Source organism: Citrobacter sp. XY323 (assembly GCF_025106035.1).
GTDB lineage: Bacteria > Pseudomonadota > Gammaproteobacteria > Enterobacterales > Enterobacteriaceae > Citrobacter > Citrobacter braakii.
This window is the reverse complement of record NZ_JANYUK010000011.1, coordinates 230,686-345,432: the sequence shown is the minus strand read 5'-3', so window position 1 is coordinate 345,432 and position 114,747 is coordinate 230,686. Positions and strand designations below refer to the sequence as shown.

The window sequence follows — 114,747 nt, the reverse complement described above, 5'->3', positions numbered from 1 at the left end:
ACATTCATCAATTGCCGCCTGATCAATCGCAGATTCAGTTGGCTAAAGCGATTGGCATCGAGCAGCCTTCGTTGGTACGCACGCTTGACCAGCTGGAAGAAAAGGGACTCATTTCACGACAGACTTGCGCCAGCGATCGTCGGGCAAAGAGAATTAAACTGACAGAAAAAGCAGAGCCGCTGATTGCAGATATGGAAGCGGTTATCAACAAGACGCGTGGAGAAATTTTGGAAGGGATTTCAGCTGAGGAAATTGATCTGCTGATTAAACTGGTCGCCAGACTGGAACACAATATTATTGAACTGCAGTCACAGGGCTGAAACGATAAGATGACGTGTGGCCAGAGCCTGACCACACGTGAATTCGATTAGCGTGGAGACACGGTAACCTGGCTGCCGTTGTTAGCCATAACAACGCGCTGGCCAGCTGAGAACTTGGTCGCACCCTGTTTCTGAACCACCATGATGGTATTACCGTCGTCCTTACGGATTTCCAGTTCTACACCCTGGGTTTTATTCATCGCACCTTGTACGCCTTGACCCGCTACGCCACCGGCAACTGCGCCAGCCGCCGTGGCTAATGAACGACCCGTACCGCCGCCGACGGTGTTACCCAGGAACCCGCCGAGTACCGCACCACCAATTGCGCCAATCACGTTTGCGTCATCGCCACCCTGGATTTGCACCGGACGAACATGAACAATTGTACCATAGGTAACGTTCTGAACTTGTTTCGCTTCGGATGCGGTGTATACGTCGCCTGAAAGGCTATCATTGTTAACGCAGCCCGCCAAAGACACACCCATTAATGCAACAATCAGCACACGTTTAATCATTTACAAATCTCCTTTAACACCACGAAACGCTAATAAAGCACCCTTCATGGCTAAATTATATGGCACTTGTGAGCCTAAGGTCACATGTTCTACTGGAACAATATGAAAATCTTAACCGAAATCGGATATACCGAGTATAAACGAATCATTCATATAATTGATGTAATAAAGCGTCCATTGTAATGATTAGCCCTCAAAAATCATTAAGGAAGCATGGCATTAGTCGGCACTTTATGGTTGAGTGTCAAGGCTAATTTGCTTAAAAGGATGACATATGAAATCGGGCCGTTTTATCGGTGTAATGTCTGGAACCAGCCTTGATGGTGTCGATGTTGTGCTGGCGACAATAGATGAAACGATGGTTGCGCAACAGGCGAGTCTGACCTGGCCTATTCCTCTCCATATAAAGCAGGCGATCCTGGATATCTGCCAGGGGCAGCAGCTTACGCTATCGCAGTTTGGCCAACTCGACGCACAGCTCGGTTATCTGTTTGCCGAGGCGGTGAATGCACTGTTGGCACAGGAAAAATTGAAACCGCAGGAGATCGTTGCGATTGGCTGTCATGGGCAAACCGTGTGGCATGAACCGACGGGAATCGCGCCGCACACGCTGCAAATTGGCGACAGCAATCAAATCGTCGCGCGTACCGGGATAACGGTGATCGGCGATTTTCGTCGCCGCGATATCGCTCTCGGCGGGCAGGGCGCGCCGTTGGTTCCCGCTTTTCATCAGGCGCTGTTGGCTCATCCAACGGAGCGGCGGATGGTGCTAAACATCGGCGGAATTGCCAATCTGTCTCTGCTTATCCCACAGCAACCCGTTCGCGGTTACGACACCGGGCCGGGCAATATGCTGATGGATGCCTGGATCTGGCGGCAATGCGGCCAACCCTACGACAAAGATGCGCAGTGGGCCACATCGGGAACGGTGATCCTGCCTTTACTGCAAAATATGCTTAACGATCCTTATTTTTCTGCGCCTGCGCCGAAAAGCACTGGCCGCGAGTATTTCAATTATGGCTGGATAGAACGTCATATGGCGCAGTTCCCGGGAATAAGCCCGCGGGATGTGCAGGCGACGCTTGCCGAACTGACGGCCGTGACCATTTCCGAGCAGGTCTTGCTAAGCGGAGGCTGTGAACGGCTAATGGTATGCGGCGGCGGCAGCCGTAATCCGCTACTGATGATGCGTCTGGCGGCATTATTGCCAGGGACAGAGGTCACTTCAACCGATGAATCTGGGATCAGCGGCGATGATATGGAGGCCCTGGCTTTTGCCTGGCTGGCGTGGCGAACGCTGGCGGGATTACCGGGAAATCTGCCTTCTGTGACCGGCGCATCAGAACCGAGCGTTTTAGGGGCGATTTATCCTGCTAACCCACGAACTCAGAGTTAACTGAAATTATTCAGCGCCATATGTCGATAAACTAGGGATATTAGGGAGGGTGCCATTACCCTCCAGGACCAGGAAAGTCTTCAGGATATGGCTATGAAAAAACTGTTGTTAGTGTGTCTGCCGGTACTGCTTAGCGGGTGCAGCGTGTACAACCAATTTGTCGAGCGTATGCAAACGGATACGCTTGAATACCGCTGTGACGAAAAACCGCTTACAGTGAAGCTGAACAATACCCGTCAGATGGCGAGTTTTGTTTATGATAATCAGCTATTGAACCTCAAACAGGGCGTGTCGGCATCAGGTGCTCGCTATACCGATGGTATTTACGTCTTCTGGTCTAAAGGCGACGAGGCAACGGTCTATAAACGAGACAGAATTGTGCTAAATAACTGTCAGTTACAGAACCCGAAGCGTTGAGATTTTCACCTGGGCGGCGCACAATAGCGTCACCCACTGACAATCCGTAGCCAACATCATGTCTGATAACGACGAATTGCAGCAAATCGCGCATTTGCGCCGTGAATACACGAAAGGCGGTCTCCGCCGCCGAGATCTTCCCGCCGAGCCCCTTGCGCTGTTCGAGCGCTGGCTGGGGCAAGCCTGTGACGCCAAACTGGCCGATCCCACTGCGATGGTCGTTGCTACCGTCGATGAAAACGGTCAGCCTTATCAGCGTATCGTGTTGCTCAAACATTATGATGACAAAGGGCTGGTGTTCTATACCAACCTCGGTAGCCGTAAGGCACATCAGATTGAGAAAAACCCACGCATCAGCCTCCTGTTTCCCTGGCATACGCTGGAACGGCAGGTGATGGTGATCGGCAAGGCTGAGCGCCTGTCCACGCTGGAAGTGGTGAAATATTTCCACAGTCGCCCACGTGATAGCCAGATTGGCGCCTGGGTCTCTAAGCAATCCAGTCGGATCTCCGCGCGCGGTATTCTGGAAAGCAAATTCCTCGAACTGAAGCAGAAGTTTCATCAAGGGGACGTTCCACTGCCCAGTTTCTGGGGAGGCTTTCGCGTGAGTATTGAGCAGATGGAGTTCTGGCAGGGTGGCGAAAACCGTCTGCACGATCGTTTTTTATACCAACGCGAAGATAACGCGTGGAAAATTGATCGCCTGGCCCCCTAAAGATGCAAAATTCTTGTTTTAAGCGCTGGTGCTGAACAATCCGGCGCTTTATTCTATGTTTCTTTCGCATCAGGCGAAAAGTCGTGTACCGGCTAAGGTGCAGTCGTTTTATACATGGAGATTTTGATGGCAAGCAGTAACTTGATTAAACAATTGCAAGAGCGGGGGCTGGTGGCCCAGGTGACGGACGAGGAAGCGTTAGCAGAGCGACTGGCGCAAGGCCCGATCGCGCTCTATTGCGGCTTCGATCCTACCGCTGACAGCTTGCATTTGGGGCATCTGGTTCCATTGTTATGCCTGAAACGCTTCCAGCAGGCAGGCCATAAACCTGTCGCACTGGTGGGCGGCGCAACCGGTCTGATTGGTGACCCGAGCTTTAAAGCCGCTGAGCGTAAACTGAATACCGAAGACACCGTGCAGGAGTGGGTGGATAAAATCCGCAAACAGGTTGCACCGTTCCTCGATTTCGACTGTGGCGACAACTCGGCGATTGCTGCGAACAACTATGACTGGTTTGGCAGTATGAATGTACTGACTTTCCTGCGTGATATCGGCAAACACTTCTCCGTTAACCAGATGATCAACAAAGAAGCGGTGAAGCAGCGTCTGAACCGTGACGATCAGGGGATCTCTTTTACCGAGTTTTCTTACAACCTGCTGCAGGGTTATGACTTTGCCTGCCTGAACAAACTGCACGGTGTTGCGCTGCAGATTGGCGGTTCTGACCAGTGGGGCAACATTACTTCGGGTATCGATTTGACCCGTCGCCTGCACCAGAACCAGGTGTTTGGTCTGACCGTTCCGTTGATCACTAAAGCTGACGGCACGAAATTCGGTAAAACGGAAGGCGGCGCTGTGTGGCTGGATCCGAAGAAAACCAGTCCGTACAAATTCTACCAGTTCTGGATCAACACCGCCGATGCGGATGTTTATCGCTTCCTGAAATTCTTCACCTTCATGGACATTGAAGAGATCAATGCGCTGGAAGAAGAAGATAAAAATAGCGGTAAAGCGCCGCGCGCCCAGTATGTTCTGGCTGAGCAAGTAACGCGTCTGGTTCACGGCGAAGAAGGGCTGGTAGCGGCAAAACGTATTACCGAAAGCTTGTTCAACGGTAATCTGAGCGACTTGAGCGAAGCGGATTTCGAACAGCTGGCGCAGGATGGCGTGCCGATGATCGAGATGGACAAAGGTGCCGATCTGATGCAGGCGCTGGTGGACTCCGAGCTGCAACCTTCTCGCGGCCAGGCACGTAAGACTATCGCGTCTAATGCGGTGACCATCAACGGTGAGAAGCAATCCGATCCGGAATATTTCTTCCAGGAGAGTGATATCCTGTTCGGGCGCTACACCTTACTGCGCCGTGGCAAGAAGAACTATTGTCTGATTTGCTGGAAGTAAGATTTAGTTAGCAGGGGCGTGGGAAACTACGCCCCTTTATTTTTTCAGGGTTGTGGTAAGTAAAATGAAGAATATCCTCGCCATCCAGTCCCACGTTGTTTTTGGTCATGCGGGCAACAGTGCAGCAGAATTTCCAATGCGTCGTCTTGGCGCAAATGTCTGGCCGCTGAATACCGTTCAGTTTTCTAACCACACACAGTACGGCAAATGGACCGGTTGCGTTATGCCGCCGAGTCATCTGACTGACATTGTCCAGGGTATTGCCGATATCGATAAACTCCAGACTTGTGACGCAGTACTGAGCGGCTATCTTGGCTCGGCTGAACAGGGCGAGCATATTCTGGGTATTGTACGCAAAGTAAAAGCGGCCAATCCGCAGGCGAAATATTTTTGTGACCCGGTGATGGGCCATCCGGAAAAAGGGTGTATCGTCGCGCCGGGCGTAGCGGAGTTTCATGTACGCCATGCGCTTCCGGCCAGCGATATTATCGCCCCGAATTTGGTTGAGCTCGAAATTCTGTGCGAGCATGCGGTGAATAATGTCAATGAGGCCGTGGCGGCAGCGCGTGAGCTCATAGCTCAGGGACCAGAAATTGTGCTGGTGAAGCATCTGGCTCGCGCGGGTATCAGCGCAGATCGTTTCGAGATGCTGTTAGTTACTGCTGAACAGGCATGGCATATCAGCCGACCGTTAGTCGATTTTGGCGCTCGTCAACCGGTTGGCGTGGGTGATGTCACCAGCGGCTTATTGTTGGTTAAACTGCTGCAGGGCGCGTCTTTACAGCAGGCGTTGGAGCACGTGACGGCGGCGGTGTACGAAGTGATGATTGCTACCAAAAAAATGCACGAGTATGAGCTGCAGGTTGTGGCTGCGCAGGATTGTATCGCGAAGCCTGAACACTACTTCAGCGCGACGCAGCTGTAAGCAATGCCCGATGGCGCTCACGCTTATCGGGCCTGCGTTTGGCTGTAGGCCGGGTAAGCGCAAGCGCTACCCGGCAACAACAATTAATTTAACCCTTCTGCTTTCAACGCCGCGGCAACCGCCGGACGTTCAGCCATACGCGCCATATACGCATCGATATTGCTTAATCCTGCCATATTCAGCTTAACCGCATAGGCCCAACGCAGCACGGTGAACAGATAGGCGTCCGCAATGCTGAAGCGCGAACCGCAGATCCATTGGTTATCTTGCAGCGCGTCGTTCACATACTGCATTTTTTTCTCCAGCAGCGCGCGAACGGTTGGCTTGAAGTCTTCCGGCGTATCGGGACGGAACAGTGGGGTAAAGCCTTTATGCAGTTCTGTCGCAATGTAGTTAAGCCATTCAATGGTTTTGTAACGGGAGAGGCTGCTGGTCGGGGCAAGGAGTTGACGGTCTGGAACGGTGTCCGCCAGGTATTGCATGATGGCGACGCCTTCGGTCAGTAGCGTACCGTCATCCAGCAGCAGCGCGGGAACTTGCCCTTTTGGGTTTACCGCGAAAAAATCATCGCCGTTTTCCAGACGCTTCTTCATCAGATCAACACCATCCAGCGTGAAATCTTTACCGCTCTCACGAAGTGTGATGTGGGAAGCAAGAGAACAAGCGCCCGGTTTGTAGAACAGTTTCATCGGTAACTCCTTTTGGCTGAGGTATATCGTATGGTAGTGCTAGCTCAGGCAAAAAAAAAGCCGCTAACACCAGTTAGCGGCCTGAAAAAGAGTTTCCCTGAGAATTACGCTGTTGCGGCCTTAGAGGCTTTCTCATTGACGTCATCGTCCTGAGTCATACGATTCAGTTTCGGTGCCGTCAACAGCATCAGAACAGCGATAACAGCCGTAGCAACACCAATCTGCAGGAACACACGACCGTAGACTTCAAGGGACATCAGCGGGTCAGTGACGTTCTCTGGTACAGCCATCATGTTGGCTACGTAACCACCGATGATGTTTGCACCGGCAGTGGTCAGGAACCAGCTACCCATGATGAAGCCCATCAAGCGTTGCGGAACCAACTGAGCCACCATTGCCAGACCCAGACCGGAGATCATCAGTTCACCGATACTTTGCAGACCGTAGCAGATGATCAGCCAGTTAACGGAAACGATGCCCGCATCGGTAGCGAATTTAGCACCCAGCGGTAGGATCAGGAACGCACCGGAACACAGCACCATACCAATCGCAAACTTGGTTGGCATCGGCAGGGTATCACCCATCTTGTTATAGATAGCGGCGAGGATTGGGCTACCAATGATGATCCAGAACGGGTTCAGTGCCTGGTACTGCTCAGGTTCGAAAGCAATGCCAAGAATAGAGTGCTCAACGTTACGAATCGCGAAGAAGTTCAGTGAGGTCGGCATCTGGCTGTACAGCACGAAGAAGATAATCGCTTCCAGCATCAGAATGAAGGCGACGATCATTTTACGACGCGCAGCACCGTGCATGGTGAATGCTTCTTTACCGAAGATAAACACGATACCCAGAGCAATGACGCCCAGAACCATACGAGCGATCTGCTGGTTGTGCAGCAACCAGGTTGCAATCGCGATCAGTACCACGACGCCAACAATAGTCAGCAACAGGTTACGGAAGTTGATCGGCTCAAAGTCAGGTTTAGAACCGTACTGTTTAACCCAGCGCTGACAGAATGCGAAGTTAACAACGGTAATCAGCATACCCACGACGCTCAGAGCGAACGCGGTGCTCCAGCCGTAATGCGCAGCCAACCACGGTGTTGCCAGCATAGAGAAGAATGAACCGATGTTGACGGACATGTAGTACATGGTAAATGCACCATCAAGACGCGGGTCATCTTTGGCATAGCAGGTAGAGAGCAGGGATGATGGGTTTGCTTTAAACAGGCCATTACCGACCGCGATGGCCGCCATGCCCATATAAACGATACCCGCATCGTGACCAGACCATGCTACCAACGCATAACCGATGGCCAGGACAACGGCACCCAGCATAATGACACGTTTTGTACCCAGAACTTTATCACCTAACCAGCCGCCAATAGCAACCAGACCGTACACCAGGGCGCTAAAGGACGAGAAAAGGGTGATGGAATCCGCTTCTGACATACCCAGTTGTTTAACCAGGTAGACGGCCATAATTCCTTGCAGGCCGTAATAACCAAAACGCTCCCACAGCTCAATAGAGAAAATGAGATAGAACGCTTTTGGTTGTTTGAAGGCGTTTAAACTCACGCTTTCTGTTGGTTTATTGTTTGCAGTAGACACTTTTACCTCTTTTTTTACATCCCATATCAACGGGGGTGTTCAGGCACGTGATGAGTCAAGTTCATCCGTCCGATTGTTATAGTGGGAGGGGAAACGGCAAGTAATGTTCACTATCTTGACCATTCAGACAAGTGGTTTGTAATAATCTGTTACATATATCATGACTGGTGAAATCGTCGGGACTGTGAAATGTTATCTAGCGTTAAATTTCTTCATTTGAAAAATGGCAGATTTTTACACTGTTTAATCAGGGTAAAAACCGCAATGTGGCGATATGTTCTGCTATTTGCGCTTGAATCCAGTGATATAGGCCATTATCTGAAAAATAGCCAGTGTAATGTTTTGTTTAGAAACTGTTCAGTTAGGTCATCTGATTGTCACTTTAACTAAAAAATAAATATTTTTTAACATTGTGTTATCTGGATGATCTGGATCACGTATAGATAGAAATTTCTTTTACTAAAAAAACGATTAACCTGCTCAGGTGTTAATTAACAAGAATATTGCATTAGATATGCGCGGTTGAACGGCATCATTGTCGGGAAAATAAACCCAGGGGAGTGCATAACTAATCGTTATGTTAGCGAGGGGCAAGCAGTATGCCCCGGCAGCATCAGATATCGACTTTCTCTTTGAATTCGCAAAGATCTTCGATAATGCAGGAACCGCAGCGCGGCTTTCTGGCTATACAGGTGTAGCGGCCATGAAGAATTAACCAGTGATGGCAATCGACTTTAAATTCACTGGGTACGACTTTCAGCAGCTTCTCTTCAACCTGCTCAACGTTTTTACCCGGGGCGAACTGGGTACGATTACAAACGCGAAAAATATGGGTATCTACGGCAATAGTGGGCCAGCCAAAGGCGGTATTTAACACCACATTAGCCGTCTTTCGCCCAACCCCGGGCAGGGCTTCTAATGCGGCCCGGTCTTCAGGCACTTCACCATTATGTTGCTCCAGCAGAATGCGGCAGGTTTTAATCACGTTCTCCGCTTTGCTGTTAAACAAACCGATTGTCTTGATGTAGGACTTAACCCCTTCAACGCCAAGCTCCAGCATCGCGGCTGGCGTATTGGCGATGGGGTAGAGCTTAGCCGTCGCTTTATTGACGCTGACATCGGTGGCCTGCGCGGAGAGCAAGACTGAAATCAGCAGTTCGAACGGCGATGTAAAATTTAGCTCGGTTGTTGGATGCGGATTGTTCTCACGCAGGCGCGTCAGTATTTCCAGCCGTTTTGCTTTGTTCATTACACATTCCCTGTTTCACCAGCCGGACTGTCCGTGACAGCCGCCTCGGCACGACGTTTCTTCATTTTCTCATCAATCAGATACTTAACTGCCAGCATCAGACCCAGGCCAATAAACGCGCCTGGTGGCAGCATGGCCAGCAGAAACGGCGTATCGGTATGAAAGATCTCAACGCGCAATACTTTGGCCCAGCTACCCAACAAACCGTCTGCGCCATCAAAGAGTGTACCGTTACCAATTATTTCACGTAGCGAGCCCAGAACAAACATGGCGCCAGTTGCGCCCATGCCGATGGAAAAACCATCGAGTGCGGATAGCGCAGGGCCTTTTTTGGCTGCGAAGGCTTCAGCGCGGCCAACAACAATACAGTTGGTCACAATCAGCGGGATAAAGATGCCCAGAGACTGATACAGGCCAAAAGCGTAGGCATTGATCAACATTTGCACCGCGCTCACCACGGAGGCGATGATCATGACATAAATCGGAATACGTATTTCAGGCGGTGTCCAGCGACGAAGGGCGGAAATCGTCAGGTTCGTCAGCGTCAGGACGAGCGTAGTCGCGAGTCCCAGGCCCAGCGCGTTAGTGGCGGTCGAGGTGACGGCCAACAGCGGACACATCCCGAGTAACTGCACAAGCGCGGAGTTATTTTTCCATAACCCTTGGACAATAACGTCTTTAATTTCGCTCATGGTTTATTCTCCACAGGCGCTAAGTTGAGGAAGTTGCGCGGGCAGCGTCTGCGCATACAAACCGGCGCGTTTTACTGCATTAACTACCGCACGCGGCGTAATGGTTGCGCCAGTAAACTGGTCAAAGTCGCCGCCGTCTTTTTTCACCGCCCAGTGAGCGTCGTTACCCGCAGCGATCGTTTTGCCGCTAAAGTGGGTGATCCAGTCGGACAGTCGCAGTTCGATTTTATCGCCCAGCCCTGGCGTTTCATGATGTTCGGTCACCCGCGTACCCAACACGGTACCCGAAAAATCGACACCAACCAGCAGTTGAATAGCCCCGGAATAACCATCTGGCGCCGTAGCTTCAAGAATTGCTGCAACGGGACGATCGTCCTGGCGGGCAATATACACTCGGTGAGTGCCTTTGCCCAACGCTTGCGCATCGACCAGATAACAACTTTCGGACAAGTTATTATTGTAGCGATCGCCTGGCAGAACCTGATCGAACAGCGTTTTTTGCTGCAGCGCGGCTTGTTCATCAATGGTGGACTTGGTTAATTGATTGATTGCCGCGGTTAACCCCGTCGAGCCCGCTGCAAACAGTGCCAGAGTAATACCGTGTTTACGAATCGTTTTCAGCATAGGGAGTCCTTAGCGATGTCCGTACACGCGAGGGCGGGTGTAATAATCAATCAGGGGAACCGTGATATTTGCCAGCAATACGGCAAAAGCCACGCCATCAGGATAACCGCCAAAACTGCGAATCAACCACACTAACAGGCCCGCAAGTGCGCCAAAAATCAGGCGACCACGGTTGGTAGTTGATGCTGTAACGGGATCGGTAAGAATAAAGAATGCTCCCAGCATGGTCGCGCCGGAAAGTAGGTGCAACTGGGGCGATGCCAGCGAATCTGGCGAGAAAATCCAGCCTAAAGTGGCACAAACGGCGAGCGACAGCAGGAAGCTAACCGGGATATGCCAGCGAATCGCTTTCTGCCATAGCAACACGACGCCGCCCACCAGCCAGGCAAGGTTAACCCACTGCCAGCCAGCGCCTGCAAGCATGCCGCTGTAGATTGGGTATTGCATCACCTGCTCAACAGTACGTCCCGCATGCAGCGAAGTCTTAAAGGTATCGAGAGGTGTTGCCTGACTGATACCATCAATACCCATACGCAGCGTGTTCATATCCCCGCCACTGGCGGTATGTCCGCTAAAGATAACGTTCAGGGCGTCAAAAAAACCAGGCACAGTCGCCGCAATTTCATGCGGCGGCAGCCAGCTTGTCATCTGTACCGGGAATGAAATCAGCAGCACCACGTAACCAATCATGGCGGGGTTAAACGGGTTCTGACCGAGGCCGCCATACAGCTGTTTAGCAATGATAACGGCGAATACCGTGCCTAAAACTACCATCCACCAGGGGGCGAGCGGGGGAATACTCACGGCCAGCAGTAACCCGGTGAGCAATGCGGAGTTGTCTTGTAAAATCGCGACAATGGGTTGTTTGCGCAGTTTAAGCACGCCCGCTTCGGCGGCGATAGCGCTGATGGCGGCCAGAACTATCTGGAACAACGTACCCCAGCCAAAGAACCACAGCTGAGCGGCGATCCCCGGCAATGCAGCCAGTAACACCAGCATCATGATACGCGATGTCTGGCGCTGGTTATGGGTATAAGGGGAGCTTGCTATTCTGAATACCATTTATTCCTCGTTTACAACCTGCTGCTGGGCGGCTTTCTTTGCCTGAGCGCGTGCAATAGCGGCCGCGACGGCGGCTTTACGCGGATCCACCGGTTCGACTGTTTCCGTAACCGTCTGCTGCTCGAGCTTGCGGGCTTTGGCGCGGGCAATAGCCGCTTCCACGGCGGCTTTACGCGGATCCACCGGTTCGACCGTTTCCGTAACCGCCTGCTGTTCGAGCTTGCGGGCTTTGGCGCGGGCGATAGCCGCTTCCACGGCGGCTTTACGCGGATCCACCGGTTCGACCGTTTCCGTAACCGTCTGCTGCTCGAGCTTGCGAGCTTTGGCGCGGGCGATAGCCGCTTCCACGGCGGCTTTACGCGGATCGACCGGTTCGGCCGTTTCCGTTACGGCTTCCTGCTCAAGCTTGCGGGCTTTGGCACGAGCGATTGCCGCTTCCACGGCGGCTTTACGCGGATCGACCTCTGTACTGCTGCCTCCTGTTTGGGGAGGGTTTTCCATCCGGGTTGCGCGAGCTTGCGCCTTACGCGCCTCGCGTGCGGCAATCACGGCACTATTGTCAGGTTTTTCGCCAGCCTGAATGACTACCGGCTGCATTGCCTGAGCCTGCTTTTCTTTTACGCGAGCCAGCGCGGCGGCAATGGCATCATGATCTTTAGCCGCAGGCTGAACGGCAGCGCTTTTGTGACGTTCAAGACGAGCTGCTTTTTCACGTTCTAGTCTCGCCTGTCGGGCTTCAAATCGCGCTTTCGCTTCAGCGGCACGTTTTTCTTCCTGACTAATGGCATAAATTTCGGCTTTTTCCTGACGGAAATACTGCACCAGTGGAATATTGCTTGGGCATACCCAGGCGCAGGCACCGCATTCAATGCAGTCCGCGATATTGTGCGCCGTTGCTTTGTCGTGCTGCTGCCCTTTACTGAACCAATAAAGCTGTTGCGGCAGGAGATCGGCCGGACAGGCATCGGCGCATGCGCTACAGCGAATGCAGCCTTTCTCTTCCGGCGTTTCTCCCATTTCACTGGCAGAGGGCGCCAGAAGACAGTTGGTTATCTTCACCACCGGTACATCCAGCCACGGCAGCGTAAAGCCCATCAGCGGCCCGCCCATAATCACCATCTGGTCGGCGGAAGGGCAGAAGCCCGCGTCGTTGAGCAGATGACGAACCGGCGTGCCTAAACGCGCCCAGACGTTGCCCGGACGGCTGACGGCTTCGCCGGTCAGCGTCACGACACGTTCGGTAATCGGTTCTCCGTCAATCACCGCACGTTTAATCGCGTAGGCGGTTCCAACGTTTTGCATCAGCACGCCGATATCTGAGGAGCGTCCCCCGTGGGGAACCTGCTTGCCGGTCAGGATTTGCGTTAACTGTTTGGCCCCGCCTGACGGGTACTTGGTGGGGATCACGCGTAAGCTGATATCGTGTGAATCAGCCAGCACCGCGCGCAGCATGGAAATTGCCTGTGGCTTGTTATCTTCAATGCCCAGTAGAATTTCGCGTGGCTGAAGAATATGCGCCAGGATGCGGATACCTTCGACGACCTGCGCCGCGCAGTCCTGCATCAGGCGGTCATCAGCCGTAATGTACGGCTCGCATTCAGCAGCGTTAATGATCAGCGTTTCAATTTTATCTCCGCCGCCCTGCAGCTTAACGCCGGTGGGAAAACCCGCGCCACCCAGTCCGGCGACGCCGAACTGGTGAATACGTGCGATCAGCTCTTCCCGGCTGCGGGAACGGTAATCGGCCCAGCCGTCTCGCTCAATCCAGCGATCTTCGCCATCGGCGTCAATAATAACGCTCAGCTCAGCTAATGCCGATGGATGTGCAGTAGAATGCGGCGCAATAGCAACAACGGTGCCTGACGTTGGCGCATGTACCGGAAGCATTTTACCACGCCCAAGGGTTAACGCCTGACCACGCAGCACGGTATCGCCTACGTTTACGCACAGCTCACCCTCCGCGCCAATATGTTGTTTCAGCGGAATAACAAAGCGTGGCGCCAGCGGAACCTGTCGCAGCGGCGTACCGTTCGACTGGGTCTTCATTTCTGGTGGATGAATGCCGCCATCAAAGTCCCAGATTTTGTTTTTTCTGAATGCAGAGAATAACTTAAACATGTTGTTCCACGGGAATGATGCGCACAGGGATGTTGTTTAAATCCCATTTCCAGCTATCAGGTGTCTCGGCCACCGGGCGTAATTCGATACATTGCGTCGGGCACGGATCAACGCACAGGTTGCACCCGGTGCAGAGATCGCTCATCACCGTGTGCATGGCGCGGGTCGCGCCCACGATCGCATCAACCGGGCAGGCCTGAATGCACTTTGTACAACCGATACAGTTATTTTCATCAATGACCGCCAGCATACGCACGGGGGTAACATCGTGTTCATCACCATCAATCGGCTGCGGGTCGACGTTCAGCAGGGCGGCAATTTTTAACATCACCGCTTCGCCACCGGGTGCGCAACGGTTGATTTTTTCGCCCTGAGATCCGATCGCTTCAGCGTAAGGATGACAGCCCGGATAGCCGCATTGTCCACACTGGCTTTGCGGGAGAATTTCATCAATTTTCTCCACGACAGGATCATCTTCGACGGCAAAACGTCGTGAGGCGTAACCCAAAATAGCGCCGAACGCCAGACCCAGTAGACTCACTGCGGCAACGGCAATCCAGATAGCATTCATTACAACTTCACCAAACCACTAAAGCCCATAAAGGCCAATGACATTAAACCAGCGGTAATCAGCGCAATCGCATTACCGCGAAACGGAGCAGGCACGTCCGCCACGGCGAGGCGTTCGCGGATCGCGGCGAACAGTACCATCACCAGTGAGAAGCCGACGGCGGCGGAAAAACCGTATAGCGCCGACTGTAAAAAGTTATGACCGAGGTTGATGTTCAGTAACGCCACGCCTAATACCGCGCAGTTAGTGGTGATCAACGGTAGGAAGATCCCCAGCAGGCGGTAAAGTGCAGGGCTGGTTTTGCGTACAACCATCTCGGTAAATTGCACGACGACGGCGATGACCAGAATAAAAGCCAGCGTACGCAGATAGATGAGATTGAGTGGAATGAGGATCCAGGTGTCAATCAGCCATGCGCAGATGGATGCCAGTGTCATGACAAACGTCGTGGCAAGGCCCATACCCATTGCGGTTTCCAGTTTTTTGGAAACGCCCATAAACGGGCAGAGCCCCAGAAACTTGACCAGTACAAAGTTATTGACCAGTACAGTTCCGACAAACAGCAGCAGGTAATCAGTCATTTTTCGGCCTGAAATAAAAAAGCCGCCTATTATCTGACAATCTACAACAGGCGACAACAGGTTAACTGTAGGGTTATTACGGATTCACAAACGTCGATTTAACGCGTTGCGAGCGTTTGAAATAGGGCACCAACAGTGCTGCAGCCAGCAATGGGAACAGCAGTTGGCGCACGGCAAAGGCGTCAGGAACCGGTGAAAACGCAAACGCTTTAATCGCCAGTAACACGGAGATCAGCAGCCATAGAATATAATGCTTAGGCACACAGGCTCTGCGTTTGAAAAACGCAATCGTCAGCCACAGCGTGTAATACCACATGGCAATCGCGGTAATAAAAGAGACGCCCCATAACAGCAAATTTGCCGTACTTTGCGCACCCAGCGTTTGGAAGGTTTGCGGTGTAGCCAGCGCAGTGACATAAAGTAATAACGCCAGCGAAGCGCTCAACAATGCGACTAACAGCCAGGCCAGTGGCCCAAGTAGCCAGCCCCCGATACGTTGTGCCGGTGTGGTAGTCATCTCTTCTCCAGGTTTACGCGCGCAATCAAACATGCCATTCATTTTGGGGCAATTATTATAAAGCTTTTAACGTTGAGCGCTACTTTCTTCTTTATTGCACGTAATGCCAGACTGATTTGGGTACCTGACCAACATCAAACAGACGACCTCCTGAGATAAGCTCCGCACGGCGATGGTCTGCAGCCCGATACATATTGATAATGTCGCTATCGTCGGTGAGCGTGTAGTTAAGATGGTCGAACAGTTTTTCCAGACTTTCGAGTGAACTGATTTTGCGGAATTTTAATAAGTAATCCTGAACAGTCATAAATGGAAATCCATATTAATAAAATAATACCAACGGAGTAGTAAATATAAATAATAAACAACCTGCACAGGTAAAAGCGGATTGACGCGCAAAAGTGAGAAGAGTGTTCATACCTGTGGAAAAGCAGGCGCTATGCGCACCTGCGGTAAGGGTAACGCGCTTCGCTACAGCAGGCAATATGCACCGGAGTGGGATGCGGCATTATTCCCTTTTTTTGACAAAATTCGATCTTTTGCAGCCAAACCCTGCCGTTACTCGATGTTAATTGCCGGGTTATAAGGGACTGCAGATGCTTATTTCTTCTGCACAGCAGCAACGGGCTCCGGTGGCTGGTAATTGTCAATATGATTGGCAACACCCAGCAGGATCACAGAGACGGTGAGAACAATCCAACCTGCTAATTCAATAAGACGATTCATTACTGATGACATTTGCTTTGATTTATCCATAAACACAGGCTGCAAATGTTACTAATCTCTCAATAATACAGCAAGATAATTGGGAACGATTTCTCCCTCTTTTTCGCTGCAAGTTAAGCATAAGTGGCATATGTTTGACTTAAGTTAATAAACAACCTTTGTAGCGCAATGGTTATTAAACTATTGAGACGTTGCAGGGTATGGTGTGAAATAGGTCGGTCCTGAATTGAGAGGCTATAACATGAGTGACAACATCCGCGTTGGGCTAATTGGCTATGGTTACGCCAGTAAAACCTTCCATGCCCCCCTGATTGTGGGCACACCGGGCCTCGAACTGGCTGCGGTTTCCAGTAGTGATGAAGCAAAAGTGAAGGCAGACTGGCCAACGGTGGCGGTTGTTGCTGAGCCTAAACACCTTTTTAACGATCCTAATATCGACCTGATTGTGATCCCCACGCCTAATGACACTCACTTCCCGTTAGCGAAGGCTGCGCTGGAAGCTGGCAAACATGTGGTTGTTGATAAGCCTTTTACCGTGACACTGTCACAAGCACGCGAACTCGATGCGTTGGCACGTAGCCTTGGTCGCGTGCTGTCCGTTTTCCATAACCGCCGTTGGGACAGTGATTTTCTGACGTTGAAAGCCCTGCTGGCGGATGGCGTTTTGGGGGAGGTGGCGTATTTCGAATCCCATTTCGATCGATTCCGCCCCCAGGTTCGTGACCGCTGGCGTGAACAGGGGGGGCCGGGCAGCGGCATCTGGTATGATTTAGCACCGCATCTTCTGGATCAGGCGATTAACCTGTTTGGTTTGCCCGTCAGCATGACGGTAGACCTGGCTCAGCTTCGCCCAGGTGCGCAAGCGACGGATTACTTCCATGCCATCCTGACTTACCCGCAGCGTCGTGTGATTCTGCACGGCACCATGCTCGCTGCCGCTGAGTCGGCCCGTTATATCGTGCACGGATCGCGTGGCAGCTATGTGAAGTATGGTCTTGACCCGCAGGAAGAGCGCCTGAAAAATGGCGAGCGACTGCCTCAGGAAGACTGGGGTTACGACATGCGCGATGGCGTGTTGACGCGAATAGAAGGCGAAGAGCAGGTTGAAGAGACCTGGCTGACTGTACCGGGTAATTACCCGGCGTACTATGCTGGCATTCGTGATGCGCTAAATGGTCACGGTGAAAACCCGGTACCGGCGAGACAAGCTATTCAAATCATGGAGCTGATTGAGCTGGGTCTTGAATCGGCGAAACATCGCTCGACGCTGTGCCTTGCCTGATTAGGCAAATGCCGGATGGTGATGCTCAGCATCTCATCCGGCACTTTAACCGTCACGCTGCGGCGACTTTCTCGCGCAGGGCACGTTTTTCTTCGATACTCAGAAATGCCATTTCCAGGCCGTTGATTTGCGCCTGACGGATCTGTTCGCGCGTGAGTCCTGCTGCTGGCGCGGCAATGGTGTACTCGTGAATAATATCCACACCCTGTACCGCCGGATCGTCCGTATTCAAGCTGGCTAAAACGCCATGCTCAAGGAATGTTTTCAGCGGGTGGGTTGCCAGAGAGGCGACGGTGCTGGTCTGAATGTTCGATGTCAGGCAGGATTCGATGCCGATACGGTGTTCGGTGAGGTAATCCATCAACGCACGGTCTTCAACGGCTTTTACGCCGTGACCAATACGTTCTGCGCCCAGCTCTTTAATAGCCTGCCAGATACTTTCTGGTCCCGCGGCTTCGCCCGCATGTACGGTAATACGCCAGCCGGCGTCGCGCGCCTGATTGAAATGCGACAGGAATAGACTGCCCGGGAAACCCAATTCGTCACCAGCCAGATCCAGTGCCGTAATATGGTCACGGTGGGCTAACAGCGCATCCAGTTCCTGCAGGCAGGCGGCTTCGCCGAAGGTACGGCTCATAATGCCAATTAAGCGAGCTTCGACGCCAAAGGTCTTGCAGCCCTCGCGTACGCCGGCAATGACGGCTTCAACCACGCCCGCAACCGGGAGCTGATGCGCCATCGCCATATAGCCGGGTGAAAAACGTAATTCTACATAGTGCAGGCCGTTACGTGCTGCATCCTCAATATTCTCAAATGCCACGCGGCGACACGCATCCAGCGAGGCCAGTACCTTCACGCCCCAGTCGAGCTTGGATAAAAAGCTCACTAAATCCGGCTCAGTTGATGTGACTTGCACATGAGGGATCAGCGTCTCCAGCGTTTGTGCCGGAAGCGTTAAATTGAACTGACGACCCAGTTCCAGGATCGTTTGGGCACGGATGTTACCATCAAGGTGGCGATGGACGTCGGTCAGGGGGAGGGAAGTATCAATCATGGTCGCACTCGTGTATTTAGGTAAAGTGCGTCGTATTATATGAAAAAATCGGGATAAAAAGCTATGTTGCGCAATGAATAATTTCATTGCGCAAACTTAATTAGCGTACAGAACGGATGGCGTTAATCAGCCCCTGAACGCCTTTTTCAAGCTTGGATCTTGGGCATCCGGCATTGAGGCGTACAAAACCGCGACCTTCTTCTCCGTAGGTATATCCCGGCATGATAGCGACTTTCTGCTGGTGGATGAGAACATCCTGCAAGGCATGGTCATCAATATTGAGCGGACGCAGGTCAATCCATGCCAGATAGGTGGATTGCGGAATCTGCCAGTTGAGTTCGGGGAATGCGGCATTAAGCTCACGCGCAACGTAATGCAGATTGCTGGCAAGATAATCGCGCAGCGCATCAAGCCAGCTTGCACCCTGTTGATAAGCGGCAATATGTGCGCTAAGCGCCAGCACCGCAGGCGAGGAAAGACCATCGCGGCCTTTTAACGCGCTGAGGTAATCGTTGCGGCTTTGAGCATCTTCAATGAGTCCGTAAGCCCCGGTTAGTGCCGGAATATTAAAACTCTTTGAGCCGGAAGTGAGCAGTGCCCAACTGCCACGCGCGACGTTACTCCACGGGATGTGCGGCCGGTCTGACCATACCATATCCATATGAATCTCATCGGAGATAACTTTTACACCATGGCGCTGACACAGTTCCGCCATGGCTTCCAGCTCGTCGCGCGTCCACACTTTGCCCGTTGGGTTTTGTGGGCTGCAAAGCAGAAGAATTTTGCTTTCAGGTCGAGACAGGGCTTTCTCCAGCGCAACCATGTCGCAAAACCAGCCGTCGGCGCGTTTTTCTAGTCCGACTGCGCACACCTGGCGCTGATTACCTTCAATCGCTTTGTAAAACGCATCGTACGCCGGAGTATGAATAACCACCGCATCGCCCACGGATGACCACTGGCGGATCAACTCCGACACCATATAGATGACCGAGGGGCCATATACCAGCGACTGAGGATCTATTTGGGTGTTATGTCGCGAAAGAAACCAGTGGCTTATCGCCGCCAGAAACTCATCGTTTTTCCAGCGGCTGTAACCCAACACGCCATGTGACAGGCGCTGAGTCAGCGCCTCCAGAATGCAAGGTGCGGTGGCAAAATCCATATCGGAGATGGTGAATGGCAGCAGGTCGGCTGAACCAAAACGGTCGGCAACGTAATCCCACTGAGTACACCAGGTACCGTGCCTGTCCACAACCTTTGAAAAATCAAACATATTGTTATCCTTAAGCCTGTACGGTGTTCATCAGAACCGCGATCTCGTCTTTCACTGACTGGACCTGCGGACCGATAACGACCTGAAGGTTATGCTGATTGAGTTGTACTACGCCAATGGCACGATTGTCCTTCAGAGCCTGTACGTTAACAAGCGACATATCTTTCACCGACAAGCGCAGACGGGTGATGCAATTATCCAGGCTGACAATGTTTTCCGCGCCGCCCAGCGCCGCCAGAATAGCAGGGACGTTGTAACCTGATTTACCCGGCGCTCCGGCCATTACTTTTTCGATATTGCTGGCAATTTCGACTTCACGGCCCGGCGTCTTCAAATTGAAGCGCGTGATGGCGAAGCGGAAGATCACGTAGTACACCGCAAACCAGATAGCCGCGACAACAGGGACCAGGTACCACTTGGTGGACAATCCGTGCAGGATGCCGAACACCACGAAGTCAATCAGGTTACCGTCAGTGTTACCGATAGTGACGCCAAGCACCGCCATCACGGTGAAGCCAAGACCGGTTAGCAGGGCGTGGATTACATACAGAACCGGAGCGACGAACAGGAATAAGAACTCAAGTGGTTCGGTTGTACCGCCGATGACACAGGCAATCAGACCAGAAATTAATAACCCTTTAATTTTATGACGATTTTCAGGGCGTGCGCAGTGGTACATGGCTAATGCCGCACCCGGTAAACCGCCGAGGAACGCCGGCATTTTACCCTGGGACAGGAAGCGTGTTGCGCTTTCAGAGAAACCTTGCGTTGTCGGGCAGCTCAGTTGAGCCTGGAAAATAGTCAGTGCGCCGCTCACGCTATGGCCGCAGACTTCCTGTGTGCCGCCAGCTTCGGTGAAGCGAATGAGTGCCACCAGAATATGGTGCAGGCCAAAAGGCAGCAACAGACGTTCACCGGTACCAAACAGCATAGGACCAAATTCCCCCGCGCTATTGATGATGTGACCGAGTCCGGTAATGCCCATGGCGAAAACCGGCCAAATCAGGGGAATGACCAGCCCGACCAATCCCATCACCACCGAGGAGATGATAGGCACAAAGCGCGTACCACCGAAAAACGCCAGCGCATCCGGCAGACGAATGTTGTGGAAGCGTTCATGCAGCATCCAGACAATGATCCCGGCAATAACGGCACCGAGGATCCCGGTGTCGATCGACTGGATCCCCAGAATGTTTTGCACGTTGTTGGCTTTCAGGATCGCCGCATCTGTGGTGGGTAAGATACCTTTGGCGGTTAACCAGAAATTGACGGCGAGGTTCATGACCGCATAACCAACAAAACCGGCAAACGCCGCAACGCCTTTGTTCTCGCGCGCCAGGCCCAGAGGAATGGCAATACAGAACATGACTGGCAGGAAGCTAAACGCAAATGAGCCAACTTTACTCATCCAGGTAAAGATGGCCTGCAGCAGCGGATTCCCCAACGCCGGGATCAGCGTTAAGACATCATGGCTGCTCAACGAGCTGCCGATCCCCAACATGATCCCGCAAAATGAAAGCAGCGCTACAGGCAGCATAAAGGTTTTGCCCAACTGCTGGAAAAATTCCCATAACGTTATTTTTGGTGTGGTTCTCGCCGTCATCAAACGACTCCTTGTAAAGGCTAGCTGACTAATGATGGCGAGAAGATAAAACGTTTTACCTAATTTTAGTGCGGTATAAATCACATTATCGAACGATAATAGGGGGTATAAATATAAGTGATTGATAAAACGTTTTATCCGTCACGTTATCAGGGAGTTTTCTGTTTTTATGGCTATAGCCAAAAAAATAACCATCCATGATGTTGCGCTGGCTGCAGGGGTTTCGGTCAGCACCGTCTCATTGGTGCTCAGTGGAAAAGGGCGAATTTCATCAGCGACCGGGGAGCGGGTGAATGCTGCTATTGAGCAACTGGGGTTTGTGCGTAACCGCCAGGCATCAGCGCTGCGCGGCGGGCAGAGCGGAGTAGTTGGTTTGATTGTACGCGATCTCTCAACGCCGTTTTACGCCGAGCTGACGGCGGGTCTGACGGAAGCGTTAGAAGCGCAGGGGCGCATGGTCTTCTTACTGCACGGCGGTAAAGATGGGGAGCAGCTGGCGCAGCGTTTCGCGATGTTACTCAACCAGGGGGTGGATGGCGTGGTCATTGCCGGGGCCGCCGGTAGCAGTGATGCACTGCAACAGTTGGCCGCTGATAAAGGGATCCCGGTGGTATTTGCATCACGCGCCAGCTACATGGATGACGCAGACACCGTCAGGCCCGATAACATGCAGGCTGCACAGTTACTGGTTGAACATCTTATCCGCCACGGACACCAGCGTATTGCCTGGCTGGGCGGGCAGAGTTCTTCATTGACTCGCGCAGAGCGCGTCGGCGGTTATTGTGCAACGTTACTAAAATATGGTTTACCGTTTCATAGCGACTGGGTGTTGGAGTGCTCATCCAGCCAGAAGCAGGCCGCAGAAGAGGTAACGGCGCTGTTACGCCGCAATCCCACGATCAGCGCGGTGGTGTGCTACAACGAAATAATCGCCATAGGCGCTTGGTTTGGCCTGATGAGAGCAGGACGTCAGAGTGGTGAAATTGGTGTCGATCGCTATTTCGAACAGCAAATATCGTTGGCCGGATTCGCTGATGTGGCGGAAAACGCGTTGGACGATATCCCGATTACCTGGGCCTGTTCGCCTGCGCGTGAAATGGGATACACCCTTGCTGAACGTATGCTACAGCGCATTGCCCACGATGAAGGTCATTCACGCAATCTGACGCTTTCCGCTCGTCTGGTGGCGGCGAAATAAAAAAGCCCGATAAACACTATTATCGGGCCTGTCACTGACGAGTGATTATTGTTGCGGGATGGCAGGGGCATCCGGCTGTGTAAGAGAAGGCATACCGAACATACCAACAAACTCATCCAGCGGCATTTTTTGTCCGTTCAGCGTCACCTGGCCGTTTGCGTATTGCAGGCTGGTGCCGATAACGTTGTCCTGCAAAGTCGTAATGCGGAACATCTGACCCATCGCCGCCAGGCCATTAACCTGTTGCTTCGCCAGACCAGCCGCTTCTTCCTGCTGATATCCTTCCAGTTTGGCAATTTGCGTCATGAACTCAGTCGCCATATCGACAGGGATGGTCAGTTTCGCATCCAGCGATTTGACGGAACGATCCACTTCCTGGGCCAGCGTTTGCGGCTCCACCGTGTTTGCGGTCGGATCTTTTAGCAGCAGTGACAGATTAAATGTGGTTTCACCTTTTGCATTCTTCCAGCTCAGTGGAGCAATGGTGACAACCGGTTCGCCTTTCATCAGAATCGGTAGCGCATTAAAGAAGGCTTCGGTGACTTTCTGCTGATAAAGCTCAGGATTTTGCACCACATCAATCTGCGCCATCAGCGCTTTGGTTTGGGCGCTGTACTGCTGGCTGAACTGGTGCAGCGCTTCACCGTCAATCTGGCCAACTTTTAACGTCAGCTTACCGCTCCCCATATCCTGGCCCTGCAATTTCAGGCTGTTCAGGGTGTAATCCAACTGGCTGTTGACGGTTTTGCCATCGTTAATCAGATCGGATTTGCCATCGATACCCATGCCTTCCAGCACCGCCAGCTCTTTGCCCTCGACTGAAATCGACAGTTTTTCGAGGGACAATTTCTGATCGCCGATGCGCTCACCAAAGCTTGCAATACTGCTGGAACCTTCAGTTTTCAGGTTATTGAAAGTAACTTGTACTTTCTGATCATACTCATTGACGGCATTAACCAGGCCACTTTGCGCCTCGCCAGTCAGCGACACCGCATTACCATCCTTATCTGCCGTAAACTGGAACTCCCCGCCGCTAAAGGCCACTTTTTCGTCGCCTTTCTCGTAGTTCAGCGGTTTGAGGGAGAGATCGGAACGGGTATCCCCACTGTAGCCAATACGTGAATTAATGATGAATGGCGTCTCACCTTTGGCAATATCAAACAGCGGCTTCGTCACGTCGTTATTGACCAGCGTCGTTTTCACGGAGGCCATTGCCGGAACAAGATTCAGTGATTTCAGCTGAGCCAGCGGGAAAGGACCGTGATCCACGGTTTCATTCAGGACGATGCTTTGCCCCGGTTTCAGCCAGGAATCTGCCTGACCGGCGACAGGTTTCACCACCAACTGCAGTTGGCTATTGAACACGCCGCGCTGGTAGTTTTGATAACTCAGTTCAATGCCCGCCTCTGGGGAGTAGCGTTTTAACTGATCGTTTGCCTGCGTCACCATCTCGGCGAGATGCGTTTCGAGTTTCTTTCCTGTGTACCAGGCGCCGCCCGTCCAGACGATACCCAGTGCAACCACCACACCCGCAGCTACCAGCGATTTTTTCATTTTGATATCCATAAAATAAAACCAGGCGTTTGAAGACGCCTGGAGGAGTGACATGTCTTTAACTCACTACAGCTTAGCAAGAGTTGTTAAAAATATCAGTATCTTGCTACAGCTTGTTATAAACCCGAGCTAAACGGCCCGTGCCGCTGACGTTTACCGGCGATTCATTCGCGCTAATAAAGGCCGACTCACCCGGCTGCAGCACCAGACGCTGCTCGCCCTTGCTCAGCACAGCTTCACCTTCGATGCAGAACAAAATGGCCGCACTTTGCTGGCTGATATCTGCGCCATTGGCGGTCAGTTCATGCAAGGAGAACGCGAAATCGTCGACCGGAATGGGGAAATCCAGTTCGCTGTCAGTCTTAACTGGCGTGGTCAGCAGTTGATTGGCTGGCTTAGCGACAAACTTAACGTTGGCGACCAGCTCCGGGATATCAATGTATTTTGGCGTCAGTCCGGCGCGCAGCACGTTGTCCGAGTTAGCCATTACCTCCAGCGCCACACCTTGCAGGTAGGCGTGTGGGGTTTCGGCAAATAAGAACATCGCTTCGCCAGGATTGAGTTTCACCACATTGAGCAGCAGCGGGGAGAAGAGCCCGCTGTCATTCGGATAGAAATCGGCGATCAGGCGAATGGTTTGCCACGGTTCACCCTGCTGGCTGTTCAGCGCCGATTTCAGGATCGCCAGCGCATGGGATTTCTCCTCATCCTGCATATTCAGCAAGCTGGCGAAAAGATAGCTCAGACGTTCCGCGCTCGGTTCCTGCAGGAAATGCGCAATAGCCGGATGCGCGGCGGACACCGGTTGTAACAATGCGACAATGTCAGAGAACTCGCGGAATGCATTCATCGCCAGGAACGGTGTCAAAGCAAAAACCAGTTCCGGTTTGTGGTTAGGATCTTTGTAATTGCGCTCGGCGGCATCCATCGGGATCCCCGCCGCGTTTTCTTTGGCAAATCCGATTTCAGAGTTGTGCTTGTTAGGATGAACCTGAATAGAAAGAGGTTGCGCGGCGCACAGCACTTTAAACAGGAAAGGCAGTTCACCAAAGCGTTTCGCAACGGCATCGCCTAACAGTGCGGATTTATCGTGTTCGATGACATCACGCAGAGCGACCGTCTGGCCGTCAGCGTTCTGAACCTGCGAACTGCTTTTCGGATGCGCGCCCATCCACAGCTCAGCCATCGGTTGCTGAGTGGGGTTGGCAATCCAATAAAGTTCCGTTAACGCAGTTTTACTTCCCCAGGCGTAGTTCTGCACTGAGTTGATGAGTTTTTGCATTCTCAAGCCCTGTTTCAATGTGGAATTTTCTACGGCTATTAAACCAAGAAACCCTGAGCGAAGTAACCTGCACATGTAAAAAGTCGTACTTGTCTCAGTTTTTGTTAAAAAATTGTGTAGGATATGGTGACTCGCTTTTAATACCCTGAGTAATTCCGGTTGCAGAAAGCCTTTCCTTCTACAACCCGACCTGCGGCAGGGAAGCAGGGCAATGGAACATCTGCCCAGAGAATAACCAGACCGAGCAGTAAGTGAGAGCACAATGTCAAACAAACCCTTTCATTATCAGCATCCTTTCCCCCTCAAAAAGGATGATACCGAATACTATCTGCTGACCAGCGACCATGTCTCCGTTGCCGAATTTGAAGGGCAGGAGATCGTTAAAGTCGCGCCGCAAGCCTTAACGCTGCTGGCTCGTCAGGCCTTCCATGATGCATCGTTTATGCTGCGTCCTGCGCATCAGCAGCAGGTGGCCGACATTCTGCGTGACCCGGAGGCCAGCGAAAACGACAAATATGTGGCCCTGCAATTCCTGCGGAATTCTGATATTGCGGCAAAAGGTATTTTGCCGACCTGTCAGGACACCGGCACCGCGATTATCGTGGGTAAAAAAGGTCAGCGCGTCTGGACCGGCGGCGGTGATGAAGCTGCGCTGGCGCGCGGTGTGTATAACACCTACATCGAAGATAACCTGCGCTATTCACAAAACGCCGCGCTGGATATGTATAAAGAGGTGAACACCGGTACCAACCTGCCGGCACAGATAGATTTGTATACCGTCGATGGCGATGAATACAAATTCCTGTGTATTGCCAAAGGCGGTGGTTCGGCGAACAAAACCTATCTGTACCAGGAAACCAAAGCGCTGCTCACGCCGGGCAAATTAAAAAATTACCTGGTTGAGAAGATGCGAACGCTGGGAACTGCGGCCTGTCCGCCGTATCACATTGCGTTCGTGATCGGTGGAACGTCAGCGGAAGCCACGCTGAAAACGGTGAAACTGGCGTCGGCTAAATATTACGATGAGCTGCCGACTGAAGGTAACGAACATGGTCAGGCATTCCGCGATGTGGAGCTGGAAAAAGAGCTGCTGATTGAGGCACAGAATTTGGGGCTGGGCGCGCAGTTCGGCGGGAAGTACTTCGCTCATGATATCCGCGTGATCCGCCTGCCGCGTCACGGTGCGTCGTGTCCGGTTGGTATGGGCGTTTCTTGCTCAGCCGATCGAAATATCAAAGCTAAGATCAACCGAGAAGGTATCTGGATCGAAAAACTGGAGCATAATCCTGGCAAATATATACCAGAAGAGTTGCGCCAGGCGGGAGAAGGCGAAGCGGTACGCGTTGACCTCAATCGTCCGATGAAAGAGATCCTGGCTCAGTTGTCGCAGTACCCGGTTTCTACACGTCTGTCGCTTAACGGCACCATTATCGTTGGTCGTGATATTGCGCATGCGAAACTGAAAGAACGGCTGGATAACGGCGAAAGTTTGCCGCAGTATGTTAAAGATCATCCGATCTATTACGCTGGCCCGGCAAAAACGCCGGAAGGCTATGCATCTGGTTCGCTTGGACCAACCACGGCAGGGCGTATGGATTCGTATGTTGACCAGCTTCAGTCCGCAGGTGGCAGCATGATCATGCTGGCGAAAGGCAACCGCAGCCAGCAGGTGACCGATGCCTGTCATAAGCATGGCGGCTTCTACTTAGGCAGTATCGGCGGCCCGGCAGCGGTGCTGGCCCAGGGCAGTATCAAGAGTCTGGAGTGTGTGGAATACCCTGAACTGGGGATGGAAGCCATCTGGAAAATTGAAGTGGAAGATTTCCCGGCGTTTATCCTGGTGGATGACAAAGGCAACGATTTCTTCAAGCAGATTCAGACGTCGCAGTGCGCACGCTGCGTTAAGTAACGTCAGCCGCCCTTCGGGGCGGTTTTTTTTACCGCACGAACCACCAAACGACAGATTAATCCTCGTTAATACTCATAAGACCAATGCAAATGGGCAATGTCGAAACATAACCTAATCAATTGTTAATGTAAGGAGCAGGTAATGGTAACGGTACGCCGCGAGAATGATTCAATGGGGGCGATTGATGTTCCAGCCGATAAGCTTTGGGGCGCGCAAACCCAACGTTCGCTGGAGCATTTTCGTATCTCTACGGAGAAAATGCCGGTCTCGCTGATCCATGCGCTGGCGCTGACGAAGCGCGCCGCAGCAAAGGTTAACCTGGATCTCGGGCTGCTGGCGGAGGATAAAGCCAGGGCTATTATGCAGGCCGCAGCTGAGGTGTTGGCGGATAAACACCGCGATGAGTTTCCGCTGGCCATCTGGCAAACCGGGTCAGGTACGCAAAGCAATATGAACATGAACGAGGTGCTGGCAAACCGGGCCAGCGAGTTGCTGGGCGGCGTGCGGGGGATGGAACGGAAAGTTCACCCCAACGATGATGTTAATAAAAGCCAAAGCTCGAATGATGTGTTCCCGACCGCAATGCACGTTGCCGCTCTGCTGGCGCTGCGTAACTCACTGATCCCGCAGTTAAATGTCTTAACCAAAACGCTCAGTGATAAATCACACGCTTTCGCGGATATCGTCAAAATTGGTCGTACACATCTGCAAGATGCAACCCCGCTTACGCTTGGCCAGGAGATTTCCGGCTGGGTGGCAATGCTTGAACATAACCTCAGACACATTGAAAACAGCTTACCCCACGTGGCGGAACTGGCGCTGGGGGGAACCGCGGTAGGGACCGGACTGAACACACATCCGGAATATGCCCGTCGGGTCGCGGATGAATTGCGGGACATTACCTGTGCGCCGTTCGTTACCGCACCGAATAAATTTGAAGCGCTAGCCACCTGCGATGCGCTGGTTCACGCCCACGGCGCGCTAAAAGGGTTGGCGGCATCGCTGATGAAAATCGCCAACGATGTGCGCTGGCTGGCATCCGGTCCGCGTTGCGGGATTGGCGAAATTTCGATTCCTGAAAATGAACCGGGCAGCTCCATTATGCCGGGTAAGGTCAATCCTACCCAGTGTGAAGCGCTCACCATGCTTTGCTGTCAGGTAATGGGCAACGATGTCGCCATCAACATGGGCGGAGCGTCAGGTAATTTTGAGCTCAACGTTTACCGTCCGATGGTCATCCACAATTTCCTGCAGTCGGTGCGTCTGCTGGCTGACGGTATGGAAAGCTTTAACGAGCACTGCGCGACAGGGATCGAGCCCAATCGTGAACGAATCGATCAACTGCTCAACGAGTCGCTAATGCTGGTGACCGCGCTCAATACCCATATCGGTTATGATAAAGCCGCTGAAATTGCCAAAAAGGCGCACAAAGAGGGGCTGACGTTAAAAGCCTCCGCCCTGGCGCTGGGGTATCTAACCGAAGCGGAGTTTGACAGCTGGGTACGCCCGGAACTGATGGTTGGCAGTATGCGGCCAGGCAGTTAATCCGCAACGTACAGGTGCAGCCGGGGAATAATCAATCTCAACGGCTGCGCCTGAGGTTTAAAACGATGCTGAACATTGTCGGCATCATAATTCAGTAACTCGCCGATATCTGGTACGGTCATGCCGTTTTCATTGTTGAGCAACGCGATCAAGGGCGTCGGGCAGGCATATTGCACCTGCTTTTGTTCTCCTTTGTACCAGACGCGGGCGATGGGCTGCACTTTTACCGGCCGTTTAATCTTCAGGCGCGCCTGCTGGCCCAGGGCGGCGACATCCTGATATTCCCGTTCAAGTTTCGCCTGCCACTCTTCCCGCGTCCAGGGATGTACGCTGCGCGGCGACGTCAGGCTTTTTTCCAGTTGTTGCAGTACTTCATCGCGTTTCAGATTTTTAATAATGTGTTTGTTGGCCCAGCCAAATCGCAGGGTGGCAGGCTCTCTGACAAGGGTAAGCGTACGATAGGCATTCAGCGTAATCAGTCCCGGCAGGTGGCGATGCACCCATTCAAAACGCGCTGCCGGTGCCAGCCCTGATTCCACCGTGACAATGCGCTCGAAGGTGGTTTTTAGCTGGTTAATACGCTGTATTTGCTCTTCCAGAGCGCGCTGAGCTGCGTTATCTACCTGATAACACAGTACGCCTGGCAGGCGGACGGCCGCTTTGCTGCTACGATTCTCGGACTGTTGCTGGATAAACAGATGACGATAGTGGCGTAGCGCCAGCGTTTCAGCCTCTTTACCTAAATGCTGCTTAACATCAATGTTCTGCAGTGGAGCATGCTCTGCCTCTTTGACCACTTCCGGTAACGAGAAGACGCGCGCAATCAGCAGCGTCTGCTGCAAAAGATTGTCGTTCAGAAGCGCCAGCTCTTGCTCAATCTGGCGGAAGGTGCCGTTCAGGCGGTCGACGAGATCGTAACGGGCCATAGATTTACCATTTTAGTTACAACATACTTTTTTATAGCACAACCTCCACCATTTGACCACCGAGCCGAATGGGTCAGGCAGCTGAAATTTCAGGAATGTTATGCCAGACGGGCCAACTGAAACAAAAGCGGGCACCGCCGAGTTCACTTTCATCACAGACGACCGTACCGCCCATAGCCGATGCGATCGAGTGAACAATGGCTAGCCCAAGCCCGCAACCACCGGTCGCCCGGTCACGGCTGGGGTCAAGGCGTACAAACGGTTCAAAAACCTGTTCGCGGGCGTTTGGAGCAATACCGGGACCGTCATCTTCCACAACCAGCGTCGCCTGATTGCCATTCAATAACAGGCTCGCTTGCACCGTAGACTGGCAATAGCGCAGGGCGTTATTCAGTAGATTATCCAGTACGCGCTCCATCAGGCGCATATCCAGCGCGCCGTAGTCGCCAATATTAAGATGGCGTAAGCGCACCGCACGCTCAGGATTTACGCTTTGCACATCCTCCAGATGGGTTGACAGCCAAACGGCCAGGTCCGGGACGCTGAGCTTCAGTTCATTTTGCGGGCGGTCCAGCCGGGCATAGGTCAGTAATTCTTCGATTAACCCTTCCAGTTGGCCAATATCGCGATTCAGCGCCTGGGATTCCTGCGCGGTGAGGTTATCACTCATTTCCAGCCGGTAACGTAAGCGTACCAGTGGGGTACGAAGCTCATGGGCAATGCCATCGATAAGTTGTTTCTTACTGGCGATTAGCGCATTGATATTGTCTGCCATCTGGTTAAACGCGATACCCAATCGCTCAAAGCTGGAACCGCTGTCAAAATGGAGGCGTTCGCCCAGATGTCCTTCCCCAAAACGCTGTGCAGCAGCTTCCAGTCGCAGCATTTCCTGCCAGTGCGGTCGCATCCAGATAAGTACCGGAAAGGCCAGCGAGATAGCAATAAACGCCATCAACGCGATGTCCAGCAAGCGCATTTGATGGAGAAAATAGAGATAGGGAAGCGGGCCGACGGCCAGCACGTAATGGCTGCGTGGGATCCGTTGAATAAATGTGTACTGATCGTCAAGCGCCACGATATCGCCTTCGCGCAAACGTTGCATTGTTTGAACGTCCAGCGTGTACTTATTTAACGGTTCAACGCGCAGGTCAAAGGAGAGGTTCAAATCCATCTCCTTCAGCGTTTTACCCCAGTCACGTGGCGGGATCTCGCGAAGCTCGCTGCGCATCAGGTATAACGAGCTTTTCATTAAATCGTCGAGGGATTGTCTGCCTGCGCGCTCTGCGGTGAATTTATAGACCAGGCCGACCAGCAGGGTCATCACCAGAAAGCAGACAAACAGCAGGAGATAAAACTGTACAAACAGCTTCTTCATAAAAAATCACCGAATACATAATATAATGCTCACCGATACTCTCAAAATTGCTGTGATATAAAAATATGATTTTCAATCGCTGTTGTTATTTACTACTCATTTTCGCAGCGTTAGGCTGCATTTTCACCTCGCATCCCTTTGTTATATGGTTTTTGCTCGCCAACATACTGACGTTGGCAATGTACGGTGCGGATAAAATGGCAGCGCGCAGGGCCTGGCGCCGAGTGCCGGAGTCCACTTTGCTGCTGTTTGGCGTTGTTGGCGGGTGGGGTGGCGCGATAGCCGCTCAACAACTCTTTCGCCATAAAACACAAAAACAGCCATTCAAAACCTACTTTATTATCAGTGTGATAGTGAATGTGTCTGTCATCGGAGCGGCCTATCATTTCTATCCCTTTTCATCCTGGTGAACGTCAGTGACAGGCAGCCTGCTTACTTGAGACAGGAAACGTACTTTTCACCTGAGCGCTGCACGATGTCATCGGCATTTTTCGTTATGTCTTTCCCTTCAAACGCGCCATAGAGTTGCTTAAATTTCACCGTACTCAGGCGGTGGGTAATGTCGCTGACCGTTGCGGCTGGCAAGGGCAACATATTGGGGTAGCTCCACATAAAGGAGACGGCATGCGCCCCAGGGGTGACCTGAACGATATCGCCGGAAAGCACCACGCCTTCATCTCGCGCCCAGTGCAGAACGCAGCCGCCAGCAAAGTGTCCGCCGAGGCGTATCACACTGACGTCGCGTGTTAGTTCCAGAGTGTCGCCATCCCAAAATTTAATCCACGGGCTGTCGCGCATTACCCACTTGCGGTCGTTGGCATGGAGATAAATGGGAGCGTTAAATTCGTCAGCCCAGTCTTGCATGGTGGTGTAGTAATGAGGATGCGAAATCGCGATGGCCTTAAGCCCGCCCAGGGACGTTATTAGCATTTTTGTGGCGTCGTCGAGTGTGGCAATGCAGTCCCATAAAATATTGCCTTCCGGAGTACGCAGAATAAACGCCCGTTGATCAATTGCAAAACCAGGAACGGTGCGGATGCTGAGGAGGTCGCAGTCATGTTGCCGCCACTTATTTGTGTGCGAAGCACAAAGTGCGGCAAAATCGACCCATTCCTGCCCGGTCGCGGGAACATACTGACGTTCGTCCTGGCAGATATCGCAATGTTCAGGAAGGGCGTCTGCCACCTCATAGGATGTTCCACAGGCTTTGCATAACGTGATCATCGTGTCTTCCTCTATTGAAAAAACACAGTCAGCATGGCACACCGATACGCAAGGGTGTGCCCTTTAGTGCTCTACACGATAAGCCAGTGATGGTGAGCGTGGGTCGTTGTGGCCCAACCAGCAGAAAGCAGGAATAATGTCTACACCGTCCCTGTCGAGGGTCATTTCCGGCGAAAAATGAGGATAATGTTTGGAAAATAGTCTGTTCAACACCTGGCTCAGCCGTTGGGGACTTACTCCTGATGGCCAACCGCTTGAGACGCACACATCACAGCTTTTGCCCGTGGTGACCAAAGATGGTCAGAAAGCCATACTCAAACTCACCGATGATGACAGTGAACGAAACGGCTGCAAACTAATGGTCTGGTGGAACGGGAATGGTGCTGCGAAAGTGCTTGCTCATGCAGCAGGGGCGATTCTGTTAGAACGTGCAACCGGGGCGGGGTCTTTAGCGGACATGTCCTGGTCCGGCAATGATGCGCAGGCCTGTCGCATTATTTGCCATGCAGCCAGTCGACTCCATCTCCCCCGGAATGCGTCAACGCCTGCGTTAACACCGCTGCTTTATTGGTTTCGCGATCTGGCTCCTGCCGCGAAAAAGCATGGCGGCATCCTGACGCATTGTGCAGAGGTGGCAAACGTATTGCTCTCCTCTCCCCAGAATGAAGTCGTATTGCACGGTGACTTACACCACGGCAATATTCTTGATTTCGGAACGAAAGGTTGGCTGGCTATCGATCCTAAAGGGCTGGTGGGCGAGCGTGGCTTTGATTACGCCAATATTTTTACTAATCCCGATCTTGCCGACCCCACCAAACCTGTCGCCATTGAGCCAGAAAGATTCACACAACGGGTAAAGATTGTGTCTGAAATCGCGAGGATTGAACGGCAACGTTTGCTGATGTGGATTATTGCCTGGTGTGGGTTGTCGTCTGCCTGGTTTCTGCAAGAAGGAGACTGCGCCACGATACCCCTGCGCATCGCAGAGTTAGCGAGCGCGGAACTCGCTTTTGGGGGTAATCAATTTTGATCTACGACACTGGGTTGGTAATTATTTAGAGTTATCATTAGCCTGGTAAATGTTTTATTAATCAATCATTGAACGGCGGTGTGGTGTGTTGTCTAGCGCAAATTTGACAGGCTGGGAGCAATGAACGCATTGTTTTCATTATTAAAAAAACGCCCGAACATTATTTTGTTGATGGTCTTACTCATCGGGGCAAACATCGTGGCGTGGCTGTGGGCTTTCACCGCGTTTAGCAACAACACGTCGTTACTGGCGCTTAGTTTGATCGCGTGGTGCTATGGTTTGCGCCATGCTGTTGATGCCGATCATATCGCCGCGATAGATAGCGCTACGCGTAAACTCATGCAGCAGAAAAAACGCGCCCTGACGACGGGAGCCTGGTTTTCCCTTGGGCATTCCACCATTGTGGTACTGGCAAGCATTGGCATTGCGTTGACCACCAGCGTGTTTAAGCAACACATGACATGGTTTCAGAATGTCGGCGGTCTGATAGGTACCACGGTTTCTGCCGTATTTCTGCTGATTCTGGCTACCATTAATCTCGTTATATTCTGTCATGTCTGGAAGGCTTTTCGTCATCTAAAACGCACCGGTACTTACGATGGCACCACAGAGGAAATGACAGTTTCAGGCCCGCTGAACTGGCTTTTCCGCTCGGCGTTTCGGCTGGTAGGCAAAGACTGGCATATGTATTTTGTCGGCTTTTTGTTTGGCCTGGGTTTTGATACCGCTACTGAAATTTCTCTGCTCGGAATTTCTGCTTCAAGCGCGTCCAGTGGCATGTCGGTGTGGTCAATTCTCGTGTTCCCGGCGCTGTTTACCTGCGGCATGGCGCTGATTGACTGCCTCGACAGTATCCTGATGGTTGAGGCCTACGGATGGGCATTCAATAAGCCGCAGCGTAAGCTCTATTACAATATGACCATCACCGGGACCTCGGTAATTGTTGCGCTTTTTATTGGCGGGCTGGAGGCGCTGGGGCTTCTCTCTGACGCATTTTCGCTTCAGGGTGGTTTGTGGGATACCGTCAGCGAGTTGAGTGACCATATGGGGAATGTCGGGTTTGCGATTATTGGCGTCTTTATCGGCTGCTGGATTATTTCTGCAGTAAATTACCGTTGGAAAAAATACGACGGGCTGACGTTTAGTTGACACAAAAGAAAGCCTTCCGTGAAAGGGAAGGCTTGGATCTTACTTGAGGGCTGACTAATTCGCGGTGACGATACACACCTTCTTCATCACCCAAATCTGGGTGATATTATAAGTGACGGTGTAACGTATAATGGTCGACCCGGTGGGATTACATTTGAGGCTCATCGTCCCAGGCGTGCGGTGCAAACAGATAACCTTTGTTGCGCACCGTTTTGATTCGATAGGGCTCAGTCGCGTTATCGAGCAGTTTTTTGCGTAACCGGGAAATCGCGACATCAACGCTGCGATCCATGCCGTCATAACTTACGCCGCGCAGGTTCTTCAGCAGCGCATCGCGGTCCATAATTTGCCCGGCATGGGTTGCCAGCTCCCACAGTAATTCAAAATCTGCGGTGGAAAGAGAGACTTGCTCGCCGCCGAGCAGTACGGAACGATTGGTTGGGTCGATAGTGAGTGTGCCAAAGCGCAGCGTCGTGTGCGGCGTGATGGTTGCCGCCTGAATGCCTTTAGACTGGACTGAGTGTTCATTCTGGCGCAGATGCAGACGCAGGCGAGCAAGCAGCACTGCTGGCGGCGTTGTCTTCAGAATATAGTCACAGGCACCCATTTCCAGCGCCAGAATATGGTTCATATCGCTGTCCAGCGAGGTGAGCAGGACAATAGGACCCTGCCAGCGTCCACGCAAATCGCGGCAGATAGTCATCCCATCTTTGCCCGGCAGCATGATATCTAATAACACCAGATCGGGTTGAACTTGCAGGATTTTCTCCTCGGCCAAATCACCTCGAGGCTCAACGATAATCTCAATATCATGCCGGGCCAGATAGGCTGCAATCAGCGAGCCAACTTCGGGATCATCTTCAACAAATACGATGGTGTTCATATCATTCATTTTGAATATAAAACGCCAACATACACCGCCCTGGTTTTTCCTTCCATTAATCTTTTCTAAACAAGAACGCTTCCGTTATGCTAGGGGCTGATGTTATTGATGTGTTAAGGCAGGGTGATGGGACTCGTTATAAAAGCGGCGCTCGGTGCGCTGGTGGTGGTGTTAATTGGTGTGCTGGCAAAAACAAAGAACTACTATATTGCCGGATTAATTCCGTTGTTCCCGACCTTTGCGTTGATTGCCCACTATATCGTGGCCAGTGAACGTGGGATCGAAGCGTTGCGTACAACCATTGTCTTCAGCATGTGGTCGATTATTCCCTATTTTGTCTACCTCGTTTCGCTGTGGTATTTCACCGGATTTATGCGCTTACCCGTTGCGCTCGGCGGTTCAGTGGTGTGCTGGGGCCTGAGCGCATGGTTGCTTATTTTTTGTTGGATTAAATTGCACTAACGCAGATGACGCCCGCCATCAAGGGCAAAACTACGCCCGGTGACAAAACAGCTGGTCAACAGATAGTCAATTAAATCAATGACCTCTTTTTCACCCGGCGCTGTTTTCATCAGTGATTTGTTCAATGCCTGCTGACGATACTCTGCATCGTCACCCTCGTTAAACAGGATTAGCGAGGGGGCGATCGCGTTCACTTTTACTTCCGGTGCCAGTTTGCGCGCGAACGAGCGGGTCATATTGTCCAGCGCCGCTTTGCTGGCTGCATAAGCGATGTGCTTATCGCTGCCACGCTCCACAACATAATCTGTAAAATGGATAATATCGCTGGCCGCGTGTCCATGCCCGCGCAGCAATCCTTCCAGCGCGTGGTTGAGCAGGTAGGGGGTATTGACGTGAATCTGCATCATGGCTGACAGCACTTCGGTTAACGGCGCACCGGGCTTTTCTGCAAGCCAGGCACTGGCATTATGCACAATACCGCGCAGGCCATCCGTCTGTGCTTTGACCTCATCCGCAAAGGCCAGTACGCCTTCATCGGTGGAAAAATCAGCCTGGATACACTGCGCCCCCGCATCTCGCAGGTCATCAATAGCCGGATAATGCGTGCGGTAGCTAACGATAACTGGCTGTTTTTGATTAATAAAGTGCCATGCGACGGCGAGGCCGATACGTCGACCTCCTCCGGTGATAAGAATTGGCAAAGGGGGCTTTTTACCCATCGTAATCTCCATGTGTCGCGAACGATGGGGACAATGTTACCCCATCAACATCCAGGTCGCCGGAACAGCAGCAACAAGCAGCAGGCCGATCAGCGCCATTTCCTGGCGTTTTAATACGTTTTCATGCGCGTGTGTTTTACGGGCATAAAGGAAGACCAGCAGCCCTGGCGCATACAGCACCACAGACAGCAGCAGGTGCATCGGACCTGACGCATACAATAACCATATGCCATAAATACTCGCTCCGATACCGACAGCCTTATGAATTGGACGAGTCGCAATTTTCAGCAGAAATGCGCCGACCAGTGAATAGGGCACCAGAATCATTTCTGAGGCGATGGTTAATAACGTATTGTAGTCGGAACCTGTGAGCCAGATCAGCACCAGGCAAATCTGTACGCAGATATTGGTCAGCCACAGCGACGCCGATGGCGCGCCTTGCGCGTTCTGCCGCGCAAAAATGCGTGGAAACGCTTTGTGCGTGGAGGCGAGGAACGGCACTTCCGCCGCCATAATCGTCCAGCTTAAATAAGCACCGCACACGGAGACAATCAGGCCTGCGGCAATAATAATTTCACCCCATGGCCCCATCATTTTCACCATCAGACCGGCCATTGAGGGGTTGCGGATCTCCGCCAGTTCGGGACGTGCGACAACGCCCAGAGACAGCAGGGTGACAAGCAGATAAACGCCCAGCGCGGCGAGTACCGCCAGCAGCGTAGCGCGTCCGACATCGCGTTTGTTTCTGGCACGAGCTGAAACCACCACCGCGCCTTCCACACCGATGAAAACCCACAGGGTGATGAGCATGGTGTTTTTTACCTGCTCCCAGACGGGAACGCCCAACGCTACGCCGGTAAAATCGAGGGTAAAGGTGTCGAGCTTAAACAGCATAAACGCCAGCACGATAAACAGACCAAGCGGCAGTAATTTCGCCAGCGTCGCCACCAGGTTAATACTGGCTGCCGTTTGCACACCACGCAGCACCAGAAAATGGACCACCCACAACAGCACCGATGCGCCAACAATCGACTGCCAGGTATTACCGTCGCCAAACAGACGTAACTCCGGCGTGTCGGTAAAGAAGCTGAGCGCAGAGAAAACAATCACCAGATACGAAACGTTAGCGATAACAGCACACAGCCAATATCCCCACGCGGAGCAGAAGCCAATCAGCTCACCGAAACCTTCACGTGCATAGGTAAATATGCCGCCATCCAGTTCAGGACGGATACGCGTCAGAATCAGCATGGCAAAGGCGAGCAAAAGGATACCCGCACCGGTAATCGCCCAACCAATCAGTAATGCAGCCGGGCTTGCTACCGCCGCCATATTTTGTGGCAGGCTGAAAACACCAGCGCCGAGCATTGAGCTTAAAACCAGCGCGGTGAGTGCGCTCAGACCCAATTTCTTTTCCATTTGTATCCAGTGACAAAAACGAGAGTGAGAGAATAATTATTTTGGCAAACCGCATAAAAATGGTGAAAGCCACTAAGGCGCGGGATTTTACGGAGAGAAGAGAACGCATGCAATGGGGATAGAGAGATTTGTGACTAATAGTGTGAAAAGTAGTCTTAATACTGCTGTTTTTTTTCGCCCGAGGGGAGGATGGCGGGAAATTATCAGGTCTACAAGGCTGTAGACCTGATAAGGGACTGAGTATTACTTATACAGGTCAGCGCTGATGGTCATGTTATTACCACGTTCAGACCACTGGCGGGTGATGTGATAATACTTGGCGCCTTTCTTCGCTGCGCGTTTGGCAACCTGGTAAGAGATTTCAGTCATGTTGCCATAGTTACCGGTGAACTTGATGCTGTCGAACGGCACCATCATAGCGGCGGTTGCTTTGTTCAGTTCTTCAACTTTGGTTCCATCCGGCAGCGTGACAGTGTAACGCCCACCTTTGGTGGATTGCGTTTCGAAGAAACGTCCGACTTCAGCGCTCGGAGACGCGGTAGTCGCAACGCCTGGGATCTCAACTTTCTTCGCGGCTTCGCCACCGGCGGCTAATGCGGCACGTCCGGCATCTGAATCTGCTGGGATCGCATCAGGGCTTTGTACTACGCGTTTTTTCGCATCAGCCTTATAGATGAATGCGGTAATACGCTGGTTACCACCCTGGTTGGCATCGACCTGGCGCACGATGTAGAAGGAGTAAGCGCCTTTCTCTTTCGCTGCTTTGGTGATGGCATCGTTCACTTCAGGCTGGCTGCGGTAGAAACCCTGCACCGTAACGGTATCGAATGGTTCTATCAGAACGGCTTGATCTTTCGGTAATTCCATCACGCCGTTAATGACACGGTTTTTGGACGCTTCCGCTTTTTCAGCATCGGCTTTATAGATGTCGGCTACAACGCGCCAGTTACCGCCGCTGCCAAAATCTGAGGTATCAACAACATAAAAGGAGGCTGCACCGTCTTTATCTGCACGGCGTGATACGGCGGTCACCGCGTCACCGATAGCATTAAAACGACCGGTAACCACAATGCGGTCATAGGGTTTCAGGGCAGCCGCTTGCTCCGGCGTCAATTCTGTCGCTGCATTTACAGAAAAAGCAGTCGCAGAAATAAGTGCGGACGCCAGGAGAGTGTTCTTAAGCTTCATAAAAATAATCCTTCGCCTTGCGCAAACCAGGTACTGGTATTGTTATTGACTAGAAACGTCGCTGATTATTGCATTTAAATTGTGTCAGTGTCTGCGTCAATTTTCACTCATCGTGCCACGTGACGTAACAACACAGATAACATTTTGTGATATGTCGAAAATTTCGGCGTTTGGCGACCAAAACTGATAAAGCAGTTGAATTTCATAAGTTAATTTAATGTTAATCAATTGTTTTTGGCAGGCACGTAATCATGTTTTGCCGCTTCGCTTGAGCGAATTATCGGCCTTTGTGGGCTATTTTTAGGGTATTTTATCTGCCAGCGGTTCGATTCATCTCTATTTCGCGAATTTCATAATAAATACTGTTTTTTGGCGCTAGATCACAGGCGTCATTTTCAGTAGGTTATACAGAGTTTGTTACTGTTTTATTTTATTGGGGTAACACTGACCTCTTTCGAGAGTGCGCGCATGCCTCGTGCGAACATTGATAAACCATCATCACAAATACAGATGGAAGGGAACATTATGCGAATTGGCATACCAAGAGAACGGTTAACCAATGAAACCCGCGTCGCAGCTACGCCGAAGACGGTTGAGCAGCTGCTTAAGTTGGGTTTCAGCGTCGCGGTTGAAAGCGGTGCAGGTCAACTGGCAAGTTTTGACGATAAGGCGTTTGTACAAGCAGGCGCAGAAATTGTTGACGGAAATGCCGTCTGGCAGTCAGAGATCATCCTGAAGGTCAACGCGCCGGAAGAGGCGGAAATCCCGTTGCTCAACCCGGGCACGACGCTGGTGAGTTTTCTTTGGCCCGCGCAAAACCCTGAGCTATTGCAAAAGCTGGCAGAGCGCAACGTGACGGTTATGGCGATGGACTCCGTGCCGCGTATTTCGCGCGCGCAGTCGCTGGATGCCTTAAGCTCGATGGCGAATATCGCCGGGTATCGTGCCATTGTTGAAGCCGCTCATGAATTTGGCCGCTTCTTCACCGGGCAGATCACCGCCGCGGGCAAGGTTCCACCTGCCAAGGTCATGGTGATTGGGGCGGGTGTGGCAGGTCTGGCAGCTATCGGTGCGGCAAACAGCCTGGGCGCTATCGTTCGTGCTTTTGACACTCGTCCGGAAGTGAAAGAACAAGTTCAGAGTATGGGCGCTGAGTTCCTCGAACTGGACTTTAAAGAAGAGGCCGGCAGCGGCGACGGTTACGCCAAGGTGATGTCCGAAGCGTTCATCAAAGCCGAAATGGCGCTCTTCGCCGCACAGGCGAAAGACGTTGATATTATCGTTACCACCGCGTTGATTCCGGGCAAACCGGCACCGAAACTGATCACCCGTGAAATGGTCGATTCGATGAAGGCGGGCAGCGTGATTGTCGATCTCGCCGCGCAAAACGGCGGTAACTGCGAATATACCGTGCCCAACCAGGTGACCACCACCGAGAACGGGGTGAAGGTTATCGGTTATACCGACCTGCCAGGCCGACTGCCGACGCAGTCTTCCCAGCTTTATGGCACGAACCTCGTTAACCTGCTCAAGCTGTTGTGCAAAGAGAAAGACGGCAATATCACCGTCGATTTTGACGACGTAGTCGTACGTGGCGTTACGGTAGTTCGCGAGGGTGAAATCACCTGGCCTGCGCCGCCTATCCAGGTTTCTGCTCAGCCGCAGGCTGCGCCAAAAGCCGCGCCCGCGCCGAAAGAAGAGAAAAAACCGGCCTCACCGTGGCGCAAATATGCGTTGATGGCGCTGGTCGTCATACTGTTTGGCTGGCTTGCTGATGTCGCGCCGAAAGAGTTCCTGGGTCACTTTACGGTGTTCGCGCTTTCCTGTGTAGTTGGTTACTACGTGGTCTGGAATGTGTCGCACGCGCTACACACTCCGCTGATGTCCGTGACAAACGCTATCTCCGGGATCATCGTTGTCGGGGCGTTATTGCAAATTGGCCAGGGTGGCTGGGTGAGTTTCCTGAGCTTTATCGCGGTGCTTATTGCCAGCATTAATATTTTCGGTGGCTTCACCGTGACTCAGCGCATGCTGAAAATGTTCCGGAAAAACTAAGGGGTAACATATGTCTGGAGGATTAGTTACAGCTGCATACATTGTTGCCGCGATCCTGTTTATTTTCAGCCTGGCGGGGCTTTCGAAACACGAAACCTCTCAACAGGGTAACAACTACGGTATCGCCGGGATGGCGATTGCGCTGATTGCCACGATTTTTGGCCCGGAGACCGGCAACGTTGCGTGGATCCTGGTGGCGATGATCATCGGCGGCGCGATTGGTATTCGTCTGGCGAAGAAAGTCGAGATGACCGAGATGCCGGAGCTGGTGGCGATTCTACACAGCTTCGTCGGTCTGGCGGCGGTACTGGTGGGTTTCAACAGCTACCTGTATCACGACACGGGCCTGGAACCGATTCTGGTGAACATTCACCTGACGGAAGTGTTCCTTGGTATCTTCATCGGTGCGGTGACCTTTACCGGTTCCGTGGTGGCGTTTGGCAAACTGCGCGGTAAGATCTCCTCTAAACCGCTGATGCTGCCGAATCGTCACAAAATGAACCTGGCGGCACTGGTTGTTTCTTTCCTGCTGCTGGTGGTGTTTGTTCGTACCGAAAGCGTGGGTCTGCAGGTTCTGGCGCTGCTGGTGATGACCATTATTGCGTTAGCCTTTGGCTGGCATCTGGTGGCGTCCATCGGCGGTGCGGATATGCCGGTCGTCGTTTCAATGCTTAACTCCTATTCAGGATGGGCGGCGGCGGCGGCGGGCTTTATGCTCAGCAACGATCTGCTGATCGTCACCGGTGCGCTGGTCGGTTCTTCCGGTGCGATCCTGTCTTACATCATGTGTAAGGCGATGAACCGTTCGTTTATCAGCGTGATTGCCGGTGGCTTTGGTTCTGATGGTTCTTCTACGGGGTCTGATGAAGAAGTCGGTGAGCATCGTGAGATTAATGCGGAAGACACGGCAGAAATGCTGAAGAACTCGCACTCCGTGATAATCACCCCGGGCTATGGCATGGCCGTGGCACAGGCGCAATATCCGGTCGCTGAAATCACCGAGAAACTGCGCGCGCGCGGCATCAAGGTACGCTTTGGTATTCACCCGGTAGCAGGGCGCTTGCCTGGTCATATGAACGTGCTGCTGGCGGAAGCCAAAGTACCGTATGACATCGTGCTGGAAATGGATGAAATCAATGATGATTTCGCCGATACCGATACCGTGCTGGTGATTGGCGCCAACGATACGGTAAACCCGGCGGCGCAGGACGATCCGCGTAGCCCAATCGCCGGTATGCCGGTGCTGGAAGTATGGAAAGCGCAGAACGTTATCGTGTTCAAACGTTCTATGAACACCGGCTATGCTGGCGTGCAGAACCCGCTGTTCTTTAAAGAAAACACCCATATGCTGTTTGGCGATGCCAAAGCCAGCGTGGATGCGATCCTGAAAGCGCTGTAATCGTCAGCGCAAACCAAGACGGCCTCTGCGGAGGCCGTCTTTTTAATACTCCGCTATTCATGATTACCGCTCATAAACCCATACGGTTTTAACCGTCTAATCACCGTAAAACGCCGTGTATATTCATTCTTTATTGAGATCGCTTAGCAACACTGCAATGCTTTGACCACCGTTGGTTTGTTCAAGCGCGATTTTCACGATGATGGTCAGCGGTACAGAAAGCAGCATCCCGACAGGCCCCAGTAACCAGCCCCAGAAGATTAACGACAGAAACACCACCAGCGTAGACAACCCAAGTCCACGTCCCATGATCCGCGGTTCGAGGATATTCCCGAACACCAGGTTAATGACCAGATAACCTGCGAAAACCACCAGGGCGTCATAAAGGCCGCTAAATACCAGCACCTGAGCAATAGGGGGAATGGCGGCCAGCACTGAACCGATATTAGGAATATAGTTGAGCGCAAACGCCAGCAGTCCCCAGACAAAAGCGAAACGCACGTCGAGTGCGGCGAGCATGCCCCAGGCCACCAGCCCGGTCACAATGCTGATCGCCGTTTTGAGCACCAGATAGTGGGATACGCTGTCGATGGCGCGTTGAATCGCCGCCATTCCCTCAATGGGACGGCTCATCATTTGTTTGAGTTTGTTGGGTAACTGCGGTACTTCCAGCAGCATAAAAACCACCGTTAACAGCAGTAAAAATATCGATGACATGGCATTAGACAGCTGTGCCAGTAAATTGGTCACCAGCGTCATTGCCGCGTTCGGATCGATATATTTGACGAGTTCATCCACGGAAACGCCGATCCCTGCGCGCTGTAACCACGGCTCAAGGTTTTTGAGTGGGATAACCAGTGAAGAGCGATACTGCGGCAGCGTTCGCGCAAGCTCATTTAAGGATGTACCTAAATACGCTAATAGCAACACCATTAGCATCACAATAATAACAATGAGTAATGATACCGCTATTACGCGCGGTATGCGAAGTTTGACCATCCGCTGCACCACGGGGTTAAGCACGACGGCAATAAATAACGCCAGAATAAATGGGACGATGATATCTGCGGCAACGCGGATGCCGCTCAGGATGATAACCAGCATGCCCAGCATAATGACTATTTTTAGGCCGTTAAGCGTGATGATCGGTTTCGCCATGTGTATTCCTGCATTTTTCATTTTTGAATCTGAATAATAATGTGATTTGCGTCGAGCCGTTATAACAAAAATCAAATGGGGCAGGTAAAGAAGTGAAAAGACTTTGAGTTCGCATTGAAGCTATGGTACAAATCATCTGTGTTTAACTACCGAGGACAATTATCATCCGCGATGATGAGAAGCAACACTGCGGATAATTGTAATATTATGGACAATATGTTCAGGATGTTTTTGCGTTTACCTTCACTTCTTCGTACCTCCTCCACTTTCTTGCTTGCGGGTGAGCAACACTGGCGCAACGCGCTTTAGTCCCTTCTTCTGCCTGAGCTGGCGCTGTGCGCTGAGCTAACTAATTTTATTTTTTGGTTTACTGCATGCAGTAGGCCCAAAGGACTATATTCTCAAGCAGGAGAAGCATTATGTTTTACTGGATATTATTAGGTCTGGCCATCGCGGCTGAAATTACTGGTACGCTGTCAATGAAATGGGCAAGCGTCGGCCATGGTAATTCGGGCTTTATTTTAATGCTGGTAATGATTGCCTTATCGTATATTTTTCTCAGTTTTGCCGTTAAAAAAATTGCCCTTGGTGTGGCCTATGCCTTATGGGAAGGTATCGGTATTTTATTTATTACGCTGTTCAGCGTGCTGTTATTTGACGAAACCTTGTCCACGATGAAGGTGGCTGGACTGGTCTCGCTGGTGTTAGGTATTGTGCTGATTAAATCCGGTACACGAAAACCGACAAAGGCGGGCAGAGAGGTGAGCCATGCAGCAGTTTGAGTGGGTTCACGGCGCATGGCTTGGCATAGCCATTGTGCTCGAAATCGTCGCTAACGTCTTTTTGAAATTTTCAGATGGGTTTCGCCGCAAGACTTATGGCGTGCTGTCGCTGGTAGCCGTGTTAGCGGCCTTTAGCGCGCTGTCCCAGGCGGTAAAAGGTATCGACCTTTCTGTTGCCTACGCCTTGTGGGGCGGCTTCGGGATTGCCGCGACGTTAGCGGCAGGTTGGGTATTGTTTGGTCAGCGCCTGAATCATAAAGGCTGGATCGGTGTGGCGCTGCTGCTTGCCGGAATGGTAATGATTAAACTTGCCTGATCTCAGTGCTGCCCGTTACTACGGGCAGCATAGGTTATTCCTTCGCCAACTCATCCAGCTTATCGCGAAAACCGGTCACGGATATGGCGCGATTATCGGCCCGCCAGCGATCTTTCGCCGCCGGAGCGGAGCTTTGTACGCCAATCAACTGCCAGCCAGTATCTGTCTTCAACATCAATGGTGAACCGCTGTCGCCCGGGAGTGTGTCGCACTGGTGCGACAAAACGGTATTCTGCGCCCAACCGGTCACCACGCAATCCTGATGCGTGTACAAGTCATCGAGATGATCTTCCGGGTAGCCCGACTGCGTAACTTTACGATCTGCGGTTTTCAGCGCCGCGGTTAATGCCGCTTTATCACCTTCAAATAATGGCAGCGGTGTGATGCCAGAAGGTGGGTAACGCAGCACCACCAGACCAAAATCCCACGGGGCCGCGGAAGGCGGCACAATCCAGCCATCGCCATCGGCTTTTAAACGTTTTCCTAGCGAGGGATCAACCCGTCCTTCAATGCCGTGGATCTCGTAGCGCCAGACACCCTTTTTCGACACGAAGCGTAATGCCACGGCTTTATCCGGCTTGCCTTTCGGGGGGGTGAGTAAGCAGTGTCCGGCAGTCAGTGCCAGTCGTGGTGAAATGAGCGTGGCAGTACACAGGTTACCGCTGGCGGTTTCCAGTTGCCCGATAGCGTCCCAAGGAGATTGCGTTGGGTCAGTCACTTTTATGCGATCGTCATGACCAAAAAACAGCGTTTTTACGTTTTCTGCTTCAGCGCTGGCCGTTGCAGGCTGGTCCGCATGCGCAACGACAGGAAGTAAACAAATTGAACCCAGTAACACAGCAATGGTTTTATGCATATCACACTCTGGTGGGGAATTATGATTTTTAACAGCAAACCCTCAGTTAATACTATAGACGGGACGGCGGGAAAGTGGGAGTAAAATCAGATAACTACGCTCAGGAAAGATAAAAATGCATGGCAATGAGGGCGCAAATTATCAGGGTAATAAGAATGAACTCAAAGCGATAATGTGACACCATTTTACCCTCCAAAAGGCGGCGCTAAATCAGGTCGATTTAGCGCCGTATGCTATGGCGTGGGGGACGCCATAGTAACTACAAATGTGTTATGCAGCAGGTTGAGCTGCGGGTTTAGCGGTGTCGTGTTTTACGGCTTTTTTGGTGTGTTTTTTAGCTGCCTGAGCTTTCTGCTCTGGTGCTTTTTGTTCTGCAGCGGGTTTGGTCGCTGCTTTTTTGGTGTGTTTTTTAGCTGCCTGTGCTTTCTGCTCTGGCGCTTTCTGTTCTACAGCCGGTTTTGTGGCGGATTTTTTAGCGTGTTTCTTAGCTGCCTGCGCTTTCTGCGGCGCGGCTTTGTGCTGTTTTTTATGATGAGTAGTTTTTGCCGGAGCTGCTTTGGTGGTTGCAGCAGCTGGAGCAGTGGTAGCAGTTGTTTCAGCAGCAAATGCAGCAGAAGACAGACCCATAGCAGCGGCAACAACCAGAGCTAATACTTTTTTCATTCTCATACCCTCGATTTGGTTTTTTCATTCAACCCCACTGCGGGGCCGTTGAAATAACTATATCGCTGTAATCACAGGGCTTCCGTGAGTCATTGGTTTCGGCGTGTAACGATATGTACAATGACTCACGGTATGAGATTACAAATAGCGGGCTTCCAGATGAGCGCGGAAATAACGGCTGCTGAGCGGCTCTCCGGTGGCCTGGGTAATAAGCTGTTCAGTGGTAAAACGGCTGCCATGCTGCCAGATATTCTGACGTAACCAGTCAAACAGGGCACCAAACTCACCTTGCGCAATAGACTGCTCTAAATCAGGCAATGCGCGCTTAGCGGCACTGAATAACTGCGCCGCATACATGGCGCCTAAAGTATAAGAAGGGAAGTAGCCAAAGCCGCCATCGGTCCAGTGAATATCCTGCATACAACCGTTACGATAGTTGCCGATGGTTGACAGCCCCAGCCAGGACTGCATTTTCTCATTCCACAATGCCGGGATATCATCCACTTCAATATCGCCATTAATGAGCGCGCGTTCGATTTCATAACGCAGGATAACGTGAGCAGGATAGCTCACCTCGTCGGCATCAACACGGATAAAACCGGGTTTAACCTGCTGGTTCCAGGCGATGAAATTGCTTTCTTCAAACGCAGCCTGATCGCCAAAGTGGCGCGTCACAGCAGGAATTAACCGCGTCAGAAATGCTTTACTGCGCCCCAGTTGCATCTCAAAGAACAGACTCTGGGACTCATGAATAGCGGTTGAGCGTGCCAGAGCGATAGGTTGCCCTGACCAACTGTGCGGCAGATTTTGCTCATAGCGGGCGTGACCGGTTTCATGGATCACGCCAAACAGCGCGCTAAGTAATTCGTTTTCATCATAGCGGGTGGTGATACGCACATCTTCAGGTACGCCACCACAGAAGGGGTGCGCACTGATATCCAGTCGACCAGCCGTAAAATCGAATCCCAACTGCGCCATCGTTTCAAGGCCCAACTCTCGCTGGATTGCGGTTGGGAAAGGACCAACTGGGGCGATGAGCGACTGCTGAGACTGCTTTGCCACCACTTTATTGAGCAGGTCCGGTAACCAGCTTTTAACGTCTGCAAACAGAACATCCAATTGGGCACTGGTCATCCCTGGTTCGAATATGTCCAGTAGCGCGTCATACGGCGAACAGCCTGTGGCTTCCGCACGCAGCCGGGCTTCTTCACGACTGTGCTTCACGACCTCTTTCAGGTTTTCGGAAAATCCCTCCCAGTCATTGGCTGGTCGCTGGCTGCGCCAGGCATGCTCGCAGCGGCTACCCGCGAGTGATTTCGCTTCTACCAACGATTCAGGTAGTAAGGATGCCTGATGATGCAGTCGCGACATTTCGCGCAGGTTGGCTTGCTCAACATCGTTAAGGTCTTCCTGTTGGGCTGCGGCGATCCACGTTGCCACCTTCGGATCGGTTAACAACTGGTGCTCAAGCACGCTCAGCTCGGCCAGTGCTTCGCCGCGAGCTTTGCTGCCGCCAGATGGCATCATGGTAAACATGTCCCAACTGGCGATTGCCGAGAGGTGGGAGAAGCGAGAGAGCCGCTGGAACGTGCGGGTGAGCTGATGGTAATTATCATTGTTACTCATTTTTTGTTCTCGTTCTGTTTAGGTGTGATGAGAAGTTTACCGTGATTCATTCACTTTTCATAAACACACCTTTGTACGCGACTTTGCGTAACAGCTTTTTATAGCGAAAAGCCAGTAGCACGATAAAACAGAGGGCATAAATAATGGGGAGCGGTGATAACACTTTTACCGACCACAGATAATGCAGCGGAAGCAAAACGGCCGCCAGGTAGACGTAGTTGTGCAACGTTTGCCAGCGTTTGCCCATTTTACGTTGCGCGGCTTTCGTGGAGGTCAGCGTCAGCAGGAATAAGATTATCCAACCAGTCATGCCCAACGTTAACCATGGGCGTGAAACCAGTTCACGTCCCAATAATCCCAGATTTTGTATACCCAACTCCAGCAGCGCATAGCTGGTCATATGCAGCGTGGCCCATGCAAAACACCATAACCCTAATAATCGACGGGTGCGATACAACAACGGCTGCTTTGCGTAGCGGGCAAGCGGTGACACCAGCAGGGTAGCAAGCAGAAACTTCAGCGCGGTGATGCCCGTAAAGTGCTGGATATCTTTACCCGGGTCGGCCCCCAACTCACCACGCTGCGCGGCCCAGAAGAGCCATAGCAGGGGTAATAAACCGGCGAGATGCAGCAGTACTTTCAGGCCGGTTATCTGTTTTGCGGTTAACCTCACTTAAAAATACTCCCGTAGATCCATGCCCTGATATAAAGAAGCCACCTCATCGGCATAACCATTAAAAGGCAACGTGGGCTGTCGCTGTACATCGAGAATGCCACCCGAACCGATAAAACGTTCCGTGGCCTGAGACCAGCGGGGGTGATCGACTTGCGGATTTACGTTGGCGTAAAAACCGTATTCGTTAGGTGCCGACATATTCCAGGTCGTCGGCGGCTGTTCACGCGTCAGCTTAATACTGACTATCGATTTAATGCCCTTGAAGCCGTACTTCCAGGGTACGGTCAGGCGTATTGGCGCCCCGTTTTGCGGCGGCAACGCTTTGCCATACACGCCCACGGTCAGAAGGGTAAGCGGGTGCATGGCCTCATCCAGACGTAAACCTTCAACATAGGGATACTTCAACCCGCCACCAATGAAGCGATCTTTCTGGCCGGGCATTTCATCAGGCGCGTAGCGTGTTTCAAAGGCGACGTATTTGGCGTGGCTGGTGGGTTCAACCAGCGCCAATAATTTATGCAAAGGAAAGCCGACCCACGGTACAACCATCGACCACGCCTCAACGCAACGCATCCGGTAAATACGCTCTTCTAATGGAAAACGAGTCGTCAGCGCATCATGATCCAACGTTAAAGGTTTGTTCACTTCACCGCTGATGGTTAATGTCCAGGGATCGGTTTTCAGGCTACCGGCATTCGCGGCAGGATCGGCTTTATCCAGACCAAATTCGTAGAAATTGTTGTAGCCCGTGACCTTGTCTTCTGGCGTCAAGGGCAGATCGTTTTGCCAGATCTCGGGTTTTGTGAACTCGAGCGGTTTGCCCGCTGGTGCAGACGGGCGATCGTTGCCTTTAAACCAATTCAACAGACCGGCCTGTGTCGGGGAAGAGAACGAAGCCGCCGCCGCACCTATCCCAAGAGCTTTGAGGATCTGTCGTCGTTGCATAAAAAAAACGGACTCGGCGGTAACATCAGCTTCCCGAAGTGGATGTTTTTTCTGCATAACTTTTCCTTTTTATTTTCATGTTAAGGAAAACAAATCGACGTTTCCCTGTTGATGCCTGACCTATCTATAACGACATACTGGACGCATGCGTATCCCTGGATCCTCACGAAAAGTTAAAAATTTTGTGATAACTTCCGCCCCTTGCCTGAGGTAAGCTTTCAGCATGACGAGAGGGGGATGACACTGATGGCAGGCGCGAAAAAGATATTTTTGGTGGAAGATGACAGCGATATTGCCTCACTTTTGCAACTTAGCCTGAAGGATGAGGGGTACGAAATTATTCATGAGGCTGATGGGGCACGTGCGGTCGAGCTACTGGAGAAGCACGTCTGGGATGCCGTTATCCTCGATTTAATGCTGCCGGGCGTGGACGGTCTGGAAATTTGTCGTCGCATTCGACAAATGAGTTTCTATCTACCTGTCATTATTATCAGCGCTCGCACCAGTGAAACTCACCGCGTACTGGGGCTGGAAATGGGCGCCGATGATTATTTAGCCAAACCTTTCTCGGTGCTGGAATTGATGGCCCGGGTGAAGGCGTTGTTTCGCCGTCAAGAGGCGATGAGTCAGAACCTGCGTATGGAGGCGGGGATTATCACCGTCCATGGTGTGGAGATTGATCCATTAGCCCGGGAAGTCCGCCTGCAGGGTAAATCCCTCGATTTAACGCCGCGTGAATTCGATCTGCTCTATTTTTTCGCCCGCCATCCCGGCGAGGTCTTTTCGCGTCAGGCGTTGTTAGACCAGGTGTGGGGCTACCAGCACGAAGGATATGAGCATACGGTGAACAGTCATATCAATCGCCTGCGCACCAAAATTGAAAAAGATGCTGCGGAGCCGGAAATTATTCTTACCGTGTGGGGACGAGGCTATAAGCTTGCTGCGGTTAACGCGGAGCATCAACCATGATTTATCGATTGTCGCTGAGCCAGCGTCTGACCCTGGTCTTTACCGCTATTATGTTGATTTGCGCGGTTGCGGTCAGCGTTGTCCAGATCCGCAGCAGTAAACAGTATGGCGACGCCATGGTGCAAAGGCTCTCGCTGGAATTGGCAAGCAAAATTGTCAAAAGTGAGTCGCTTATTGATGCCAGCGGGCAGGTTAATCGGCAGACCTTAAAAGGACTGTTTAATCACCTGATGACGCTCAACCCTAGCGTGGAGCTGTATCTGGTTTCACCATCAGGCGAGATACTTGCTGATGCCGCTCCGCCTGGGCATATTCAGCGCCAGAACATTAGCGTACAGCCGATCCAGGTTTTCCTTAATTCGGACGAGCTGCCCGTTTATGGCAATGATCCGCGCAGCAGCCAGCAAAAGGTATTCAGCGCCGCGCCAGTTTTATTTAACGGCAAGCTGCATGGCTATTTGTACATTATTCTCCAGGGCGAAGATCTCAATATGCTGGCGAATACCGCCTGGCAAAAAACGCTTTGGAACACCGTGACCGGGACGTTAATACTGGTTTTATTAGCCGGTGCAATCGCGGGGTACCTGGTGTGGAGATGGGTGACGAATCCGGTGAAAAGGCTGACCGGTCAGGTGGTTAATCTGGAGCAGGACAGCATTAGCGTCATCAAACAGCTAGCGCAGAAAAAGCCCGATTTAGCTCCGGCGAATGAAATTGCGTTGCTGAACAATGCATTTATTGAGTTAGCACAGAAAATTGCCCACCAATGGGATTTATTAGCTGACAGCGATCGTCAGCGCAGAGAGTTTATCGCCAATATTTCGCACGATTTACGTACGCCGCTCACTTCACTGCTGGGGTATCTGGAAATGCTGTCGCTGAAAGCCGATACGATGACGCCGGAGGAAAACCGGCATTATCTTAGTATTGCACTGCGCCAGGGGCATAAGGTTCGCCATCTGTCACAACAGCTTTTTGAGCTGGCGAGACTTGAGCATGGCGGCATAAAACCACAGCGTGAACGTTTTGCTATTGGCGAGCTGATCCAGGATGTGGCGCAGAAATTTGATCTACCCGTTGCCACGCGTCATTTGCAGTTGCACCTTGACGTAATTGGTCCGTTACCGCTGGTGAATGCCGATTTATCGATGATGGAAAGAATCGTCACGAATTTGCTGGATAACGCTATCCGTCATACGCCTGACGGGGGCGAAGTGTGGCTAAAAGTCTGGCGTGATGAAGACCGCTTGTTAGCAGAAGTGCAGGACAGTGGGCCTGGCGTCGAAGAGGCTGTTCGCGAAGTATTATTTCAGCGCCCGACGGCGTTACTACCCCGTGAGCAGCGGGCTGAGCGTGGTGGTCTGGGCTTACTGATCGTGCGCAGAATGCTCGAACTGCATGGGGGAGATATCCGCCTGATTAATTCAACGGCAGGGGCCTGTTTCCGTTTTTCGTTGCCGCTGGCGGATTCTCCACTGAGTAGCTGATGAGAATGTTCCGCTGAAAAGAGTCTGTAACGCTCTACGCGTTGTAAACCGTGGGCATTGCGTAAATGTTGGTAGGTTGTCAGTGATAATGAGAATTTTTATCATATATTGATAATTCATCAAGTTATCTTTGATAAGCGCAAGGAGATCGTATGTCACAGGATGCCGACAACCTGTATATCGTCAGGACCAAAGCGGTTGCTGGCTGTTTTACCATGTTTTTGCTGATGTTTGGCCTCACGTTTATTCCGTTGTTTTTCCCCGCCAGCCAGGTTCTGCTTGCCAAAGGGCTACTTTTTCCTCTGCTGTTTGCGCTGGAATTTGTTGTGCTGGTCCCGCTGTATTACTTCTTCTTCAGAAAAAGAGAGGGGCTGGGAAAGGGAATTTTCAACGCCAGGTGGTTTGCCATTTTGTTCGTGGCGCTGCTGTTTATTCAGCTTATCCTGCCATGGTTTCTGGGCCTCAGACAAACCGAAGCGTGGGTGACCAGCCAGATATCCCTAAACAGCTACGCGCTGTGGTTATCCACTCTGACCCTGATATTTATTGCGCCAGTGTATGAAGAGATTGTTTTCAGGGGCTGTTTATTCAACGCATTCCAGTATTGGTTCAATAATAAAACCTGGCTGTCGTCGGTGGTGGTATCGGTCATTTTTGCCATCATGCATACGCAGTATGTGGATCTGCGCACGTTGCTGATGCTGTTTCTTGTGTCGCAGGTTTTGATCATCGCCAGACTGAAAAGCAACGGCCTGCTGATGCCGGTTATACTGCATATAGCGATGAACGGGACGGTTATTGCCCTGCAAATGGGGGCTCAGACGTTACAGCCTGGTTGATGAAGGCGATGCCCGGAACCCGGGCATCGTGGATTATACGTGCAGACGATGGTGCAGACGTGCACCGACCAGCAACGCCAGCACCAGCATCAGGGCGATAAATCCGCCCACGCCGTTCCAGCCGTAGCTGTGCCAGAATACGCCACCCAGCGTACCGGCAATACTGGAACCCAGATAATAGCTGAACAGATACAGGGAAGATGCCTGGCCTTTAGCGCGTTTTGCCCGTGGTCCAATCCAACTGCTTGCCACGGAGTGCGCGGCAAAGAACCCGGCTGAAAAGAGCAGCATCCCGGCGAAGATCAGCCACAGCGACGTGAACAGGGTCATCAACAGTCCTATCAGCATCACGCCGGTTGAAAAGAGCATTACCGGACCACGTCCATAGCGGGTGGTCATCGACCCCGCTTTCGGTGAGCTCCAGGTCCCGGTCAGATAGGCTACGGACAACAGACCAACAACCGCCTGGCTGAGTTCCCACGGCGAGAGCATCAGACGGTAGCCGATGTAATTAAACAGCGTGACAAACGACCCCATCAGTAAAAAACCTTCCGCAAACAGCAGCGGCAACCCTCTGTCGCGCCAGTGTAAACGAAAGTTGATAAACAGCGTTTTCGGTCGCAGCGATGTGGGTCTGAAATGACGAGATTCCGGCAAGATTTTCCAGAACATCAGCGCGGAGGCGAGGGCAAAACAACCGATCGCCGCCAGCGCGATACGCCAGTTAAAAAAGTCGGTAAACACGCCGCTTATCAAACGGCCACTCATACCACCAATCGAGTTACCGCTGATATATAAGCCCATTGAGAAGGCGACGAAGCTGGGATGTATTTCCTCGCTCAGATAGGTCATTCCCACAGCCGCCACGCCGCTGAGCGAAAGACCTATCAGCGCACGCATGATTAAAATACCGTGCCAGCTGGTCATCATCGTCGAAAGCAACGTACAGCAGGACGCGAGCAGCAGGGCGGTCACCATCACCGGCTTGCGGCCTATCGCATCGGAAAGTGGACCGGTAAACAGTAAACCGATCGCGAGCATCGCCGTTGAGATGGAAAGCGAAATACTGCTGCTGGCGGGAGAGACCCCAAACTCGTGCGAGAGCACTGGCAGTATGGGTTGCACGCAATAGAGGAGAGCAAATGTCGCCAGTCCGGCAGAAAACAGCGCCAGCGTGACGCGCATAAATGGGGATGTTCCGCGTTTGATAAAACTATCCGGCGGGGTAACTCTCTGTTCATCAACATCGCTTGTCGGCGCGGTATCGACAGTGGTTGTACGGCTCACTTGAAATCCTTGCTCAATCAATTACCTCTACATGACTAGCATTAAGAGTATGAAAATCACATTATTCTGTCTAATATATTAATAATCTCAAATGATATCTTAAAAATATGAATATCGAGCTGCGTCATTTACGTTACTTTGTAGCGGTTGCCGAAGAATTGCATTTTGGCCGGGCGGCGGCACGGCTGAATATTTCGCAACCGCCGCTGAGCCAGCAAATCCAGATCCTCGAGCAGCAGGTCGGCGCCCGACTTCTGGCGCGCACTAACCGCAGCGTGGCGCTGACCGCTGCCGGAAAGCAGTTTCTGGCAGACAGTCGGCAGATCCTGGGGCTGGTTAATGAGGCCGCTGCAAGGGCTGAGCGTCTGCATCTGGGAGAAGCGGGGGAATTGCGTATCGGCTTTACGTCATCGGCACCGTTTATCAAAGCGGTTTCAGATACGTTATCCCTCTTTCGCCAGAGCTACCCCGCTGTACATATGCAAACCCGTGAAATGAACACGCGCGAGCAAATTGCCCCGCTCAATGAAGGAACGCTGGATTTGGGACTTCTGCGCAACACGCAGCTTCCGGAAACGCTGGAGCGTGAAATCATTCTGCATGAGCCGCTGATGGCGATGATCCCGCGCGCGCATCCGTTGGCGCAAAAGCCCGTGGTCACATTGGCGGAGTTGGCCAATGAGCCATTTGTCTTTTTTGATCCGCATGTGGGGACGGGGTTGTATGACGATATTCTTGGCCTCATGCATCGCTATGGACTGAAGCCGACTATCACTCAGGAGGTTGGCGAGGCGATGACTATCATCGGGCTGGTGGCCGCAGGATTAGGCGTTTCCATTCTTCCCGCTTCCTTTAAACGGGTGCAATTGTATGAAATGTGTTGGATCCCGATAGCGGAAGAAGATGCCGTTTCGGAAATGTGGCTAGTGTGGCCAAAACATCATGAGCAAAGTCACGCCGCGCAACGCTTTCGCGAGCAACTGCTGGCGGCCGTTCAGGCGATTAATTTAGTTTAAAAATGGGCGAAAATGTGCAGTAAATCACAAGGCTAAGTAAAAAGTTGACGGAAGCCATTGAAGTGCTTCACCATAGCCCGCAGATTATTTCGGAGCGCGAAAATAAAGGGAGTAAGTGGTGGTTGCTGATAGTCAGCCTGGGCATATCGATCAAATTAAGCAGACCAATGCGGGCGCGGTTTATCGCCTGATTGATCAGCTGGGTCCGGTATCGCGTATTGATCTCTCTCGCCTGGCACAATTGGCACCTGCCAGTATTACTAAAATTGTCCGCGAAATGCTCGAAGCGCACCTGGTGCAAGAGTTGGAAATCAAGGAAGCGGGCAGCCGTGGACGTCCGGCCGTTGGGCTGGTTGTGGAAACGGAAGCCTGGCACTATTTATCCATTCGTATCAGTCGCGGCGAGATCTTTCTGGCGCTGCGCGATCTGAGCAGCAAACTGGTGGTTGAAGATTGTCTTGAAATGGCGCTGGTCAGTGAAACACCATTGCTGGAACGCGTTATTACCCAGGTCGATCAGTTTTTCATACGCCACCAGCAAAAGCTGGAGCGCTTAACCTCCATCGCCATTACCTTACCCGGCATTATTGATACTGAAAACGGTATCGTTCATCGCATGCCATTCTACGACGATGTCAAAGAGATGCCGCTGGGTGAAGCGCTTGAAAATCATACCGGCGTGCCGGTCTATATTCAGCATGATATCAGCGCCTGGACTATGGCCGAGGCGCTTTTTGGCGCATCGCGCGGCGCGCGCGACGTCATTCAGGTAGTGATCGATCATAACGTGGGGGCAGGGGTAATCACCGACGGTCATCTACTGCATGCCGGCAGCAGTAGCCTGGTGGAAATTGGTCATACCCAGGTGGACCCCTACGGCAAACGCTGCTATTGCGGCAACCATGGTTGCCTGGAAACGATCGCCAGCGTCGACAGCGTGCTCGAACTGGCACAGGTACGCTTGAAGCAGTCAATGAGTTCTTCTCTACACGGGCAACCGTTAACGGTAGACGCGCTGTGTCTGGCGGCGATGCAGGGGGATTTATTGGCGAAAGATATCATTAGCGGCGTCGGGACCCATGTCGGACGCATTCTGGCCATCATGGTGAATTTGTTCAACCCGCAAAAAATATTGATTGGTTCTCCGCTCAGTAAAGCGGCAGATATTTTGTTTCCCACTATTGCTGACAGCATTCGTCAGCAAGCGCTTCCGGCCTACAGTCAGCATATTGTCGTCGAAAGTACGCAGTTCACCAATCAAGGGACGATGGCAGGGGCGGCGCTCGTGAAGGACGCGATGTATAACGGTTCTTTGTTGATTCGTCTATTACAGGGTTAACATTTTTTAACTGTTGTACGAAAAATTGCGCTATCTCAAGCCGATTCTCGTCGTCATACCTTAGACTTTCTCCACTGTATTATTTTCCTGACTTATATTTTCAAAGCATAACGGTGGAGTTAGTGATGCTGAAGCGTTTCTTTATTACAGGTACAGACACTTCTGTTGGGAAGACCGTGGTTTCCCGCGCATTACTACAAGCGTTAGCGTCAGGGGGTAAAAGCGTTGCGGGCTACAAACCCGTGGCTAAAGGAAGCAAAGAGACACCTGAAGGTCTGCGCAACAAAGATGCGCTGGTGCTGCAAAGCGTGTCTACTATCGAACTGCCCTACGAGGCGGTCAACCCGATTGCGTTGAGTGAGGATGAAAGCAGCGTAGCGCATAGTGGTCCGGTCAATTACACCCTGTTATCCAACGGCCTCGCAAGCCTCAGCGAAAAAGTGGATCACGTTGTCGTGGAAGGCACCGGAGGCTGGCGGAGCCTGATGAACGATCTGCGTCCGTTATCTGAATGGGTGGTGCAGGAACAACTGCCGGTGCTGATGGTGGTGGGTATCCAGGAAGGCTGTATTAATCATGCCATCCTCACCGCACAGGCGATTGCCAGCGACGGACTGCCTTTGATTGGCTGGGTCGCGAACCGAATCAACCCGGGGCTAGCGCATTATGCGGAAATCATTGATGTGCTGGGCAAAAAATTACCCGCACCGCTGATCGGTGAACTGCCTTATCTGCCTCGCGCAGAGCAACGTGAGCTGTCTCAGTACATCCGTCTGTCAATGCTCGGCAGCGTGTTGTCGGTAGATAGAGTCCTGGCGTAACGTTCGCGACAGCACAGACGCCACCACACAGGCAATCAGCAATCCGGGGAGCAGACGATACTCCCCGGTCATTTCACAAACCATCAGTGTCGACATTATTGGCGCATGCGTGGTAGCTGCCAGCAGCGTGGCCATCCCCGTTAATCCCAGCAGAATGGCAATCTCATCCGGACCCGGAAGCCATAATCCCCACACTCGTCCCAGCAGCATACCCACCGAAAGACCGACAAACAACGTTGGCGTAAACACACCGCCAGGCGCACCGGAACCACTGCTGGCAAGCACCGCCAGTAATTTGCAGATGAAGATCCCGCTCACCACGGCCAGCAGCGGTGGGGAGAGTAAATATGACTGCACCACGCTGTAGCCGTTACCCCAGACCGTAGGCGTGAGCAATGACAGCAGGCCAACGATCAGCCCGCCGAGCGCCAGTTGCCACGGGGGCGAGAGTTTTAAGCGCAAAAAACCATTATGGCTGGCGGTCATCAACCACATGAATAGCGGTCCGCAAACGCCGGCAGCCAGACCGGTGCTGATGATCATGACGTATTCCAGCGCATGCAGTTCCCGTGTGAAGTGCACGGCATACAACAGCGCATTGCTGTCGCTCAGCATATTGGTGGTGAGCAAGGCGACGACGGCGGATACCACCACCGGTCCCAGTGACGCGAGGATCAAGGTGCCAAACAACACTTCAGCAATAAATAGACTGCCCGCCAGTGGGGCATGATACGCTCCGGCCATACCCGCAGCGGCTCCGCAGGCAATCCATAACTTCCATTCTGTGCGCGGGGTGAAGCGTTGAGCAAAGCTGGAGGCTGCCAGCGCTGCCAGTAAAATCATGGCACCTTCGCGCCCGATGGCGCTCCCGCTGGAGACGACCAGTAAGGAGGCCAGCGATTTCACCAGGCTTGCACTGACGTCAAATTGTCCGTTAGTTTGCAAGGCTTCCATGTAATCAGTGGGAGCCTGCGGGCGTAACCGGTTGAACGTTTGCCATCCCCAAAGCAGCAAACCCGCCGCCAGCCCTCCTAACGCAGGAGTCAGCATGCGTCTTACAGGGGAAAGGTTTGTTGCCGCGTTGACCAGACTCCCTGTGTCATTGCTCAGGAACAACCATTCAAGAAGGAGCATGGCGTGGCGAAATCCTGCGACGGCCAACGCAGCAAGGATACCAATCAGCGCAGCAATCAGCAGGCGGCGGAACATGGCGCGCAGGTCAGGATAAGCATGTAAATGATGCATGAGTGGCCAGACAGGAAATTTCAGACGCTTTATTTTGCGGCTATTTGGCAATAGAAGCAAAAGCTCAGCGTGCGCAACAGGATGCTACACAGGCAGGACACATCCTGCCTGTGGTGAAACTAACGAAAAAGTGGCTTATCGGCTATCGGGATCAGTAACTGCGACTGCCATTGCGCTAGCGTCAGACGGGCCAGCTCCCCCAGCGCCTGGTAAAACGGGTGATCAGCTTTTTCGATAAACACATCAAGGAAGCGGGATGACCACGGGAACAGATGCCAGGCCAGCAGTTGTTCGCACTCGGTGTGGCGTTCATTTTCAGCAAGCCAGGCCGTCAGCAACAGCAGTGAACCAAAGTGATCTTCTGGCTCATTTTGCTGCATGGCAAACTGGATGCCGTTGTCCCGCATCCACTGACGAAGTGCCAGCGTAGAGTCGCCAAACAACACGTTTTCGCGATCCAGCCAGACAGATCCCCAGGGCGGAGAGGGTAGCGCATATGGACCGACAAACAGGCGTTGCCAGGCCTGCGGGAGAGGCTCATCGACCTCGGCTTGTAGCCGTGCAGCCAGCGGAAAAAGCATTGCCTGATCGAGCGGCCACTGCGCCTGCCAGCCATCGGCTCTTAACGCGCTGACTAATGCAGAGGCTTCCGCGCTATCTGGCGCATAGTAAAACAGTGCGCCGAGAACGCGCGCCGCGGTAGAAAAGTTGTCACCTTGCGAAAAATGGGTCATGCAAACAATCCTGAACAGTGCGGGTTGCCCCGCACCCGAAAGTTAACCTGCAACAGCCATTCCGACTGTCATATGTAAACCGTAAAACAATCCGCGGCCAATGATTTCACCGGCGAGGACTAACACTAAGCCCAACGCCAGGCCGCCGACGGACGGTGCTTTACGACGGATAAGCGGGCATATCCAGCAGCCCAGACCGGCGGCCAGCAGAATGATGCGCCAGACCTGCAAGCTTCCGTAGTCGGGAACCAGCCCGCTGGCGGATTGTACCGAACTGTGGATCCCGCCGAGCGACAGTCCCTGCAGAACAATAACCGCCACGATCACCAGTAGGGCCAAAACGCTCACGTAGGCGAATCTGGCGGTGCCAGAGGAAACACCCGCAGCACGCAGCAGCAGGGCGGCAAACAGCGGTCCGCTCAGCAACATCGTCATAAAAAATGCCACCGTAGTGTAGCCGTTATACCAGGTCGGGACAGTGTCTATCTGGTAGACGCTGGTCATCGCCAGCACAAATACCAGACCCAGCAGCATGCCCACCAGCAGCCAGATTTTACCTAACGCTGCGGGCATTTTACCGAGAAACGCCACCAGCCACCACAGGCCACCGACGGCGAAAAACAGTGAACCACTGGCGATTTCGTTACTCAGCGCAGATGCGCCAACTCTGTTCAGCGAGTTAAAGGCACGCAGTGGCGAACCCAGGTGCATTACCGAGGCGAGAAAGGCGATGCCCATCACCAGCCACAGAAAAAACATGCTGCGCACGATACGTTGTTTTGCCACCTCGTCTTTAGCGGTCAGCCAGCCATAGCCACTCACTATCAGCGCCCCGGCCACGCACTGGCCCAGCACCGTAAACAGGACCAGCGGCCATTCATGCCATCCATTGCCCATGTTACACCTCCTGCGGATTCGCCAGATAACCCGTGATATCCCCGGTCGGGCGGCTATTGGCGTTGGGTTTGATCACAATGCTCGGTTTGGTGAAGTGCGCACCTGGCAGCGGAGCGACCGCCGCCAGTTCACCGTGCTTTTTGCGCAGCTCATCAATTGGACCAAAGTCCAGCGCGCGCAGCGGACAGGACTCGACGCAGATGGGCTTTTTGCCGTCGGCCACGCGGTCATGACAGCCATCGCACTTGGTCATATGACCTTTGGCGGCATTGTACTGCGGTGCGCCGTACGGGCAGGCCATGTGGCAGTAGCGACAGCCTATGCATATGTCTTCATCCACCACCACAAAACCATCTTCACGCTTATGCATAGCGCCGCTGGGGCAAACCTTGGTGCAGGCCGGATCTTCGCAGTGATTACAGGCAATGGAGAGGTAGTAGGCGAAGACATTCTGTTGCCAGACGCCGTTATCTTCCAGCCAGTCGCCTCCAGCGTATTCGTAAATACGCCGGAAACTGACGTCGGGAGTGAGATCCTTGTAATCTTTGCAGGCCAGCTCGCAGGTTTTACACCCCGTGCAACGGCTGGAATCAATAAAAAATCCATACTGAGTTGTCATGGGTTAGTCCTTATGCCTTTTCAACCTGAACGAGATTACTGTGGGATGGATTCCCCTTCGCTAATGGAGAAGGTCGATGCGACGTGAGAATATTTATGGAACCACCATGATCGATCTGGTCGCCGAACATATCGGCATTGAGCCAGGCTCCTTGTCCGATGGCAGTGACGCCGGGCAAAATACGCGGTGTGACTTTCGCGCTGATCAGCATCTGGCCGATATTATTAAACACCCTAACTGTGTCGCCATTACGGATGCCGCGCGTCCTGGCATCGACGGGGTTTATCCAGATCTCCTGCGGGCAAGCCTGCTGTAAAACATCGATATTGCCGTAGCTGGAGTGGGTTCTCGCCTTATAGTGGAAACCCGTGAGCTGCAATGGATACGTTTTGCGCTTAGGATCGTCCCAACCGTCAAAGCCTGGTGCATAAGCTGGAAGAGGATGAACAATCTCATCGTCTTTGAGTTCCCATGTTTCTGCAATGGTTGCTAGCCGTTCAGAGTAAATCTCAATTTTCCCTGATGGCGTTTTCAATGGGTTAGCCCCAGGATCTTCTCTGAAAGAACGGAAAGCAACATAGTGTTCTTCGGGGCATTTTTTCTTGAAAATACCTGTCGTTTTCATTTCGTCGTAATCCGGCATTTCCGGGTTACGCTCTTTGGTCTTGGCATGCAGGTATTTCACCCATTCATGCTGCGTACGACCCTCGGTGAATTTTTGATATACATCCGGACCTAGACGTTTGGCGACTTCACTTAACATCCAGTAAATGGGTTTACGTTCAAATTTTGGCGATGTCGCAGGTTGACCAAGGATGACATAGCCCATGTTCCCGGCAGACTCGTGTGAGATGAGATCTTCTTGTTCAGTTGGCATCAGGTCAGGTAGCAGAATGTCGCAGTATTTTGCGGAGGCAGTCATAAAATGCTCAATACCGACGATCATTTCGCACTTGCTGTCATCCTGTAAGACATCATGGGTATGCGCGATATTGCCATGCTGGTTGATGAGCGTATTGCTGGCATAACACCAGATAAACTTGATAGGCACGTCCAGCTTATCTTTACCGCGAACACCGTCCTTGGTCGCGGTCATCTCTGCACCATGATCAATAGCATCCGTCCAGGTAAAGACTGATATCTGCGTTTTAACCGGGTTTTCTAGCATGGAGAACCATTCCACGCCCAGATCCCAGGTCCCTTCGCGCATCCCTGAGTTACCACCGTTTATCCCCACATTGCCGGTTAAAACGGAGAGCATCGCAATCGCGCGAGCGGTTTGTTCACCGTTGGAGTGACGCTGCGGTCCCCAACCCTGGCAGATATAAGCGGGTTTCGCTGCGCCGATTTCACGCGCTAACTGGATAATTTTCTCAGCCGGAATGCTGGTAATGTGGGAAGCCCAGTCCGGTGTTTTGGCTATCCCGTCTGGTCCATCGCCTAAAATATAGGCTTTATAGTGTGCATTCCGCGGTGCACTGGCGGGAAGAGTGGTTTCATCGAAGCCGACACAGTATTTATCAAGAAAAGGTTTATCAATCAGATCTTCGGTGATCAGTACCCAGGCGATCGCCGCAGCCAATGCAGCGTCAGTTCCTGGTCGGATAGGCAGCCATTCATCCTCACGACCAGCGGCAGTATCGTTATATCGAGGATCGATAACGATCATTCGTGCGTTAGAACGTTCGCGGGCTTGCTCAACATACCAGGTTACACCGCCGCCGCTCATACGGGTTTCGGCAGGGTTATTGCCAAACATGACGACCAGTTTTGTATTGGCGATGTCGTCAGGACTGTTGCCGTCGTTAGCACCAAACATATAACCCATTGCGGCGCTGATTTGCGCGGTACTATAACTACCGTAGCGGCTCAAATAGCCGCCGCAAGAATTCATCAGGCGGTAGGGGACGTTGGAGTTAGTAATATTCCCACCATCTACACCTGTACCGTACAGCACGTGAACCGCTTCGTTACCGTAATCCTGCAGGATCCGCTTCAAATTACCACTAATGGTGTCCAGTGCTTCATCCCAGGTGATCCTTTCAAATTTTCCTTCTCCACGCTTGCCTACACGTTTCATTGGATATTTTAGGCGGTCAGGGTGATTCATACGGCGACGGATCGATCGGCCACGCAAGCAGGCACGTACCTGATGATTACCGTAGGTATCATCGCCCGTTGTGTCCGACTCTACCCAATAGACGGAGTCATCCTTAACGTGCAGACGTAAAAGACAACGACTACCACAGTTAACGGTACAAGAACTCCAGACAACCTTCTCTTCAACGGGCTGTATCGCCTGCTGTACCGCTGCGGCGGCAGTGCGCATTCCGAAAGGTAACGACAGCCCACCCGCGGCAAGCGCCAGCGAACCCATTGCCGAGGATTTCACTAACGTCCTGCGGCTAATGCCTCCGTATTGCTCAGTTTTTGACATTACTCACCCCATTATAGTTATCGCTATATATTAATTTCTATAACGAAATTAATAGCATGCTAATAATGGTTTGAGTTTACCCACTTATGGGTATGTCATCTTAATGCATATCAAACAGGAGTGACCCTCCGCGCACGGAGGGCGTGATTTATTGCGGTTCGGCGGCGTGCCCGTCCTGGGCAGGGGTGCTATTGGCTGGGGCATTGCCACTGTTGGTTCGGGTATAGAGAATTTTGTGCGTATCGTTTGCACAATGTCCCACGACCAGTGAATCAGGCTGATCGGCCTGATCGTTGGGGACAATGTTCAGCGTAAAGCTGGATTCAGCAACGCCATTATTAATGATGCGCTGTTCGATATCACTTTTCACGCGTTCACATGACGCCGGTGCCGCCAAGACCTGCGGGGACGCGACGGCCAGTAAGAGCGCGGCAATTCCTGTTATGTATTTCATCATCAGCTCCTTTATGATCGACCTGGACTAAGATTAGCATTTCTGGTGTAAATAACTGTATTTGCTAATATGATTGAGAATTATCTTCTTATCCCGGTGAAAAATGTGAAGAAAAAGATCTTATTAGGTTTCCTGTGCGTCGTGCTGGTCGGGTGTGATAACGCCAAAGGCCTGGATTCCTTTACGCCGGAAATGGCCAGTTTTTCCAATGAATTTGATTTCGATCCGCTGCGCGGGCCAGTAAAAGATTTCAGCCAGACGCTGCTTAATGACAAAGGTGTAGTCACCAAGCGCGTTGTCGGTACGCTCTCACAGGAAGGGTGCTTCGATACGCTTGAATTGCATGATATCGAAAGCAATACCGGCATGGCGCTGGTCCTGGATGCTAACTATTACCGGGACGCCAAAACGCTGGAAAAACGGATCCGCTTACAGGGTAAATGTCAGTTAGCAGAACTGCCTGCGGCGGGCGTGGTATGGGATACCGACGATAACGGTTTTGTCGTTTCCGCCACGGGAAAAGAGATGAAGGTGCAATATCGCTATGATGCGGAAGGCTACCCGCTGGGTAAAACCACCGTCAATAAGGACAATACCTTGCAGGTTGATGCCAAACCGTCGGTTGACCCGTTAAAGAAGCTGGATTACACCGCGGTAAGTCTGCTCAATAACCATCCGTTAGGTAATGTAAAACAAACGTGCAAGTATGATGACTATGCTAATCCGGTCAACTGCCAGCTTGTTATCGTTGACGAGAGCGTGAAGCCGGCAGTTGAACACCATTACTCGATTGAAAACACCATCGATTACTATTAGTTAGTCTTTACTGAGCGGTAGGTTGCAGCAGGTTAGGACCTGACGTTTTATGTTCTGCCAGATACTGCTGCTGGAAGATACACATGCGGATAGTGTTGCGGTATTGACCGTTGATAAAGAATTCATGAATCAGCTCGCCTTCGACCATAAAGCCGAGTTTACGGTAGATGTGGATGGCTTTTTCGTTCTCTTTATCAACGATCAGATACAGCTTATATAAGTTAAGTACGGTAAAGCCGTAATCCATCGCCAGCTTAGCAGCCCGGGAAGCCAAACCTTTGCCCTGATATTCCGGCGAAATAATGATCTGGAATTCTGCCCGGCGGTGCACATGGTTAATTTCAACCAGCTCCACCAGTCCGGCTTTTTCACCGTCGCATTCCACAACAAAGCGACGTTCACTTTGGTCGTGGATATGCTTGTCATACAGATCTGACAGCTCAACAAATGCTTCGTAAGGTTCTTCAAACCAGTAACGCATTACGCTGGCGTTGTTATCAAGCTGATGGACAAATCGTAAATCTTCACGCTCCAGCGGGCGCAGCTTAACACTGAGGGCGCTAGTCATATCGTATCCTTTCAATATCTTTCAAAGTGCAATCATTATGGGGCAACGGTGCGGCCAGTGCGGCGGTCGAGGCAGCGCAGGGTGTTGGGCTCCCAGTACGCATTAATATTAGCGCTCTGTTCGCACTTATCACGGCTATCGAAAGCTGAGTCGGTTTTGTCCCACTCTTTCTCTGCACGCTTGTTGACCTTCTGGCGTAGCTGACGCGTATCGTTCCATTGTTCCTTTTCCATTGCTGCCTGTTGACGACTTTGCGCACTGTCCCCGGATTCAATGATCAGTTTACTGGTTTCAGCAAATGCGGAAGAGGTGTACACAGCCGCAGCCAGCGTCAGCATAGCCGTCAGGCACAGGCGTTTGGTCAGTGTAATATTCATGGTGAATTCCTTTTATGGGAAAGGGAAAAAACAATAAAACAGGGTTAAATTCTACACTATTCTGGCTTGTGGGCATACCCACTCAGCGGTGATGGATACGCTAACGACATTCTGTCGTATCATGTTTAAACCGAAGGTAACTGAATAACATCAATGCTTAAGACCACATTCCTTTTTTTCATCACCGCGTTATGCGAAATCATTGGCTGCTTTTTACCCTGGCTCTGGCTTAAGCGAGGGGCTACGGCTTGGCTGCTGATACCCGCCGGGATGTCACTGGCCTTATTCGTCTGGTTACTGACGCTGCATCCGGCTGCAAGCGGGCGTGTGTACGCGGCCTATGGTGGAGTTTACGTGGTGACAGCGTTGCTTTGGCTACGTATTGTTGACGGCGTAAAACTTAGCCTGTACGACTGGTCAGGCGCGCTGGTGGCATTGTGCGGCATGCTGATTATTGTGGCTGGGTGGGGGCGCGCATAGCGCCTTTTTTGTGATCAATCAGCGCTTTTTTGATCTTCATACTTGTATGGTAGTAGCTCAGTTGGGTAAATTTCCTGCATCACAAGAACAAATGCAAGGAATAAGAGATGAAGATTGTTGGGGCTGAAGTGTTTGTCACCTGTCCGGGGCGTAATTTTGTCACGTTGAAAATTACGACAGACGATGGGATCACTGGGCTGGGAGATGCGACGTTAAACGGACGCGAGTTATCCGTAGCGTCCTATCTGAAAGATCATGTTTGTCCGCAACTGATTGGTCGCGATGCGCACCGAATTGAGGACATCTGGCAGTTTTTCTACAAAGGCGCGTACTGGCGTCGTGGTCCGGTCACCATGTCGGCGATTTCCGCGGTGGATATGGCATTGTGGGACATCAAAGCGAAAGCGGCGAATATGCCGTTGTACCAGTTGCTCGGCGGTGCATCTCGTGAAGGCGTTATGGTTTACTGTCACACCACAGGCCATACCGTTGATGACGTACTCGAAGATTATGCGCGCCATAAAGAGATGGGCTTTAAAGCAATTCGCGTGCAGTGCGGCGTGCCGGGTATGAAAACCACTTACGGTATGTCTAAAGGCAAAGGACTGGCCTACGAACCCGCCACCAAAGGGCAGTGGCCAGAAGAGCAGTTATGGTCAACGGAGAAATACCTCGATTTCACGCCAACACTGTTTGAAGCCGTGCGCGACAAGTTTGGTTTCAACGAACATCTTCTGCACGATATGCACCACCGTCTGACGCCAATTGAAGCGGCCCGTTTCGGCAAAAGCATCGAGCAATACCGTCTGTTCTGGATGGAAGATCCGACCCCGGCTGAAAACCAGGAATGCTTCCGCCTGATCCGCCAGCATACGGTCACGCCGATTGCGGTAGGGGAAGTTTTCAACAGCATCTGGGACTGCAAACAGCTTATCGAAGAGCAATTGATCGACTATATCCGCACCACCATCACCCATGCGGGCGGTATCACTGGCATGCGTCGAATTGCCGATTTCGCGTCGCTGTATCAGGTACGTACCGGTTCGCATGGACCTTCCGATCTGTCCCCAGTATGCATGGCCGCTGCGTTGCACTTTGATCTGTGGGTGCCGAACTTCGGCGTACAGGAGTATATGGGGTATTCCGAGCAAATGTTGGAAGTGTTCCCGCACAACTGGACCTTTGATAACGGCTATATGCATCCAGGAGACAAACCAGGTCTTGGGATCGAGTTTGATGAAAAGCTGGCGGCGAAATACCCGTATGACCCTGCATATCTGCCTGTTGCTCGTCTGGAAGATGGCACGTTGTGGAACTGGTAAATATAAATTTTACGGACGAAAGATGTTGATTAACTCAATACCCTACAGAAGGTAAAACTTATGGTTAGTTCAGTCGATATTAAAAATAACGTAGATAATAAACCCATTATTCGCAGAGTGGCTTCAGCCTCCGCAATTGGTACTGCTGCCGAATACTATGACTTCTTTGCATATGGGACAGCAGCCGTACTCTTTTTTGGTCATTTATTTTTCCCAAGTGACGATCCGTTAATTAGTACGCTGGCTGCTTTTGCAACCTATGCCGTTGGTTTCCTGGCTAGACCATTAGGAGGAATTGTCTTTGGGCATATTGGCGATAAGGTCGGGCGCAAAAAAGCACTGGTTATTACTATATTAATCGTTGGCTTAGGGACATTCTGTATTGGGTTGTTACCTACATATGAAAAAATAGGTGTATGGGCTCCAGCTTTACTTATATTTATTCGTGTATTACAGGGCTTTGGTGTTGGAGGAGAACAAGCCGGTGCAGTATTGATGACTGCTGAATATTCTGAGCCCAAACATCGTGGATTTTTTTCGAGTTGGGTTCAAATCGGTGCCCCAGTTGGTTTTCTTCTGCCGTTAGCACTCTTTGCGTTGTTAAATGCCACACTTTCTCCAGAGGCAATGATGGATTACGGGTGGCGTATACCGTTCCTGTTAAGTCTGTTGCTGGTTATTGTTGGGTTATTTATCCGCTTAAAAATTGATGAATCACCAGTCTTTGCTCAGATTAGGGAGACAAAAGCAGAAGAATCACGTCCATTAGTTGAAGTTATCCGTGATTTTCCGGGAATTGTCGTTAAGGGAGTATGTGCGAAGCTGATTGAGGCTTGCTCATTTGCAATGTTTACAGTGATTGTCCTTGCATACGGTAAGGCAAACAATCTCGATGCAAATATCTTGATGGAGACAATGATTGTTGCGGTGATTATAGAAATAATTGCAATACCGATGATGGGCTCGCTATGCGATAAAATTGGGCGTAAACCAGTTTATATTATCGGCGCATTGCTCCAGGTTGTTATGATTATTCCTTTCTTCCTTGCAATCAATCAGGATAGCTTTTGGCTTACGCAAATAGTAATGATCCTGGTACTGAGCGTTGGGCATAGTATGTGTTATGCACCTCAGGCATCTTATTTCCCAGAGCTTTTCCCGACTCATATTCGCTGTAGCGGAATAGCATTAATTTGGCAGTTGGGATCGCTAATTGGTAGTGGGATTCTTGGTTTAGTAGCAGTAAAAATTCTGCAAGTAACTGGTGGACATTATTATGGACTCGCAACCTATGTGATTGTACTTGGCGTCATCTCAGTTATTGGTTTGCTGATGATGCCGGAAACTGCACCGCAAAGGCTTAAACGTGAATACCAGCAGTGGCAGAAACATTAATATCCTTTGGCGGCAATATGCCGCCAAATTTACCTTTTATGGTACACAGCTTTAAGTGATGTCATACCAATCATTAAAAGCTTAATGCAAATCAAAACATACAACCATACAGGCGTTACTCTGAATCAATCCTGATTTCATTGATAAGTAGGTCATACCATGCAAAACAAGCTCTTAACGGCAAAGGCTGCACTTCCCGACTACGATCGTACAAAACTGGTCCCGCGTATTGTCCATCTGGGGTTTGGCGCATTTCACCGCGCACATCAGGGGGTTTACGCTGACATTCTCGCTGCAGATCACGGCAGTGACTGGGGCTATTGCGAAGTGAACCTGATTGGCGGCGAGCAGCAGATTGCCGATCTGAAACAGCAAGATAACCTGTATACCGTTGCAGAAATGTCCGCAGATGCTTGGACTGCAAGAGTCGTGGGCGTGGTGAAAAATGCGCTGCATGCGCAGGTTGATGGGCTGGAAAGCGTACTGGCTGCGATGAGTGAACCGCAGGTTGCGATTGTTTCTCTGACCATTACCGAGAAAGGGTATTGCCATTCTCCGGCGACCGGTCAATTGATGTTAGACAACCCGATGATTGCCGCCGATCTACAAAATCCAAAACAGCCAAAAACTGCGCCAGGCGTTGTGGTTGAGGCGCTTGCACGCCGCAAAGCTGCGGGTTTAGCCGCCTTTACCGTGATGTCCTGCGACAACATGCCAGAAAACGGTCATGTGATGCGCAATGTTGTCACCGCGTATGCCCGGGCGGTGGATGCGGAACTGGCTGCGTGGATCGAACAACATGTCACATTCCCGTCGACAATGGTTGACCGCATTGTCCCTGCTGTTACCCAGGATACGCTGGACAAAATTGAACACATTACCGGCGTACGCGACCCGGCAGGCGTAGCATGTGAACCGTTCCGTCAGTGGGTTATTGAAGATAACTTTGTCGCTGGCCGCCCTGAATGGGAGAAGGCGGGAGCGGAGCTGGTTGCTGATGTCATTCCGTTTGAAGAGATGAAACTGCGTATGCTCAACGGCAGCCACTCTTTCCTTGCTTATCTGGGGTATCTGGCGGGATATCAGCACATTAACGATTGCATGGGCGATGAAAATTATCGCCTCGCCGCGCGCGCGCTGATGTTGCAGGAACAAGCGCCCACGTTAAAAGTGAAAGGTGTGGATCTTCCGCACTATGCCGATCTGTTAATTGAGCGCTACAGCAACCCGGCACTGCGTCATCGCACCTGGCAGATCGCGATGGACGGCAGTCAAAAACTGCCGCAGCGTATGCTGGACTCCATTCGCTGGCACATTGTGCACGGTAGCCACTTTGAACTGCTGGCGCTGGGCGTGGCTGGCTGGATGCGTTACGTCGGCGGTGTGGATGATCAGGGCCAGGCGATTGAAATCAGCGATCCGCTGTTACCGGTGATCCAGAAAGCGGTGCATAGCAGTAACGAGGGCGAAGATCGTGTCCAGGCGCTGCTGGCGATCGATGCTATTTTTGGTCGTGAACTGCCGCAGGTAGAATTGTTCAAGAATCAGGTCACACAAGCCTATCTTGCTTTACTGGCTGAAGGGGCGAAGGCAACCGTTGCGAAGTATGCTGCAAAACTGAAGTAACGAGAACATCATTTAAGTCGCCATCTGGCTATAAACGGGCCAGATGGCGCATTGTTTTCTGGCATTCACACCAATTAGTTCATGCCCAAACGAATCAGTTCGAGGGGGGCATATTTACCTTCACACCCTTCGATTTCCACTGTTTTCCCGCGGCGAATTTGCTCAGCGGTCAGGCCATCGGTATCTATCGCTGTAATGCGGCCTGTAAGTCCGGTGTCGCTAATCATGACGCGGCTGCCAGTGGTGATTGCGTTACGGTTACGATCGTATGTTTTCATGGTGTTTTCTCCTTTCCAACTTACCGTCAAAGCCCGTGGGCTCTAGTCCCACGTAACGGGCGCAATATAAATACGCTTCTCGTTAATGATTTTTTTTGTTTTCGATCAAAATCACAGCTTTTTTTATGCAGATGTGCGGGAGAGGGGAAGGCAGGAGAAACTCACCTCGGTGTGAGGTGAGCGTAATATTAATCTTCGCTGAACCAGTCGCTATTTTCCTGACGGATTAGCTGAACGGACTCACCAATTTCCTGGAGATGCAGCATCATTGCGCGCTCAACGGCATCGCCATCATGTTTCTCAAGTGCGGTAAAAATATCGTGATGCTGACGCAGCAGCATTTCAGGCGGAGAGATATGATCTAGGCTCATATAACGAACGCGGTCAATCGTGGCCTTAATATTCTCAACGGTGTCCCAGGCGAGCTGGCACTCGGCGATTAAAGCCAGTTTCTGATGAAATTCGTCATCAAGCAGGAAGAAATCATTGATTTGTTTTCGATCAATCGCGATGCGTTGCTGATGCAGATTTTGTTCGAGCTGATAGCACTGTTTGTCGGTGATCAGTGATGCGGCGCGGCGGACCACGGCACATTCAATTGCCTGGCGAACAAAACAGCCGTTTTGCACCTGCGACAGCGAAATTTTGTTTACGTAGCTGCCACGCTGCGGGCGGATCTGAATCAGACCGTTCTCTGCCAGTTTGATGAATGCTTCTCGTACCGGCTGGCGTGACACATTAAAGCGTACGGAAACCTCTTTCTCCGACAGCGGCGTACCGGGTGCAATCAGACAGTGCACGATATCACGACGAAGAATACGGTAAATCTGTTGATTTACCGGTTGTGTAGGGTTGAGCTGCGTTTCTACGGTCATTCATTCTTACTTTTTAGAGAGTTAACCCGGAGATCTTATCACTTATTTCAGGCTATCTATACCCGGCGCAAGGCCGGGCAGAGAAATTAGCTCCGATGAATACTCAGTCCGGCAAAAGACTGTGTGACAGGCATCATTTCAAGGGTGTTAATGTTGACATGAGCGGGTAAGGACGCCACCCACCATACCGCTTCTGTAACATCTTGCGGGGTCAGCGCAGTGGTATTTTCGTAGGCTTTTTCAGCTTTAGCATCATCGCCTTTGAAACGTACGTTAGAGAATTCCGTACCGCCAACCAGACCCGGTTCAATGTCGGTAACGCGAATCGCAGTGCCGTGTAAGTCAGTACGTAAATTCAGGCTAAACTGGCGAACAAACGCTTTGGTCGCACCGTAGACGTTCCCGCCAGCGTATGGCCAACTACCCGCGGTAGAACCGATATTGATAATATGACCGCGGTTGCGCTCAACCATGCCTGGCAGAACGGCACGGGTCATATAAACCAGGCCTTTGTTGTTGGTGTCGATCATATTTTCCCAGTCTTCAACGCTGGCCTTGTGGGCTGGCTCAAGGCCCAGCGCCAGACCCGCGTTGTTGACCAGAACATCAATATCGCGCCATTCAGCGGGTAAGGCGTTCAGCATCTCTTCAATTGATGCACGATTACGTACGTCCAGTTGCGCGGTATAGAGGCGGTCACCCAGCTCATCTTTGAGTTCCTGCAGGCGCTCCTGGCGGCGTCCGGTGGCAATAACTTTATGCCCATTCTCAATAAAACGACGCGTAATGCACTCACCAAAACCTGCGGTTGCTCCGGTTACTAAAACGATCATCTCACTGTTCCTCAACGCTTTTTATGTAGTACTACCATAGCACGTCATTTCCGTTCAGAGCTATTCCTGCTTAACGCGATTGCGGTCGATTCCCGGGAAGTCTACTCTGGTAAACAAATCGTTTTCAGGAGTGAAAGATGTCGTTAACGAATCCATTTTTACACCACAGCACATTGCCGTATCAGGCGCCGCAGTTTGATCAGATCGACGTGCAGCATTATCGTCCAGCGTTTGATGAAGGCGTGCGGCAAAAACGCGCCGAGATCGACGCTATTGTGCAAAACTCACAGGTTCCTGATTTTGCTAATACGTTGCTGGCGCTTGAACAAAGCGGGGGGCTGCTCACGCGCGTGACCAGCGTTTTCTTCGCGATGACGGCGGCGCACACCAACGATGAACTACAGCGCCTTGACGAAGAGTTTTCCGCAGAGCTGGCGAACCTTGCCAATGATATTTATCTCAATGGCGCGCTTTTCGCCCGTGTCGAAGCTGTCTGGCAACGGCGTGGTACGTTAAGTCTGGATAGCGAATCAATACGTCTGCTGGAGGTTGTGTATCAGCGTTTTGTACTGGCCGGCGCCCGTCTGAACGAGACCGATAAAGCCAAACTTAAAGCGCTCAATACGGAGTCAGCCACGCTGACCAGCCAGTTCAATCAACGGTTGCTGGCAGCAAACACGTCAGGTGCTATGGTGGTGGATGATATCCGGCATCTGGAGGGGCTGAGCACAGAAGAAATTGCCGTTGCCGCCGAAGCTGCAAGGGCGAAAGGGCTTGAAGCGCGTTGGGTTATCCCGCTATTAAACACAACACAGCAACCGGCGCTTGCGGTTTTACGCGATCGTCAGACCCGCGAAAAACTGTTCACCCGCGCATGGACGCGGGCTGAAAATGATGATGGCAACGACACGCGAGCTATTATTCAGCGACTGGTAGCAATCCGGATGCAGCAGGCGCAACTGCTTGGTTTTGCCAATTACGCAGCCTGGAAAATTGCCGACCAGATGGCAAAAACACCGGAAGCGGCACTGACATTTATGCGATCTATTGTTCCAGCCGCGCGGGCGCGGGCGTTGGATGAGCAGGCTGAAATCCAGAACGTTATCTTTCAAGAACACGAGTCGTTTAGCGCCGAGGCCTGGGACTGGTCGTTTTATGCCGAGCAGGTCCGTCGTGAGAAATATGACCTTGATGAGGCACAGCTCAAACCTTACTTTGCCCTGGATTCGGTGCTGAACGAGGGCGTTTTCTGGACGGCCAATCAACTCTTTGGCATCAAATTCGTTGAACGATTCGATATTCCGGTTTATCACCCGGATGTTCGGGTATGGGAAATATTCGATCATGATGGCGTAGGATTGGCGCTATTTTACGGTGATTTCTTTGCCCGGGAATCAAAAAGCGGCGGAGCCTGGATGGGCAATTTTGTTGAGCAATCGCTGCTTAACGAAACCAGACCGGTTATTTACAACGTCTGTAATTATCAAAAACCAGCACAGGATCAGCCTGCATTGCTGCTGTGGGATGATGTTATTACGCTATTTCATGAATTTGGACATACATTGCACGGTCTGTTCGCCACTCAGCGTTATGCCACGCTTTCTGGAACCAACACTCCGCGTGATTTTGTCGAGTTTCCTTCACAGATCAACGAACACTGGGCGAGCCATCCTCAGGTCTTTGCCCGTTTTGCCCGACATGTTGATACCGGGGAGCAAATGCCGCAGGCATTGCGGGATAAAATGCAGCGGGCCAGTCTGTTTAACAAAGGTTACGACATGACCGAACTGCTCAGCGCTGCATTGCTGGATATGCGCTGGCACTCTCTGGAGTTGAGCGAGTCATCTCATCCGGTCGATCAATTTGAACAGCAGGCGCTGGCGGCGGAAGGTTTGGATCTCAAGGCTGTGCCGCCGCGTTATCGCAGCAGTTATTTTGCCCATATCTTCGGTGGCGGTTATGCCGCAGGTTATTATGCCTATCTGTGGACGCAAATGCTGGCCGATGACGGCTACCAGTGGTTCGTAGAGCAGGGCGGATTAACCCGTGAAAACGGACAGAAATTCCGCGAAGCAATTTTGTCCCGCGGAAACAGCACTGATTTAACTGAACTTTATCGCCAGTGGAGCGGGCGTGAACCGCGCATGGAACCCATGCTGGAACATCGTGGCTTGAGCGCTTAAGACTGGTCAGCCAGAAAATTGAACCGGGCGTGGTGCCCGGTTGTTAGCTGGATTTTTTCTTCAGCAAAATGAATCGTTGTTGGGTATTGATGCCTTGCATCTCATAGAGACGCTCGGGTAGGGAGTGCTGCTGGTGAAAGGTCGGCATTGTTTTCCTGTTCTTACGTTACTTGACTGGTTTGCTTTGGGAAGGAAGGTAGGTATTGCCGCAGTTGGGGCAGACTAACGTTATGTTGTTTTTTATTCTCGACAGGCTGTGCATTGACTGGCGGCAGCAGTGAGGACAGGTACTTTTCACTGGTCGTAAAGTACGCATCTTAATATCTTTGAGTATCGACATATTGATTGTCCTTGTGATGGGGTGCTTACCATACACTATGAAGCAATAAATAGCTTATTTTATAACCATTGCGATAACATGGATTACTGTACGGTTTGCAAGAATCTCATTAGCGGCCAACATGTCTTATAGAAGGTAGTTACGTTTCGTTTAACGTTCATTGGGGTTGTCGATGATAGATTAGCCAACTATCCGTTATCTTCGCAGGGAATTGCCAGGTAGCGTATAAAAGCAAAACACAAATCTATCCATGCAAGCATTTACCGCTGGTTTATCCGGCGGTTTTTTTTTATCTGTACATCAGGGAAAAGGTGCCGGGAAGGGGAATTCAGGTAAAAAAATGGCCCCTTGTGCAGCTACGCAGCAAGGGGCCGGGTCGGTTCAGGACTATCTCCGTTCATCAATCATCCCATCTGTGGCTAAAATACGCGGCCAGGAAACCGGAAAATAAAATAATTCCCAGAACAGCCATAAAAATATTCATATTACCCAGCATAGTAAATGCTCCTTTATTTGTGAGTTTCCTCTCTTACCTTAAGTTCACCTCGCTTATGACTATAGTAGCAATTCAATCTTAAACAAAGGCTGAACTGTGTGATTATTTCGGCGGAAAAGTAAAATTTTGACGTGATTACGTCGGGAAAAATAAATAATAGTGACAAGGCACGGTTATCTGCGAACAAATAACCATGTTTTTATACCGGGGCACGCCGTTATGACCGTGTGTGACAGACACAGATTGTTGCACGTTTATAATGCAGAGTTGTCTCATTGTGGTTCAATGTTTCACGCGATTAATCCTTCTGGCGGCAAAAATTAATACTGCTTTTTGTGCCTAAAATTCTAATTCATTGATTTTATATGATGTTTTAATATCTGGCATCGTTTTTGCCTTATCACTTCTGAATACCCTTAATTTGCACCGTTTTGTCTGCCCGGCTGCACCGGAGCTTTCAACAAGACTAATTTCAGGAGTGAAACTATGCAGCGTCGTACATTTTTAAAAGCTTTTACGCTTTCCGCCTCTGTTGTCGCAATGGGAATGAGTTTTAGTGTTCAGGCGGCCGATACTATTAAGGTTGGCATCATGCATTCGTTATCCGGCACCATGGCTATTTCCGAAACGCCGCTGAAAGATGTGGCGTTGATGACTATTAATGAAATCAATGCGCAGGGCGGTGTATTGGGCAAAAAGCTGGAACCGGTGGTGGTTGACCCGGCTTCGAACTGGCCGTTATTTGCTGAAAAAGCACGTCAGTTACTGAGTCAGGACAAGGTAGCGGCGGTTTTCGGCTGCTGGACATCGGTTTCGCGTAAATCGGTTTTACCGGTATTTGAAGAATTGAACGGTCTGCTGTTTTACCCGGTGCAATATGAAGGTGAGGAGATGTCGCCTAACGTCTTCTATACCGGCGCTGCGCCTAACCAGCAGGCGATCCCGGCGGTTGAGTATCTGATGAGTGAGGACGGCGGCAGCGCTAAGCGCTTCTACCTGCTGGGTACGGACTATGTCTATCCGCGTACGACTAACAAAATTTTACGCGCCTTTTTGCATTCGAAAGGCGTGGCCGATAAAGACATCGAAGAGGTGTATACCCCATTCGGACACAGCGATTACCAGACCATTGTTGCCAGTATTAAAAAATTCGCCGCAGGAGGAAAAACGGCGGTGGTATCGACCATCAACGGGGATTCTAACGTTCCATTCTATAAAGAGTTAGCGAACCAGGGCCTGAAAGCCACGGATGTTCCGGTGGTGGCATTCTCTGTGGGTGAGGAGGAGTTGCGCGGTATCGATACTAAACCGCTGGTGGGCAACCTGGCTGCGTGGAACTACTTTGAGTCTGTAGATAATGCGGCCAACAAGAAGTTCGTCGCGGATTACCGGGCGTATGCTAAAGCGCATAAGCTGCCGAATGCTGATTCGGTGGTGACCAACGACCCTATGGAAGCCACTTATGTTGGCCTGCATATGTGGGCGCAGGCAGTAGAAAAAGCCGGAACTACCGATGTGGATAAAGTCCGGGCGGCTATGGCAGGACAATCATTCGCGGCACCATCAGGATTTACCCTGACCATGGATGCGACCAACCATCACCTGCATAAACCCGTCATGATTGGCGAGATTGAAGGCAACGGCCAGTTTAACGTGGTGTGGCAAACCGAAGCGCCGGTTCGCGCCCAGCCGTGGAGTCCATATATCGCTGGTAATGATAAAAAATCTGAACAGCCCGTTAAAACCGCCAGCAACTGATCTTACGCCCTCCTGCGGGAGGGCAACGCTTTGGAGAATGCTCATGAAAGCCATGCGCTTTATTCGTGGTGTGTTGTTGCTGACGTGGCTTTTGCCGTGGATAGCGCAGGCCGCAGATGCCGATACCTTTACCGCCGCCAACCGGACTCAGCAGGCCGCCTTACTTGAACAATGGTCGGTAAAACCCGACGTTCAACGCTTGCCGGTGCTCAAAGCGCTGAGTGATGAGAACCTGCTGACAGATAACGCGAAAAACGCGTTTATCATGAACGGCTCGCACGTACAACCGCTAGGAATGGCGGCAGGTCCGAACGGCGAGCTAAAAAAAATCCGCCTGACTAACCGCCTGCGTAATCTGGTTGCCGGAACCTTGGCCGTCCACCAGCTCTTAAGTGACAGTGTCACGCAAAGGGGCGGGGCAGCGCGTACATTACAGCGTGAGGCCCAGCCGGGGATGCTGCCGTTTTTGCAGCAACGACTGGCCCAGGAGCCGGATGCTGACGTGAAATCCTTACTGGCTATTGCACTGGCAAACCTGCAACTGACCAGCACCTCGCCTGAGATCAGACGTCAGGCAATCGAACTGCTAGGGGCGTCGAACGATCCTGAAACCCAGGCGCGCCTGCAGCCATTCACCCATGCTGAACATGAACCTGATGCCCGCGTTCGTGCTGCCGCTGACGAAAGCCTGAATTCCATCGCGCATCGCATGAAGGTTGGCGATCTTCTTGGACAGGCATTTATGGGATTGTCGCTGGGCTCCATTTTGCTGCTGGCGGCATTGGGTCTGGCGATAACCTACGGCTTACTTGGCGTCATTAATATGGCGCATGGTGAGATGTTAATGCTCGGCGCTTACGGTACCTGGATGGTGCAACAGCTGATGGGCCAGTTTTTCCCGCAATGGTTGGCCTGGTATCCGGTTATTGCGCTTCCGGTCGCCTTTTTGCTTACCGCTGGGGTTGGAATGCTACTCGAGCGCGGAGTGATCCGCCATTTATACGGGCGTCCGCTCGAAACCCTGCTGGCAACGTGGGGGATCAGCCTGATGCTTATCCAGTTGGTGCGTATGTCCTTCGGCGCGCAAAACCTTGAAGTCGCTAATCCGGAATGGCTTTCCGGGGGCATTCAGGTTTATGCCAATCTGATTTTGCCGTGGAACCGAATTGTGGTGTTTGGCTTTGCCATTCTGGTGCTGTTCTTCACCTGGCTGTTGTTGAATAAAACCCGTCTCGGACTGCGCGTACGTGCGGTGACGCAAAATCGCAATATGGCGGCCTGCTGCGGCGTACCTACCGGACGTGTGGATATGCTGGCCTTTGGTCTTGGTTCAGGGATTGCCGGACTGGGGGGCGTAGCGCTCTCGCAGTTAGGCAACGTAGGACCGGAACTGGGGCAAAGCTACATTATCGATTCGTTTCTGGTGGTGGTGCTGGGCGGCGTGGGACAACTCGCGGGGAGTGTAGCCGCTGCGTTTGGGCTTGGGATTTTCAACAAAATTCTTGAGCCTCAGGTGGGAGCGGTTCTCGGTAAGATTATGATTCTGGTGCTGATTATTTTGTTTATTCAGAAACGTCCTCAGGGGCTGTTCGCGTTGAAAGGGAGGGTTATTGACTGATGACGATGCCAATGACATTAACGCTGGCGCGTAAAGCGCCGCGCGCGACACGCATCCTGGGGCTGGGTTTACTGCTGACGCTGATTATTCTGCCGTTTCTGGCGCTGTTACCTGCGGATCATCCGCTGGCCATATCGGTGTGGACATTGACTCTGGCCGGGAAAATTCTCTGCTATGCCATTGTGGCTGTGGCGCTGGATCTGGTGTGGGGCTATGCGGGAATGCTCTCGCTGGGCCACGGTATTTTCTTTGCGCTGGGGGGATATGCGATGGGAATGTACCTGATGCGCCAGGCTTCCGGCGAAGGATTACCGGCCTTTATGTCGTTTCTGTCGTGGACCGAGCTGCCCTGGTTTTGGTGGGGAACGCAACATTTTATCTGGGCGATGTTGTTGGTTGTGCTGGTGCCGGGCCTGCTGGCGCTGGTATTTGGCTGGTTTGCCTTCCGTTCAAAAATCAAAGGGGTCTATTTCTCCATCATGACTCAGGCCCTGACTTTCGCCGGAATGTTACTGTTTTTCCGCAACGAAACCGGCTTTGGGGGAAATAACGGTTTTACCGGTTTTACCACCATTTTGGGATTTCCGGTAACCGCGACCTCAACCCGTATCGCACTGTTTCTGGCGACGGTCATGCTGCTGGTGCTGGCAATATGGCTGGGACTGGCGCTGGCCCGCAGTAAGTTTGGTCGAATTCTCACTGCCGTGCGCGACGCCGAGAACCGACTGATGTTCTGTGGTTACGATCCGAAAGGTTTCAAGCTGCTGGTGTGGACGCTTTCCGCCGTGCTGTGCGGCCTGGCGGGGGCGTTGTATGTTCCGCAGGTGGGAATCATTAACCCCAGCGAAATGTCGCCGACCAACTCGATAGAAGCGGCGATTTGGGTTGCCCTTGGCGGGCGTGGAACCCTGATTGGCCCGGTATTTGGCGCCGTACTGGTGAACGGCGCTAAAAGTCTGTTTACCGTCATTATGCCGGAATACTGGCAACTGTTTCTTGGCCTGATCTTTATTGGCGTTACGCTGTTTTTACCTCGTGGTGTGATGGGTCTGTTTCGCAAGGGAGACAAATAATGCAGCCAGATGAAGGGCTTTTTACTCGCCAGATGCCAGGCGATCGGTTTCGCAACCAAACGGACCCGGTGCTCCAGTTGGAAAAAATTAACGTTAACTTCGATGGCTTCCAGGCGTTAACGGATCTCACGCTCAATATTGGCGTTGGGGAGCTGCGTTGCATCATTGGTCCCAACGGTGCCGGAAAAACGACGCTAATGGATGTTATTACCGGCAAAACCAGGCCGCAAAGTGGTCGGGTGATATACGATCAGTCGACCGATTTAACAACGCTGGACCCCATCGCCATTGCACGTCAGGGTATTGGGCGGAAGTTTCAGAAACCCACGGTATTTGAAGCGTTAACGGTGGAGGAGAATCTGGAGCTGGCGCTGAAAAGTGATAAATCTGTCTGGGGCTCTTTACGGGCGCGCCTCACCGTCGAACAACGGGATCGTATAGATGAAATACTGGCGCTGTTGCGGCTGGGCAACGAGCGGGCCCGCCGCGCCGGGCTGCTTTCTCACGGGCAAAAACAGTTTCTCGAAATTGGCATGCTGTTAGTACAGGAGCCGCATTTACTGCTGCTGGATGAACCCGCGGCGGGCATGACGGATGCGGAGACGGAATACACTGCGGAACTGTTTCGTAAGCTTGCCGGGAAGCACTCGCTGATGGTTGTTGAGCACGATATGGGATTTGTCGAAACCATTGCCGATCGCGTCACGGTCTTACATCAGGGACGCGTTCTGGCTCAGGGAAGTCTGCGCGAAGTGCAGGCCAACGAGCAGGTTATTGAAGTTTATCTCGGGCGTTAAGGAGCACAGATGTTGCAGGTGAAAGAACTGAATCAATATTATGGTGGCAGCCATATTCTGCGAAGTGTGAACTTTGAGGCGCGTATCGGCGAGGTGACATGTCTGCTGGGGCGTAACGGCGTGGGGAAAACGACGCTTCTGAAGTGCCTGATGGGGCTTATTCCTGCCCGCAGTGGGAGTGTGTTCTGGCAGGAGAAAAATGTCACTCACTGGAAGCCGCATCAGCGGGTCAGGGCCGGTGTGGCGTATGTACCACAGGGTCGCGATATTTTCCCGCGTCTGACGGTAGAAGAGAACCTGCTGCTCGGCCTTTCCCGTTTTTCAGCACAGGAGGCCAGACGTGTGCCGGATGATATCTATGCGCTCTTTCCGGTTCTACAGGAGATGAAACATCGGCGGGGTGGAGATTTGTCCGGCGGGCAACAGCAGCAACTGGCGATTGGGCGAGCGCTGGCCAGTCGCCCGCAGTTGTTAATCCTCGATGAGCCCACGGAGGGGATCCAGCCGTCGGTGATTAAAGAAATTGGGCAGGTGATTTCTCAACTGGCGCACCGGGGTGACATGGCCATTTTGCTGGTGGAGCAGTTCTATGATTTTGCGCAGCAACTGGCCGACAAATACTTACTCATGTCGCGAGGCAGCATTATTCAAAGCGGTGACGGTAAAAATATGGAATCCGAAGGCGTTCGAGGGCTGGTCGCCATTTGAGATTCGCGACAGAGCGGCTTTGGCTCTGTCGCGATCATCATTAGCAGACCGCCGTCTGGCCCCAGGGTTTGGCGCGCATGCCTTTTATCATTAGCGCCCAGGCAAGAACGATCGCCACCATCAGCGCCACAAACAGCGACCACGGCGGCAATGTGGTTAAAATGACGCCGCTGACTAATGGGTTTACCGCTGCGCCCAACCAGCCTAACGACTGGGCGGAAAAATAGCTGGCTTTCATTCCTGCAGGTGCGATGTTGTCGATGAGCATGTATTCACCCGGTGCGTAAATGACTTCGCCGATAGTGAAAAAGGCCGCAGAAATGCCCCATAACACCAGGTTGTTGCCGGAGAAGGTGAAGCCAACCAGACCGACCACAAAGAACAGCGTGCCTACAGTCATTAGCGGGCGGATATTGGTGGCGGTGAGCCTGCGCCCGAGGGCATATTGCAGTGATACCACAATGGCGGCGTTAACAGGCAGGACGACTGCCACCACTTTCTCGGCAAAATCGCCGTCTGCAACCACCATAACGTATTGCGAAATACAGGACGCAAAGGCACCACCAACGAATGACGCCAAAAATGCTGACAGCGTAAACCAGAATAATGCTCTGTCGCGCAGCAGTACCGAGGGGGACCAAACTGCGGCGTTCAGACCTTCTGATGCTGCTGGTGAACGTTTTACCCAGGTCTGGATAAACACCAGAGGGAGTGCTGAACATGCAGCAGCGAGCCAGAACGGCAGGTTAATGCTTTGCATAACCAGTAGCGTGCCCAGCGGTGGGCCTACGGTCCAGCCGATGTTCAGCACGGTATAGTTAAGCGAGAAAATTTTAGTTTTGTTGGTCGCAGAGAGATTATCGGCAAACCAGGCTTTCAGCACCGTGGCGAAGACGGAGTAGGCGCAGTTGATCAGGGCAAAGAGCAAAACCACTACCACTACGTTATGCACCAGTGGAATAGCAATAAAGCCAGAGGCAAAGCCGCAGATAGCCAGCAGCATATAGCGTTTTTTATCAAACTTGTCGGCCAGAATACCAAAGCCAAGGCTGAACACGACGCCAATGGTCAGTGCGACCGTCATCGCATAACCGATCAGGTCGACGCTCAGATTGTACTGTCGGCTGAGGTAGATCGTCATAAAGGGCAGCGTGGCGCCACGCCCAATCGTTAATAACAATGATGACGCGAGTAACGCGAGAGTGGACCTTCTCAGAGAGATATTCATTTTCCTGCCCGACAATGCATGTTGTTATGTTTTTTTTAGATATCAGAAACAAATAGCATGCTAAAAGTGTGATGTACACTCAATAAGTTGTCCGAAAATGCCCTGTGTGGCCTACCTGAATTAATGATCTGTTACGGCACAACGATTTCCGTTACTTTAATTTGTTTACAAAAATTTAATATTCGCAGGGGCGGTGGTATGTCGCGTAAAGACGGGTTATTAGCGTTACTGGTCGTTGTGGTTTGGGGGCTGAACTTTGTCGTCATCAAAGTGGGGCTACACAATATGCCACCCTTAATGCTGGCTGGGTTGCGTTTTTTACTGGTGGCATTTCCGGCGATTTTCTTCGTTGTCCGGCCGAAAATTCCGCTTTCACTGCTGCTCGGCTATGGGCTGACCATCAGTTTTGGGCAGTTCGCGTTTCTCTTTAGCGCCATCAAATTCGGTATGCCTGCCGGGTTAGCTTCTCTGGTATTACAGGCTCAGGCGTTTTTCACCATCATTCTGGGGGCATTCGCCTTTGGTGAACGTCTGCAAGGTAAACAACGGGTAGGGATTGCGCTGGCCATATTTGGCGTGCTGGTGCTGATTGAGGCCAGTCTGAACGGACAGCATGTTGGCATGCTCGGTTTTATGCTGACGCTGGCGGCGGCGCTAAGCTGGGCCAGCGGTAATATCTTTAATAAAAAAATCATGCAGCATACGTCACGCCCGGCGGTGATGTCGTTGGTGGTATGGAGTGCGTTGATTCCTGTTGTCCCATTCTTCCTCGCCTCAATACTTCTCGATGGCCCAACGCAAATTATCCAAAGTCTGGTGACGATAGATATGACCACCATTCTGTCACTGGTTTATCTGGCGTTTGTGGCGACCATTGTGGGTTATGGCATCTGGGGATCTTTACTCGGGCGTTATGAAACCTGGCGTGTCGCGCCGTTGTCGCTGTTGGTGCCGGTTGTTGGACTGGCGAGCGCGGCCGTGCTGCTGGATGAAACGCTTACCGGATTACAACTGCTCGGTGCGCTGCTGATCATGGCAGGATTGTACATTAATGTGTTTGGCTTTCGGTTGCGTAAGACTGCGCAGGCGAGAGGGTAAAAAAAAGCCCCGCAGTGACGGGGCAAAAAAAATTACAGGTTGCGCATATTGTAATAAGGCACACCTAATTCGTCGGATTTGTCGCTGCCTGCACCCATATGATTAAAATCGAACGGGGACCGATCGTGCGCAGGCGGCATGATCATCGCGTCACGACTGTTTTGTGTGGCAGGTTGCGCGGTCTGTTCCGCCATGCTCTGGCCCGAAACAACATACAGCAGGGCCAGCATCGCATAAGACAGAAGTTTCATGATTTCCTCGGTTACGTCGTTAACTGGCGATTAGCAATTACATTGATTGAGTGGCAGCAAATAGCGTGATTCGCCGTGCATATTCGTCATACGGTATTTATGCGGCGGAACATCAAAATAGTTTTTGAATGTCCGGGTCAGCGTTTGCTGGGACTCAAAACCGTAACGCTCCGCCAGATAAAGGATCGGCTCGTTACTCTCTTTTAATTTTTGCGCTATTTCAGTCATTTTACGGCTACGGATGTATTGACCCAGTGAATGACCGGTTTCTTTTTTAAACATCCGTTGCAGGTGCCATTTGGAGTAACCTGAACGCTCTGACACCTTTTCCAGCGAGAGCGGCGATTCAAGGTTATTTTCGATCCAGTCCAAAATGCTATGAATAGTGATTGTGTCAGTATTGCGTCTGGACATCGTCATACCTCTTTCTGTTTACGGCAGGATTTTCTTCAGCAAATGCTCAAGCGTGGTCACTTCATCCGCCGTTAAGTTTTTTGTTAGTTCCTGGTGCAGGTCTTGCCCTACTAATTGATGACACTGCTCGCAAATTGCCGCGCCATGCTCGGTGAGTTTCACCAGCACGCCTCGCTTGTCATGTGGATTCGGAAGCCTTTCTATCCAGCCTTTACAGGCCAGCCTGTCCAGCATCCGCGTAAGGGCGCCGAGATCGACAGACAGCACTTTTTTCAATTCGACAGGGGTAATACACACCGCGCAACGGATGGAGCAGAGCACCTTGAACTGCGATGCCGTGATATCCAGCGGTGACAGATAGTCGTTTAGCAAACGATCTTTTTTCTGATTAACCATGTAGATCAAACGACCCAGTGGGATGATTTCGTTAAACAGATCACTGGTGCTTTTCACAATGGTTGCCCTGGCAAGTAGTTAGTCACGGCTGATATTATTGCTTAGGCAAATATAAGTCAAATGAATGGGTCAGCAAATGCCACGTTTTGCTAAATCATCGGACTCAATATCTGGCGAGTGGAATTTTAACGGTTTGAAAATTATGGTTTATACGTGCGGGTGAAAAATGAATCCTTACACCGCGAAAATGGCTTATCTCCCGGATTTCACCGTATACTTGCCGTTGACGATTAACGCACAGGAAAGATGACATTATGATGGACTTGTTTAAAGCAATAGGACTGGGGCTGGTAGTCCTGTTACCGTTGGCAAACCCGTTAACCACCGTGGCGTTGTTCCTCGGCCTTGCCGGCAACATGAACAGCGCAGAGCGTAACCGTCAGTCACTCATGGCGTCCGTTTACGTGTTTGCCATCATGATGGTGGCGTATTATGCCGGACAACTGGTGATGAATACCTTCGGGATTTCGATTCCCGGGTTACGTATCGCGGGCGGGTTAATCGTTGCGTTTATCGGCTTTCGAATGTTGTTTCCACAGCAGAAGGCACATGACTCTCCGGAAGCGAGAAGCAAATCAGAAGAACTGGAAGATGAACCGACTGCCAATATTGCATTTGTTCCGCTGGCCATGCCAAGCACCGCGGGTCCGGGTACGATTGCAATGATCATCAGCTCGGCGTCCACCGTGCGTCATGGGGCTGAGTTCCCGGACTGGGTGATAATGGTCGCACCGCCGATTATTTTTGCCGTGGTCGGGGTTATCCTGTGGGGCTGTTTGCGCAGTTCTGGGGGAATTATGCGCCTGGTCGGCAAAGGCGGTATTGAGGCGATCTCCCGACTGATGGGCTTCCTGCTGGTATGTATGGGCGTGCAGTTTATTATTAACGGCGTGCTGGAAATCATTAAAACTTACGCTTAAAACAACGTGCCCGGTATTGTCTACCGGGCACGCTTTTATGAATGCTGAGGCTGCTCTTCCAGTGATACTGGCCATTTACGGAAGATAATCACCGACCATATGAACGCCACAACCGCAGGCACTGCACCTACGTAACCAATCGTAGACATTGACCAGTGCAGACTCACCTGATTTCCCACCAGCGCGCCAGCGCCTATCCCGATATTAAAGATACCAGAGAAAAGGGCCATTGCGACGTCGGTGGCATCCGGGGCCAGCGCCAGCACTTTCACCTGCATACCCAGGCCTATCAACATAATGGCGATGCCCCAGAATATACTCAGGACGGCCAGATGCATTTCGCTGTCCGCTGCGGGCAGTAACAGCACCAGACACACCGTCAACAGGGCAATGGCGCTACTAATCAATACGGAAGCATGTTGGTTACCCAGCTTGCCAAAAATGACGCTACCGACAATCCCCGCGCCACCCAGAACCAGCAGCAGCACGGTGGCAAAGTTTGCGCTCAGCCCGGCGACGGTCTGTACAAACGGTTCGATATAGCTGTAGGCCGTGTAATGCGCGGTGACCACAATCACCGTCAGCAGATACAGGCTCATCAATGCCGGACGGCGGAATAAAACCGGCAGGCTTTTTAATGAACCGGAATGCTCACTGGGTAATTTTGGCAGGAGCTTAATCAAGCAAAGTAGGGTGACTAACGCCCCCATACCGATGGCGAAGAAGGTGGTACGCCAGCCAAAATACTGGCCAACGATGCGCCCGATAGGCAGGCCCAGCACCATCGCCAGCGCGGTGCCGGTCGCAATCAGGCTGAGAGCCTGCGCGCGTTTCCCGGCAGGAGCCAGGCGAATCGCCAGCGATGCGGTGATCGACCAGAAAATAGCGTGGGCAAAAGCAATACCAATACGGCTGATCACCAGCACGGTAAAATTCCATGCCAGGAAAGAGAGAACGTGGCTGGCGATAAAAACGACAAACAGGCAGATCAGAAGTTTGCGGCGTTCTACCTGGCTGGTAAGCAGCATGAAAGGCAGCGACATCAGGGCGACAACCCAGGCGTAGATCGTCAGCATGATCCCGACCTGAGCGGTCTGCATATTAAAACTTTGTGCGATGTCGGATAACAAACCGACAGGGACAAACTCGGTGGTATTGAAAATAAAACCGGCAATGGCAAGCGTAACTACCCGAAGCCACGCGACCTTGCGGGAAACAGTGTCTGTTGTCATATCAATTAGGTGGATTAGCTGCGAAAAGGTAAGGCCACGATCTTAAAACTTTTGCTGGCTAAAATACAATCATTTCGTGATGAAGATCTCATTTCATTGACTGGGTGGCAAAATTGAGTGCCGAACATTTCGCGTAATTTTAACTGTTTCATTATTAATGAAATTCCGGGCGTGAGAATTCACCCGGAACGCTATTTATGGCGTTGTTTGAGAATCGCGAATTATTCCGTGCTTTTCGACAACTGAGGGTTCAATACCTCAATAAACGCTTCCAGTTGCCTCGTCATTGCCCCTCTGCGCCAGACCAGCCACGTATTCAGCCAGCGCCAGTTTTCGCTTAGCGGCCAGGCGTGGACCTGATGGTGTCCTGGCATGCTCTCCAGCATCGAACGCGGGATCAGCGCGATACCCGCACCGGCAATGACGCAAGCCAGCATGCCGTGATACGACTCCATTTCATGAATGGTGCCAGGCATTGCGCGATCGGCATGAAACCAGCTTTCAAAATGGCGACGATAGGAACAGTTGGCGCGAAAGGCGTAAATGCTGCAACCGTTAACGTCGCTGGCCCGCTGGATAGGGGGATGACCGTGCGGAGTGACTATCATCATCTCTTCACGGTAGACCGGCATTCCTTCAAGACCTGGATGAGTAATTGGGCCGTCGACAAAGGCGGCGTTCAGCGTCCCGTCGAGCACGCCGTCCAGCATCGTGCCTGAAGGACCTGTCGCCAGCGCAAACTGAATTTTGGGGTAACGCTGATTATATTCAGCCAGCGTGGCGGGGATCCGCACAGCGGCAGTACTCTCGAGCGAGCCAAGAGAGAACAACCCCTGCGGTTCATCGCCGGCGACGACCATTCTCGCCTCGTCAACCAGGGCGAGGATCCGCTGGCTGTAGCGTAAAAAATTGTGCCCGGACGGGGAAAGCCGCAAACGCTGATTTTCACGAATAAACAGATCGACGCCAAGGTCGGCTTCAAGCTGGCGAATACGGGTGGTGAGATTGGATGGCACGCGATGCACCTTCGCGGCGGCCTGCGTAATACTGCCTGTCTCCGCGACGGCGTTGAACATTTCCAGTTGCGTCAGATCCATAATGTTCTCTGTTCGTGAATGGTGTGGTTAATATTATTCATTTTTCAGAAAGAGTAAATATGCGCATGATATGACCATACCCTGCGATAAAGAGAGGCACTTATGACTATCACAGCAGCAACACATGCGATTTCCGTTAACCCTACCAACTGTGAAAGGTTGGCGGCAATGCCGTGGGCCAGTACTGAAGAGATTGCACATGCGCTGAGCCTTGCCGCGAATGGCTACCGCGAATGGAAACACACTGCCGTTGAGCGCCGTGCGCAAACGCTGCGTCATATCGGGCAGGCTCTGCGTCATCGCGCCGAAGAGATGGCGCAGTGTATCTCACGTGAAATGGGGAAACCCATCAAGCAGGCGCGTGGTGAAGTTGCCAAATCAGCCGCATTGTGTGACTGGTATGCCGAACATGGACCGGCGATGCTCAACCCGGAACCTACGCTGGTGGAGAACAACCAGGCGGTGATTGAGTATCGCCCCGTTGGAACTATTCTGGCGATCATGCCGTGGAACTTCCCGCTCTGGCAGGTACTTCGCGGCGCCATTCCAATTCTGCTGGCCGGAAATGGCTATCTGTTAAAGCATGCGCCAAACGTAACCGGCTGTGCTGCGATTATCGCGCAGGTTTTTGCTGATGCGGGCGTTCCCGCGGGTGTTTATGGTTGGGTGAATGCCGATAACGCCGGGGTAAGTCAGATGATCAATGACCCGCGTATCGCGGCGGTAACGGTGACGGGCAGCGTTCGAGCCGGTGCGGCGATTGGTGCTCAGGCGGGTGCGGCGTTGAAAAAATGCGTGCTTGAACTGGGGGGTTCCGATCCGTTTATTGTCCTTAATGATGCTGACCTCGATCTGGCCGTTAAGGCGGCGGTCGCCGGTCGTTATCAGAACACCGGACAGGTTTGTGCGGCAGCAAAGCGCTTTATTATCGAAGAAGGAATTGCGGCAGAATTTACGGCTCGTTTTGTGGCGGCCGCGAGCGCGCTCAAAATGGGCGACCCGCTGAACGAAGAAAACGATCTGGGTCCGATGGCAAGATTTGATCTGCGCGATGAGCTGCATCAGCAGGTCGAAGCCTCCCTTGCCGAAGGCGCGCGGTTACTTCTCGGCGGGGAAAAAATCGCGGGTCAGGGCAATTACTATGCCGTGACGGTTCTGGGGGATGTCACCCCGGAGATGACGGCTTTTCGTCAGGAGCTGTTTGGCCCGGTTGCAGCGATTACCGTTGCAAAGAATGCGGAACATGCTTTAGCGCTGGCTAATGACAGTGATTTCGGCTTATCAGCCACGGTGTTCACCGCGGATGAAGCTCTGGCGCAGAAGATGGCGTCACGCCTGGAGTGTGGGGGCGTATTTATCAATGGTTACAGCGCCAGCGATGCCCGCGTTGCTTTTGGCGGCGTGAAGAAAAGTGGTTTTGGCCGCGAGCTTTCACACTTTGGTCTGCATGAGTTTTGTAATGTACAGACCGTCTGGAAAAACCGCCTCTGATGGTGTGGGTGCCTCCGATGGGGGCACCGGCCTTAATTCTGCAATATTTCTGTCTACGGCATGAATCTCACCCGCTCATGCAGACCGTGGCCAGATTCCGCCTTCCGGCCTGACGCTGCGTATTCAGCTCTGTTATACTCGCAGGCCTTTCATACCTGCGAGCAAGGAGCATGTTGTGGCCAGGGCCATGGACAATTCAATTTTAGAGACCATTGTGCAGCAGGTTCGTCCGCTGATTGGTCAGGGTAAAGTCGCTGATTACATTCCTGCCTTAGCTTCTGTCGACGGTTCAAAACTGGGTATTGCTATTTGCACCGTCGATGGACAGCAGTATCAGGCGGGGGATGCGCAAGAGCGCTTTTCTATTCAGTCAATTTCAAAGGTGCTCAGTCTGGTCGTGGCGATGCGTCACTATCAGGAAGATGAGATCTGGCAACGCGTCGGCAAGGATCCTTCCGGGCATCCTTTTAATTCCCTGGTGCAGTTGGAAATGGAGCAAGGCATCCCACGCAATCCCTTTATCAACGCCGGGGCGCTGGTGGTTTGCGATATGCTGCAAGGACGTCTGAGCGCACCGCGTCAACGGATGCTGGAAGTGGTACGGGCGCTAAGCGGCGTTTCGGATATCGCCTATGATACGACGGTGGCGCGTTCTGAGTTTGAGCACTCGGCGCGTAACGCGGCTATTGCCTGGTTAATGAAGTCCTTTGGCAATTTTCACCATGACGTGACCACCGTTTTGCAAAATTACTTTCACTACTGCGCACTGAAAATGAGCTGTGTGGAGCTGGCGCGCACGTTCGTCTTTCTGGCAAATCAGGGACATGCTTTTCATCTTGCTGAGCCGGTGGTGACACCCATGCAGGCCCGACAGATCAACGCGCTGATGGCGACCAGTGGCATGTATCAGAACGCAGGGGAATTTGCCTGGCGAGTGGGCTTACCGGCGAAATCTGGTGTGGGGGGCGGTATCGTGGCTATCGTGCCTCACGAGATGGCGATTGCCGTCTGGAGTCCGGAACTGGATGCGGCGGGAAATTCGCTGGCGGGTATCGCCGTGCTGGAGCAATTAACGCAACAACTGGGGCGCTCGGTTTACTGATGAACACGCTCGATCCTCTTTTTGCCCGGCTGGCGAAATCAACGTTTCGCTCGCGATTTCGCCTTGGCCAGAAAGAAAGGCAGTATTGTCTGGATAAAGGCGCGCCGGTTATCGAACAACACGCCACGGATTTTATTGCCAAACGGCTGGCGCCCGCGTTTCCTGCCAATGACGGTAAGCAGACACCCATGCGCGGGCATCCGGTATTTATCGCTCAACATGCTACGGCGACCTGTTGTCGGGGATGTCTGGCGAAATGGCATGATATCCCTCAGGGTGTGGCGTTAAACGATGAACAGCAGCGTTACGTTGTCACGGTTATCTACCACTGGCTAGTGATCCAGATGAACAAGCCATAGATAACATAATCCTATGATATGACTCCTTGTGTTGTGCAATTGTTAAAAGCAGTATGAAGGGGTCATTCTAAGGAGAAAAAAATGGCTTCCTGTAAACCCTGCTTTGTGCTGAGCGCGGCCCAGATTCTGTCGAGAATCGATGAATTCAGCGACATCCTTGAAACATGCGTCAATGATGGCGCCTCTGTCAGCTTTATGCTCCCTTTTAGTGGTGATAAATCACGGCCTTTCTGGATAAGTGTCGCGCAAAGCGTTGACCGTGGAGAAAGGATTGTTCTGGGTACGCAGAACGCACAGGGAGTGCTTGTCGGTACCGTCCAGCTCATTATCGATCAACCCGAAAACCAACCTCATCGTGCTGATGTCGCCAAGCTGCTGGTTCACCCCTCAGCGCGGCGCGGTGGTGTTGCCCGGATGTTGATGAACGAACTCGAAAACTGCGCGCGTCAGCAAGGGAAAACGCTGCTGGTGCTTGATACAGCGACGGGCAGTGGCGCTGAGTTGTTCTACCACAATTGTGGATGGCAACAAGTAGGGGTGATACCGGACTATGCAAAAATGCCTGACGGGAAGCTGACCGGGACCACACTTTTCTACAAAACTCTCTAATTTGTCGCCGGGGATTGATCAAAACAGGGTTTCAATGTATTAAAGTTTGCTAACCTATTGGACCAATTCAATCAGGTTGTATGACTAATTAAAAAGGGAACCCATTGTGCAAACACTAAATCGTCGCGATTTCCCCGGTGCTCAGTATCCTGAACGCATTATTCAGTTTGGTGAAGGAAACTTCCTGCGCGCCTTTGTTGACTGGCAAGTCGATTTGCTGAACGAACATACCGATCTGAACGCTGGTGTAGTCATTGTTCGTCCTATCGAAAGTACCTTCCCGCCATCGCTGAGTACGCAGGATGGTCTCTATACCACCATCATTCGTGGTTTGAATGAGAAGGGCGAGGCCGTAAGCGATGCCCGTTTGATCCGTTCGGTTAACCGCGAAATCAGCGTCTATAGCGAATACGATGAGTTCCTGAAGCTGGCGCATAATCCAGATATGCGTTTTGTGTTCTCCAACACGACTGAAGCGGGCATCAGCTACCACGCGGGCGATAAGTTTGAGGATGCACCGGCGGTGAGTTATCCGGCTAAACTGACCCGACTGTTGTTCGAACGCTTCAGCCATTTTAATGGCGCGTCGGATAAAGGCTGGATTATCATTCCTTGCGAACTGATTGATTACAATGGTGATGCGCTGCGGGAACTGGTCCTGCGCTACGCTCAGGAGTGGGCGCTGCCGGAGGCATTTATTCAGTGGCTGGATCAGGCCAACGCATTTTGCTCCACGCTGGTGGACCGCATTGTTACCGGTTATCCGCGTGACGAAGTGGAGAAACTGGAAGCTGAGTTGGGCTATCACGATGCCTTCCTCGACACTGCAGAACACTTCTATCTGTTCGTTATTCAGGGACCGAAGTCATTAGCTGCAGAACTGCGTCTGGATAAGTATCCGCTCAATGTCCTGATTGTTGATGACATCAAACCGTACAAAGAACGGAAAGTGGCGATTCTCAACGGCGCACACACCGCACTGGTTCCCGTTGCCTGGCAGGCAGGGCTGGACACCGTGGGTGAGGCGATGAATGACGCAGAGATTTGCGCCTTCGTTGAAAAAGCGATTTATGAAGAGATCATTCCGGTACTGGATTTACCCCGCGATGAGCTGGCGTCTTTCGCCAGCGCGGTGACCGGTCGATTCTGCAATCCGTACATCAAGCATCAGTTGCTGTCGATTGCTCTGAACGGCATGACTAAATTCCGTACCCGTATTTTGCCGCAGCTGCTGGCAGGGCAACAGGCCAGCGGTAAACTGCCGGCGCGCCTGACGTTTGCGCTTGCCGCGCTGATTGCTTTCTATCGTGGAGAGCGTAACGGTGAGGCTTATCCGGTCCAGGATGATGCGCACTGGGTGGCACGTTTTCAACAGCTGTGGTCCCAGCATCATGACCGCCAGATAAGCACCGAAGAGTTAGTCAAATCGGTACTGGGCGTTAAAGAACACTGGGAACAGGATCTGACTCAGGTTTCCGGACTCGTGGAGCAGGTTTCAGCCGATCTGGATACCATTCTGGCCAAAGGCATGCGTGAAGCCGTTAAGCCATTGTGCTAAGAAGACAACCCGGCTCAGGCCGGGTTTTTTATAGAACATTCTTTAGTTACAACATACTATTATTTATTAATAACTACACCGTTCTGTAACTCCGGTGCGCGGTGGTTCTGGCAGAGCAAAAGTTGTTTAGTTAATGTTGCGATTAACTTGCAACATTGATCATGATCGCGTCTAATGTGATGGATTTCACATTTTCCCGAAGAAAACCATGATCGTTCGCCCCCAACAACACTGGCTACGCCTGATATTCGTCTGGCATGGGTCGGTATTATCCAAAATCTTTTCACGACTGCTGCTGAACTTCCTGCTCTCCATCGCCGTTATTATCATGCTTCCGTGGTATACGATGCTGGGAATCAAATTCACCCTGGCGCCATTCAGCATTCTCGGCGTGGCGATTGCAATCTTTTTAGGTTTTCGCAATAACGCCTGTTATTCACGTTACGTTGAGGCCCGACACCTGTGGGGGCAGTTGATGATTGCTTCGCGATCGCTACTGCGTGAGGTAAAAACCACCTTACCGGACGACGCCGAATTAGGGCAGTTTGTTCGTCTGCAAATCGCCTTTGCACACTGTTTACGCATGACTTTACGTCGAAAGCCACAGGCAGAGCCGTTGGCGAAGTACCTCAGCGAGAAAGATCTGCAGACGGTATTTGCCTCACAATCTCCAGCAAACCGCATTTTGTTGTTGATGGGAGAGTGGTTGGCCGTGCGCAGGCGTGATGATCAACTGTCAGACATATTATTTCATAGTTTAAACAATAGATTAAACGATATGTCTGCGGTACTGGCTGGTTGTGAGCGGATTGCGAATACGCCGGTCCCGTTTGCTTATACTTTAATCCTTCATCGCACGGTATACCTGTTTTGTATCATGCTGCCATTCGCGTTAGTGGTGGATCTGCACTACATGACACCGTTTATCTCGGTGCTTATTTCCTATACTTTTATCTCGCTCGACACGCTTGCAGAAGAGCTTGAAGATCCGTTTGGCACAGAGAACAATGACCTGCCGCTGGATGCGATTTGCAATGCGATCGAAATCGATTTGCTGCAGATGAACGATGAAACAAATGTGCCAGCAAAACACATGCCTGATAAGCATTACCAACTAACTTAGTTACGTTCGTTTTGCCACCAGGCTGGCTGCATATCGGAAAACGAATGAAACTCTGGTGCCAGGTCTTCATCGTTAGGGTCATCAAAAGCCCCGGCTAAAAGTGCAATTACCGGGGCATCATCAATAGCGCCCACGGAACTGCCGCACTGAGGGCAAAAGGCTCGACAACTCGTTTCTGATGAGCGCCAGGTTGTCGGTTTTCCGGCTTTTCCGGTCCATTCCACATTTTTCGCATCAAACTCAATCCAGACGACGGTCGGTGCGCCCGTATGTTTCCGGCATATATCGCAGGAACAGGTATGGGAATTATTAGGACTGCTGGCCGTGAAGCGGATCGAACCACAAAGACACCCACCAATGTAGACTTTAGACATAACAACTCCCGTCGGAAACACGTGGCAAGACACTAGCAGATGCCTCGCATTGTCACTAGATCCTTATGTTAAAAAGGCGAGGGCGCTCATAGGCGATCCTCTATTCCTGTGATCTATCTGATGATAAATGCTTAATTATTGCGTTGCGCAACAATAAACAATCGGGGAAATGCCAGTAAAATTTTGCCATTTTCCTGCAGTGGATATTGCTCCTGAAGTAGTTCGTGGTAGCGCGCCAGATACTGACGTTGCTGGCTTTCTCTCAAATCCTGTAACCAGGGGCGCAGGCCTGTAGAACTTACCCAGTCGATAATTGCTTGATGAGAATCCATAATGTGATAATACGTGGTGCGCCAGATATCCACCTCACAGCCAGTTTCGGTCAAAATATCATAGTAGGCATGCACGCCAGGCAGTGGCGCACGGCCCCGGTCCGGGAAACCCTGTTCATAAGCCACTTCGCGCATCAGAACATGCGTGGGTTCCAGCCAGTTATCCGGCATTTGTACGGCCAGAACGCCGTTGCGACCCAGCAGCGATACCAGGTTCGGCAATAGTTCATAGTGATCGGGTACCCATTGTAAAGACGCATTTGCGTAAAGCAGATCCACAGGATGCTCGGGCTGGAACTGACTGATATCCGCTTCAATAAAATGGCATTGCGGTAATGCGTTGCGCGCTTCATTCAGCATGGCGGGTGAGGAATCAACCCCGGTTATTACAGCCGAAGGCCAGCGCTGATGCAGTAATGCCGTGCTGTTTCCCGGACCACAGCCAAGATCAACAACTGAACGAATACTCTCTAACGCCACTCTGTTGAGTAATTCCGCTGCGGGTCTTGAACGTTCAGTTTCATATTGCAGATAAAGCGAAGGGTTCCAGTCAGCCATGAATGAATCTCCAGTATGAGAGAAAAAGGCAGAAAGGACCGCATAAGTCCTTGCCGGTGAGCCATTTCATTTAGAAGATTATATGATAATGAAGGATAAGGGCAGAAATATGCCAGGAAGACAGATTGGCATGTCAGTGGTTTGCCTGCGAGAAATACAGTTATCAATTTTGATGTTCAGTGAGTGATGCGGCACAAGTCGAAAATGGTTAGCGCTGGTAACGGCATCTGAAAAGAGGTTTGGCCATCATTATCGAGCAGCACAAGGATTACCATAAAGCATCAGATTCTACCTTACTTAACATCAGTGCGCATAATGTATATTATGTTAAATGCAATTTGGTATTTGATGGATGCTTAGTTCATACCCCTTAGCTGACGCCGTTCCATCAAATCCTTACCCTTCCCTTATCTGCTACGGTAACAAGTTTTCGTCAGATGACCCCGAATGCAGATCCCTCTTTAGCCATTCTCAGTTTGGCGGTTCCGGTTGGTACACAGTGATGAAAAACGATAAGGTCAGAGCTGTTGTCGCCTTCGAGTCAGGAAGCCAGGAAGCCAGGAAGCGGTTTTTTTCATTCCTGGAAAAGCTCCCCCTGCTAATCCTGACTGAAAACTGCTGGACATGACTGTCTGCCTTGAGCAAAAACAGACAGTCACTTTGATTTTCTACCGTAAATTTTTTCTTTTTTTATAATCAATGTATCGGGCTAGATATTTTTGTAACAACTTTATAAGTTAAAGATCTGCCGCAATAACAGATTCCTTTATTTATAATTAGAGGTTTGCAACGTTGTGATAGACTTTTTGAACATCATCGTCATCTTCAAGGGCATCAACGAGTCCTGCAAAGATTTCTAAATCTTCTGGTGAAAGTTCAACTTCTGATTGAGCAATCATTTCTAATTCTGTTGTTGAGAATTCAGTAATCCCTGCGGCTTTCAGGGCTGCAATTCCTTTATGAAGGTCTGTAGATTCAGTATAAATAACGATGTTTCCCTCTTCTTCGGTTACATCGCGAACATCTACATCAGCATTAAGCAAAATTTCAAAAATATGGTCAGGATCTGTTCCTGCAAATACAATCACCCCGGTATTGTCAAACATATAGCTGACAGCACCTGCCGCTCCGATATTCCCGCCTTTTTTATTGAAAATTGAGCGGACATTAGCAATCGTACGGTTAACATTTGACGTCAACGTTTCAGCGATAATCAGTGAACCACTTGGACCAAAGCCTTCATAACGCCCTTGCACGAACGTTTCATCGCTGCCGCCTTTGGCTTTATCAATTGCTTTATCAATAACGTGTTTAGGAACCTGTGCTTGTTTCGCACGTTCAATAACGAATTTTAAAGCTGAGTTTGATTCTGGGTCTGGTTCACCTTGTTTGGCAGCAGCATAGATTTCTACACCGAATTTTGCATATATATTAGACGTTGCACCGTCTTTAGCAGTTTTTTTAGCAACAATATTTGCCCATTTACGTCCCACTGGAATAGTCTCCTCAGAAATTCATTTACATTACATGCAGATTAATAGCCTGCAAATTTTTCCGCAATATTATATCATGATATGTAAACTCTCGTCCATGAAAAACAAAATATCCATGTTTTACTAAATGTTACTTTAATTTTATCAATAGTTAACATTATGGATATGTTATTTTCGTTTTTTTTAGATCTTTAGTTTTTTAATTTTAATAGTTGAATGGTAGCAATAATACATAAATAAAGAGAAGCTGAAGTAACAATCCAGGTATAAATACCCACTTAAGATTAATGAACGCATCTAATCCAGATCTTTTCTTCAGCAATGTCTGGCTGATGTTTACTTCTTAATCATGAAAGCCTGAGGAACAGATGCCATTGCTGGTCGCCCCGCTTTCTTGTAACCTTCTTCCCGTTGCACTACTGACAAAATCTGGAACCACTGAACTGGACTTCATATGAATGCTCATATTTCTAAAGACCCTTTACATGGCGTAACGCTTGAAATGCAGGTCAATGCACTGGTTGATCGTTATGGTTGGGCTGAGTTGGCGCAACGCATTAATATCAACTGCTTTAAAAATGAGCCGAGCGTTAAATCCAGTCTGAAGTTTCTGCGCCGCACGCCGTGGGCGCGGGCAGAAGTTGAAGCGCTGTACCTGGATTCACTGCATGACCTGGCCTCAAATAACACCACCGAACCGGCGTTCGATCCCTGGGCTAACAGCCGCAACAAGAAGAATTAAGAGCAAAATCTGATGTCAGCATCCGGTTTTATTTCAGCAAATTATCAGAAAAAACTGGCGAATATTCTCGCCCGTTCCCGAGCCAGGCTGCCGCGAACCAACATGAAATGGTTTGCGCTGCTCGTAGGCAGTATGTTGCTACTTGGCAGTTGTTCTTCACAGCCGCCCGGTTCAAAAATCACCCCACTGCCCCCGGTGGGCAAACCACTGCAGAGCAAGGAGCCGGTGCGCGGTATCTGGCTGGCAACGGTTTCGCGTCTTGACTGGCCGCCGATTTCATCCGTCAACATCAGCTCGCCTGCCGTTCGTATCAGCCAGCAGCAAAAGGCGCTGACTGACAAGCTGGATAACCTGAAACGTCTTGGTATTAACACCGTTTTTTTCCAGGTGAAGCCCGATGCCACTGCGTTGTGGCATTCTACAATCTTGCCGTGGTCAGATACCCTGACCGGTAAGATTGGTCAGGATCCGGGTTACGATCCGTTACGGTTTATGCTCGATGAAGCGCATAAACGCGGAATGAAAGTCCATGCCTGGTTTAACCCCTACCGCGTGTCCGTGAACACTAAACCGGCAACGGTTACCGAATTAAACAACACGCTGTCACAGACGCCTTCCAGCGTTTATGTCCTGCATCGGGACTGGATCCGTACCTCGGGCGAGCGTTTTGTGTTAGATCCCGGTATTCCCGAAGTGCGTGACTGGATAACCAGTATCGTGGCTGAAGTAGTTGAGAATTACCCGGCTGACGGCGTGCAATTCGATGATTATTTCTATACCGAGTCTCCCGGCTCTGCGCTCAACGACAGCCAGACCTTCAGAAAATACGGCCAGGGATTTGTCTCCAAAGCTGACTGGCGGCGCGATAACACGCAACGCCTGATCGCTCAGGTTTCACGAACCATCAAGAAACTCAAACCTGAAGTTGAATTTGGCGTCAGCCCTGCGGGCGTGTGGCGCAACCGTTCGCACGATCCGGCGGGCTCCGACACGCGCGGCGCGGCAGCCTATGATGAATCGTATGCGGACACCCGCCGCTGGGTGCAACAAGGCTTGCTGGACTACATCGCCCCGCAGCTGTACTGGCCTTTTGCCCGCGACGCGGCGCGTTACGATGTGTTGGCGAAATGGTGGGCAGATGTCGTCAAATCAACCAACACCCGCCTGTATATTGGGGTGGCGTTGTACAAAGTCGGTGAGCCGTCGCGAAAAGAACCTGACTGGACGGTTAAAGGCGGCGTGCCGGAGCTAAAAAAACAGCTCGATCTGAACGAGTCTGAACCGCACATTAACGGCACAATTTTGTTTCGCGAAGATTACCTTAATCAGCCGCAAACGCAGGAAGCCGTGACCTATATTCGCAGTCGTTGGGGGCGTTAATGGTCGTCCGTATTGGATTTATAACGCAAGAGCGTCCGGTTATACGGACGCTCTTAACCGATCCATCAGGCAACTGAAGGCTCAGGCAATCTGAATGATGAGACCAGCATCGCCAGCTGTTCCGCCTCCTCTTTCAGCGCCTGCGTTCGCGCGGCGGCATCATCTATTAACGAGGCGTTTTGCTGAACGGTGCTGTCCATTTCGGTAACGGCCAGCGTAACTTCGGAAACGCCCTTGCGTTGTTCTTCACCCGCAACGCGTATTTCCCCCATTAACTGACGTACCTGACGTACATTACTGACCAGTTCTCCCAGACGTTCGCCCGCATTGTGAATTTGCTGGCTTCCGCTACCTACATGAGAAACGGATTCATCGATCAATGCTTTTATTTCCTGCGCGGCGGTGGCGCTGCGCTGGGCCAGCGTACGCACTTCGGAGGCCACAACGGCAAACCCTCTTCCGGCATCACCTGCTCTGGCGGCTTCAACCGCGGCATTCAGGGCGAGAATATTGGTCTGGAACGCAATGCTGTCGATAACCGCGACAATTTCCACCATTCTGCCGGATGAGGCACTGACATTATCCATTGTAGAGATAACACCCTGCATAACATCGCCGCAGCGGTTGGCCGTTTGCGCGGTGCTATCGGAGAGCTCATCTGCCAGTTGTGTATTACTGGCATTTTGATGTACGGTCGCATTTAACTGTTCCATTGCCGCCGAACTCTCTTCCAGCGCAGCGGCCTGTTGCGTCACGCGAGATGAAAGTTCCATATTACTGTCTGCCAGGCTGACAGCGTTATTCGCCACCACTACGCTACTGCTTCTGACGGTGATCAGGATGGCTGAGATTTTATCGACGAACAGGTTAAACGCTTCGGCGATAGCGGAAATCTCATCTTTGCCACGCACATCCAGGCGACGGGTAAGATCGCCTTCTCCCTGCGCAATGTCATCGAGAGCCTGACGGGTATCATCAAGACGCGAAATCAGTCGGCGAACCACCAGCCAGGATCCCACCAGCAACAGGGTCATGATCGGGATCAACACTTCCAGCACGTCCTGCATCATCACTTTGGCAAGGCCGACGATACGCGATTCAGGCGTCGCAAGACCAACAACCCAACCGGTATCCGCCATCGGGAACAGCATCACCCGTGAAGCCGAATTCAGGACGTTATCATTTGCAAGCGTAATCGTTTTCACCCCGTCCGCTGGGCGCAGAGATTTCAGACCGTTTTCCACCGGGATAAGCCATTGCGCGCTTTGCGCCAGATCGTTAATGGTTTTATATTTCGCCAGATCGGCCTGCGGGAAATAGAGGATTTGTCCCTGCTTGTCCACCACAAACGCGTAACCACCGGTGCTGTTTCCCTGCTGCTGCATGAAAGTGGCGACGTTATCCAGGCGAATATCGGTGGTGGCGACACCCGCAAACTTGCCCGCCAGTTGATAAGGTACGCTGCACGTCACCATGTTGACGCCTGTACTGGCGTCCTGGTAGACATCAGACCATAAGCAACTGTTTTGTGAATGCCCTTTAGCATGCTGATACCAGTTTTCATTGTGGTATCCGCTTGACCCTTCGACGTTATAGTCGTTGGAATACACCAGTTTACCTTCAGCATTACGCGCCCAGAAAAAGCTTCTTTTCTCCACACCTGCGGTGAAAGCGTCTGGTTCTGGCCAGATGCCGCCGCCGGTAATAATCGAATCTTTATCTTCACCAATCAGATGCGGAACGACGCTTTGATAAAGAGATTCATCATTTGGCAGCACCTCAGCCAGTCGTGACAAGCTAACGGTCTCACCTTCAATTCGGGACAATACGGTACTCAACTGGCGGGTTAAACCTTGCCCTGTTTCTTCGATCAGGGCGGTGTTGATTTCAACGACGCGCGGTTGACCACGCCAGAGCATAATCACCACAATAACAAGGGTCGTGACTGCAAGCAGCAGAATGCCGCCGATGGTTAAACGCGTTGAAATACGAGTAGGATACCAGGCCATACAAACTCCTTCTGCAAAAGGCTAACTTTTATCCAGTATCGGCACAGGCGTTTATATCTTTATAAAGTTTTCTTAAGTATCACAAAATAAATAGGTGACATTGTCACAAATAGCAAAACCCAGCACTTTGGCTGGGTTTTAATAATGACTTAATCTTATTTAGATAATTCTTTTTTGATTTCGTCTTTTATTTTGCTTAATTCGCTCTGCGGATGTTTTTTACAAAGTTCAACGGTCAGAGGAACTGCAGTAGTCACGGTTTCGTTATAGTCTACGTAATCGCCACCCTTGAAATCTTCGTCTTCATTGAGCACCCAGAAAGCCACCGGGGCCATAGTTTGCGGGTTCAAATCAATAAACTCCTGGCAATTCATGCCTTTTGGAGTCACTTCAGTTTTAGCGTTATCAGTTGCTGCATTGACGCTGACACTGGTTAACAGCGCTGCGACCAGAATACCTGCTGTAGAAAGGGAGAATTTATTCATTGTAGTACTCCATTTATAATATAAATAATATCTACACTTGCGCTTCAAACCGTTAATGTAGTTCGCAAAAAATAATACCCCTAACGTCATAAGAATAAAGATTGCCACCATTGATATGGCTGAAATTTATATTTCACATTACTGATTCTGATGTCTGGGCGTAAAACGTGGCCACAATGTGATCGTTCCGACGAAATCAGCAGATTCATACCCATCTTCCCCTGTCCCTGCACCAAAACTGAACTACGCTGCACAAATGTTGATCATTAGTTAACGGATATGGGCTGATTTTTAACAAAAATGGTCGGCGTGCCGCTGTTACTAACATGGCACGCGTCCTGCATTGTTAATTTGCTAACAGTGAACCGTACTCTGACAAACAATTAACAGCGAGAAGGTAATGACAGCGAAACCGGAGTTATTTACCCGCATAGAGCAGACCTTTAGCCAACTGACGCCCAGCGGCCGGGTGGCTGTTAGCCCATGCTGTGCAGATCCCTTTTGAAACCGCGGATGGTATTGCTAAAGCAACCGGAACCAGCGGCATTACCGTTGGGCGCTATCTGCGTAAACTGGGTTTTCGCAATCTGGAAGATGCAAAAGCCAGCCTGCGGGAGCTACCCGTCGTCGCCTATCAACCCTGGGGGATGAACGAGCGGCTGGACTCCTGGCACCAGCAACAAAGCCTGCCAGATCGCGCGCAGCAGTCGCTGTTACTGGAAATCGACGCCATTACCTATGTCTATCAACTCGCGCAAGGCGAAACGTTTTTACGCATAGCGCAGCGGCTGGCGCATGCGGAAGCCGTGTATATCCTTGGGATCCAGTCCACCCGCGGGATCGCTAACGCCTTTTTCAGTCACCTGGAATACCTGCGGCCTAAAGTCAGCTACTCCGAAGGGCTTTCCGGCAGTTGGGTCGAGTCGCTGAATTCAGGATTCACCCAGCCTTACGTGGTGATCACCGATATGCGCGCCTATTCCGCTATCTCGCGACAATATTGCCGCGTTGCCACAGAACGCTGCATTCCGCTGGCGTTAATCACCGATGTGTGGTGCCCGTGGGCCAGAGACTATTCCATTGACTTACTTCAGGTGAAAACTGACACCGGACATTTCTGGGACTCACTGGCTCCGGTGAGCTGTCTGTTCAACTTATTACTCTCTGCGGTGGTGGCACAACTGGGTGACTCCCTCGCAGAACGCCTGCAAACCAATCGCCAGTTACAACAACAATTTGGTCAATTCGAACAATAAACAGGAAACGTGCTATGTCAGAAACCCCAGAACTGGTCGATCTGTCGGTGATATTCCCGTCGCTGCATATCGATCTTAAATACGCTACGGCAGACAACATTACCGGCGCCCCTATCTACCGGGAAGCTCGTTGCCTGTTGCACACCGAGGCGGTCACTGCGCTGGCGAAAAGCATCAGTATTGCGCAACTGGCGGGCCTGAAACTTGTGGTATACGACGCGTATCGCCCGCAGCAGGCGCAGGCGGTGCTGTGGAATGCGTGTCCAGATCCTCAGTATGTTGTTGATGTGGCGATAGGATCCAATCACAGCCGCGGGACGGCCATTGACGTTACGCTAATGGACGATCGTGGCAATCTTCTCGATATGGGCGCGGGCTTTGATGAGATGCACGACCGTTCCCATGCCTGGCACCCTTCTGTTCCTCCGGCTGCGCAGCGCAACCGCCTGCTGCTCAATGCCATTATGTTTGGCGGCGGTTTTGTCGGTATCACCAGCGAGTGGTGGCATTTTGAATTACCTGATGCCGCCCGCTATCCGCTGCTTGACGATCAGATAGATTGTTACACTGTCACACCCATAACAACACAACATTCCCTTTAATTCTGGAGCCTGGTTATGAAGACTACACCTGCGTTAAACGCGTTTTTTCGCCCCGCTCTGATAGCCGTTGCGCTGGCGTTTGCCCTGCCCGCTGCGCAGGCCGCCGTTCCCAAAGATATGCTGGTGATCGGCAAAGCTGCCGATCCGCAGACGCTCGATCCCGCCGTGACCATCGATAACAACGACTGGACGGTCACCTATCCCTCTTATCAGCGACTGGTTCAGTACAAAACAGATGGCGGTAAAGGCTCCACGGAAGTTGAAGGCGATTTGGCCAGCGGCTGGAAGGCCTCTGACGACCAGAAAGAGTGGACGTTTATCCTGAAAAACGATGCCAAATTCGCCGACGGAACGCCGGTGACGGCTGATGCGGTAAAGCAATCTTTTGAACGCCTGCTCAAAATCGGCCAGGGGCCTGCAGAAGCGTTCCCGAAAGATCTGAAGGTTGAGGCTATCGATAACAATACGGTGAAGTTTACCCTCAGCCAGCCATTTGCGCCGTTCCTGTATACGCTGGCCAATGACGGGGCCTCAATTATTAACCCGGCCGTCTTAAAAGAGCATGCCGCAGACGATGCCCGCGGATTCCTGGCGCAGAACACGGCAGGCTCCGGTCCCTTCATGCTCAAAAGCTGGCAAAAGGGACAGCAGTTGGTGCTGGTTCCTAACCCATATTATGCCGGTGCAAAACCGGCGTTTAAGCGGGTTTCGGTAAAAATCATCGGTGAAAGCGCCTCTCGCCGTCTGCAATTGTCGCGGGGTGATATCGACATTGCTGATGCGCTTCCGGTTGACCAGCTTGCCGCCTTAAAACAGGAAGGCAAAGTTAACGTGGCGGATTATCCCTCGTTGCGCGTGACCTATCTGTATCTGAATAACAGTAAAGCGCCGCTCAATCAGGTGGATTTACGCCGCGCCATCTCGTGGGCCACCGATTATAAAGGCATGGTAAACGGGATCCTGAGCGGCAACGGTAAGCAAATGCGGGGTCCGATCCCTGAAGGCATGTGGGGTTTTGACGACAAGGCCATGCAGTACAGTTTCGATGAAGCTAAAGCGAAAGCGGCGTGGGACAACGTTGCCTCCAAACCTGACAGCCTGAGCTTCCTGTACTCGGATAATGACCCTAACTGGGAACCTATCGCGCTCGCGACCCAGGCAAGCCTTGGCAAACTGGGCATTAAGGTGAAGCTGGAAAAACTGGCGAACGCCACCATGCGTGACCGCGTGGGCAAAGGAGATTACGACATTGCCATTGGCAACTGGAGCCCAGATTTCGCCGATCCGTACATGTTTATGAACTACTGGTTTGAGTCAGATAAGAAAGGCTTGCCGGGTAACCGTTCGTTCTATGAAAACGGTGAGGTCGATAAGCTACTGCGTAGCGCGCTGGCCACGACCGATCAGGTTGCCAGAACCAATGACTACCAGCAGGCGCAAACTATCGTGATTGATGAAGCCGCCTACGTCTATTTATTCCAGAAAAACTATCAGTTGGCGATGAACAAAGACGTCAAAGGATTTGTATTCAACCCCATGCTGGAACAGGTCTTCAATATCTCCACCATGAGTAAATAAGCCACGTTAATGCGGAGCCGCTCTGGCTCCGCAAGGGGAAGCTAATGACGTTCTGGAGCATTTTACGCCAGCGATGCTGGGGACTTATTCTGGTGGTTATCGGTGTTTGCGTAATCACTTTTATTATTTCGCACCTGATACCTGGCGACCCCGCGCGGCTATTGGCGGGCGATCGCGCCAGTGATGAAATTGTCGAAAATATTCGCCAACAGTTGGGGCTGAACCAGCCGCTGTATGTCCAGTTTTTTCGCTATGTCAGCGACATTTTTCACGGCGATTTAGGCACTTCTATTCGCACCGGACGTCCGGTGCTGGATGAGCTGCGCATCTTCTTCCCCGCCACCCTTGAGCTGGCTTTCTGCTCCTTGTTGCTGGCGCTGGTTATCGGTATTCCTTTGGGCATTTTATCTGCGGTCTGGCGCAACCGCTGGCTAGATCACCTCGTTCGTCTGATGGCAATCACCGGTATCTCCACGCCAGCATTCTGGCTGGGGCTGGGGGTTATCGTGCTGTTTTATGGTCATCTGCAAATTTTACCCGGCGGTGGACGTTTAGACGACTGGCTGGATCCGCCAACTCACGTCACCGGGTTCTATCTGATTGATGCACTGCTGGAAGGCAATGGCGAAGTCTTTTTCAATGCGCTTCAGCACCTGATCCTGCCATCACTGACGCTGGCCTTTGTGCACCTGGGGATCGTTGCCCGCCAGATTCGCTCCGCCATGCTGGAGCAACTGAGTGAAGATTACATTCGCACCGCTCGCGCCAGCGGGTTGCCGGGCTGGTACATCGTGCTGTGTTACGCGTTGCCAAATGCGCTTATCCCCTCGATAACCGTTCTCGGCCTGGCATTGGGCGATCTGCTCTACGGTGCGGTGCTGACTGAAACGGTCTTCGCCTGGCCGGGAATGGGCGCCTGGGTGGTGACGTCGATTCAGGCGCTCGACTTCCCGGCGGTAATGGGATTTGCCGTGGTGGTCTCTTTCGCCTATGTGCTGGTTAACCTGGTGGTGGATTTACTCTACTTGTGGATCGATCCACGAATTGGACGCGGAGACGCACAATGATGCTCACACAAGAAACGCCAGCCGCGCCTCAGACAACACGCCGTCGCACGGACTGGGCTAAACTGTTCTGGATGATGAAAAGCAGCCCGCTGACGCTGGTTGGCGGGGTCATCATTGTGTTGATACTGCTGCTGATGGTGCTGTCGCCGTGGATAACCCCTCACGACCCTAATGCCATCAATTTGAGTGCACGCCTGCTGCCCCCGTCAGCCGCTCACTGGTTTGGTACCGATGAAGTCGGCCGCGATCTGTTCAGCCGCGTTCTGGTGGGTAGCCAACAATCGGTCGTTGCGGGGCTGGTCGTGGTGGGTATCGCCGGGGGATTGGGTTCGCTGCTGGGCTGTTTGTCTGGCGTCATGGGCGGACGCGCCGATGCAATTATTATGCGAATAATGGACATTATGCTGTCCATTCCCTCGCTGGTGCTGACGATGGCGCTGGCCGCCGCGTTGGGTCCAAGCCTGTTTAACGCCATGCTGGCGATTGCTATCGTACGTATTCCGTTTTATGTGCGCCTCGCACGCGGTCAAACGTTAGTAGTGCGCCAGTTTACCTATGTGCAGGCGGCGCGGACCTACGGCGCATCACGCTGGCATCTGATTAGCTGGCACATTTTACGTAACTCTCTGCCCCCGCTAATTGTGCAAGCGTCGCTGGATATCGGCAGTGCGATCCTGATGGCCGCCACGCTCGGATTTATCGGTCTGGGCGCACAGCAACCCAGCGCTGAATGGGGAGCGATGGTCGCAATAGGCCGTAACTATGTGCTTGATCAGTGGTGGTATTGCGCTTTCCCCGGCGCCGCCATTCTGATTACCGCCGTGGGCTTTAATCTCTTTGGCGATGGTATTCGCGATCTGCTTGACCCGAAAGCCGGAGGAAAACAGTCATGACACAACCCGTGCTGGAAATCGAAGATTTGCATTTGAGTTTTCCCGGCTATAAAGCTGACGTGCATGCGCTTAACCATGTATCGCTGCATATCAACCGCGGAGAAATCGTTGGCGTGGTTGGTGAGTCCGGTTCCGGTAAGTCCGTGACGGCCATGCTCACCATGCGTCTGCTGCCGGAAGGCAGTTATCATATCCACCAGGGACGCGTTTCGCTGCTGGGGGAAGATGTGCTCAATGCCAGCGAGAAGCAAATGCGCCAATGGCGCGGCGCACGCGTAGCGATGATCTTTCAGGAACCCATGACGGCGCTGAATCCGACCCGACGCATCGGTCAGCAAATGGTGGAGGTTATCCGCCATCATCAGGCATTAAGCCGCACGGATGCCCGTCAGAAAGCCATCGCTTTACTTCAGGAGATGCAAATCCCGGACGCGGCGGAAGTCATGAAGCGTTTCCCGTTTGAGCTTTCCGGCGGGATGCGCCAGCGCGTAATGATAGCGCTGGCCTTTTCGTGTGAACCGGAGCTTATTATTGCCGATGAACCGACCACCGCTCTGGACGTCACGGTGCAACTGCAGGTGCTGCGTTTGCTGAAGTTAAAAGCGCGAGCCAGCGGGACAGCCGTGTTATTTATCAGCCATGATATGGCGGTGGTTTCACAGTTATGCGACCGGTTGTACGTCATGTATGCCGGAAGCGTGATTGAGAGTGGCCCAACGCAAACCGTTATTCAACGCCCGACGCATCCCTATTCCATTGGTCTGCTGAAATGCGCGCCGGAGCACGGCGCGCCGCGCGCATTGCTGCCCGCCATTCCCGGCACCGTGCCGAACTTAACCTGCTTACCGACGGGATGCGCGTTTCGCGAGCGCTGCTTTGCCGCTGGCCCCCGTTGTGAAGAAACACCTGCGTTACGCAGTCAGGGAGGCGGGGATCAACAATCTGCCTGCTGGTATCCGCAACTGGAGACAACACATGTCTGATTTTTTACTGGCGCTGCAGAATGTTCATGTCAACTTCCCTGCGCGTAAAAACTGGCTCGGCAAGGTAACGGAACGGGTGCATGCCCTCAATGGTCTGGATTTACAGATCCGTCAGGGGGAAACGCTGGGGATTGTTGGCGAGTCCGGTTGTGGAAAAAGTACGCTGGCGCAACTGCTGATGGGGATGCTGAAACCCAGTCAGGGCAGCTATGCGCGCCGTGATGACAAGCAGCATACCGGTATGCAAATGGTCTTTCAGGATCCCCTTTCATCGCTGGATCCGCGCTTACCGGTATGGCGGATTATCACCGAACCGGTGTGGATCCAAAAACGTCCTGCAGAACGTGAGCGCCGTATGCTTGCTGAAGATTTGGCGCGACAAGTGGGAATTCGTCCTGAATATCTCGACCGCCTGCCGCATGCGTTTTCCGGTGGACAGCGCCAGCGTATTGCCATCGCCCGGGCGTTGTCATCAGAGCCGGACGTGATTGTGCTCGATGAACCTACTTCGGCGCTGGATATCTCCGTGCAGGCGCAAATTCTCAATCTGCTGGTGTCATTGCAGGCGCGCAGAAACCTGACCTACGTGCTGATCTCGCACAACGTGTCGGTGGTCCGCCATATGAGCGACCGCGTGGCGGTGATGTACCTCGGGCAAATTGTTGAGCTGGGCGATGCGCAGCAGGTACTCACGCAGCCCGCCCATCCCTGCACGCGATTATTGCTGGATTCGGTCCCTAAAACGGGAGCACCGCTGGCGGAGGATTTGGTGTTACGGAAAACCGAACTACCGGGGAACCGAACGCTGCCCCAGGGTTGTTTTTTCCGTGACAGGTGCCCACTGGCAACCAGCGGCTGTGAGAAGAAACAGGCATTGCTGAAAAGTGATAGCGGTGGTGAAGTTCGCTGCTGGCGGGCGGTTGCATGAGCTGAGCAGTTGGCGTATTGCGTGAGAGTCAGGTGCAATACGCCTTTTTCAGTGAATCCACCAGCACTTCAGAAGCGGTAGATAACTTATGATGCGCCGAACGCAAAACGCCGATCCGACGCTGGATCACCGGCGTATCCAGATCGATACAGGTTGCGCCCAGCTCTGTCATTTGCGTACGGCACAATGCGGGCACGGCGCTGCCGCCCAGTCCGCTCGCCACCAGGCGACCAACCGTCACCAGTTGATGGCTCTCCAGCGCCACTTCCAGCGTATGCCCACTTTGCACCAGCTGTTCTTCCAGCATCAGGCGCACGGCAGAAGGACGTTGCAGGGTGATAAAATCCAGCGTCAGTAACTCGCGCCACGCAATACGATCCCGGCCCGCCAGTTTGCATGTCGGCGGAACAATCGCGATAAAACGATCCACGCCGAGCGGGGTGAAATGCAGATGTCCTGAAGAGTCCGGCTCAAAGGCAATGCCCATCTCCACCCGCCCTTCACTGACCATCTCAATCACTTGTTCGTTAATCACGTCATGTACCGTTACGTTGATCCCGGAGTAGGAATCACGAAACGTTTTCAGTACCGATGGCAGGACGTTAGCGGCGAATGAGGGCATGGCGGCAATAGAGATTTTCCCGCGCTGCAGCGTAAAGCGCTGACGCATTGCCTCTTCCGTATTCTCCCAGTCCGCCAGCAGTTGTCGCCCCATGTTGAGCAGCGTTTCTCCCTCCTGCGTCAGGGTCACTTTGCGGGTGGTTCTCAACAGTAACGCCCCGCCCAGTGAATCCTCCAGTCCTTTAATCGCCAGGCTTAAAGCGGGTTGCGACATATTCAGTCTTTCACTGGCATGAGCAAAATTCAGAGTGTGAGCTACCGCTAAAAACGCGCGTAACTGTTTGATGCTCATTCCCATTTCGCATTCCTTTAACTTGTTGAATACCTTTAATTAACATTAAATTGATAAAAAAACCCAATGAGTGAGTCACAAATTTAAAATTAACAAATCATTTTTCACCCCCAATGATGTCGGCAAGGACAACAGGAGGGGCAAGTGTATGGCTGGACTGGATAAACGGGTTGCCACCTATCAAGAGGCGCTGGCAGGACTGACCGATAACATGACGCTGCTGGCGGGCGGTTTTGGCTTATGTGGGATCCCTGAGAACCTGATTGCCGAAGTACGCCGTCGGGAGGTTCAGGGGCTTACGGTTGTGTCAAACAACTGCGGCGTGGATGGTTTTGGCCTTGGCGTTCTGCTGGAAACGCGCCAGGTACGCAAAGTGGTCGCATCTTATGTAGGTGAAAACGCCCTGTTTGAGCAGCAGGTTCTCAGCGGTGAACTGGAAGCTATCCTGACGCCGCAAGGCACGCTGGCTGAGCAGCTGCGCGCGGGCGGCGCGGGGATCCCGGCATTCTTTACCGCGACCGGATACGGAACCCCGGTCGCGCAAGGGAAAGAAGTTCGCGAGTTTGCCGGACGCCCTTACATCTTAGAGCAGGCGATAACCGGTGATTTTGCGTTGGTTAAAGGCTGGAAAGCCGACTGGTACGGCAACGTTATTTATCGCCACACTGCACAAAATTTTAATCCGCTGATGGCCGCCGCTGGGCGTATTACCGTCGTGGAAGTTGAAGAAATTGTCCCTCCCGGAGAGCTGGACCCCGCCGCAATTCACACCCCCGGAATTTACGTTAACCGCATTATCCAGGGGCAGTTTGAAAAACGTATTGAACAACGCACCCTGCGCCAGAAAGGAGCCTGACCATGTTAACGCGTGAACAAATGGCGATGCGTGTCGCCCGCGAGCTGCGAGACGGTTATTACGTCAACCTTGGGATTGGTATTCCTACTCTGGTGGCGAACTACATTCCTGAAGGCATGGACGTAATGCTGCAATCGGAAAACGGCTTGCTGGGTATGGGCCCGTTTCCCACGGAAGATGAAATTGATGCTGACATGATCAACGCCGGGAAACAGACCGTGACGGCGCGCAAAGGCGCGGCAATCTTCGACTCGGCGCAATCCTTCGCCATGATCCGCGGCGGTCACGTCGACCTGACGGTGCTCGGCGCGTTTGAAGTGGATGTTAACGGCAATATCGCCTCATGGATGATCCCCGGAAAAATGGTGAAAGGCATGGGCGGCGCGATGGATTTGGTTGCCGGAGCCGACAACATCATCGTGGTGATGACGCATGCCTCTAAAAGCGGCGAGTCGAAACTGCTTCCCGCCTGCACCCTGCCGCTGACCGGCGTGGCCTGTATTAAACGTGTGCTTACCGATCTGGCGTTGCTGGAGATTGCCGACGGGGCGTTCATTCTGCGCGAGCGAGCGCCGGGCATCAGCGTCGATGAAATTGTCTCCAGAACTGCCGGCAAGCTGATTGTTCCCGAAAATGTCCCCGAAATGCACTTTAGCTGAGGAGCTGACCATGCAGGATGTTGTTATTGTCGCGGCAACGCGCACCCCAATTGGCAGTTTTCATGGCGCGCTGGCTCCGCTTTCCGCGGTTGAACTAGGTTCAGTAGTGATCCGTTCGCTGCTGGAAAAAACCGCCGTGGCACCTGCGCAAATTGACGAAGTGATCTTCGGCCAGGTTCTGACGGCAGGCTGCGGCCAGAACCCTGCCAGGCAAACAGCGTTACGCGCAGGACTGCCGGTCACCACGCCCGCGTTAACCCTGAATCTGGTGTGCGGCTCGGGTATGAAGGCTGTGCATCAGGCGGTCCAGGCGATTCGCTGCGGCGATGCGCAAATTGTGATTGCCGGTGGGCAGGAGAGCATGAGCAATGCGCCCTATTTCCTCGACGGCGCCCGGGCGGGACTGCGGCTCGGTCATGCCAGCATGAAAGACAGCGTGGTGCATGACGGTCTGTGGGATGCGTTTAACGACTATCACATGGGGATTACCGCGGAAAATCTGGCGGATAAGTTCGTGATCGGTCGCGAGCAGCAGGACGCCTTTGCCCTGCGCTCACAGCAAAAAGCAGCCGCCGCCATTGAAGCCGGTCGTTTTAGCGCGGAAATCACGCCAGTCAGCGTCCCGCAGGGCAAAAAACCGCCGCGTGTCGTGGATCGTGACGAACAGCCTCGTCCGGATACGCAGGCTGAAAAGCTGGCGCAGCTCAAACCAGCGTTTCGCCCAGGTAACGGCACGGTGACCGCCGGGAATGCCTCTTCAATCAACGATGGCGCCGCCGCGGTGATGTTGATGAGCGCCGCCAAAGCAGCAGAACTCAATCTGCCGGTTCTTGCCAGAGTGGCGGGCTACGCTGTCTCCGGCGTCGACCCTGCGATTATGGGTATTGGGCCGGTAGAGGCATCACTTCAGTGCCTGAAGCGAGCTGGCTGGACGTTAAATGATGTCGATCTCATTGAAGCCAACGAAGCCTTTGCCGCGCAAGCGCTGGCGGTTGGCGAATCCCTGAACTGGGACAGCAATCGGGTGAACGTAAACGGCGGCGCGATTGCGCTGGGCCATCCCATTGGGGCGTCAGGTTGCCGAATTCTGGTGACTTTGCTGCACGAAATGGCCCGCCGTAACGCCGCCAAAGGGCTGGCTACGCTGTGCGTAGGCGGCGGTCAGGGGGTGGCGCTGGCGGTTGAGCGCCCGCAGGAGGTATCTCATGAAAAGTAAGCATATCTGCGTACTGGGCGCGGGTTTAATGGGTGTCGGTATTGCCACCCACTTCGTCCGTTATGGTCACGATGTCTGGCTGTACGACACCGATAGTAACCGTATTGCAGACATTGGCGCAGTTGCCAGCGGAATTCTGGATGAACTGATTGCCACCGAACAGTTTCCTAAAAACGACAAAGCACAGGCTGTGAGTCGTCTGCATGGCACTACCTCACTGCAAGATATCGCCGCGTGCGGGTTACTGATCGAAGCCATACCGGAGCGACTCGAACTCAAGCACGCGTTGTATGCACAACTGGAAGCACTGATCGCGCCTGAGGCCGTCATTGCCAGTAACACCAGCGGCCTGCCGCCGGATGCGCTGGCAGAAAAGCTCGTCCATCCTGAGCGGTTGTTAATCGCCCATTTCTGGCACCCGCCGCATTTTATTCCACTGGTTGAGATTGTACCCGGCACGGCCACGAAGCCGGAATATCTGCAGGAGCTGCAACAACTGCTGCTTTCGATGCAACTGGAAGCCGTCGTGCTCGACCGCGCCGCGCCGGGGTTTGTCGGTAATCGCCTGCAGTTCGCTCTGCTGCGTGAAGCGTTGCATATCGTAAAAAGCGGGATCGCCAGCGCAGAGGTGGTGGATCAGGTAATGCGCGCCTCGCTCGGTCGTCGCTATGCGATGGTCGGTCCGCTGGAGGCGGCGGATATGACCGGACTTTCTACGGTACAGGACATTTGTCAGCATCTGCTACCGGAGCTGGCAACCGGGATCGACATGATGTCTCTGGTCGCTGACAAGGTGGCTAACGGTGATACCGGTTTGCGCAGCGGTCAGGGATTTTATCGCTGGGATGATTCGCGCAAGGAATATATCCAGCAACGCAGAGAGCATCAACTGCGCTTTGCCCTGAAACCGTAACTTCTCTTTCTGTACCCCACTATAACAATGATATTGAGGAGTCATGATGAGTGTATTAATCGCCCTGGCAGCGTTGGGCCTGCTGATGCTGGCAGCCTATCGCGGATATAGCGTCATCCTGTTTGCCCCCATCGCGGCATTAGGTGCTGTATTGCTCACCGAACCCAGCGCCGTCGGCCCTGCCTTCACCGGCCTGTTTATGGAAAAAATGGTCGGTTTTGTGAAGCTTTACTTCCCGGTGTTCTTACTGGGCGCTGTGTTTGGCAAGTTAATCGAGTTATCGGGTTTTTCTCGCTCCATCGTTGCCGCCGCCATCAACATTCTCGGGCGTCGTCACGCCATCCCTGTGATTGTGCTGGTGTGTGCGCTGTTGACCTACGGCGGCGTATCGCTGTTCGTGGTGGCATTTGCGGTGTATCCGTTTGCGGCGGAGCTGTTCCGTCAGAGTAATATTCCGAAGCGCCTGATCCCGGCCACCGTTGCGCTGGGCGCGTTTTCCTTCACCATGGACGCTCTGCCAGGCACGCCGCAGATCCAGAACATTATTCCGACCAGCTTCTTTGGAACTAACGCCTGGGCCGCGCCCTGGCTGGGTTTGATCGGCTCTCTGTTTATCATCGTTGTCGGTCTGGTTTATCTCGAGCGCCAGCGTCGTAAAGCGCAGGCAAAGAATGAAGGGTATGGCACTGAACTGTTAAACGAGCCGGAAACGCCGGATAACATTAACCTGCCGAACCCGATAATTGCTATCTCTCCGCTGATCCTGGTTGGCGTTTTTAACCTACTGTTTACCCGCTGGATCCCGCAATGGTATGGCGCTACGCATCAACTGGAACTTCCGGGCCTTGCCAAACCGATTACCACCGAAGTCGGTAAAATCACCGCTATCTGGGCGGTAGAAGCGGCGCTGATTTCTGGGATCCTGCTGGTGGTGCTCTTCGGCTATCGCAACATTAAAGGTCGCCTGGCGGAAGGGAGCCGAACGGCGGTTGGCGGCGCGATCCTCGCGGCCATGAACACCGCATCAGAATACGGTTTTGGCGCAGTGATCGCCGCCCTGCCAGGTTTCCTCGTGCTGTCAAAAGCGCTGGCAGCCATTCCCGACCCGCTGCTCAATGAGGCTATCAGCATCACCACGCTTGCCGGGATCACCGGTTCGGCGTCTGGCGGGATGAGTATTGCCCTCGCCGCCATGTCTGACACTTT

At 52.0% G+C, this 114,747-nt stretch carries 113 protein-coding genes and 1 pseudogene (2 of these 114 cut by a window edge); 57 read left to right on the top strand and 57 right to left on the bottom strand.

The features are described 5' to 3' along the window. A protein-coding gene (slyA, locus tag N0B36_RS15755) for a transcriptional regulator SlyA (RefSeq protein WP_019076732.1) crosses the window boundary here: on the top strand, positions 1–320 show its 3' portion. 121 nt of this gene lie to the left of the window's left edge; the window shows 320 of its 441 coding nt (coding positions 122–441); its start codon lies off the left edge, out of view; the stop codon is at positions 318–320. 47 nt (positions 321–367) lie between these two features. Here slyA and slyB read toward each other — a convergent pair whose 3' ends face one another. Beyond that, positions 368–835 carry an outer membrane lipoprotein SlyB gene (gene slyB / locus N0B36_RS15750; RefSeq protein WP_046276343.1) on the bottom strand — a complete coding sequence of 156 codons (468 nt, stop codon included), beginning with the start codon at positions 833–835 and terminating at the stop codon, positions 368–370. Between the two features lie 274 nt (positions 836–1,109). Between slyB and anmK the strand changes: the two genes are divergently transcribed. The 5 genes from anmK to pdxY all read left to right on the top strand — a co-directional run bounded on the left by anmK (position 1,110) and on the right by pdxY (position 5,689). Further along, positions 1,110–2,231, top strand: a complete 1,122-nt coding sequence (anmK, locus tag N0B36_RS15745) for an anhydro-N-acetylmuramic acid kinase (protein WP_259688616.1) — start codon at positions 1,110–1,112, stop codon at positions 2,229–2,231. Positions 2,232–2,318: 87 nt separating this feature from the next. Continuing rightward, on the top strand, positions 2,319–2,648 hold the full coding sequence (gene mliC, locus N0B36_RS15740; RefSeq protein WP_085951051.1) for a C-type lysozyme inhibitor: 330 nt from the start codon (positions 2,319–2,321) through the stop codon (positions 2,646–2,648). Positions 2,649–2,706: 58 nt separating this feature from the next. Further along, positions 2,707–3,363 (top strand): pyridoxamine 5'-phosphate oxidase, encoded by a 657-nt coding sequence (gene pdxH / locus N0B36_RS15735; RefSeq protein WP_200046678.1) that lies wholly within the window; start codon positions 2,707–2,709, stop codon positions 3,361–3,363. Between the two features lie 126 nt (positions 3,364–3,489). Next, positions 3,490–4,764, top strand: coding sequence for a tyrosine--tRNA ligase (gene tyrS, locus N0B36_RS15730; RefSeq protein ID WP_003836431.1), 1,275 nt, complete (start codon positions 3,490–3,492; stop codon positions 4,762–4,764). A 64-nt stretch (positions 4,765–4,828) separates the two neighbouring features. Further along, positions 4,829–5,689, top strand: a complete 861-nt coding sequence (gene pdxY, locus N0B36_RS15725; RefSeq protein ID WP_019076734.1) for a pyridoxal kinase PdxY — start codon at positions 4,829–4,831, stop codon at positions 5,687–5,689. 83 nt (positions 5,690–5,772) lie between these two features. On the opposite strand, the gene gstA is transcribed toward pdxY, so the two are convergent. The 12 genes from gstA to blr all read right to left on the bottom strand — a co-directional run bounded on the left by gstA (position 5,773) and on the right by blr (position 16,128). Continuing rightward, positions 5,773–6,378, bottom strand: coding sequence for a glutathione transferase GstA (gstA, locus tag N0B36_RS15720; protein WP_016153002.1), 606 nt, complete (start codon positions 6,376–6,378; stop codon positions 5,773–5,775). A gap of 104 nt (positions 6,379–6,482) precedes the next feature. Next, positions 6,483–7,988, bottom strand: a complete 1,506-nt coding sequence (dtpA, locus tag N0B36_RS15715; protein WP_016153003.1) for a dipeptide/tripeptide permease DtpA — start codon at positions 7,986–7,988, stop codon at positions 6,483–6,485. Between the two features lie 613 nt (positions 7,989–8,601). Further along, a complete protein-coding gene (nth, locus tag N0B36_RS15710) occupies positions 8,602–9,237 on the bottom strand; it encodes an endonuclease III (protein WP_016153004.1) in 636 nt (211 codons plus the stop codon). Further along, positions 9,237–9,929 (bottom strand): electron transport complex subunit E, encoded by a 693-nt coding sequence (locus tag N0B36_RS15705; protein ID WP_016153005.1) that lies wholly within the window; start codon positions 9,927–9,929, stop codon positions 9,237–9,239. The genes nth and N0B36_RS15705 overlap by 1 nt, the downstream gene beginning before the upstream one ends. 3 nt (positions 9,930–9,932) lie before the next feature. Continuing rightward, positions 9,933–10,553, bottom strand: a complete 621-nt coding sequence (gene rsxG / locus N0B36_RS15700) for an electron transport complex subunit RsxG (protein ID WP_016153006.1) — start codon at positions 10,551–10,553, stop codon at positions 9,933–9,935. A gap of 9 nt (positions 10,554–10,562) precedes the next feature. Next, positions 10,563–11,615 carry an electron transport complex subunit RsxD gene (rsxD, locus tag N0B36_RS15695; protein ID WP_137397051.1) on the bottom strand — a complete coding sequence of 351 codons (1,053 nt, stop codon included), beginning with the start codon at positions 11,613–11,615 and terminating at the stop codon, positions 10,563–10,565. Next, positions 11,616–13,733: an electron transport complex subunit RsxC gene (rsxC, locus tag N0B36_RS15690; protein ID WP_141875159.1), complete on the bottom strand. Its 2,118-nt coding sequence runs from the start codon at positions 13,731–13,733 to the stop codon at positions 11,616–11,618. Next, entirely contained in the window at positions 13,726–14,304 is a 579-nt protein-coding gene (gene rsxB, locus N0B36_RS15685; protein ID WP_259688615.1) for an electron transport complex subunit RsxB, read from the bottom strand. The genes rsxC and rsxB overlap by 8 nt, the downstream gene beginning before the upstream one ends. Next, complete coding sequence (gene rsxA, locus N0B36_RS15680) at positions 14,304–14,885, bottom strand: electron transport complex subunit RsxA (protein WP_003029144.1); 582 nt, start codon at positions 14,883–14,885, stop codon at positions 14,304–14,306. The genes rsxB and rsxA overlap by 1 nt, the downstream gene beginning before the upstream one ends. A 76-nt stretch (positions 14,886–14,961) precedes the next feature. Further along, a complete protein-coding gene (locus tag N0B36_RS15675; protein WP_016153009.1) occupies positions 14,962–15,402 on the bottom strand; it encodes a DUF2569 domain-containing protein in 441 nt (146 codons plus the stop codon). A 91-nt stretch (positions 15,403–15,493) separates the two neighbouring features. Beyond that, positions 15,494–15,709: a transcription modulator YdgT gene (gene ydgT, locus N0B36_RS15670; protein ID WP_003832804.1), complete on the bottom strand. Its 216-nt coding sequence runs from the start codon at positions 15,707–15,709 to the stop codon at positions 15,494–15,496. Positions 15,710–16,002: 293 nt separating this feature from the next. Further along, entirely contained in the window at positions 16,003–16,128 is a 126-nt protein-coding gene (blr, locus tag N0B36_RS15665; RefSeq protein WP_019076739.1) for a division septum protein Blr, read from the bottom strand. Positions 16,129–16,369: 241 nt separating this feature from the next. On the opposite strand from blr, the gene N0B36_RS15660 reads away from it, so the two are divergent. Beyond that, entirely contained in the window at positions 16,370–17,410 is a 1,041-nt protein-coding gene (locus N0B36_RS15660; protein ID WP_016153010.1) for an oxidoreductase, read from the top strand. Positions 17,411–17,462: 52 nt separating this feature from the next. Here N0B36_RS15660 and add read toward each other — a convergent pair whose 3' ends face one another. From add to malX, 3 genes are all read right to left on the bottom strand, one after another. After that, a complete protein-coding gene (gene add / locus N0B36_RS15655) occupies positions 17,463–18,464 on the bottom strand; it encodes an adenosine deaminase (protein WP_259688614.1) in 1,002 nt (333 codons plus the stop codon). A gap of 100 nt (positions 18,465–18,564) precedes the next feature. After that, positions 18,565–19,737 (bottom strand): MalY/PatB family protein, encoded by a 1,173-nt coding sequence (locus tag N0B36_RS15650; RefSeq protein ID WP_094169217.1) that lies wholly within the window; start codon positions 19,735–19,737, stop codon positions 18,565–18,567. Positions 19,738–19,747: 10 nt separating this feature from the next. Then, the gene (gene malX, locus N0B36_RS15645; protein WP_075848264.1) at positions 19,748–21,340 is read right to left on the bottom strand and encodes a maltose/glucose-specific PTS transporter subunit IIBC; all 1,593 of its coding nucleotides are present in this window, start codon (positions 21,338–21,340) and stop codon (positions 19,748–19,750) included. Positions 21,341–21,509: 169 nt separating this feature from the next. On the opposite strand from malX, the gene N0B36_RS15640 reads away from it, so the two are divergent. Beyond that, positions 21,510–22,538 carry a Mal regulon transcriptional regulator MalI gene (locus tag N0B36_RS15640; protein WP_016153014.1) on the top strand — a complete coding sequence of 343 codons (1,029 nt, stop codon included), beginning with the start codon at positions 21,510–21,512 and terminating at the stop codon, positions 22,536–22,538. A 45-nt stretch (positions 22,539–22,583) separates the two neighbouring features. Here the strand turns inward: N0B36_RS15640 and N0B36_RS15635 are convergent, their stop codons facing one another. Both N0B36_RS15635 and manA read right to left on the bottom strand, forming a co-directional pair. Continuing rightward, on the bottom strand, positions 22,584–24,092 hold the full coding sequence (locus N0B36_RS15635; RefSeq protein ID WP_029139531.1) for a YdgA family protein: 1,509 nt from the start codon (positions 24,090–24,092) through the stop codon (positions 22,584–22,586). Positions 24,093–24,198: 106 nt separating this feature from the next. Beyond that, entirely contained in the window at positions 24,199–25,374 is a 1,176-nt protein-coding gene (gene manA, locus N0B36_RS15630) for a mannose-6-phosphate isomerase (RefSeq protein ID WP_259688612.1), read from the bottom strand. Positions 25,375–25,636: 262 nt separating this feature from the next. Between manA and fumB the strand changes: the two genes are divergently transcribed. Continuing rightward, positions 25,637–27,283: a class I fumarate hydratase gene (fumB, locus tag N0B36_RS15625; protein WP_016153017.1), complete on the top strand. Its 1,647-nt coding sequence runs from the start codon at positions 25,637–25,639 to the stop codon at positions 27,281–27,283. A 141-nt stretch (positions 27,284–27,424) separates the two neighbouring features. Then, on the top strand, positions 27,425–28,828 hold the full coding sequence (fumC, locus tag N0B36_RS15620; protein ID WP_259688611.1) for a class II fumarate hydratase: 1,404 nt from the start codon (positions 27,425–27,427) through the stop codon (positions 28,826–28,828). Here the strand turns inward: fumC and tus are convergent. Continuing rightward, positions 28,825–29,754, bottom strand: a complete 930-nt coding sequence (gene tus / locus N0B36_RS15615; protein ID WP_259688610.1) for a DNA replication terminus site-binding protein — start codon at positions 29,752–29,754, stop codon at positions 28,825–28,827. The genes fumC and tus overlap by 4 nt on opposite strands. Positions 29,755–29,827: 73 nt before the next feature. Continuing rightward, positions 29,828–31,129: a two-component system sensor histidine kinase RstB gene (gene rstB, locus N0B36_RS15610; RefSeq protein WP_259688609.1), complete on the bottom strand. Its 1,302-nt coding sequence runs from the start codon at positions 31,127–31,129 to the stop codon at positions 29,828–29,830. Positions 31,130–31,194: 65 nt separating this feature from the next. Here rstB and N0B36_RS15605 point away from each other — a divergent pair, with 65 nt between their 5' ends. Next, positions 31,195–31,539, top strand: coding sequence for a DUF1294 domain-containing protein (locus N0B36_RS15605; RefSeq protein ID WP_259688608.1), 345 nt, complete (start codon positions 31,195–31,197; stop codon positions 31,537–31,539). A gap of 22 nt (positions 31,540–31,561) precedes the next feature. On the opposite strand, the gene N0B36_RS15600 is transcribed toward N0B36_RS15605, so the two are convergent. Continuing rightward, positions 31,562–32,353: an MBL fold metallo-hydrolase gene (locus N0B36_RS15600; protein WP_259688607.1), complete on the bottom strand. Its 792-nt coding sequence runs from the start codon at positions 32,351–32,353 to the stop codon at positions 31,562–31,564. Between the two features lie 190 nt (positions 32,354–32,543). Between N0B36_RS15600 and N0B36_RS15595 the strand changes: the two genes are divergently transcribed. Both N0B36_RS15595 and N0B36_RS15590 read left to right on the top strand, forming a co-directional pair. Continuing rightward, positions 32,544–33,383, top strand: a complete 840-nt coding sequence (locus N0B36_RS15595; RefSeq protein ID WP_259688606.1) for an aminoglycoside phosphotransferase family protein — start codon at positions 32,544–32,546, stop codon at positions 33,381–33,383. Between the two features lie 120 nt (positions 33,384–33,503). Further along, positions 33,504–34,532 carry a HoxN/HupN/NixA family nickel/cobalt transporter gene (locus N0B36_RS15590; RefSeq protein WP_259688605.1) on the top strand — a complete coding sequence of 343 codons (1,029 nt, stop codon included), beginning with the start codon at positions 33,504–33,506 and terminating at the stop codon, positions 34,530–34,532. Between the two features lie 148 nt (positions 34,533–34,680). Here N0B36_RS15590 and rstA read toward each other — a convergent pair whose 3' ends face one another. Continuing rightward, complete coding sequence (rstA, locus tag N0B36_RS15585) at positions 34,681–35,424, bottom strand: two-component system response regulator RstA (RefSeq protein ID WP_259688604.1); 744 nt, start codon at positions 35,422–35,424, stop codon at positions 34,681–34,683. A gap of 117 nt (positions 35,425–35,541) precedes the next feature. Here rstA and N0B36_RS15580 point away from each other — a divergent pair, with 117 nt between their 5' ends. Next, positions 35,542–35,877 carry a GlpM family protein gene (locus tag N0B36_RS15580; RefSeq protein ID WP_016153026.1) on the top strand — a complete coding sequence of 112 codons (336 nt, stop codon included), beginning with the start codon at positions 35,542–35,544 and terminating at the stop codon, positions 35,875–35,877. Here the strand turns inward: N0B36_RS15580 and folM are convergent. The 3 genes from folM to ydgH form a co-directional block, all read right to left on the bottom strand. Further along, positions 35,874–36,596 carry a dihydromonapterin reductase gene (gene folM / locus N0B36_RS15575; RefSeq protein ID WP_235116803.1) on the bottom strand — a complete coding sequence of 241 codons (723 nt, stop codon included), beginning with the start codon at positions 36,594–36,596 and terminating at the stop codon, positions 35,874–35,876. The genes N0B36_RS15580 and folM overlap by 4 nt on opposite strands. Before the next feature lie 36 nt (positions 36,597–36,632). Beyond that, entirely contained in the window at positions 36,633–38,015 is a 1,383-nt protein-coding gene (locus tag N0B36_RS15570; RefSeq protein ID WP_259688603.1) for an amino acid permease, read from the bottom strand. A gap of 243 nt (positions 38,016–38,258) precedes the next feature. Beyond that, positions 38,259–39,203 carry a DUF1471 family protein YdgH gene (gene ydgH / locus N0B36_RS15565; RefSeq protein WP_016156455.1) on the bottom strand — a complete coding sequence of 315 codons (945 nt, stop codon included), beginning with the start codon at positions 39,201–39,203 and terminating at the stop codon, positions 38,259–38,261. A gap of 525 nt (positions 39,204–39,728) precedes the next feature. On the opposite strand from ydgH, the gene pntA reads away from it, so the two are divergent. Together pntA and pntB are read left to right on the top strand one after the other, a co-directional pair. Further along, a complete protein-coding gene (gene pntA / locus N0B36_RS15560) occupies positions 39,729–41,258 on the top strand; it encodes a Re/Si-specific NAD(P)(+) transhydrogenase subunit alpha (RefSeq protein ID WP_029139532.1) in 1,530 nt (509 codons plus the stop codon). 10 nt (positions 41,259–41,268) lie between these two features. Further along, the gene (pntB, locus tag N0B36_RS15555) at positions 41,269–42,657 is read left to right on the top strand and encodes a Re/Si-specific NAD(P)(+) transhydrogenase subunit beta (RefSeq protein WP_016153031.1); all 1,389 of its coding nucleotides are present in this window, start codon (positions 41,269–41,271) and stop codon (positions 42,655–42,657) included. Positions 42,658–42,780: 123 nt separating this feature from the next. On the opposite strand, the gene N0B36_RS15550 is transcribed toward pntB, so the two are convergent. Then, positions 42,781–43,815, bottom strand: coding sequence for an AI-2E family transporter (locus tag N0B36_RS15550; protein WP_019076755.1), 1,035 nt, complete (start codon positions 43,813–43,815; stop codon positions 42,781–42,783). Between the two features lie 416 nt (positions 43,816–44,231). On the opposite strand from N0B36_RS15550, the gene mdtJ reads away from it, so the two are divergent. Continuing rightward, on the top strand, positions 44,232–44,597 hold the full coding sequence (mdtJ, locus tag N0B36_RS15545; protein ID WP_161623250.1) for a multidrug/spermidine efflux SMR transporter subunit MdtJ: 366 nt from the start codon (positions 44,232–44,234) through the stop codon (positions 44,595–44,597). Then, a complete protein-coding gene (gene mdtI, locus N0B36_RS15540; protein ID WP_065554463.1) occupies positions 44,584–44,913 on the top strand; it encodes a multidrug/spermidine efflux SMR transporter subunit MdtI in 330 nt (109 codons plus the stop codon). Before mdtJ ends, mdtI begins: the two co-directional genes overlap by 14 nt. A 34-nt stretch (positions 44,914–44,947) precedes the next feature. Here the strand turns inward: mdtI and N0B36_RS15535 are convergent, their stop codons facing one another. From N0B36_RS15535 to msrP, 5 genes are all read right to left on the bottom strand, one after another. After that, positions 44,948–45,769, bottom strand: a complete 822-nt coding sequence (locus tag N0B36_RS15535; protein ID WP_016153036.1) for a serine protease — start codon at positions 45,767–45,769, stop codon at positions 44,948–44,950. A 270-nt stretch (positions 45,770–46,039) separates the two neighbouring features. Beyond that, complete coding sequence (gene asr / locus N0B36_RS15530) at positions 46,040–46,432, bottom strand: acid resistance repetitive basic protein Asr (protein WP_259688602.1); 393 nt, start codon at positions 46,430–46,432, stop codon at positions 46,040–46,042. Positions 46,433–46,570: 138 nt separating this feature from the next. Further along, positions 46,571–48,058, bottom strand: coding sequence for a carboxypeptidase M32 (locus N0B36_RS15525; protein ID WP_016156460.1), 1,488 nt, complete (start codon positions 48,056–48,058; stop codon positions 46,571–46,573). A 46-nt stretch (positions 48,059–48,104) separates the two neighbouring features. After that, positions 48,105–48,731 carry a protein-methionine-sulfoxide reductase heme-binding subunit MsrQ gene (msrQ, locus tag N0B36_RS15520; protein ID WP_259688601.1) on the bottom strand — a complete coding sequence of 209 codons (627 nt, stop codon included), beginning with the start codon at positions 48,729–48,731 and terminating at the stop codon, positions 48,105–48,107. After that, the gene (msrP, locus tag N0B36_RS15515; RefSeq protein WP_259688600.1) at positions 48,732–49,736 is read right to left on the bottom strand and encodes a protein-methionine-sulfoxide reductase catalytic subunit MsrP; all 1,005 of its coding nucleotides are present in this window, start codon (positions 49,734–49,736) and stop codon (positions 48,732–48,734) included. Between the two features lie 189 nt (positions 49,737–49,925). Here msrP and N0B36_RS15510 point away from each other — a divergent pair, with 189 nt between their 5' ends. The 3 genes from N0B36_RS15510 (at position 49,926) to N0B36_RS15500 (ending at position 52,974) form a co-directional block, all read left to right on the top strand. Further along, positions 49,926–50,648, top strand: a complete 723-nt coding sequence (locus N0B36_RS15510; protein ID WP_016153040.1) for a response regulator transcription factor — start codon at positions 49,926–49,928, stop codon at positions 50,646–50,648. Continuing rightward, positions 50,645–52,135 carry an ATP-binding protein gene (locus N0B36_RS15505; RefSeq protein ID WP_016156464.1) on the top strand — a complete coding sequence of 497 codons (1,491 nt, stop codon included), beginning with the start codon at positions 50,645–50,647 and terminating at the stop codon, positions 52,133–52,135. The genes N0B36_RS15510 and N0B36_RS15505 overlap by 4 nt, the downstream gene beginning before the upstream one ends. 152 nt (positions 52,136–52,287) lie before the next feature. Then, the gene (locus N0B36_RS15500; protein WP_103928198.1) at positions 52,288–52,974 is read left to right on the top strand and encodes a CPBP family intramembrane glutamic endopeptidase; all 687 of its coding nucleotides are present in this window, start codon (positions 52,288–52,290) and stop codon (positions 52,972–52,974) included. Between the two features lie 33 nt (positions 52,975–53,007). Here N0B36_RS15500 and N0B36_RS15495 read toward each other — a convergent pair whose 3' ends face one another. Then, positions 53,008–54,261, bottom strand: a complete 1,254-nt coding sequence (locus N0B36_RS15495; protein ID WP_047500485.1) for an MFS transporter — start codon at positions 54,259–54,261, stop codon at positions 53,008–53,010. A 107-nt stretch (positions 54,262–54,368) separates the two neighbouring features. On the opposite strand from N0B36_RS15495, the gene N0B36_RS15490 reads away from it, so the two are divergent. The 3 genes from N0B36_RS15490 to bioD all read left to right on the top strand — a co-directional run bounded on the left by N0B36_RS15490 (position 54,369) and on the right by bioD (position 57,437). Next, on the top strand, positions 54,369–55,277 hold the full coding sequence (locus N0B36_RS15490; protein ID WP_200107789.1) for a LysR family transcriptional regulator: 909 nt from the start codon (positions 54,369–54,371) through the stop codon (positions 55,275–55,277). Between the two features lie 118 nt (positions 55,278–55,395). Further along, entirely contained in the window at positions 55,396–56,616 is a 1,221-nt protein-coding gene (gene mlc, locus N0B36_RS15485) for a sugar metabolism global transcriptional regulator Mlc (RefSeq protein ID WP_016153045.1), read from the top strand. 125 nt (positions 56,617–56,741) lie between these two features. Beyond that, positions 56,742–57,437: a dethiobiotin synthase gene (bioD, locus tag N0B36_RS15480; protein WP_016153046.1), complete on the top strand. Its 696-nt coding sequence runs from the start codon at positions 56,742–56,744 to the stop codon at positions 57,435–57,437. Here bioD and clcB read toward each other — a convergent pair. From clcB to N0B36_RS15450, 6 genes are all read right to left on the bottom strand, one after another. Further along, positions 57,393–58,682 carry a voltage-gated ClC-type chloride channel ClcB gene (clcB, locus tag N0B36_RS15475; protein ID WP_200107788.1) on the bottom strand — a complete coding sequence of 430 codons (1,290 nt, stop codon included), beginning with the start codon at positions 58,680–58,682 and terminating at the stop codon, positions 57,393–57,395. The two genes, bioD and clcB, sit on opposite strands and share 45 nt — an antisense overlap. Positions 58,683–58,801: 119 nt before the next feature. Then, positions 58,802–59,416, bottom strand: coding sequence for a Tat proofreading chaperone DmsD (dmsD, locus tag N0B36_RS15470; RefSeq protein WP_016153048.1), 615 nt, complete (start codon positions 59,414–59,416; stop codon positions 58,802–58,804). Between the two features lie 42 nt (positions 59,417–59,458). Further along, the gene (locus tag N0B36_RS15465; RefSeq protein ID WP_259688598.1) at positions 59,459–60,313 is read right to left on the bottom strand and encodes a dimethyl sulfoxide reductase anchor subunit family protein; all 855 of its coding nucleotides are present in this window, start codon (positions 60,311–60,313) and stop codon (positions 59,459–59,461) included. Position 60,314: 1 nt separating this feature from the next. Beyond that, positions 60,315–60,932, bottom strand: a complete 618-nt coding sequence (locus tag N0B36_RS15460) for a DMSO/selenate family reductase complex B subunit (protein WP_049281795.1) — start codon at positions 60,930–60,932, stop codon at positions 60,315–60,317. A 10-nt stretch (positions 60,933–60,942) separates the two neighbouring features. Beyond that, on the bottom strand, positions 60,943–63,369 hold the full coding sequence (gene ynfF, locus N0B36_RS15455) for a selenate/tellurate reductase subunit YnfF (RefSeq protein WP_049281794.1): 2,427 nt from the start codon (positions 63,367–63,369) through the stop codon (positions 60,943–60,945). A gap of 148 nt (positions 63,370–63,517) precedes the next feature. Further along, positions 63,518–63,826 carry a DUF1161 domain-containing protein gene (locus N0B36_RS15450; RefSeq protein ID WP_103766286.1) on the bottom strand — a complete coding sequence of 103 codons (309 nt, stop codon included), beginning with the start codon at positions 63,824–63,826 and terminating at the stop codon, positions 63,518–63,520. 102 nt (positions 63,827–63,928) lie between these two features. Here N0B36_RS15450 and N0B36_RS15445 point away from each other — a divergent pair, with 102 nt between their 5' ends. Further along, positions 63,929–64,639 (top strand): YnfC family lipoprotein, encoded by a 711-nt coding sequence (locus tag N0B36_RS15445; RefSeq protein ID WP_080981761.1) that lies wholly within the window; start codon positions 63,929–63,931, stop codon positions 64,637–64,639. Between the two features lie 7 nt (positions 64,640–64,646). On the opposite strand, the gene speG is transcribed toward N0B36_RS15445, so the two are convergent. Beyond that, positions 64,647–65,207, bottom strand: a complete 561-nt coding sequence (speG, locus tag N0B36_RS15440; protein ID WP_006684613.1) for a spermidine N1-acetyltransferase — start codon at positions 65,205–65,207, stop codon at positions 64,647–64,649. Between the two features lie 35 nt (positions 65,208–65,242). After that, entirely contained in the window at positions 65,243–65,584 is a 342-nt protein-coding gene (locus N0B36_RS15435) for a DUF1283 family protein (protein WP_047500462.1), read from the bottom strand. 153 nt (positions 65,585–65,737) lie between these two features. On the opposite strand from N0B36_RS15435, the gene N0B36_RS15430 reads away from it, so the two are divergent. From N0B36_RS15430 to N0B36_RS15415, 4 genes are all read left to right on the top strand, one after another. Further along, positions 65,738–66,064: a YnfA family protein gene (locus N0B36_RS15430; protein ID WP_016153055.1), complete on the top strand. Its 327-nt coding sequence runs from the start codon at positions 65,738–65,740 to the stop codon at positions 66,062–66,064. Between the two features lie 107 nt (positions 66,065–66,171). Beyond that, positions 66,172–67,386 (top strand): starvation-sensing protein RspA, encoded by a 1,215-nt coding sequence (gene rspA / locus N0B36_RS15425; protein WP_016153056.1) that lies wholly within the window; start codon positions 66,172–66,174, stop codon positions 67,384–67,386. Positions 67,387–67,446: 60 nt separating this feature from the next. Further along, positions 67,447–68,781 (top strand): MFS transporter, encoded by a 1,335-nt coding sequence (locus tag N0B36_RS15420; RefSeq protein ID WP_259688597.1) that lies wholly within the window; start codon positions 67,447–67,449, stop codon positions 68,779–68,781. Positions 68,782–68,940: 159 nt separating this feature from the next. Beyond that, entirely contained in the window at positions 68,941–70,407 is a 1,467-nt protein-coding gene (locus N0B36_RS15415) for a mannitol dehydrogenase family protein (protein WP_259688596.1), read from the top strand. 74 nt (positions 70,408–70,481) lie between these two features. Here the strand turns inward: N0B36_RS15415 and ydfZ are convergent, their stop codons facing one another. The 3 genes from ydfZ to ydfG form a co-directional block, all read right to left on the bottom strand. Continuing rightward, the gene (gene ydfZ / locus N0B36_RS15410; RefSeq protein WP_003032393.1) at positions 70,482–70,685 is read right to left on the bottom strand and encodes a putative selenium delivery protein YdfZ; all 204 of its coding nucleotides are present in this window, start codon (positions 70,683–70,685) and stop codon (positions 70,482–70,484) included. A gap of 188 nt (positions 70,686–70,873) precedes the next feature. Next, entirely contained in the window at positions 70,874–71,560 is a 687-nt protein-coding gene (locus N0B36_RS15405; RefSeq protein WP_047417528.1) for a GntR family transcriptional regulator, read from the bottom strand. Positions 71,561–71,646: 86 nt separating this feature from the next. Continuing rightward, a complete protein-coding gene (gene ydfG, locus N0B36_RS15400) occupies positions 71,647–72,393 on the bottom strand; it encodes a bifunctional NADP-dependent 3-hydroxy acid dehydrogenase/3-hydroxypropionate dehydrogenase YdfG (protein WP_016153061.1) in 747 nt (248 codons plus the stop codon). A 137-nt stretch (positions 72,394–72,530) separates the two neighbouring features. Between ydfG and dcp the strand changes: the two genes are divergently transcribed. After that, on the top strand, positions 72,531–74,576 hold the full coding sequence (dcp, locus tag N0B36_RS15395; protein ID WP_016153062.1) for a peptidyl-dipeptidase Dcp: 2,046 nt from the start codon (positions 72,531–72,533) through the stop codon (positions 74,574–74,576). Positions 74,577–74,742: 166 nt separating this feature from the next. Here dcp and N0B36_RS24465 read toward each other — a convergent pair whose 3' ends face one another. Next, positions 74,743–74,916: a YnfU family zinc-binding protein gene (locus N0B36_RS24465; protein ID WP_213083734.1), complete on the bottom strand. Its 174-nt coding sequence runs from the start codon at positions 74,914–74,916 to the stop codon at positions 74,743–74,745. 400 nt (positions 74,917–75,316) lie between these two features. After that, positions 75,317–75,412 carry a protein MgtS gene (gene mgtS, locus N0B36_RS15390; RefSeq protein WP_003032406.1) on the bottom strand — a complete coding sequence of 32 codons (96 nt, stop codon included), beginning with the start codon at positions 75,410–75,412 and terminating at the stop codon, positions 75,317–75,319. A gap of 486 nt (positions 75,413–75,898) precedes the next feature. Here mgtS and urtA point away from each other — a divergent pair, with 486 nt between their 5' ends. The 5 genes from urtA to urtE are packed head-to-tail and all read left to right on the top strand — an operon-like array spanning position 75,899 to position 81,366. Further along, on the top strand, positions 75,899–77,170 hold the full coding sequence (gene urtA / locus N0B36_RS15385) for an urea ABC transporter substrate-binding protein (protein WP_259688595.1): 1,272 nt from the start codon (positions 75,899–75,901) through the stop codon (positions 77,168–77,170). A 43-nt stretch (positions 77,171–77,213) separates the two neighbouring features. Then, positions 77,214–78,788 (top strand): urea ABC transporter permease subunit UrtB, encoded by a 1,575-nt coding sequence (urtB, locus tag N0B36_RS15380; protein WP_216404093.1) that lies wholly within the window; start codon positions 77,214–77,216, stop codon positions 78,786–78,788. Further along, on the top strand, positions 78,788–79,861 hold the full coding sequence (gene urtC, locus N0B36_RS15375) for an urea ABC transporter permease subunit UrtC (protein WP_016156480.1): 1,074 nt from the start codon (positions 78,788–78,790) through the stop codon (positions 79,859–79,861). The genes urtB and urtC overlap by 1 nt, the downstream gene beginning before the upstream one ends. After that, positions 79,861–80,658, top strand: a complete 798-nt coding sequence (urtD, locus tag N0B36_RS15370; RefSeq protein WP_259688594.1) for an urea ABC transporter ATP-binding protein UrtD — start codon at positions 79,861–79,863, stop codon at positions 80,656–80,658. The genes urtC and urtD overlap by 1 nt, the downstream gene beginning before the upstream one ends. Before the next feature lie 9 nt (positions 80,659–80,667). Continuing rightward, positions 80,668–81,366 carry an urea ABC transporter ATP-binding subunit UrtE gene (urtE, locus tag N0B36_RS15365; RefSeq protein WP_046276386.1) on the top strand — a complete coding sequence of 233 codons (699 nt, stop codon included), beginning with the start codon at positions 80,668–80,670 and terminating at the stop codon, positions 81,364–81,366. A 40-nt stretch (positions 81,367–81,406) separates the two neighbouring features. Here the strand turns inward: urtE and ydeE are convergent, their stop codons facing one another. Beyond that, on the bottom strand, positions 81,407–82,594 hold the full coding sequence (gene ydeE / locus N0B36_RS15360) for an efflux MFS transporter YdeE (RefSeq protein WP_047359042.1): 1,188 nt from the start codon (positions 82,592–82,594) through the stop codon (positions 81,407–81,409). A 198-nt stretch (positions 82,595–82,792) separates the two neighbouring features. On the opposite strand from ydeE, the gene eamA reads away from it, so the two are divergent. After that, a complete protein-coding gene (gene eamA / locus N0B36_RS15355) occupies positions 82,793–83,692 on the top strand; it encodes an O-acetylserine/cysteine exporter (protein ID WP_259688593.1) in 900 nt (299 codons plus the stop codon). A gap of 32 nt (positions 83,693–83,724) precedes the next feature. Here the strand turns inward: eamA and marB are convergent, their stop codons facing one another. Genes marB through marR form a run of 3 tightly spaced genes read right to left on the bottom strand, consistent with a single transcriptional unit; the run spans position 83,725 to position 84,810 of the window. Further along, on the bottom strand, positions 83,725–83,943 hold the full coding sequence (gene marB, locus N0B36_RS15350; protein WP_016153071.1) for a multiple antibiotic resistance protein MarB: 219 nt from the start codon (positions 83,941–83,943) through the stop codon (positions 83,725–83,727). Positions 83,944–83,973: 30 nt separating this feature from the next. Continuing rightward, a complete protein-coding gene (gene marA / locus N0B36_RS15345; RefSeq protein ID WP_003032424.1) occupies positions 83,974–84,357 on the bottom strand; it encodes an MDR efflux pump AcrAB transcriptional activator MarA in 384 nt (127 codons plus the stop codon). Positions 84,358–84,375: 18 nt separating this feature from the next. Further along, positions 84,376–84,810, bottom strand: a complete 435-nt coding sequence (gene marR / locus N0B36_RS15340) for a multiple antibiotic resistance transcriptional regulator MarR (protein ID WP_016156485.1) — start codon at positions 84,808–84,810, stop codon at positions 84,376–84,378. A gap of 257 nt (positions 84,811–85,067) precedes the next feature. Here marR and N0B36_RS15335 point away from each other — a divergent pair, with 257 nt between their 5' ends. Continuing rightward, a complete protein-coding gene (locus tag N0B36_RS15335; RefSeq protein WP_016153073.1) occupies positions 85,068–85,733 on the top strand; it encodes a MarC family NAAT transporter in 666 nt (221 codons plus the stop codon). A 35-nt stretch (positions 85,734–85,768) separates the two neighbouring features. Here N0B36_RS15335 and N0B36_RS15330 read toward each other — a convergent pair whose 3' ends face one another. Both N0B36_RS15330 and ptrR read right to left on the bottom strand, forming a co-directional pair. Then, a complete protein-coding gene (locus N0B36_RS15330; RefSeq protein ID WP_019076778.1) occupies positions 85,769–86,965 on the bottom strand; it encodes a sugar transporter in 1,197 nt (398 codons plus the stop codon). Positions 86,966–87,186: 221 nt separating this feature from the next. Continuing rightward, on the bottom strand, positions 87,187–88,062 hold the full coding sequence (gene ptrR / locus N0B36_RS15325) for a putrescine utilization regulator PtrR (protein ID WP_016153075.1): 876 nt from the start codon (positions 88,060–88,062) through the stop codon (positions 87,187–87,189). Positions 88,063–88,164: 102 nt separating this feature from the next. On the opposite strand from ptrR, the gene sad reads away from it, so the two are divergent. The 6 genes from sad (at position 88,165) to N0B36_RS15295 (ending at position 94,304) form a co-directional block, all read left to right on the top strand. Then, positions 88,165–89,553 (top strand): succinate-semialdehyde dehydrogenase, encoded by a 1,389-nt coding sequence (sad, locus tag N0B36_RS15320; RefSeq protein WP_216403438.1) that lies wholly within the window; start codon positions 88,165–88,167, stop codon positions 89,551–89,553. A gap of 175 nt (positions 89,554–89,728) precedes the next feature. Next, positions 89,729–90,655, top strand: coding sequence for a glutaminase B (gene glsB, locus N0B36_RS15315; RefSeq protein ID WP_259688591.1), 927 nt, complete (start codon positions 89,729–89,731; stop codon positions 90,653–90,655). Further along, complete coding sequence (locus N0B36_RS15310; RefSeq protein WP_016153078.1) at positions 90,655–91,014, top strand: DUF4186 domain-containing protein; 360 nt, start codon at positions 90,655–90,657, stop codon at positions 91,012–91,014. Before glsB ends, N0B36_RS15310 begins: the two co-directional genes overlap by 1 nt. Before the next feature lie 81 nt (positions 91,015–91,095). Then, entirely contained in the window at positions 91,096–91,623 is a 528-nt protein-coding gene (locus tag N0B36_RS15305) for an N-acetyltransferase (protein WP_259688590.1), read from the top strand. Positions 91,624–91,729: 106 nt separating this feature from the next. Beyond that, positions 91,730–93,181, top strand: coding sequence for a tagaturonate reductase (locus N0B36_RS15300; RefSeq protein ID WP_016156489.1), 1,452 nt, complete (start codon positions 91,730–91,732; stop codon positions 93,179–93,181). 208 nt (positions 93,182–93,389) lie between these two features. Then, on the top strand, positions 93,390–94,304 hold the full coding sequence (locus tag N0B36_RS15295) for a bestrophin family protein (RefSeq protein ID WP_200046706.1): 915 nt from the start codon (positions 93,390–93,392) through the stop codon (positions 94,302–94,304). On the opposite strand, the gene N0B36_RS15290 is transcribed toward N0B36_RS15295, so the two are convergent. The 3 genes from N0B36_RS15290 to N0B36_RS15280 form a co-directional block, all read right to left on the bottom strand. Continuing rightward, complete coding sequence (locus tag N0B36_RS15290) at positions 94,301–94,678, bottom strand: GFA family protein (protein ID WP_047500428.1); 378 nt, start codon at positions 94,676–94,678, stop codon at positions 94,301–94,303. The two genes, N0B36_RS15295 and N0B36_RS15290, sit on opposite strands and share 4 nt — an antisense overlap. 131 nt (positions 94,679–94,809) lie before the next feature. Then, positions 94,810–95,568 (bottom strand): trans-aconitate 2-methyltransferase, encoded by a 759-nt coding sequence (tam, locus tag N0B36_RS15285; protein ID WP_103766294.1) that lies wholly within the window; start codon positions 95,566–95,568, stop codon positions 94,810–94,812. A gap of 776 nt (positions 95,569–96,344) precedes the next feature. Then, a complete protein-coding gene (locus N0B36_RS15280) occupies positions 96,345–97,061 on the bottom strand; it encodes a YebC/PmpR family DNA-binding transcriptional regulator (RefSeq protein WP_016153084.1) in 717 nt (238 codons plus the stop codon). Between the two features lie 454 nt (positions 97,062–97,515). Between N0B36_RS15280 and N0B36_RS15275 the strand changes: the two genes are divergently transcribed. Continuing rightward, positions 97,516–97,803, top strand: coding sequence for a VF530 family DNA-binding protein (locus N0B36_RS15275; RefSeq protein WP_016153085.1), 288 nt, complete (start codon positions 97,516–97,518; stop codon positions 97,801–97,803). Between the two features lie 12 nt (positions 97,804–97,815). Further along, complete coding sequence (locus tag N0B36_RS15270) at positions 97,816–99,183, top strand: glycoside hydrolase family 10 protein (RefSeq protein WP_259688589.1); 1,368 nt, start codon at positions 97,816–97,818, stop codon at positions 99,181–99,183. 65 nt (positions 99,184–99,248) lie between these two features. Here N0B36_RS15270 and N0B36_RS15265 read toward each other — a convergent pair whose 3' ends face one another. Together N0B36_RS15265 and hdeB are read right to left on the bottom strand one after the other, a co-directional pair. After that, complete coding sequence (locus N0B36_RS15265) at positions 99,249–101,192, bottom strand: methyl-accepting chemotaxis protein (protein WP_137379748.1); 1,944 nt, start codon at positions 101,190–101,192, stop codon at positions 99,249–99,251. Positions 101,193–101,347: 155 nt separating this feature from the next. Further along, positions 101,348–101,677 carry an acid-activated periplasmic chaperone HdeB gene (gene hdeB, locus N0B36_RS15260; RefSeq protein WP_003019999.1) on the bottom strand — a complete coding sequence of 110 codons (330 nt, stop codon included), beginning with the start codon at positions 101,675–101,677 and terminating at the stop codon, positions 101,348–101,350. Between the two features lie 400 nt (positions 101,678–102,077). Here hdeB and N0B36_RS15255 point away from each other — a divergent pair. The 7 genes and pseudogenes from N0B36_RS15255 (at position 102,078) to N0B36_RS15225 (ending at position 108,984) form a co-directional block, all read left to right on the top strand. Continuing rightward, positions 102,078–102,933, top strand: a pseudogene (locus tag N0B36_RS15255) (MurR/RpiR family transcriptional regulator). A 14-nt stretch (positions 102,934–102,947) separates the two neighbouring features. Next, positions 102,948–103,535: a D-alanyl-D-alanine dipeptidase gene (gene ddpX / locus N0B36_RS15250; RefSeq protein WP_016156534.1), complete on the top strand. Its 588-nt coding sequence runs from the start codon at positions 102,948–102,950 to the stop codon at positions 103,533–103,535. Between the two features lie 15 nt (positions 103,536–103,550). Next, the gene (locus N0B36_RS15245) at positions 103,551–105,113 is read left to right on the top strand and encodes an ABC transporter substrate-binding protein (protein WP_259688587.1); all 1,563 of its coding nucleotides are present in this window, start codon (positions 103,551–103,553) and stop codon (positions 105,111–105,113) included. Positions 105,114–105,157: 44 nt separating this feature from the next. Next, a complete protein-coding gene (locus N0B36_RS15240; RefSeq protein ID WP_016153091.1) occupies positions 105,158–106,180 on the top strand; it encodes an ABC transporter permease in 1,023 nt (340 codons plus the stop codon). Further along, positions 106,177–107,073: a D,D-dipeptide ABC transporter permease gene (ddpC, locus tag N0B36_RS15235; RefSeq protein WP_016156536.1), complete on the top strand. Its 897-nt coding sequence runs from the start codon at positions 106,177–106,179 to the stop codon at positions 107,071–107,073. The genes N0B36_RS15240 and ddpC overlap by 4 nt, the downstream gene beginning before the upstream one ends. Next, positions 107,070–108,056, top strand: a complete 987-nt coding sequence (locus N0B36_RS15230; RefSeq protein WP_216403446.1) for an ABC transporter ATP-binding protein — start codon at positions 107,070–107,072, stop codon at positions 108,054–108,056. Before ddpC ends, N0B36_RS15230 begins: the two co-directional genes overlap by 4 nt. Further along, on the top strand, positions 108,049–108,984 hold the full coding sequence (locus N0B36_RS15225; protein ID WP_259688586.1) for an ABC transporter ATP-binding protein: 936 nt from the start codon (positions 108,049–108,051) through the stop codon (positions 108,982–108,984). The genes N0B36_RS15230 and N0B36_RS15225 overlap by 8 nt, the downstream gene beginning before the upstream one ends. Positions 108,985–109,012: 28 nt before the next feature. Here the strand turns inward: N0B36_RS15225 and N0B36_RS15220 are convergent, their stop codons facing one another. After that, positions 109,013–109,903 (bottom strand): LysR family transcriptional regulator, encoded by an 891-nt coding sequence (locus tag N0B36_RS15220; protein ID WP_016153095.1) that lies wholly within the window; start codon positions 109,901–109,903, stop codon positions 109,013–109,015. Between the two features lie 142 nt (positions 109,904–110,045). Between N0B36_RS15220 and N0B36_RS15215 the strand changes: the two genes are divergently transcribed. The 5 genes in view from N0B36_RS15215 to N0B36_RS15195 are tightly spaced (at most 43 nt apart) and all read left to right on the top strand, a layout consistent with a single transcriptional unit that may run on beyond the window. Then, positions 110,046–110,753, top strand: a complete 708-nt coding sequence (locus tag N0B36_RS15215; RefSeq protein ID WP_046276373.1) for a CoA transferase subunit A — start codon at positions 110,046–110,048, stop codon at positions 110,751–110,753. A gap of 2 nt (positions 110,754–110,755) precedes the next feature. Then, positions 110,756–111,412, top strand: coding sequence for a CoA transferase subunit B (locus N0B36_RS15210; RefSeq protein WP_103847926.1), 657 nt, complete (start codon positions 110,756–110,758; stop codon positions 111,410–111,412). 10 nt (positions 111,413–111,422) lie between these two features. Next, positions 111,423–112,628 (top strand): acetyl-CoA C-acetyltransferase, encoded by a 1,206-nt coding sequence (locus N0B36_RS15205; RefSeq protein WP_259688585.1) that lies wholly within the window; start codon positions 111,423–111,425, stop codon positions 112,626–112,628. After that, positions 112,618–113,541 (top strand): 3-hydroxyacyl-CoA dehydrogenase family protein, encoded by a 924-nt coding sequence (locus N0B36_RS15200; protein WP_153690367.1) that lies wholly within the window; start codon positions 112,618–112,620, stop codon positions 113,539–113,541. Before N0B36_RS15205 ends, N0B36_RS15200 begins: the two co-directional genes overlap by 11 nt. Positions 113,542–113,584: 43 nt before the next feature. Then, positions 113,585–114,747: the 5' portion of a GntP family permease gene (locus N0B36_RS15195; RefSeq protein WP_200079951.1), read on the top strand. Its footprint extends 232 nt past the window's final position; 1,163 of the gene's 1,395 nt are visible here — the first part of the coding sequence; it begins with the start codon at positions 113,585–113,587; the stop codon falls past the right edge of the window.

Bases quoted from the DNA above. Each gene is read 5' to 3' on its own strand.
- N0B36_RS15435 (WP_047500462.1), bottom strand. From the start codon at position 65,584: ATGAATATTACACTGACCAAACGCCTGTGCCTGACGGCTATGCTGACG.
- ddpX (WP_016156534.1), top strand. From the start codon at position 102,948: ATGTCAGAAACCCCAGAACTGGTCGATCTGTCGGTGATATTCCCGTCG.
- msrP (WP_259688600.1), bottom strand. From the start codon at position 49,736: ATGCAGAAAAAACATCCACTTCGGGAAGCTGATGTTACCGCCGAGTCC.
- ydgT (WP_003832804.1), bottom strand. From the start codon at position 15,709: ATGACTGTTCAGGATTACTTATTAAAATTCCGCAAAATCAGTTCACTC.
- N0B36_RS15500 (WP_103928198.1), top strand. From the start codon at position 52,288: ATGTCACAGGATGCCGACAACCTGTATATCGTCAGGACCAAAGCGGTT.
- dcp (WP_016153062.1), top strand. From the start codon at position 72,531: ATGTCGTTAACGAATCCATTTTTACACCACAGCACATTGCCGTATCAG.
- N0B36_RS15310 (WP_016153078.1), top strand. From the start codon at position 90,655: ATGAACACGCTCGATCCTCTTTTTGCCCGGCTGGCGAAATCAACGTTT.
- N0B36_RS15550 (WP_019076755.1), bottom strand. From the start codon at position 43,815: ATGGCGAAACCGATCATCACGCTTAACGGCCTAAAAATAGTCATTATG.
- tyrS (WP_003836431.1), top strand. From the start codon at position 3,490: ATGGCAAGCAGTAACTTGATTAAACAATTGCAAGAGCGGGGGCTGGTG.
- N0B36_RS24465 (WP_213083734.1), bottom strand. From the start codon at position 74,916: ATGTCGATACTCAAAGATATTAAGATGCGTACTTTACGACCAGTGAAA.
- N0B36_RS15270 (WP_259688589.1), top strand. From the start codon at position 97,816: ATGTCAGCATCCGGTTTTATTTCAGCAAATTATCAGAAAAAACTGGCG.
- asr (WP_259688602.1), bottom strand. From the start codon at position 46,432: ATGAAAAAAGTATTAGCTCTGGTTGTTGCCGCTGCTATGGGTCTGTCT.
- N0B36_RS15420 (WP_259688597.1), top strand. From the start codon at position 67,447: ATGGTTAGTTCAGTCGATATTAAAAATAACGTAGATAATAAACCCATT.
- N0B36_RS15590 (WP_259688605.1), top strand. From the start codon at position 33,504: ATGAACGCATTGTTTTCATTATTAAAAAAACGCCCGAACATTATTTTG.
- N0B36_RS15535 (WP_016153036.1), bottom strand. From the start codon at position 45,769: ATGCATAAAACCATTGCTGTGTTACTGGGTTCAATTTGTTTACTTCCT.
- N0B36_RS15240 (WP_016153091.1), top strand. From the start codon at position 105,158: ATGACGTTCTGGAGCATTTTACGCCAGCGATGCTGGGGACTTATTCTG.
- N0B36_RS15635 (WP_029139531.1), bottom strand. From the start codon at position 24,092: ATGAAAAAATCGCTGGTAGCTGCGGGTGTGGTGGTTGCACTGGGTATC.
- N0B36_RS15660 (WP_016153010.1), top strand. From the start codon at position 16,370: ATGAGTGACAACATCCGCGTTGGGCTAATTGGCTATGGTTACGCCAGT.
- N0B36_RS15210 (WP_103847926.1), top strand. From the start codon at position 110,756: ATGTTAACGCGTGAACAAATGGCGATGCGTGTCGCCCGCGAGCTGCGA.
- ydgH (WP_016156455.1), bottom strand. From the start codon at position 39,203: ATGAAGCTTAAGAACACTCTCCTGGCGTCCGCACTTATTTCTGCGACT.
- ddpC (WP_016156536.1), top strand. From the start codon at position 106,177: ATGATGCTCACACAAGAAACGCCAGCCGCGCCTCAGACAACACGCCGT.
- folM (WP_235116803.1), bottom strand. From the start codon at position 36,596: ATGGGTAAAAAGCCCCCTTTGCCAATTCTTATCACCGGAGGAGGTCGA.
- pdxH (WP_200046678.1), top strand. From the start codon at position 2,707: ATGTCTGATAACGACGAATTGCAGCAAATCGCGCATTTGCGCCGTGAA.
- anmK (WP_259688616.1), top strand. From the start codon at position 1,110: ATGAAATCGGGCCGTTTTATCGGTGTAATGTCTGGAACCAGCCTTGAT.
- N0B36_RS15265 (WP_137379748.1), bottom strand. From the start codon at position 101,192: ATGGCCTGGTATCCTACTCGTATTTCAACGCGTTTAACCATCGGCGGC.
- gstA (WP_016153002.1), bottom strand. From the start codon at position 6,378: ATGAAACTGTTCTACAAACCGGGCGCTTGTTCTCTTGCTTCCCACATC.
- ydfG (WP_016153061.1), bottom strand. From the start codon at position 72,393: ATGATCGTTTTAGTAACCGGAGCAACCGCAGGTTTTGGTGAGTGCATT.
- N0B36_RS15200 (WP_153690367.1), top strand. From the start codon at position 112,618: ATGAAAAGTAAGCATATCTGCGTACTGGGCGCGGGTTTAATGGGTGTC.
- ptrR (WP_016153075.1), bottom strand. From the start codon at position 88,062: ATGGATCTGACGCAACTGGAAATGTTCAACGCCGTCGCGGAGACAGGC.
- N0B36_RS15705 (WP_016153005.1), bottom strand. From the start codon at position 9,929: ATGAGCGAAATTAAAGACGTTATTGTCCAAGGGTTATGGAAAAATAAC.
- slyB (WP_046276343.1), bottom strand. From the start codon at position 835: ATGATTAAACGTGTGCTGATTGTTGCATTAATGGGTGTGTCTTTGGCG.
- N0B36_RS15215 (WP_046276373.1), top strand. From the start codon at position 110,046: ATGGCTGGACTGGATAAACGGGTTGCCACCTATCAAGAGGCGCTGGCA.
- ynfF (WP_049281794.1), bottom strand. From the start codon at position 63,369: ATGTCAAAAACTGAGCAATACGGAGGCATTAGCCGCAGGACGTTAGTG.
- N0B36_RS15490 (WP_200107789.1), top strand. From the start codon at position 54,369: ATGAATATCGAGCTGCGTCATTTACGTTACTTTGTAGCGGTTGCCGAA.
- N0B36_RS15580 (WP_016153026.1), top strand. From the start codon at position 35,542: ATGGGACTCGTTATAAAAGCGGCGCTCGGTGCGCTGGTGGTGGTGTTA.
- rsxD (WP_137397051.1), bottom strand. From the start codon at position 11,615: ATGGTATTCAGAATAGCAAGCTCCCCTTATACCCATAACCAGCGCCAG.
- urtC (WP_016156480.1), top strand. From the start codon at position 78,788: ATGACGATGCCAATGACATTAACGCTGGCGCGTAAAGCGCCGCGCGCG.
- N0B36_RS15405 (WP_047417528.1), bottom strand. From the start codon at position 71,560: ATGACCGTAGAAACGCAGCTCAACCCTACACAACCGGTAAATCAACAG.
- tam (WP_103766294.1), bottom strand. From the start codon at position 95,568: ATGGCTGACTGGAACCCTTCGCTTTATCTGCAATATGAAACTGAACGT.
- fumB (WP_016153017.1), top strand. From the start codon at position 25,637: ATGTCAAACAAACCCTTTCATTATCAGCATCCTTTCCCCCTCAAAAAG.
- N0B36_RS15430 (WP_016153055.1), top strand. From the start codon at position 65,738: ATGCTTAAGACCACATTCCTTTTTTTCATCACCGCGTTATGCGAAATC.
- urtD (WP_259688594.1), top strand. From the start codon at position 79,861: ATGCAGCCAGATGAAGGGCTTTTTACTCGCCAGATGCCAGGCGATCGG.
- tus (WP_259688610.1), bottom strand. From the start codon at position 29,754: ATGGCCCGTTACGATCTCGTCGACCGCCTGAACGGCACCTTCCGCCAG.
- N0B36_RS15305 (WP_259688590.1), top strand. From the start codon at position 91,096: ATGGCTTCCTGTAAACCCTGCTTTGTGCTGAGCGCGGCCCAGATTCTG.
- sad (WP_216403438.1), top strand. From the start codon at position 88,165: ATGACTATCACAGCAGCAACACATGCGATTTCCGTTAACCCTACCAAC.
- rsxB (WP_259688615.1), bottom strand. From the start codon at position 14,304: ATGAATGCTATCTGGATTGCCGTTGCCGCAGTGAGTCTACTGGGTCTG.
- N0B36_RS15460 (WP_049281795.1), bottom strand. From the start codon at position 60,932: ATGACAACTCAGTATGGATTTTTTATTGATTCCAGCCGTTGCACGGGG.
- add (WP_259688614.1), bottom strand. From the start codon at position 18,464: ATGATTGATACTTCCCTCCCCCTGACCGACGTCCATCGCCACCTTGAT.
- dmsD (WP_016153048.1), bottom strand. From the start codon at position 59,416: ATGACCCATTTTTCGCAAGGTGACAACTTTTCTACCGCGGCGCGCGTT.
- N0B36_RS15605 (WP_259688608.1), top strand. From the start codon at position 31,195: ATGATTTTCAATCGCTGTTGTTATTTACTACTCATTTTCGCAGCGTTA.
- speG (WP_006684613.1), bottom strand. From the start codon at position 65,207: ATGACTAGCGCCCTCAGTGTTAAGCTGCGCCCGCTGGAGCGTGAAGAT.
- N0B36_RS15295 (WP_200046706.1), top strand. From the start codon at position 93,390: ATGATCGTTCGCCCCCAACAACACTGGCTACGCCTGATATTCGTCTGG.
- N0B36_RS15650 (WP_094169217.1), bottom strand. From the start codon at position 19,737: ATGTTTGATTTTTCAAAGGTTGTGGACAGGCACGGTACCTGGTGTACT.
- N0B36_RS15570 (WP_259688603.1), bottom strand. From the start codon at position 38,015: ATGGAAAAGAAATTGGGTCTGAGCGCACTCACCGCGCTGGTTTTAAGC.
- N0B36_RS15640 (WP_016153014.1), top strand. From the start codon at position 21,510: ATGGCTATAGCCAAAAAAATAACCATCCATGATGTTGCGCTGGCTGCA.
- N0B36_RS15220 (WP_016153095.1), bottom strand. From the start codon at position 109,903: ATGGGAATGAGCATCAAACAGTTACGCGCGTTTTTAGCGGTAGCTCAC.
- N0B36_RS15675 (WP_016153009.1), bottom strand. From the start codon at position 15,402: ATGACTACCACACCGGCACAACGTATCGGGGGCTGGCTACTTGGGCCA.
- N0B36_RS15465 (WP_259688598.1), bottom strand. From the start codon at position 60,313: ATGGGCAATGGATGGCATGAATGGCCGCTGGTCCTGTTTACGGTGCTG.
- rspA (WP_016153056.1), top strand. From the start codon at position 66,172: ATGAAGATTGTTGGGGCTGAAGTGTTTGTCACCTGTCCGGGGCGTAAT.
- fumC (WP_259688611.1), top strand. From the start codon at position 27,425: ATGGTAACGGTACGCCGCGAGAATGATTCAATGGGGGCGATTGATGTT.
- N0B36_RS15225 (WP_259688586.1), top strand. From the start codon at position 108,049: ATGTCTGATTTTTTACTGGCGCTGCAGAATGTTCATGTCAACTTCCCT.
- N0B36_RS15230 (WP_216403446.1), top strand. From the start codon at position 107,070: ATGACACAACCCGTGCTGGAAATCGAAGATTTGCATTTGAGTTTTCCC.
- pntB (WP_016153031.1), top strand. From the start codon at position 41,269: ATGTCTGGAGGATTAGTTACAGCTGCATACATTGTTGCCGCGATCCTG.
- mdtI (WP_065554463.1), top strand. From the start codon at position 44,584: ATGCAGCAGTTTGAGTGGGTTCACGGCGCATGGCTTGGCATAGCCATT.
- bioD (WP_016153046.1), top strand. From the start codon at position 56,742: ATGCTGAAGCGTTTCTTTATTACAGGTACAGACACTTCTGTTGGGAAG.
- rsxC (WP_141875159.1), bottom strand. From the start codon at position 13,733: ATGTTTAAGTTATTCTCTGCATTCAGAAAAAACAAAATCTGGGACTTT.
- N0B36_RS15275 (WP_016153085.1), top strand. From the start codon at position 97,516: ATGAATGCTCATATTTCTAAAGACCCTTTACATGGCGTAACGCTTGAA.
- rstB (WP_259688609.1), bottom strand. From the start codon at position 31,129: ATGAAGAAGCTGTTTGTACAGTTTTATCTCCTGCTGTTTGTCTGCTTT.
- rsxA (WP_003029144.1), bottom strand. From the start codon at position 14,885: ATGACTGATTACCTGCTGCTGTTTGTCGGAACTGTACTGGTCAATAAC.
- marA (WP_003032424.1), bottom strand. From the start codon at position 84,357: ATGTCCAGACGCAATACTGACACAATCACTATTCATAGCATTTTGGAC.
- blr (WP_019076739.1), bottom strand. From the start codon at position 16,128: ATGAATCGTCTTATTGAATTAGCAGGTTGGATTGTTCTCACCGTCTCT.
- eamA (WP_259688593.1), top strand. From the start codon at position 82,793: ATGTCGCGTAAAGACGGGTTATTAGCGTTACTGGTCGTTGTGGTTTGG.
- N0B36_RS15415 (WP_259688596.1), top strand. From the start codon at position 68,941: ATGCAAAACAAGCTCTTAACGGCAAAGGCTGCACTTCCCGACTACGAT.
- N0B36_RS15335 (WP_016153073.1), top strand. From the start codon at position 85,068: ATGATGGACTTGTTTAAAGCAATAGGACTGGGGCTGGTAGTCCTGTTA.
- manA (WP_259688612.1), bottom strand. From the start codon at position 25,374: ATGCAAAAACTCATCAACTCAGTGCAGAACTACGCCTGGGGAAGTAAA.
- N0B36_RS15510 (WP_016153040.1), top strand. From the start codon at position 49,926: ATGGCAGGCGCGAAAAAGATATTTTTGGTGGAAGATGACAGCGATATT.
- N0B36_RS15505 (WP_016156464.1), top strand. From the start codon at position 50,645: ATGATTTATCGATTGTCGCTGAGCCAGCGTCTGACCCTGGTCTTTACC.
- pntA (WP_029139532.1), top strand. From the start codon at position 39,729: ATGCGAATTGGCATACCAAGAGAACGGTTAACCAATGAAACCCGCGTC.
- malX (WP_075848264.1), bottom strand. From the start codon at position 21,340: ATGACGGCGAGAACCACACCAAAAATAACGTTATGGGAATTTTTCCAG.
- N0B36_RS15450 (WP_103766286.1), bottom strand. From the start codon at position 63,826: ATGATGAAATACATAACAGGAATTGCCGCGCTCTTACTGGCCGTCGCG.
- N0B36_RS15525 (WP_016156460.1), bottom strand. From the start codon at position 48,058: ATGAGTAACAATGATAATTACCATCAGCTCACCCGCACGTTCCAGCGG.
- ydeE (WP_047359042.1), bottom strand. From the start codon at position 82,594: ATGAATATCTCTCTGAGAAGGTCCACTCTCGCGTTACTCGCGTCATCA.
- rsxG (WP_016153006.1), bottom strand. From the start codon at position 10,553: ATGCTGAAAACGATTCGTAAACACGGTATTACTCTGGCACTGTTTGCA.
- clcB (WP_200107788.1), bottom strand. From the start codon at position 58,682: ATGCATCATTTACATGCTTATCCTGACCTGCGCGCCATGTTCCGCCGC.
- pdxY (WP_019076734.1), top strand. From the start codon at position 4,829: ATGAAGAATATCCTCGCCATCCAGTCCCACGTTGTTTTTGGTCATGCG.
- ydfZ (WP_003032393.1), bottom strand. From the start codon at position 70,685: ATGAAAACATACGATCGTAACCGTAACGCAATCACCACTGGCAGCCGC.
- marB (WP_016153071.1), bottom strand. From the start codon at position 83,943: ATGAAACTTCTGTCTTATGCGATGCTGGCCCTGCTGTATGTTGTTTCG.
- mliC (WP_085951051.1), top strand. From the start codon at position 2,319: ATGGCTATGAAAAAACTGTTGTTAGTGTGTCTGCCGGTACTGCTTAGC.
- urtA (WP_259688595.1), top strand. From the start codon at position 75,899: ATGCAGCGTCGTACATTTTTAAAAGCTTTTACGCTTTCCGCCTCTGTT.
- urtB (WP_216404093.1), top strand. From the start codon at position 77,214: ATGAAAGCCATGCGCTTTATTCGTGGTGTGTTGTTGCTGACGTGGCTT.
- rstA (WP_259688604.1), bottom strand. From the start codon at position 35,424: ATGAATGATATGAACACCATCGTATTTGTTGAAGATGATCCCGAAGTT.
- urtE (WP_046276386.1), top strand. From the start codon at position 80,668: ATGTTGCAGGTGAAAGAACTGAATCAATATTATGGTGGCAGCCATATT.
- hdeB (WP_003019999.1), bottom strand. From the start codon at position 101,677: ATGAATAAATTCTCCCTTTCTACAGCAGGTATTCTGGTCGCAGCGCTG.
- N0B36_RS15205 (WP_259688585.1), top strand. From the start codon at position 111,423: ATGCAGGATGTTGTTATTGTCGCGGCAACGCGCACCCCAATTGGCAGT.
- nth (WP_016153004.1), bottom strand. From the start codon at position 9,237: ATGAACAAAGCAAAACGGCTGGAAATACTGACGCGCCTGCGTGAGAAC.
- N0B36_RS15600 (WP_259688607.1), bottom strand. From the start codon at position 32,353: ATGATCACGTTATGCAAAGCCTGTGGAACATCCTATGAGGTGGCAGAC.
- N0B36_RS15245 (WP_259688587.1), top strand. From the start codon at position 103,551: ATGAAGACTACACCTGCGTTAAACGCGTTTTTTCGCCCCGCTCTGATA.
- N0B36_RS15330 (WP_019076778.1), bottom strand. From the start codon at position 86,965: ATGACAACAGACACTGTTTCCCGCAAGGTCGCGTGGCTTCGGGTAGTT.
- mgtS (WP_003032406.1), bottom strand. From the start codon at position 75,412: ATGCTGGGTAATATGAATATTTTTATGGCTGTTCTGGGAATTATTTTA.
- N0B36_RS15290 (WP_047500428.1), bottom strand. From the start codon at position 94,678: ATGTCTAAAGTCTACATTGGTGGGTGTCTTTGTGGTTCGATCCGCTTC.